This is a genomic window from Rhizobium sp. 18065, assembly GCF_902706095.1.
GTDB lineage: Bacteria > Pseudomonadota > Alphaproteobacteria > Rhizobiales > Rhizobiaceae > Allorhizobium.
In genome coordinates, this window is sequence record NZ_CACSJP010000004.1 from 284,146 (window position 1) to 399,488 (window position 115,343).

The window sequence follows — 115,343 nt, forward strand, 5'->3', positions numbered from 1 at the left end:
CTTGTCGGCGGCGGATGCGGGCAACGGCGCCAGAAGCGCCAGCGCTGCAAACAGCGCGCCTCCCACGAGGCAGGCAAGTCTTGGCGGCATGCACGATCTCCACTTGTTGCGAATAATTCTCATTAAAACCTATCGCGCAAATCTGCTTTGTCAATGCATTTGCAACTCATTCGCAAAAAGAAACTGTTTTCGGCGAGAGGTTCCTTCCACTTCGGGAATTTCGCCGCCGCCAAGCCGTTGTGCGGCATTGTCGGGGGCAAGTTAAAGTTTCCGCAAGAACGATCTCATATGGTGGCGCAAGTATTGCGTAAAACAGCGGAGCGGTGTCATGGCGGAGTTCACAGCGTGAAGGGTCCGAAGATCCATATTTCGCGCAAGCTCGTGCTGATCTTCGGCGGCGTTCTTGTCCTGTGTGGCGGAACGGGTGCTGCGGCCGTGTTCATCGGCGCCGATACCCTGCTTGGTCCTTCCTATGCCGAGTTGAACGGCCTGGAATGCACCGAGGTCAAAACCGTCGAGATCCACAAGAAGGATCATTTCTGGATCCGGAAATACATTACCACCGATGAGCCCGGTGACGGCCTGACACGGGTGAAGACAGCACTTCGGGTGGCGAAAAGCCTGCATGAGCACGAAAAAGCCGACCTGGTCCAGGTCGTCGTTCTCGATGCCAAAGGCCCCAAGGATCGTGCCGACATGCGCGGCCGGGCGGTCGGCGCGGACGTCATTTTCATTCCTGATCCAAGCCGTGTGCCGGAAGAGGCCTCGGCACAAGTATTCACCGCGCGCTATGTCGACAAGGCGGCCAACGAGAACGGCCAGTTCTTCGGCGAGCGCATCGACATGATCGACAAGGATATCGAGGCGCTTGTTGCCAAGCTGGACGACACAACCGATTGCCTGAAGCCGGAAGTGATCCTGCCGGAGGGGGCCCATGGAGCCGCACCGGCCGGGCACGGCGAGGCGCCTGCCGGACATGGCGAAGCGCCTGCCAGCGGGCATGGCGAGGCACCCGCCGAAGGCCACGGCGAAGCGCCGGCGGATGCACACGGGGCGGCCCCGGCCGAAGGCCATGGGGAAGCACCGGCTGAGGGCCATGGTGGCGAAACACCGGTGGCCGAACACGGCGCGGCGGAAAGCAAGGGCTGGATGGGCTCGATCCTGGGCATGGTTGGCCTCGGCGGCAGTGACGAACCGGCGGATGCGCCGCATGGTTCCGAAGGCGCTGGCCACGATGCGCCAGCCGAAGATGAGGCTGTTGCGAACGAACACGGAGCGGCGGCGGGGAATGGAGAGGCCGCCGGACATGGCGAGGCTGCAGGACATGGCGAGGCTGCAGGGCATGGAGAGGCTGCAGGGCATGGAGAGGCTGCAGGGCATGCGCCTGCGGAAGGCGAAGGCCATGGTGCGGCGGTTGCGGCACATGGCGACGCTGTCGAGGGCCATGCCCCAGCGGATGACGCTTCCGCGCCGTCAGAAACGGCCGAAGGACATTCGTCCGCAGACGCCGATGCTGCCCATGCCGAGGATGCAACTGCTGCCGCGGATGCGACGGCTGCTGAAGAGCAGGGCTGGCTTTCCTCGCTGAAGGGTATGGTCGGCCTTGGTGGCGAAGAGACAGCACCGGAGGAGAAGGCTTCTTCTGAAACAGGCGCCAGCGTCTCGGACGCCGATGACGTTGCGAAGAAGAAGTGGCCGAAGCCGGCTGAAAACCAGGTTGCGCCGGATAGTGAGCAGGCGGGGACGGGGACCAAGCATGACGGCGGCGACTGGCTCGCCAAGATGCGATCCAAGCCGATAAGCCCGACCGGTGAGCCGTCGCATGAAGGGGCCGCTGCCGCTCCTGCTGTTGAACACGAGGCTGACGCGTCTGTGGAACCGAGCCATGACGTGAAAGCCGAGGCCGGTCAGGCGCCGTTGATGCCGGCTGAAGACGAGGCCATCCTGCCGCCGAAAGCCGAGGTCCATGGCGAGGAAGAGGCCAAAGCCGGGCATTGAACGAAGTTCATGTCAGGATCGACGCCTCTGCCAGAATGACAAAAGCCCCGGTCGCGAGACCGGGGCTTGTTTGTTTGCAAGACAGTTTTGTAGTGGATCAGTCAGTCAGTCAGTCAGTCAGTCAGTCAGTCCGGGCGCGGCGGGCCGGGAAGAGGATGATGTCGCGGATCGACGGGGCGTTGGTCAAAAGCATGATCAGGCGGTCGACGCCGATGCCGAGACCGCCGGCGGGTGGCATGCCCTGGTCGATCGCGTCGAGGAATTCCTCGTCCAGCTGCTTTTCCTTTTCGCCGCGGGCATGGGCCTGCTCGAGCTGCTCGACCATGCGCTTGCGCTGCTCTTCCGGATCGTTGAGTTCGGAAAAGGCGTTGCCGATTTCCCAGGCGTTGCAATAGGTCTCGAAGCGCTCGACGAGACGCGGTTCGCCCGGCACTTCCTTGGCAAACGGCGAGATGTCCTTGGGGAAATGCGTGACATGGCTCGGCTGGATCAGCGTGCCTTCGACCTTTTCCTCGAAGATGAACGCGAGGCATTCGCCCCAGGTCCAGTCCTTCTCGACTGCAAAGCCGGCAGCCTTGGCTGCGGTGCGGGCTTCGTCGTCGGTCTTCATGGCGAGGAAGTCGATGCCGGTCGCTTCCTTGACGGCGTCAGGCATCGGCACGCGCTTGAACGGGCCCTTGAACGAGATTTCCTTGTCGCCGAACATGAATTCGGTGGTGCCGTGGATCTTGACGGCGAGTTCGGCGAACAGGCGCTCGACGAGGTCCATGATGTCCTCGTAGTCGGCATAGGCCCAGTAGCATTCCATCATGGTGAATTCCGGATTGTGCCGGGTGGAGACACCTTCGTTGCGGAAGTTGCGGTTGACCTCGAAGACCTTGTCGGTCAGGCCGGAGACGAGGGTGCGCTTGAGAAACAATTCCGGCGCGATGCGCAGGTACATGTCGAGCTTCAGCGTGTTGTGATGGGTCTTGAACGGCTCGGCCGTCGCGCCGCCATAGACCGAATGCAGCATCGGCGTCTCGACTTCCATAAAGCCGTCGTTTTCCATGAAGCGACGGATGCCGGAGACGATCTGCGAACGCTGCCTGAAGCGGAGCTTCGAATCCTCGTTGGTGAGGATGTCGAGATGGCGCTTGCGGTAGCGCAGCTCGATGTCGGCGAGACCGTGATACTTTTCCGGCATCGGAAGCAGCGTCTTGGTCAGCATGGTGATTTCATGGGCGTTGATCGTCAGCTCGCCGCGCTTGGTGCGGCGGACCATGCCGGTAACGCCGATAATGTCGCCAAGGTCGATCATCGGCAGGAGGTTGCGGGCCTCTTCCGGGGTCGTGTCCTTGTGGGAGAAGATCTGGATCTTGCCCGAGGCATCGTGCAGGTCGATGAACATGCCCGAGTTGCGCGAGGAATAGACGCGTCCGGCAACGGTGACGATGTCGCCCGATTCCGTGTCCAGTTCGAGGCTCTCGTATTTCGCAGCCAGTTCCGCATTGGTGATCGTGCGGTGGAAATGCGCCGGGTATACGTCGCCGACCTGTTCGCGCAGCAAAGCCAGTTTCTGGCGACGCACTTCGGTCGGGTCGGAGGACAGTGTGGATTCAGGTGTCTGTTCGGTCATCGTGTATCGCCTTTTGGGGCTGGTTGATTTGGTTTGCCTGTGCGGCTGGCTCGGTCAACCCTCCCCCTTGTGGGGAGGGTCGGAGCGAAGCGACGGGGAGGGGAGACGCCTTGCTCGGGGTGAAGACCCCTCCCCAACCCCTCCCCACAAGGGGGAGGGGCTCGCCCTCAGTTCTGTGCACCCGCCATCGTGGTCAGCACCTGGATCGCCACTTTCAGGCGCTGGCGCACGACCGAGCGGCCGAGCAGTGCCATGCTGTCGAACAGCGGCAGCGAGCGCTGGCTGCCGGACACGGCGACGAACAGCGGCGGGGTGACCACGCGCAGCTTCTTCTCCATACGATCGGCAATCGCGCGAAGTTCTTCCTCGATGGTCGCCACGTTCCATTCGAGGATCTTTTCGAGATCCGCCTGGACGGTGGTGACGATGGCCAGCGTTTCCGCCGGGCTGGTCTTCAGGCCGCCGAAGGAGGCCGGCGTCAGGCCGACATCGTTGGCGAGCAGGAAGCCGGCGAGCGGCGGCAATTCGCCAAGCTTGGTGACGCGGCTCTGGGCGAGCTTCAGGCCCTCGGTGAGGCGGTCATTTTCCATCGCCCAGTCCAGCACGCGGGCGATGAATTCGTCCGGCGAAAGCTTTTCGCGCAGCCAGCGGCCGTTCAGCCAATCGAGTTTCTGGATGTCGAAGATCGCGCCGGCCTTGGACAGGTTGTCCGGATCGAACTTTCCGATCAGTTCATCCATGGTCAGCAGTTCTTCGCCTTCGGCGATCTGGATGAAGAACAGGCCGAGGAAATTCATCAGCGCTTCCGGCATATAGCCGAGCGCCGAATAGTAGGAGATCGAAGTCGGGTTCTTGCGCTTCGACAGTTTCGACTTGTCGGCATTGCGCATCAGCGACAGGTGCATCCAGACAGGTGCTTCCCAGCCGAAATAACGATACAGCAGAATGTGCTTGGGCACAGATGCCAGCCACTCTTCCCCGCGCGCGACATGGGTGATCTTCATCAGATGGTCGTCGATGACATTGGCCATGTGATAGGTCGGCATGCCGTCGCCCTTGATCAGGACCTGCATGTCGACACTGTCCCACGGGATCGACACGTCGCCATAGACGCCGTCATGGAAATCGCACGAGCCCTCGGTCGGGATCTTCATGCGCACGACGGAAGTCTCGCCGCCCGCCATCTTCGAGGTGACTTCCTCGGCGGTCAGGTTGAGGCAAAGACCATCATACTTTGGCGGCTTGCCGGCTGCGCGCTGGCCCTCGCGCATCTGCTCGAGCCGCTCGGGCGTGCAGAAACAACGGAAGGCGTGGCCCTTGTCGAGCAGGTCCTGAGCATGGGGCCAGTACATGTCCTTGCGGTCGGACTGGCGGTAGGGGCCGTAAGGGCCGCCGACATCCGGGCCTTCCGACCAGGTCAGGCCAGTCCATTTCAGCGCGTCGAGCACTTTCTGTTCGAACTCGGCCGTCGAGCGGGTCGCATCGGTATCTTCGATGCGCAGGATGAATTCGCCGCCGTGTTTCTTGGCGAACAGGTAGTTGAACAGCGCGATATACGCGGTGCCGACATGGGGTTCGCCGGTCGGGGAGGGTGCGATACGGACGCGGACGCCGGAATTGGTCATGGAGTTCAGCTCATTGTGACGTGCGGGGAAATCGAGCGATGGCCGCAGGATCATGGATGGTGTGAAAAACAATGTGGCGGAAGGACGAGAAGGCGCGTTTCCGTGCCAAGTTCCGCCTGTTCCATTGGCTGGCCTTAGGCCATATTCAACGCAGTGCGTCAAGGAAAACCACGTATTTTGGCGGTTTCCGGCGCTTCCTCCGGCAAGCGTGGAAAAAAATCAAAAAACAGCGGAACCGATTTCGGTTGGACGCGTTTCAACGACAGAACGCAGGTCGTGCCAATCGGACGCAACGGAATATCGGGGAACACGGAGTTTTTTCCGGTTTCTCTCCGTAGCCAACGAAGCGGCAGGCGAGCCCCCATCCGTCAGGCTTGTGTTCTCCCCAAGTCCCCCGCCCCCCAGGAAAGCCTGCGTCCCGCCGACGCAGGTTTTTCTGTGTCTGGCGCTGGCGAGGATCACACCTGCCGGTATCAGACTGGCCAGACCATCAAGAGTGTCGGGACGGCGACCAGGATGACCAGCACAGACAGGGGGAGCCCGAGCCGGGGGTAGTCGCTGAAGCGATAGCCGCCCGGGCCCATGACCAGCGTGTTGCACTGGTGGCCGATCGGGGTGAGGAAGTCGCAACCCGCGCCAATGGCAACCGCCATCAGGAAGGCTTCCGGTTGGTAACCCAGGCCGCCGGCGAAGCTCGCCGCGATCGGAGCCATCACCAGCACGGTCGCCGCGTTGTTGAGGAAGGGTGTCACGGCCATCGCGGTGACGAGGATCAGTGCGACGGCACCCCAGGCCGGCATGCTGCTGGCGAGCGTGCTCAACCAGCCTGCAATGACGTCGCTGGCGCCGGATGTCCGCAAGGTGCCGGACACCGGAATGAGGGCGGCCAGCATGACCAGGATCGGACCGTCAACAGACTGGTAGACTTCCGAGATCGGGATGACCTTGAAGACGACCATGGCCAGCGCCGCTGCAAAGAACGCAATGCCGACCGGGGCCAGTCCCAGGGCGGTGGCGCCCATGGCGACAAAGAGAATGGCGAGGGGAACGAGGACGTTTCGGCTTGTGCCGAGCAGGATTGCGCGCTCGGCGAGCGGCAGGCAGCCGAGTTCGGTCAGGATGGCGGGCATCTGCTGGCGAAGGCCCTGGAGCAGGACGACATCGCCCGACCGCAGCGTCAGTTCGCCCAGGCGCTCACGGATGCGTTTGCCCTGCCGGCTGACCGCAAGCAGGTTGACGCCGTAGGTGTGGACCAGGGACAGGTCCCGCGCCGTCTGGCCGATCAGCGACGACCCTCGGCTGATCACGGCCTCGACGGAGACAAGATCGCCGCCCTTGTTGGGGGCAACGGTGCCGCCGGCCAGCGTCAGGCTGCCCTGTGAGACGACGCGGTCGAGGGCCTCCGATGGTCCCTGCAGCAGCAGCGTGTCGCCGACTTTCAGCAGCACGTCGGGAAAAGGCGAAAGCCTCGTATCACCACGCAGGATCGACGTCGCAGAGACCTCACCCGAGGCAATCTGCTGCAACTGATGCAGGGTCTTGCCGACATAGGGAGACTGGCGTCCAAGTGTCGCTTCGGTTGAAAAATGCGAACTTTCGAGCGCTTCCTGCAGGGAAGGGTTCTGGTTTTCGCGGACGGGCACCAGCCAATAGAAGAACATCAGGAAGATGATGCCGGCGACCGCGAGGGTCGCGCCGACCGGGGTGAAGTCGAACATGGTGAAGGCCTGGCCGGTGATCTCTTCGCGCAGCCGCGAGACGGCGATGTTGGGCGAGGTGCCGATCTGGGTCATCAGGCCGCCGAGCAGGGCACCGAAGGCCATGGGCATCAGGAAGATCGATGGCGAGACGTTCGAGCGGCGGGCAAACTGGAATGCCACCGGCATCATGATGGCCAGAGCGCCGATGTTCTTGATGAAGGCAGAGAGTACGGTGACTGTGAGCAGCAGAAGCAGCATCTGTGCCCGGACGGATTCCAGGCTGGGAAAGAAGCGCTTGATGGCAAGGTCGACGACGCCGGATCGGGCAACACCGGCGCTGACCACGAGCGCGGAACCGACAATGATGACGATGTCGTCGGAAAAGCCGGCAAATGCCTCGGCCGGGGAGACGAGACCAAGAGCCACGGACGATACGAGCGCAGCACAGGCGACGACGTCGTACCGAAATCGCTCCCACAAGAAAGCCGCCATCATGGCAGCAATGACACCGAAGGCGAGAATTTGCTCGTAGGTCATATGGCTCCGGGCGGTTCAGTTGGCAGAGCTGCAGACGGTGACTTGCACCGCTGGTCAATGTCCAGTGTGATCTTTGAAGTCGTCAGGTGGTCATGCAAAAAAAAGAGGGCCGGTTCAATCAAACAGGCCCTCTTTCGGAACGTCAAGGATCAGTGGCGGGTCGTGCCTTTTTCGCGGTCGGCCTGCTTCTTCTTGCGGGCAAACATATTGAGCATTTCCACCAGGCCGGAGAATGCCATGGCAGCGTAGATATAGCCCTTTGGTACATGGAAGCCCATGCCGTCGGCGATCAGGGTCATGCCGATCATCAGCAGGAAGCCGAGCGCCAGCATGACGACGGTCGGGTTCTTCTCGATGAAATTGGCGAGCGGATTGGAGGCAATCAGCATGACTGTGACAGCCACGACGACGGCGATGACCATGATCGGCAGATGCTCCGTCATGCCCACCGCAGTGATGATGCTGTCGACGGAAAACACGAGGTCGAGCAACAGGATCTGGCCAATGGCGGCGGCAAAGGTGTTAGTCGCCGAGGATGCAATGAAATCTTCCTGCTGGTCGATCGGGTCGACGCTGTGGTGGATTTCCTTGGTCGCCTTCCAGACCAGGAACAGACCACCGGCAATCAGGATCATGTCCTTCCACGAGAAGCCGTGGCCGAAGAGTTCAAACACGGGATTGGTCAGCTGGACAATCCAGGCGACGGTTCCCAGCAGCGCCAGGCGCATGACGAGAGCAAGGCCGATACCGACGCGGCGAGCCTTTTCTCGCGATTCCGCCGGCAGCTTGTTCGTCAGGATGGAGATGAAGACGAGGTTGTCGATGCCGAGCACGACTTCCATGATGATCAGCGTAACCAGTGCGATCCAGGCGGCGGGGTCTTGAGCGAGTAGAAGGAGATCCTGCATTCGGTGTTTTCCGTGCTAAACAGAGGGGTTGAGCAACAGCAAATGGGGCAAATGATCGCAGATGGCAAGGGTCGGGGCGGCAGGTAAGTCGGGCGTCGTCCGATAAGGCGGCGAGTTCCGTCCAGGCTCAGGTGTTTTCCGGTGCCGGCGGGCTGTATGCGCCGAGGAAAAGCTTCAGGCCACTGTCGACCACCCGTTCTATTTCGGCCTGAGTGATGTCTGTCGGCAGCTGATTGAACAGCCGCTCCCTGAAATAGGAGCCGATGGCCAGATCGATGAACTGGCGCGCTGCCAGCTCGCTGTCGTCGATGTGCAACTGTCCGCTTTCGACATGACGCTCGAGGAAGGCGCGCAGCACTGTCTTGGCATTGGTCGGGGCGCCAGCGAAAAACCGCTGGCAGAGCGACGGCATGCGATCGATCACCCCCAGGACAACGCGCATGGACGGAATCATGTCCGTGTTGATGACCTGGTGGGCAAAGGCGAGGCCGAAGCGGCGCAACCCGTCCTCGGCGCTGGTGCTCTGCTCCAGCAGTTCGCGCATCTGTTCGGCAAACAGCCCCTTGGCGCGCTCGATCAGGGCGGCGAACAGCTCTTCCTTGCTTTGGAAGTAAACATAGATCGTGCCCTTGGAGACACCGGCTTCACGGGTCACGTCATTCATACTGGCAGCGTCATAGCCCATCTTCATGAAGACGCGCTTTGCACCGTCGAGAATCTGGCCGCGCTTGATCGGATCTTCGCCGGCGGCAAAACGGCTCAATCCGGGCGCTGCCGCAGGCGGCTGCTCCTGTGTTTCGTTCGGTTTTGTCGTCGGTTGGCTCATGATCGGTCCAAATAATTAACTCATGTCAGTTTTCGAGACGTGAAGCCGCTTTATGCATCTTGATATGCGTCACGAAAGTCTATATGTCAATCGAACCGAACGGTTCAGTTCGAATAGTTTCTTCACCAACGCCCCGGTTTTAGCCCATGTCCGTCACGCAAAGATCCACCGCCCTTCGTTCCGCTCCTCCCGTCGAAGACAGGAATGAGGCCGTGCCGGCCACACCGCAAGATGCCGGGGCCACCCCTGTCGAAACAGCTGCGCCTGCAGTCGCCAAGAAGCGCCGCAGCCTCGTGCTGCCGGTCATCGGTCTTGCGATCGCCGGTGCAGGCATCTGGTTCGGCTATGAGTGGTGGACCAATGGCCGGTTTATGGTGTCGACGGATGATGCCTATATCGAAGGTGACATTGCGATCATTTCGCCGAAGATTGCCGGCTACGTGGAGACGGTGAACGTCACCGGCAACCAGGTCGTCAAGGCAGGCGATCCACTGGTGACGCTCGATGGTGGCGATTATCGCATCGCCTATGAACAGGCTGTCGCCAACAGGCAGAGCGCCGAACTCGCGGTCCTGCGCATGGATGCACAGATCTCCGGTGGCGAGGCCAGCCTGGCGCAGACCAAGGCACAGCAGGGCGCGCTGGAAGCCAGCGTGCGCGGCGCGCAGATCACCGAGAAGCGGGCCAAGGATCTGGCGGCCAAGTCTGCCGGGACCACAGCCGACCTCGACAATGCGACGATCGCGCTTGAGCAGGCCAAGGCAAACCTGGTCGCGGGGGAAGCGGCAGTGTCTTCTGCCGAAGCCAATGTTTCTCTTCTCAAGGCACAGCGCGATGAAGCGCTGAACACCGTCAAGGTGCAGGAACTGGCAATCGACAAGGCCCAGCGCGACCTCGACTTCACGGTTCTCAAGGCTCCCTATGACGGGGTCATCGGTAATCTTTCGGTTCAGGCCGGCGATCTGGTCTCTGCAGGCAAGCGTCTTGCCGCTCTCGTTCCCGTCCGCGACCTCTATATCGAGGCGAATTTCAAGGAAACGCAGATCGCCCATCTGGTGCCCGGTTCGAAGGTTTCGATCCATGTCGATGCCTATGGTGACGATCCGCTTGAAGGCACGGTGACCTCGATCGCACCAGCCTCGGGTGCCATCTTCTCGATGCTGCCTGCCGAAAATGCCACCGGCAATTTCACCAAGGTAGTGCAGCGCGTTCCCGTGCGGATCGCGCTTCCGCAGGAGGCTCTGGATCAGGGGCACCTGCGCGCCGGTCTCAGCGTGATCGTCGATGTCGACACCCGTACAGCGCCTGAGGCCCATGCCGTCGCTGCGCAGTAAGCGGATCTGCTAGAAAAGGGGCCGCGTCATGGCCGTTGCAAGCACAGCATCACCCACCCTTGGCTCGGCCTCGGGGGCGGAAGAGCGCATGGATCCGAAGCGCGTCATCGCCTTCCTGGCGATGGTCTTCGGCATGTTCATGTCGATCCTCGATATCCAGATCGTCTCGGCCTCGCTGTCCGAAATCCAGGCGGGCCTTGGCGCCAGCAATGACGAGGTTGCCTGGGTCCAGACGTCGTATCTGATCGCCGAAGTCATCATGATCCCGCTGTCCGGCGTTCTGGCCCGGATCCTGTCGACACGCGTCCTGTTCTCGATCTGCGCCGGCGGTTTTACGCTGGCCAGCGCATTGGCGGCGACGGCCACCAATATCGAACAGATGATCGTCTACCGTGCGATCCAGGGCTTCATCGGCGGCGGCATGATCCCGTCCGTCTTCGTCGCAGCCTTCACGATCTTCCCGCCATCCAAGCGCAATATCGTTTCGCCGATGATCGGGCTTGTCGCCACGCTAGCACCGACGATCGGACCGACGATCGGGGGCTATATCAGCCATGCCATGTCGTGGCACTGGCTGTTCCTGATCAATGTCATACCCGGCATCATCGTGGCGGCGACGACCTGGAGCCTGATCGATTTCGACCAGCCGGACCACAGCCTGATGAAGAAATTCGACTGGTGGGGCCTCGCTTCCATGGCGGTGTTCCTCGGCTCGATGGAATTCGTGCTGGAAGAAGGCAACAACAAGGACTGGTTCAACGACCACCATATCGTCATGGGCACCATTGCCATGGTGATCGGCGGGGCGATCTTCTTCCGCCGGGTTTTCAAGGTCGAGCTTCCCGTCGTCGACCTACGGGCGTTTTCGAATGCGAATTTTGCCTTCGGCTCGTTGTTCTCGTTCGTCATGGGGGTCGGTCTTTATGGCCTGACATACCTCTATCCGCTCTATCTCAGTCGCATTCGGCACTACGATTCGCTGATGATCGGCCAGACCATGTTCGTCTCGGGCGCCGCGATGTTCCTGACGGCGCCGATCGCCGGCATCCTGTCGAGCAAGCTCGATCCTCGGGTGATGATGATGATGGGCTTCGGCGGTTTTGCGGCCGGTACCTACATGATGACCGGGATCACGGCCGATTGGGACTTCTACGAGCTGCTCATTCCGCAGATCCTGCGCGGCTGCTCGCTGATGATCTGCATGGTGCCGATCAACAATATCGCGCTTGGCACCTTGCCTCCGGATCGGATGAAAAACGCATCCGGCCTGTTCAACCTGACGCGAAACCTCGGCGGCGCCGTTGGCCTTGCGATCATCAACACGGTGATCACCCAGCGCACCGACGATCATTTTGCCCGCCTGTCCGAGCAGCTTGACTGGGGCAACCCAGCGGCACTCGACTGGTTGAACAGCGTCGGGGCGAACTACGACGCCTATGGTCTGGACGGCAGCACCGTCGCGGTTCAGAAGCTCGCCGGCATCGTCACGCAGCAGGCCACGCTGCTGTCCTTCATGGACATCTTCATGGGACTGACATTCCTCTTCGGCTCCCTGGTGTTCATGACGCTGCTGTTGAAGAAACCCAAAGCCGCAGCCCCGGCTGGCGCCGGTCACTAAGCATTCTGCCTATCGAAAAGCCGCCACTCGAAAGGGTTGCGGCTTTTTGTTGATCGAAAATGAGGTACGTACATCTTTTTTTGATTTACGTACCTCATCTCCTGCGCTAGGACAGGCGCCGGAGGAATTCATGAAGCCAACCGTCCATGACATCGCGGTCCATGCCGGGGTCAGCCTTGCAACCGTTGACCGGGTCCTGAACCGGCGGCCGGGTGTGAGTGCGCGGACCCGCGACAAGGTGGATCAGGCGGTATCGTCGCTCGGATTCGTGCGCGATGTGGCGGCAGCCAATCTTGCCAAGGGGCGGACCTATCCGCTGACCTTCATCATTCCCTCCAATGACAATTCCTTCATGCGTGGCCTCAGGCTCGCGCTGGATGAGGCGACGGGACATGCGGCCGTGGAACGGATTGCGATCCGGCTGATCGATGTGCCAGCCTTTGATGCGACGGCACTGGCTGGCGCGCTCGATGCGGCGCTTGTCGGCGCGCCAGCCGGCATTGCGTTTGTCGCCGTCGATGCGCCGGACGTGGTCGAGGCTGCCAATCGTGTTGCCGCCGCCGGTGTACCTTTGGTCACGCTCGTCTCGGACCTGTCGGGATCAAGCCGCGATCACTATGCCGGGATCGACAATGCTGCGGCGGGCCGCACGGCTGCCAGCCTGCTCGGGCGGTTTCTCGGCGGCCGCGATGGCGCCGTTGCCGTTCTTGCCGGCTCGATGCTGGTGCGCGACCATCGCGAGCGTTGCGAGGCGTTCGAAACCGTGATGGCCAAGGACTTCCCCCGGTTCGAGATCCTGCCCGTGCTTGAGGGTCGCGATGATCCGGCCACAGTCGAGGCGCTGGTCGGCCGGCTGTTTGCCGAGCGTGACGACATCATCGGTCTCTACAGCCTGGGTGCCGGCAACCGCGGTCTGGTGCGGGCGCTGGAAAAGGTGACGTCATCGACCAGGCCGGCGGTCATCGCGCATGAACTGACAGACACGACACGCTCCGCGCTCAATGCCGGCCTGATTGATGCGGTGCTCAACCAGGATGCCGGCCACGAGGTGCGTAGCGCCATCCGGGTGCTGAAAGCCAAGGCCGACGGTTTGCCGGTGGTGGCTGCGCAAGAGCGTATTCGGCTCGACATATTCTTGAAGGACAATCTGCCCTGACGGGCAAAGGCGAATGCAGCTTGGCCCACAGGACGCATGGCGGCCGGGTTCTGAGCAGTTGAAAAGGGAGGAAACTATGTATCTCGGTTTGGATCTTGGAACATCGGGCATCAAGGCGATGCTGATTGATGGCAGTCAGCGGGTGATCGGTGTCGGTCATGCGGCACTGACCGTCCAGCGGCCTCATTCCGGCTGGTCCGAGCAGGCGCCGGGCGACTGGATCCGCGCGGCGGAGGAGGCTGTCGGCGCGCTCAAGGCTTCGCATGCCAAAGAACTTGCCGCCGTCAAGGGGATCGGTCTTTCGGGGCACATGCATGGTGCGACCCTGATCGACGCCAAGGACCGGGTGCTGCGTCCCTGCATTCTGTGGAATGACACGCGCAGCCACGAAGAAGCGGCGGCCCTCGACGCCGATCCGCGGTTCCGTGCGCTGACCGGCAATATCGTGTTTCCCGGCTTTACTGCGCCCAAGCTCGCCTGGGTGGCCAAGCATGAACCGGACACCTTTGCCAAGGTCGCCAAGGTGCTGCTGCCCAAGGATTTCCTCCGGCTCTGGCTCACAGGTGAATACCTCTCCGACATGTCGGATTCGGCTGGCACGGCCTGGCTCGACACCGGCAAACGCGCGTGGTCGCCGGAGCTTCTCGCCGCGACTGGCCTGACCGTGGAGCAGATGCCCGGCTTGGTCGAGGGGACGGAGCGTGCGGGTACCCTGCGCGGTGAACTGGCAGCGAAATGGGGCGTCGGTTCCGATGTCGTCGTTGCCGGCGGGGCAGGGGACAATGCGGCTTCGGCCTGCGGCATGGGCACGGTCGCCGAAGGTCAGGCCTTCGTGTCGCTGGGCACGTCCGGCGTTCTCTTTGCCGCCAATGGTTCCTATCTGCCGAAGCCGGAAAGCGCGGTGCATGCGTTCTGCCATGCGCTGCCGAACACCTGGCACCAGATGGGCGTCATCCTTTCGGCCACCGATGCACTGAACTGGCATTCCGGCGTCACGGGCAAATCGGCGGGTGAGTTGACCGCTGAACTGGGCGACGATCTCAAGGCGCCGACCGGCGTGACGTTCCTGCCTTATCTCTCCGGCGAGCGCACGCCGCACAACGATGCAAAAATCCGCGGTGCCTTTATCGGGCTTGGCCATGATTCCAGCCGCGCGGTGCTGACCCAGGCGGTCGTCGAGGGCGTGACCTTTGCCATCCGCGACAGCCTCGAGGCGCTGAAATCCGCAGGCACGAAGATCGATCGTGTCACCGCCATCGGCGGCGGCTCGCGCTCGCGCTACTGGCTGGCGTCGATTGCAACGGCACTTGGCTTGCCCGTCGATGTGCCGGCTGACGGCGATTTCGGTGCGGCCTTCGGCGCGGCCCGGCTCGGCCTGATTGCGGCGACCGGGGCTGATCCCCTGTCGGTGTGCACGGCGCCTGAGACCGCCGAAACGATTGCGCCGGTCGCGGCGCTGTCGGGTGCCTACGAGGAGGCTTATCGCCGCTATCGCTCGGTCTATCCGGCGATCAAGGGGCTTTGAAATTCATCCCGCCTTCAAGGGCGGGACAAATATTCAACCAAGGAGGAACTATCCATGAGCACTGGCTTTTTCGGCGATATCGCCAAGATCAAATACGAAGGCACCGACAGCACCAATCCGCTGGCCTATCGCCACTACAACCCCGATGAAATGGTCGCCGGCAAGCGCATGGAAGAGCATCTGCGCTTTGCCATCGCCTATTGGCACACGTTCGCCTGGGAAGGCGGAGACCCCTTCGGCGGCCGCACCTTCGATCGCCCCTGGTATGGCAGCGGCATGGACAAGGCGAAGCTGAAAGCGGATGTCGCCTTCGAAATGTTCAGCCTGCTCGGCACGCCCTACTATTGCTTCCACGATGCCGACGCGCGTCCGGAAGGCGACAGCTTTGCCGAGAACACAAAGAACCTGAACGAGATCGTCGACTACTTCGAAAAGAAGCAGTCCGAGACCGGCGTCAAGCTGCTCTGGGGCACGGCGAACCTGTTTTCGCACCGCCGCTACATGTCGGGTGCTTCGACCAATCCGGATCCGGATGTGTTTGCCTTCAGTGCGGCGACCGTCAAGACCTGCATGGATGCGACCATGCGTCTGGGCGGCGAGAACTATGTGCTCTGGGGTGGTCGCGAAGGTTATGAAACCCTGCTCAACACTGACCTGAAGCGGGAACTGGACCAGATGGGCCGCTTCCTCAACCTCGTGGTCGAATACAAGCACAAGATCGGCTTCAAGGGCGCGCTGCTGATCGAGCCGAAGCCGCAGGAACCGACCAAGCACCAGTATGACTACGACGTTGCGACCGTCTACGGCTTCCTCAAGACCTATGGTCTCGAGAAGGAAGTGAAGGTCAATATCGAACAGGGTCATGCGATCCTGGCCGGCCATACTTTCGAGCATGAACTGGCGCTGGCCAATGCACTCGGCATTTTCGGCTCGATCGACATGAACCGCAACGACTACCAGTCCGGCTGGGATACCGACCAGTTCCCCAACAATGTTCCGGAAATGGCTCTGGCCTATTACCAGGTTCTCGCCGGCGGCGGTTTCACCTCGGGTGGCACCAATTTCGACTCCAAGCTGCGCCGCCAGTCGATCGATCCGGCCGACCTGCTGATCGGTCATATCGGCGGCATGGATTGCTGCGCCCGTGGCCTGAAGGCTGCGGCGAAGATGATCGAGGACAAGGCGCTCTCGGGTCCGCTGGCATCACGCTACGCCGGTTGGGACAAGGCCGAAAACCAGACGATGCTGCGCGGCGAAGAAAGCCTCGAAGCGATCGCTGCCCGTGTCGAGACCAAGAACGTCAATCCGCAGCCGAAGTCGGGCCAGCAGGAACTGCTGGAGAACGTGGTCAATCGCTACGTTTGAGATGTAGGTTGATGTGATGCGATTGGGCCGGGACATGCGAGTGTCCCGGCTTTTTTATGCGGTTGACGTCATGCTCGGGCTTGTCCCGAGCATCTGCCGAGGCTTGCTGCGTCGCTCAACGGTTTGGGTCGGGTTCCTGGCAGTCTGCAGCAGATCCTCGGGACAAGCCCGAGGATGACGGTTTCGGGGTGTCTTGCTCGCCAGCATCCCGGGCCATGCCACAAAGCGCCTGATGACGGTGGAGGCCGTAGACAGCAGGTCCGTCCGCTACCGTCTCGCCGGTCCCGTCACCGAGCCGCGTACGATCAGATCCGGCATGATCAGGATTTCGCGTCGCTCGGTCGGGCGCTCGGCGAGTGTTTCCAGCAGCAGCGCCATCGCCTGGCGGCCGATGGCGCTGCGAGGCTGGCGGATCGTGGTCAGGGCCGGGTTGACATAGGTTGCCTGCGGCACATCGTCGAAGCCGATGATCGAGAAGTCGCGCGGCAGGTCGTAGCCGCGGGCGGTCAGGCCGTTGATGACGCCGACGGCTGTCGCGTCGTTGACGCACATGAAGGCGGTCGGCAACGTATCGCGCATGAACAGTTGCTCGACGGCGAGCCGGCCGCTCTCGATCGTGCCGTCACCTTCCAGCACCAGACGGTGGTCTGGCGGAATGCGGGCGGCATCGAGTGCGAGGTCGTAGCCCTGGCGGCGGCGCTGGTGGCCGAGCCTGGTCTTGGCATCGCCGATGAAGGCGATGCGGCGATGGCCGGCCGAGAGAAGATGTTCGGCGGCCTTGCGGGCTCCGGCCGTGTCGTCGACGCCGACATAAGAGGTCTTCGAGCCGAAGACCGGTTCGAAGACGGCCACTGACGGCGGCAGGCGCTGGCCGATGACCTGATGGCCGAAGGGTTCGTGGCCGGTGAACAACACCAGGCCGGCAGCCTGGCCGGAGCTCAGGAATTTCAGGTATTCCAGCCCGCGTTCGGGATCATTCTGCGTGTGGCCGATCAGCACGCCGAAGCCATGGGCGCGGGCCTCGTTTTCAAGCCCGATCAGCGTGGTGGAGAAATTCGGATCGCCAATGTCCGGCGCCAGGATCAGGATCATGTTGGAGCGGCCCATGCGCAGCGAGCGGGCCATGGCATTGGTGGTGTAGCCGGTGATCGCGATCGCCTGGTTGACGCGCTGGCGGGTGGTCTTGGCGACCTTGTCGGGCGTATGGATGGCACGGCTCACCGTGGCGATCGACACCTCGGCAATGCGTGCAACATCATCAATCGTGGCCGGCGCTGAATTCGGCACGTTGCCCCATCCCCCTATCCATATGGAATCGTTGGAGACCCTATCTGCTGTGCTGCGGCTGCGAAAGCCGAGAGGGCGGTAAAACATCCCTGTGAATGGATGATGTAAACCTTTACATCGATCATGTAAACCTTTACATAGGTCAGCATAGCGGTTGAGGAGCCGCCGGGAGGATTGCATGACTGGGACCGGGGACGAAGCGCGCAAAGCCGTGCTCGTGGCAGAACGTATCTCGAAATCATTTGGCGACGTGCAGGTGCTGTTCAGCGTCGACTTCGACGTGCTGCCCGGCGAGGTGCATGCACTGATGGGCGAGAACGGCGCTGGAAAATCGACGCTGGTGAAGATCCTGTCGGGTTTCGAGCAGGCAACCGCCGGGCGCATCCTGCTGGATGGCCAGCCAGTTATTCTGCCGCCCAATGGTGCGGCCGAGGCGCTGGGCATCGTGCTGATCCACCAGGAATTCAATCTTGCGGACCATCTGACCGTTAGCGAGAGCCTGTTTCTCGGGCGCGAGGTGACGCGCTTCGGTGTGCTCGATCGCAAGTTCATGCGGGCCGAGACAGTGCGGGCGCTCAACCAGCTCGGTTCGCCGATCGACCCGGATGCGCTGATCAGTTCGCTGGCGGTGGCCGACAAGCAGATGGTCGAGATCGCCAAGGCGATCAGCCGCAAGGCGCGCATCGTGTTCATGGACGAGCCGACCGCGGTCTTGTCGCGGGAAGAGACGGATGTGCTGTTTGCCCAGGTGCGCAAGCTGCGCGACCAGGGCACGAGCTTCGTCTTTGTCAGCCACAAGCTCGACGAGGTGATGGAGCTGACCGACCGGGTCACCGTGCTTAGGGACGGCCAATGGGTGAAGACGGCGCCGACTGCCGTGCTCGACGGGGAATCCATCGCGCAGTTGATGGTCGGGCGCGAACTTTCCAGTCTCTATCCGACCAAGCATGAGCCGAATGTCGATGAAGAGGTGGTGCTTTCGGTCCAGGATCTGAGCACCGGTTATGTGAAGCGTGTCAGCTTCGAGCTGAAAAAGGGCGAAGTGCTCGGCTTTTCCGGCCTGATCGGCTCCGGCCGCACGGAGTTGATGGAGGCGGTTGCCGGTTTGCGGCCGCGTCTTTCGGGTGTCGTCCAGCTGAAGGGCACGGACCTTCTGCCGGAGGATTTTCGCGAGGCGAACCGGCGCGGGCTGGCCTACATGACCAAGGACCGCAAGGGAAAGGGCCTGCTGCTCGGCGAGGGCATGACGGCGAACCTGACGCTGCAGGCGATCGATCAGCATATCCGTCACGGCTATCTCGACCCGTCGAGCGAGGCGAAGGCGATGGCGCGGGCCAAGCGGCGCTTCGATATCCGTGTGCGTGATGACAGGGTGCGGGTCGGGCGCATGTCGGGCGGCAACCAGCAGAAGCTGCTGCTGGCGAAGATCATGGAGATCGAGCCGCAGATCATCATCATCGACGAGCCGACGCGCGGCATCGATGTCGGGACCAAGCAGCAGATCTATCATTTCATTGCAGCACTCGCCCGCGAAGGGCGCTCGATCATCGTGATTTCCTCGGAAATGCCGGAAGTGATCGGGCTTTGCACTCGGGTGGCGGTGATGCGCGAGGGGCGGATGGTCGGCATACTGGAAGGCGAGGAGATCAGCGAGCAGGTGATCATGCGCTACGCCGCCGGACTGAAGAGACAATTGGCCAGCTGACGGGTCCGGCTCTGCCGGATCACGCATCGCGCCACAGACAAGTGACATGGGGCAGGGCCGTATCAAAAGCGCCCGCCCGGGAGGAGACGACCCGTGAACACGACTGCCGAGACTGAGAGCACACCTGAAATCCGCGGCCGGCGCACCTGGCGCGATGTCGATCTGCGTGCCGTTGCGCCGTTTGCGGCCTTGCTGCTGCTTTTGATCGTCGGCGCCATGGTCAATCCGAATTTCATCGGCCTCAACAACCTGGCCAATGTCGCGACCCGCTCGGCTTTCATCGCGATCATCGCGGTCGGCGCAACCTTCGTGATCTCCTCGGGCGACCTTGATCTCTCGGTCGGTTCGATGGTGGCCTTCGTCGCCAGCCTGATGATCCTGTTCATGAATTCCGGCGTGATTGCCGATCCGGCGCTGATGCTGGCGACGGCCGCGGTCCTGACCGTGGTGATCGGTTCGCTTTGCGGCCTCGCCAATGGCCTGATCACAACGGTCGGCAAGATCGAACCCTTTATCGCGACGCTCGGCACGATGGGCATCTATCGCGGCCTGACCACCTGGCTCTCCCAGGGCGGGGCGATCACCCTGCGTTCCCCCGAACAGCAGGAACTGTATCGCCCCGTTTATTTCGGTTCGTTCCTCGGCATGCCGCTGCCGATCCTGATTATCCTGATCGTGACGGCGATCGCCGCCTTCATCCTTTACCGTACGCGTTATGGTCGCCATGTGGTGGCGGTCGGGTCGAGCCGAGACGTGGCGCGTTATTCCGGCATCGCCGTGGATCGGGTGCGCACGATCGCCTTCATCATCCAGGGTCTCTGCGTGGCGATCGCCGTGCTGCTCTATGTGCCGCGGCTGGGATCGACATCGGCCACGACCGGCATCCTGTGGGAACTGCAGGCGATCACCGCGGTCGTCGTCGGCGGCACTGCGCTGAAAGGTGGCGCCGGTCGCGTCTGGGGCACGATCTGCGGCGCCTTCATCCTCGAACTCGTCGGCAATATCATGCTGCTGTCGAACTTTATTTCCGAATATCTGATCGGCGCCATCCAGGGCACGATCATCATCATCGCGATGCTCGTCCAGCGTTCGCTGGCGCGCAAGGCGTAAGTCGTGACCGGGCAGGAGGGTCGCCCGGTCCGTCACTGAAATGACCCTAGGCACTTTGGGAGGAAACCAATGCACAAGAAACTGATGGGACTTGCCGTCGCGATGACGGCGCTGACGGCGATCTTCACTGCCGCGCAGGCCCAGGACACGAAGACGATCGGCGTCTCCATTCCGGCCGCCGACCACGGCTGGACGGCCGGTGTCGTCTACCATGCGAACCGCGTTGCCGAGCTTCTGATGAAGGAGCATCCGGGCCTCAACGTCATCGTCAAGACTTCGCCGGATCCGGCAAGCCAGGCCAATGCGCTGCAGGATCTGGAAACCCAGGGCATCGATGCGCTGGTTATCCTGCCGACCGATCCGGATCCGCTGGTCAACGCGATCAAGGAAATCAAGGGCAAGGGCACGTTCGTGTCGATCGTCGACCGTGCGCCGAGCACCAACGACAATTCGGTTCGTGACCTCTATGTCGCCGGCAACAATCCGGCGCTTGGTGAAGTCGCCGGCAAGTATATTGCCGACAATACGCCGGATGCCGAAGTCGTCGTCATCCGCGGCATGCCGATCCCGATCGACCAGCAGCGCCAGGACGGTTTTGACAAGGGCATTGCCGGCTCGAACGTCAAGGTTCTCGACCGCCAGTTCGGCAACTGGAACCGCGACGACGCCTTCAAGGTCATGCAGGACTACCTGACCAAATATCCGAAGATCGACGTGGTCTGGTGCCAGGACGACGACATGGCCGTCGGCGTGCTGCAGGCGATCGAGCAGGCCAAGCGCACCGACATCCAGTATGTCGTGGCCGGTGCCGGCTCCAAGGACATGATCAAGAAGGTCATGGACGGCGACAAGATGATCCCGGTCGACGTTCTCTATCCGCCGTCCATGGTTGGTACAGCGATGGAGCTGACAGCTGCCGCGATCTACGACCAGGTTCCGGTTCACGGCACCTATGTTCTCGACGCGACGCTGATCACCAAGGACAATGCGCAGAACTACTACTTCCCGGACTCGCCTTTCTGAGTTCGGCCAAGCCCCATACCAAGGTCTGCCCGGGTTTTCCCGGGCAGATTGCTGTCGACGTGATCAATGCCATTGTCTCGTTTTTGCAAGTCCTGTAACCGTTTACGGGAACGTTGCAGGAGCGTTCCCGGGAGGAGAAAAGTATGAAGACGATCAAAGGGCCGGCCATCTTTCTCGGCCAGTTTGCGGGCGATGCCGCGCCATTCAATTCGTGGGATTCGATCACCAAGTGGGCAGCGGAAAAAGGCTATTTCGGCGTGCAGGTACCGACCTGGGCCGGCCAGCTGATCGACCTGAAGAAGGCGGCAGAATCCAAGGATTATTGCGACGAGCTTGCCGGCGTGGCGCGGGCGAACGGCGTCGAGATCACCGAACTTTCCACCCATCTGCAGGGCCAGTTGGTCGCCGTGCATCCGGCCTATGACGAGGCCTTCGACGGTTTTGCCGCACCGGAAGTGCGCGGCAATCCGAAGGCGCGTCAGGAGTGGGCCGTGCAACAGGTGAAATACGCGCTCAAGGCCTCCCGCAATCTCGGCATCAAGGCGCATGCGACCTTTTCCGGCGCGCTCGCCTGGCCCTATATCTATCCGTGGCCGCAGCGGCCGGCCGGTCTGGTCGAGGCCGCCTTTGACGAGCTGGCCCGTCGCTGGACGCCGATCCTCGACTATGCTGACGAGCAGGGCGTTGACGTCTGCTATGAGATCCATCCGGGCGAAGACCTGCATGACGGCGTCACCTTCGAGATGTTCCTCGAGCGGGTGAAAAACCATCCGCGCGCCAACATGCTCTACGACCCGTCGCACTATGTGCTGCAGTGCCTGGATTATCTCGACAATATCGACATCTACAACGACCGGATCAGGATGTTCCACGTCAAGGACGCGGAATTCAACCCGACCGGCCGGCAGGGCGTCTATGGCGGCTATCAGGGCTGGGTCAACCGGGCCGGCCGCTTCCGCTCGCTCGGCGACGGTCAGGTCGACTTTGGTGCGGTCTTTTCGAAGATGGCAGCCAATGATTTCGACGGCTGGGCCGTGGTCGAATGGGAATGCGCGCTGAAACATCCGGAAGACGGCGCCCGCGAAGGGGCCGAATTCGTCAAGGCGCATATCATCCGGGTGACCGAGCATGCCTTCGACGATTTTGCCTCGAGCGGCACGGACGATGCGGCCAACCGGCGGATGCTGGGGCTCTGAGAGAGCTGTTCTGAGGAGGGATATTCAACCCGGAACGCCAGGAGTACCCCCCTCTGTCACTCCGTGACATCTCCCCCACACGGGGGGAGATTGGCCGCCGGTCTTGGTGTTCCTTCGTTCTTGGCGTTCCTTTTTGGAGAAGCGGTTCGACACTCGATCTCCCCCCGTGTGGGGGAGATGCCCGGCAGGGTAGAGGGGGGGTATCCCCCGGAGCAACATTATCATTTGGGAGAACGACGCTATGGCGATCGAAGCAGGCAAGACGGAAGAACGGAACCCGAAGATCCGGCTCGGCATGGTGGGTGGCGGATCGGGTGCCTTTATTGGTGCTGTACATCGTATCGCGGCGCGGATCGACGACCAGTATGAACTGGTGGCCGGCGCTCTATCATCGACGGCGGAAAAGTCGCTGTCGTCCGGGCGTGAGCTTGGGCTCGATCCTGAGCGCTGCTATGGCTCCTTCGAGGAGATGGCGGAAAAGGAAGCGCTCCGGCCGGATGGCATCCAGGCGGTGTCGATCGTCACGCCGAACCATGTTCACTATCCGGCGGCCAAGGCTTTTCTAGAGCGCGGCATCCATGTCATCTGCGACAAGCCGGTGACCTCGAACCTCGAAGACGCGAAAAAGCTGAAAGCGGTGGCCAACAAGGCCAATGCGCTGTTCATCCTGACCCATAACTATACCGGCTATCCGATGGTGCGTCATGCGCGCGAACTGGTGCAGAACGGCGAACTTGGCGATATCCGCCTGGTGCAGATGGAATATCCGCAGGACTGGCTGGCGGAACCGATCGAGCAGACCGGCCAGAAGCAGGCGGCCTGGCGCACCGATCCGAAGCAGTCGGGCGCCGGCGGCTCGACCGGCGACATCGGCACGCATGCCTATAATCTCGGTTCGTTCATTTCCGGCCTCGATCTGGATGAACTGGCGGCCGATGTGCACACGTTTGTCGAAGGGCGTCGCCTCGATGACAATGCCCATGTGATGCTGCGCTTCAAGGGGGGGGCAAAGGGTCTGCTGTGGTGCAGCCAGGTGGCGACCGGGCACGAGAACGGCCTGAAAGTGCGCGTCTATGGCACCAAGGCCGGCATCGAATGGACGCAGGCCGATCCGAACTATCTCTGGTTCACCCGGCTCGGCGAACCGAAGCAGCTGGTTACCCGTGGCGGTGCCGGTGCCGGTTCTGCGGCTGCCCGCGTCACCCGCATCCCGAGCGGGCATCCGGAAGGTTATCTCGAAGCCTTTGCGACGATCTATACGGAAGCGGCCCTGGCGATCAACGCGGCGCGGACCGGGGCCAAGGTCGATCCGGCGGTGGTCTATCCGACGATCGATGACGGGGTGAAAGGTGTCGCCTTCGTCGAGGCGTGCATCGAGTCGTCGAAGAAGAATGGCGGCTGGGTCAAGCTCTGAGGCTTGCCTCCTACCTCTCCCTTGAGGGGGGAGGTCGCGCGGAACGCGCGGGTGGGGGTGATCGCTTCGTCTACGCCGAGGTCACCCCACCCCGGAGCTTTGCTCCGACCCTCCCCCTCAAGGGGAGGGTGGATTTCCTGCAACGTTGCAGTTTTTTGTTCCGCCCGTCTTCACCCCGTCTTGGCTTTGTTCTAAACCGCTTTCGATATTGTGCGGCGGTCCATGTCCGCCGAGACGAAGGAGCCAGTCGATGATCGATCCGAAACTGTTTGCCGACCGTTTCCCCGGTGATTTCCTGTTTGGCGTGGCGACCGCCTCGTTCCAGATCGAGGGGGCGTCGAAGGCGGATGGGCGCAAGCCGTCGATCTGGGATGCGTTTTCCAACATGCCGGGCCGGGTTTTCGGCCGCCACAATGGCGACGTTGCCTGCGATCACTACAATCGCTGGGAAAGTGACCTCGACCTGATCAAGGCCATGGGCGTCAGCGGCTACCGGTTCTCGATCGCCTGGCCGCGCATCGTTCCGGAAGGCACCGGGCCGATCAACGAGGCCGGTCTGGACTTTTATGACAGGCTGGTCGACGGGTTGAAGGCGCGCGGCATCAAGGCCTATGCGACGCTTTATCACTGGGACCTGCCGCTGGCCCTGATGGGGGATGGCGGCTGGACGGCGCGCTCGACCGCCTATGCGTTCCAGCGCTATACCAAGGTGGTGATGGAGCGGCTCGGCGACCGGCTCGATGCGGTTGCGACTTTCAACGAGCCGTGGTGCTCGGTCTGGCTGTCGCATCTCTACGGCATTCATGCGCCGGGCGAGCAAAACATGGATGCGGCGCTGCATGCGCTGCATTACACCAATCTCGCCCATGGCCTGAGTGTCCAGGCGATCCGCGAGATCGCGCCGACTGTACCGGTCGGCCTGGTGCTGAATGCGCATGAAACATTGGCGGGCTCTGAGAGTGCCGCAGACATTGCTGCTGCAGAGCGGGCGCACCAGTTCCACAATGGCGTGTTCTTCGATCCGGTGTTCAAGGGCGAATATCCGGCTGACTTCCTGTCGGCTTTGGGCGCGCGCATGCCGGAGATCAAGGAGAAAGACCTTGAGATCATCAGCCAGAAACTCGACTGGTGGGGGCTGAACTATTACACGCCGATGCGCGTCTCGGACGATCCGACGCCCGGGGCCGAATTCCCGGCCACGATAGGCGCTCCGCCGGTATCCAAGGTGAAGACCGATATCGGCTGGGAAGTCTATGCGCCGGCGTTGAAGTCGCTGGTCGAGCGTCTTTATGCGCGCTACGAACTGCCGGCCTGCTACATCACTGAGAACGGCGCTTGCTACAACATGGATGTCGAAGGTGGCGAGGTCGATGACCAGCCGCGGCTCGATTATTATGTCGAGCACCTGTCGGTGGTCGCCGAGCTGATCAAGGACGGCTATCCGATGCACGGCTATTTCGCCTGGAGCCTGATGGACAATTTCGAATGGGCGGAAGGCTATCGGATGCGCTTCGGCCTGGTGCATGTCGATTATGACACCCAGGTGCGCACGGTGAAGAAGAGCGGCAAATGGTATAGCGCGCTGGCGGCCGAATTTCCGAAGGGCAATTTCACGGCGGATTGAGCGAGGCTCTGCTTCAGGGGGTGCTTAGCCGAGCTGCACGAGTTTCTGACCGGCAGGTGGGTTGCGTTCGTCGAATTCGGCGCGGGCCATTTGGATCAGGTCGTGATTGCGGAAAACCCAGCCGCCCATGGCCTTGATCGGTTCGCCGAAGGACCGGCCGAGTTCGGTCAGGGCATATTCGACCTTCGGCGGTACGGTCGGATGCACGGTGCGCGAAACGAGGCCGTCACGCTCAAGTGCCCGCAGTGTCAGCGTCAGCATGCGCTGCGAAATGCCGACCACCGCGCGTTTCAGGTCGCTGAAGCGCTGCGGGCCGTCGGCGAGCATCATGATCACCAGAACCGTCCATTTGTCGCCGAGCCGCGCCAGCATCTCGCTGACAGTCTGACATTTGGCCGGATCGTAACTGCTGTCGCACATGGCACTTCCCTCAATGTGACCTGGTATCAAGAATGTGCCTTCTTGCACATCCGCGTCGGTTATCTATGTAGGCTTGGTCACTAATCTATACCAGCATTGCCGTTTTGGCCAATCCCTCCTGATGGCTGCACGGTCGCTGGTCGAACCAGGAAGAGACACATATGTCCGCACTGATCGAAAAGCTGAACTGGCGTTATGCCACCAAGAAGATGGACCCGTCCAAGGTGGTTGCCGAAGACAAGGTCGAGCGTATCGTCGAGGCCGCCCGTCTCGCGCCGACGTCGAGCGGGTTGCAGCCGTTCGAGGTCATCGTCGTGACCAATCCCGAGGTCCGGGCCAGGATCCAGGAAATCGGCTGGAACCAGTCGCAGATTACCGAAGGCTCACATCTGCTCGTCTTCGCCGCCTGGGACAATTACACCACCGATCGCATCAACGGCATGTTCGATCTCGTCAATGACGAGCGCGGTTTCAAGAACGAAGGCTGGGAGAGTTACCGGCAGATGATCCTCAACCTGTATCCGGGTCGGGATCCGGCGGTAAACTTCGAGCATGCTGCCCGCCAGGCCTATATCGGTTTCGGCATGTCGGTTGCCGCTGCCGCCTTCGAAGGCGTCGATGCGACCCCGATGGAGGGTTTCGATGCCGCCAAGCTCGACGAGATCCTCGGACTTCGCGAAAAGGGCCTGCGTTCGGTGACCATCCTGCCGCTCGGCTACCGTGCGGATGAAGGCGACTGGCTGGTCAACCTGAAGAAGGTGCGCCGCCCGAAGGATCAGTTCGTATCCGTTGTCGCCTGACGCGTTTCGTCTGACATTGTTGACGTGTCGCAGGTTGGACCTGCGACACGTCGCCCACGTCCGGTGTGGACGCGGTTTGGATAGATTTATCCGTCGACGGGCCAAAATCGGAATGCATTTGCTCGGTTTTGTCTCTGGCCGATGCAATAAGCAGATCAGTTTTCTCCAATGCGGTGCAAAACGCGTTGTGCAAATTTGAAAGACGGGGATCGGAATGGTAAGGCGGCGTCTCATGTGCCGAATGTGTTGCTCCGGGTAAGACCGCGAGAACCCCCGATCCATGGCCATCCGGCCAGCTACCGAAGAGACTTTTCATGACCCTATCCGGACTTTCGACGCCTTCCGCGCAGGGAGCGCTGCGATGACGAGTGCCTTTGCCCAGAGCCGCGTTGATCAGCGGGCGATGGTCGCCTTCGACGGCGTGACCAAACATTTCGGCGGCAGCAACGGCCAGGCCGGTTTCACCGCCCTTGCCGGGGTCGACTATACGGTTCCGAAAGGCGCGATCACCGGGATTATCGGCCGCTCCGGTGCCGGAAAATCGACGCTGATCCGGCTGGTCAACGGGCTCGAGACACCCAGCGCAGGCAAGGTTCTTGTCGATGGCGTCGATGTCGGCGGTCTGGATGATGCCGGCCTTCGCGGCTTGCGCCGTTCCGTCGGCATGATCTTCCAACATTTCAACCTTTTGTCCTCGCGCACCGTCGCCGACAATATTGCCTTGCCGCTGGAAATTGCCGGCCATGACCGCAAGTCGATCCAGGCCAAGGTCGGGCCGCTGATGGATCTGGTCGGGCTATCGGACAAGGCTGGACGTTATCCCGCCGAGTTGTCCGGCGGCCAGAAGCAGCGCGTCGGCATCGCCCGGGCGCTTGCGACCGAGCCATCGCTCCTTTTGTCGGACGAGGCGACCTCGGCGCTTGATCCGGAAACCACCCAGTCGATCCTCGATCTGCTGAAGACCATCAATCGCGATCTCGGCCTGACGGTATTGCTGATCACCCACGAGATGGAGGTGGTCAAGGCCATCGCTTCGCGTGTGGCTGTGATCGACAAGGGGCTGATCGTCGAGGAGGGGCGCACTTTCGATGTGTTCACCCGTCCGAGCCATGAGACCACGCGCGCGCTGTTGTCCGGCCTTGCCGGCACCAAGCTGCCCGAAGCCATCGCGCGCCGGCTGAAGCCTGTTGCCGGCGCGGGCGACCGCCTGTTCGTGCGGCTGAATTTCTTTGGCGCCACCGCCGAACAGCCGCTGGTCTCGCGGCTGATGAGCGAGCTTGGCTCGGACGTCAACATCATCACCGGCACGATCGATGAGATCGCCGGCGAACCCTATGGTTCGCTGGTGGTGTCCTATGCCGCCGCGCCCGATGTGGTTGCGCGTGCCGACCGTTTTTATGCCGAAACCGGCCTTACTGCGGAGGTGCTCGGCTATGGCGCCTGAAATGCTGTTCACTCTTTTGCTGAAAGCCCTTTTGCAGACGCTGCAGATGGTGGCTGTGGCCGGCGTCATAGGCACGCTGATCGGCCTGCCGTTTGGTGTGTTTCTCGCGACAAGCGGTCGCGGCGAACTGTTTGCCGCACCGTCCGTCAATCGCGTCGTCGGCCTTGTGGTGAATGCCGCGCGCTCGACGCCTTTCATCATTCTCGTGGTGGCGATCATTCCCTTCACCCGGTTCATCACCGGCACATCGATCGGCACGTCGGCCGCCATCGTGCCGCTGACGATCGCGACCATTCCGTTTGTTGCCCGGTTGATCGAGGCAGCCATTCGCGAGGTCGACAAGGGGTTGATCGAGGCGGCACGCGCCATGGGGGCGACACCGCTGCAGATCGTCACCAAGGTGCTGCTGGCCGAGGCAAAGCCCGGTATCGTGCTCGCCCTGACGATGACTGCGGTCAGTCTTGTCGGTTATTCCGCCATGGTCGGCGCTGTCGGTGGCGGCGGTCTCGGCGATCTCGGCATCCGCTACGGATACCAGCGCTTCATGCCGGACGTGATGCTGGCCGTCGTCGTGGTTCTCATCGTGCTGGTGCAGGCGGTGCAGAGCGCCGGCGATGTGCTGGCCCGGCGCTTCGACAAACGAAGCCGGAAAAACTGATCCTTCCCAAGTCATAAACAGAAAACACAAGGAGACATTCCATGAAAAAGCTCATTCTCGCGGCCTCGCTCGCCGCTCTGTTCTCTGCCGGTACTGCTCTGGCTGAGAGCATCAAGGTCGGCGTTACGCCGGGTCCGCACGCCCAGATCATGGAAAAGGTCAAGGAAGTTGCCGCGACCAAGGGCCTCGACATCGAAATCCTCGAGTTCTCTGATTATGTCGTGCCGAACCAGGCGCTGACGGATGGCGATCTCAATGCCAACTCGTTCCAGCATCAGCCCTATCTCGACAACCAGGTCGCCGATCGCGGTTTTGACCTTGTCAGTGTTGCGCAGTCGGTTAACTTCCCGATGGGTGTCTATTCCAAGAAGATAAAGAGCCTGACGGAGCTGGCCGACGGCGCCACCGTTGCGATCCCGAATGATCCGACCAATGGCGGTCGTGCGCTGCTGGTGCTGGCCGATCAGGGCCTGATCAAGTTCAAGGATGGCGCCGGGTTGAAGATCGGCCCTGCTGACGTGATCGAAAATCCGAAGAACCTTACCTTTGCCGAACTGGATGCGGCTCAACTCCCGCGTGCTCTCGATGATGTCGACGCTTCGGTGATCAACACCAATTACGCGCTCGAAGCGGGCCTCAATCCCGGCACGGACCCGATCGCGCGCGAAAGCGAAAAGGCACCCTACATCAACGTCATCGCCGTGAAGGCGGCCGACAAGGATGCAGCCTGGGTCAAGACGCTGATCGAATCCTATCACAGCGATGCCGTGAAGGCCTTCATCCAGGAAGAGTTCAAGGGCGCCGTCATCCCGGCCTGGTAATCGCCTGCCGCGCGGATGACATTCCGTGTCGGACAAAAGACAACCTTTCCGGGCAACCCCGGGAAGGTTTGAGGCTGTGAATAAGAAGAATTTAAAACAACGATATTTTCATTGCCTGTCAGTGTGTTAAGCTAAATTGAACACATTGTGCGCAGGGTGGATCTTTATGCCAAGGTTCACATATGCGACTTCCTGCATTTGATATTCGGGGGCTTCGTGCCCAGATGGATCGCCGCTTTGCGGTGACATTCATGCTGATTGTCTTTGCAGCGCTCGCTGTGATCGTCACCAGCATCGTGCTGACAGCGCTCGATCGCGTGGCAAGCTATGCCAACCACCTAGACGAGGAACGGTCCCGCGAGACACTTGTCGGCGCGATAGAAACCTTCAAACATCAGCTCGGGGCGACGCTGAACGACTATGCAGCCTGGGACGATGCCGCCGACTACATCTATGTGCGACGCGATGCCGACTGGGTCGTCCGTAACTTCGGCGACATGACATTCGAAAGCGACCTGTTTGATGTGGCCATCCTGCTCGACGCGCAGGGTGTTGCCAGCATGGCCTATTCGGACGGTGCGTCGATTGTCGGTCCCCTGACCGAATATCTGACATCCGACGTTGCGGGGCTGCTGGAGCAAGTCCAGACGATGCCCGACGGCGAGATGCCGCAGGCGCTCGGGTTTACCAAGACGGCCAAGGGCGTCGGGGTGGCAGGTGTCGCCCTGATCCGGCCAAAATCCGGTGACGTCACGGTGGACGCTGACCAGCGCGCCTATCTCATTTTCATGCGCCATCTCAATGCCGATACGGTCAAGCGGATCGGTCAGGCCTATGTTTTGCCGGGGCTGGCGCTGAACGAGGTCGATCCGGCTATTTCCCATCGGGTGGACATCCTGTCGCCGACACAAGCGACGCTGGGTGCCCTTGGTTGGGATCTGCGTGCGCCGGGCGATATCAGCCGGGCGCAGGTGCGTTGGCTTGTGACCAGCGCCGTGGTCCTGATCGGATTCTATTGCGTGATGCTGTTCGTCGTGGGCACCAAGGAGGTGCGGCGGATGCGCGGTGACGAGGCTGCGGCGATCAAGCTGTCACGGACGGACAGGCTGAGCGGGCTCGCCAATCGTGAGGGCCTGTTCTCGGCGCTGGCGCAAAATGTCGAAGATGCCAGGGCAAGCGGCGAGGATGTCGTGTTGCTCTATCTCGATCTCGACGGCTTCAAGGAAGTCAATGACGCCTATGGGCATGGCACCGGCGACCGGCTCATCCGCGGCGTTGCGGCCGGTCTGCAGATGCTGGTCGGCGAAGACGCCTTGCTCGCCCGCGTCGGTGGAGACGAGTTTGCCATCGCCCTTTCCGGCGCCGACGTCGAGGCGCGGGCGATCGCGCTCAGCGACGCCATCCTGCAGTTCTTCGGCGAACCGCTGACTGTTGGCGAGCGGGTGGTGGTGATCGGCTGCAGCATCGGGCTCAGCGCTTCGCCCGCCGGCAGTGTCGACGGCGAGGAGATCATTCGTCGCGCCGACATGGCGATGTATTCGTCAAAGGAAGGCGGTCGCGGCCGCTGGACGGTCTATGACCCGGCGATGGACGAGGAGCGGGAGAGCCGCAACCAGCTGGAACTCGACTTGAGGGAAGCCATCCAGCGCGGCGAAATTACCGTGGTCTATCAGCCGGTCGTCAGTTCCCAGCACTTCGAACTGGTCAGCGTCGAGGCGCTGGCACGCTGGCATCGACGCGGACATGGGCCGGTGTCGCCCGATGTGTTTATCCCGATTGCAGAAGCCAGCGGTCTGATCGACCAGCTCGGCATGTCCGTGTTGCGCCAGGCGCTGGAGCAATTGCGTAGCTGGCCGGACCTGCGGCTGTCGGTCAATGTGTCGCCGGGCCAGTTCCGTGATCCGGCATTTGTCGCGCGTGTTCAGGCGGTCTTCAAGGAGACCGGCATCGAGCCGTCGCGGACCGTGCTGGAGATGACAGAAAGCTATTTCATTCAAAGTCCCGAGCGGGCGCGGGCTGCACTGGAGCGGCTCCGGCAGATCGGTTTGCGCATTGCGCTTGACGACTTCGGGGCAGGCTTTTCCAGCGTCGGTTATCTCCGGCAGTTCGGCTTCGACCGGATGAAGATCGACAGGTCGATGGTTCTGGCGCTGGAGGAGGGCCACCGCGCCGTCGAGACCCTGCAGGCGACCGTGGCGCTTGCTCGTTCGCTCGATATTCCGGTCACGGCCGAAGGCGTGGAGACGGAACAGCAGGCGGTGATGTTGCGGCTTGCAGGCTGCGACGAGCTGCAGGGCTATCTGTTCGGCAGGCCGTGCAGCGCCGACGATATCGAAATCCTGCGACACAAGTCGATGGAGCCTCGGGCGCGGGCGGCCGAGCAGGCATTCTACGCCCACGCCGAAAAACGCAACCAGGCTTGAGTTTCATCCGATTGCTGTCACTCTTCTCTCTTTGGTTGTCGGAGGGAATGGCATGGGACGTCTGCAGCTTCCGCTTTCGGGTGATGTCACCCAAACGATCAATCCCTGGACCTGGGTGTTCAGCCCGAGCCAGGGCGGCCAGGTCGGACTTTTCAATTTCAGCATCGATCTTGGGCCCTCGACCAATCCCGCGGTGGAAAAGGATATCCTGAGCGGTGTTGCAAGCTACGGCAAGCAGCTCGGCCGGGTCGAGGATGCCTTGCGCCTGGTCATCGACACGCTCGAGGGTCTGGTGCCGGACCGCAACCTGTCGAACGACAAGGCCGTCATCGCGTTCAAGGCGCTGATGTACGAGATCGACAATGTGAAGGCGCAGCACAAGGGCAACTGATCGGGCGCTCGCAATTCGACCGGTGCTTTGCTGCATCGGTCTTCTGCAAGCAGCGGGTCACTCGCCGATATGTCTTTCGCCGCGCTTCTTCGCCAGATTGATCTGCAGCTGGCGCTGGCGGAAACGGTTGCGATCGTCCTCGGTGCGGCTGTCGTAGCACTGGCTGCAGGAGACGCCTTCCTCATAGTGGGCGGAGGTTATCTCTTCGGCGGTGATCGGATTGCGGCAGGCGTGGCAGAGCTTGTGGTCGCCTTCCTTCAGGCCATGGGTGACGGAGACGCGCTCGTCGAAGACGAAGCAGGCGCCATCCCAGAGGCTGGTTTCTTCCGGCACTTGCTCGAGATATTTCAGGATGCCGCCCTTGAGGTGATAGACGTCCTCGAAGCCCTCCTGCTTCATGAAGGCTGTCGCCTTCTCGCAGCGGATGCCGCCGGTGCAGTACATGGCGATCTTCGGCTTGTTGTGCAGGCCGGGATTGTTGCGCACCCAGTCGGGAAACTCGCGGAAGGTCTTGGTGTTCGGGTCCATGGCGCCACGAAAGATGCCGATCGCCGTCTCGTAATCGTTGCGGGTGTCGATGACGATCGTGTCCGGATCGGAGATCAGTGCGTTCCAGTCCTTTGCGTCGACATAGGTGCCGACGATCTGGTTGGGATCGATGTTCTCGACGCCCATGGTGACGATTTCTTTTTTCAGCTTCACCTTCATGCGCACGAAGGGCATTTTCGACGCGCGGCTTTCCTTGTGCTCCAGACGCGCAAATTCCGGCTGGGCGCGCAGGAATGCCAGGACCGTGGCGATCGCCGCATCGGTGCCAGCGATTGTGCCGTTGATGCCTTCATGAGCCAGCAGCAGCGTGCCCTTGACGCCATGAGTCTTGCATAGGGTCTCCAGCGGTTCGCGAAATGTCTCGAACCGGTCGAACTTGGCAAAATGATAAAGAGCGGCCACGCAAAACGCACCGCCCTCTTCGTGGCGAGGGGCTTGGAGATTGTCTGTCATGGCAGGCGAAATACCTCCTTGAGCCCTGCCGTGCAACGGATTTCCGCAATCGGACCGAAGTTTGAAATTCGTCAATTGGAGACGGCGGCCACCGCTTTCATGCCACAACGTGGCATCGGTGGCCTATCCGGTCGTCGCTTCGAGCCAGAGTGTCGCGACGATAGCGGCTTCCGTTCCGGGTGCTTCGGCGAAGACTTTCCTGGCCCGCTCGAGCCCAAGCTGGCGCAGTTGCTGCTGCTGGCGGATGATCATGGCGAGCAGATGCGAACAGGCTTCGCCGCTGCCCAGCAGATCGGGGTGGTGGTCGAGCTGGTCGATCAGCAGGGTCAGGTCGTGTTCGTGGCCGAGGATGTCGACCAGTTCCTTGGCAAGATGGCGCTTTGCGGCAAACGCGGAAGGCCAGAGTTCGCGGAGCAGCAGGAGGTTCATCCAGTAGCCCTGCACTGCCTTGCGCAGATCATGAAAGGCTTCGCCATGGCCTTCCTCCCGGCAAGTCGCCAGCGCCGCGTGGCCTTTGCCAAGCGCCTTCTTCCAGCCCTTGGCCAGCAGCCTTGCAGTCGGGCGCGGCTTGGACGGCAGTTCGAGGCTGGAGAATGCGGTAACGGATGCGCGGCATTGCAAAATTGCGGCGGAAACCTTGTCCGTCAGGTCGCCTTCCTCTGAGGCCAGCATGTCGCGCCGTTCGGTCAAGGCCTGATGGGCGAGGGCGACGGTCGCCTTCTCGTCGCTGTTCAAGGCATGACCTGCCAAATAGGCCATGCTTTCGATCAGAGCGGTCGCGTCGCGTACGGTCGACAGCGAACGAGCGGTGTCGCGCAGCCGGGCATTCTCGGTTTTTCGGGTCTGCTTGTCCTCGACCGCCACCAGCCGCAGCAGATTGCGCAGGCGCTTGAACTTCTTGCGCGCATCATGGATCGCTTCGTGCAGGCCATCCGGCTGATGCTCAAGGCTGGTGATGGCGCGCTGCAATTGCGCGCTTGCGACCTGACGGACCTCGGATGCGAAATCGCCGTCAGGTCTAATGCGATATGGCATGCACACGCTCCGGCACAAGCCGCTCGGTGGCAAGCGCCTGGTTCGAATAGCGCCGGTCGCCGGTCACCTCGCGGCCGATCCATTCCGGCTGGCGTGGCTGGTCGGTTTCCGACTGCATTTCGACCTCGGCAATCACCAGTCCGCGATAGGCGCCCTCGAAGACGTCGATCTCCCAGGTGAAGCCATGATAGTCGACGGTGTAGCGGGTTTTTTCGATGACGTTGCCCTGGGCAAACTCGATCATTTCCAGCGCATCGTCATGCGGGATCGCATATTCGAATTCATCGCGGGTTATCGTGCCGCTGCCGAACTTGATCGTCAGCTTGGCCGAAAGGTTGTCGCTGGTGCGGACCCGTACGGAACGATCCGTATCCACAGCCAGGTAGGCCTGACGCAGACTGGTCTGGGAGGCGACATTCTGCCGCCAATTGTCGTTGCGAACCAGAAACTTGCGCTCAATTTCCTTGGCCATGGTACTCATGCTCCGAAAAGACGCCGACGGGCGTAACCTAGCGCAAGTCGTCAGGTTGGCAACCGGTAAAGCGTCCGCGCGCGCATTTGTCTCGACATCGAGGCGGCTGCGCGGTACTGAAACAGGAAATCTAATCGTTTTAAGAGGCCTCCGATCATGGGCGATAAAACCGCAAAACTGCTCTCCACCCTGAAGCTTCAGCCGGTCGTTCCTGTGCTGATCATCGACGATGCGGATACCGCCGTGCCGCTCGCCAGAGCACTGGTTGCCGGTGGTCTGAAGGCGATCGAGATCACGCTGCGCACGGATGCTGCGCTTGAAGCCGTCCGCCGCGTGGCCGCCGAAGTCGAGGGTGCTGTCGTCGGTGCCGGAACGATCCTCAATGCCAAGCATTTCGAGGCGGCCGTCGCTGCCGGCTCAAAGTTCATCGTCAGCCCGGGCACCACGCAGGAACTGCTGGACGCTGCCCGCGCATCCGATATTCCGCTGCTGCCGGGTGCCGCCACGGCGTCGGAAGTCATGGCGCTGCGTGAAGAGGGCTATCAGGTTCTGAAATTCTTCCCCGCCGAGCAGGCTGGTGGCGCCGCCTACCTCAAGTCGCTGTCTTCGCCGCTTGCCGGCACCCTGTTTTGCCCGACCGGCGGCATTTCGCTGAAGAATGCCAAGGACTATCTGTCGCTGCCGAACGTCGTCTGCGTCGGTGGGTCGTGGGTTGCGCCGAAGGAACTGGTCGCTGCGGGCGACTGGGCCGGCATCACCAAGCTCGCGGCCGAGGCCTTTGCGCTGAGAGGTTGAGCCTTTTCCTCTTTGCCGGACCGGCAGGTCCGGCATATTTCTTTGAACCGTCTTTGTAATCTGATCATCGGCTCCTTATCTACCGGTCTCGATAGACGGCCAAAGGAGACCGCCATGTTTGATGCAAAGAAGCTGCTGGATCAATTTCTGGGCTCGCAGATGCCCGGAACCAATGGAAGCGTGAGGAAAGGCGCCGGCGATGTTGTCGGGCTTGCCAAGTCCAATCCGCTGGCCACTGGCGCGATCGCTGCCGTGCTGCTTGGCTCAAAGACCGGTCGCAATCTGGCCGGTAGTGCGGTCAAGCTCGGTGGTCTCGCGGTGATCGCGGGCCTCGGCTATCAGGCCTACAAGAATTACCAGGCCGGTCAGGCGCCCGAGCCGACCCAGTCGCTGCCGGAGCTTCTGCCGCCGCCGTCCGACTCACCCTTCAGCCCTGATGCTGCCATCCAGAGCGAGGACTTTGCCCTTGCGCTGGTGCGCGCGATGATCGCTGCCGCCAAGGCTGATGGCCATATCGACGACAGCGAACGCAGCCGGATCATGGACAAGGTTCAACTGTCCGGTATCGGTTCGGAGGCCGAAGCCTTCATTCGCACCGAGCTTGCCAATCCGACCGATCTCGACGCCATGGTTTCCGCCGCCCGCACCGAGGAGCAGAAGGTCGAACTCTATACTGCCTCGCGCCTGGCGATCGACCCGGACACGCGGGCCGAGCGCGGCTATCTCGACATGCTGGCCGGTCGTCTCGGCTTGGCCGATGCGCTGGTCGATCACATCGAGGCAACTGTTTCGGCGGCCAAGGTCCAGGCCTGACCGCTCCAGCGGTGAACGCAACATGCTGGCCGGTTGCCTTTGACGGGCGGCTGGCCTAAGCGTTGGCGATCGACCAATGAGAGGCGAGCATGCGCGATCTTTCCACGTTCAAAGGGTGCCCGGCACCCCAGGGTGTCCGGCTTGAGGGCCGCTTCGTCACGCTTGAGTCCTATGACCGCGAGCAGCATCTGAAGGCGCTGTGGGACGGGCTTGGTGGCATGGCGATCAATCCGCTGCTCACCTATTTCACTCAGCCCGATTTTGCCGGCATCGAGGATTTCGATGCCTGGCTGACCGGCGTACAGACCAAGGGCGGCTGGGTAACCCTAGTGTTTCGCGACAAGAAGAGCGGCCAGATCGTCGGCATGGCAAACTACATGCGCGCCGATCCGGCCAATGGCGTGGTCGAAGTCGGTGGTGTGGCGCATGGTCCGGCGATGAGCCGCACGCCGATTGCAACCGAAGTGCATTATCTGATGGCGCGGCATGTCTTCGACGATCTCGGATATCGTCGCTACGAGTGGAAATGCCACAACGAAAACCAGCCGAGCAAGACGACGGCGGTGCGTTACGGCTTTACCTTCGAAGGCATTTTCCGCCAGCACATGCTGTCGAAAGGCCAGAATCGCGATACCGCTTGGTTCTCGATCATCGACGGCGAATGGCCGCTGGTGAAGGCAGGGTTCGAGGCCTGGCTTTCGCCGGAAAACTTTGATGATGCCGGCCAGCAGATCCGCCGGCTTGAAGACATTCGCAACCAGATCAGCCAGGGCCAGATTGGCCAAGGCCAGACCAGCCAGGGAGTGCCGGCATGAGCGAGGCGAAGAACAACGACCGCTCTACAGCCATTGCTGCTGCCCTGGTCTTGCTTGGTTTCGGTGCCGTGCTTCTCGGCTTGCCGACCATCGTTCTGTGGATCGGCAACTATTCACCGGCGCTGGCCGCGGTTGTCGGTACAGTCGGCATCATGTCCTTCTTCCTGGTGCTCTGGCTTCGCGCCCGCTACCAGCGCAACCATCCGACAAAAGACTGAAGGCTAAGGCTGCAGGGCCGCAGCCAGGAGTATGGCTCCCAACAGGATGACCACAAGCGCGCCGCCGATCTCGATGGCGGCCGAGATATAATGTGCCTTGGACGATTGTGGTCCGGAGAGGCGGATCGCCATCGCCTTTGCGCCGACGGCCAGGCTTGCAAGGATCGAAACGGTGATCGCGGTGCCGAGCGCCATGGCGAGTACGGATAAAACACCGCCGAGATAAAGCCCGTTCAAAAGCGCGAATGTCATGACCAGCAGGGCGCCCGAACAGGGGCGCAGGCCGACGGCAATGATGGCAGCCCAGGCGGCACGCAGGTCGAAGCGCTGGCCTGATAGCATTTTCGGATCGGGAACATGGGCAATGCCACATTCGACGCAGACCGAACCCGGTGCGAGGGCGTCATGATCATGGGCGATCGCTTGCGCCTGGAAGCGTGACGGACTTGCCTTGGCACGCGGTGTATTGCTTGATGCCGGCGCAAAGAGGCTGGCTGTGGCGCCACTCTCGATGCCGGTCGCGGCAACCGGGCTATCGAACAGGCTGGCGCTGACGCTTGCGGACAGGGGGCTCGCCTGTCGTAGCATGGTCCTCAACTTGCGGACCAGCAGCCAGCTGCCGAACAGGATGATCATGACATAACTGCCGATCTCCAGTGCCTGGGTGGCGTCGGTCATGCTGATCGTCGTGCCGCGCAGGGCGAGATAGGCGAGGGCCACGACGGCGATCGCGACGGCCGCCTGCAGGAAGGCCGAGGCAAACGAGATCGCGATGCCGCGGCGCAACTCCACTTCGTTGGCGAGCAGATAGGAGGAGATCACCGCCTTGCCATGGCCGGGACCTGCGGCATGGAAAATACCATAGGCAAACGACAGGCCGACGAGGCCGGTCAATTGCCATGGATCGTCGCGCATCGCCTTCAATGAGCCGGTCAGGGCGCGGTAGAAGGCCTGCTGGTGGGTGTTGATCCAGACGAGCCATCCGGCGAAGGGACCGCTTGGCTGGAACGAGGGTTCGGCCGTTCCCACACCGAGAGGGGACGCGGCATGGGCATAGCCTGTCGCCAGCACCAGCGCGGTTGCAAGCAGCGCAAACGCTGTCAGGCGTTTTGCCTCGACCCTGCTCAGCATGTCACTTCCATCCGCGTGGCAAACAGCTTGGCCATGTCGGTGCCAGCCGGATCATTGAAGAAGGCATCCGTCAGCGTACTCTGGTTCTGGGCCAGCACCTCGTCTGCATCCGGGCGCACGACCGTGTGCTTGCAACCGGCGAAGCCCTTGCCTTCGACGAGGATGTCTTCGTCCTTGGCAAAATCGATCGCGGTATACAGGGTCGGATCATGGACGCCGAAGCTCATCTTTCCGCCGATCTTCAAGGGTTGGGCGGGTTTGGCGACGAAGAACACGAGAAGCTGGTTATCCTTAAAATCGACGTTGAAGACTTCCGGCTTCGAGACCGGGCTGTTTGCGCCGTCCTTGCTGATAAAGGTGAAATAGCCATAGTCGGCGAGCGACTCGCGGATCGTGTTGGCGATTTCGGTCAGTTCGGAGTGGTCGAGCTTCAGGTCGCTGTTGGTGTCGAAATCCATCAGGACGCTGGAGGAAAAGACATCGTCGAAGCGCCAGACATTGCGCAGTTCCTTGACCGTTCCGTCATCGTTGGCGATGATTTCCAGTCTGGCCTCGGCAAAGACATGCGGATGCGACAGGGCAGGGGCCGCCGATATCAGCGCCAGCAAGCCCGTGCATAATCCGAGGCGTTTCCTCATTGCGTCCATTCCCTTTCCTGCCCCTTTTCCGCGCCCGCTTTCAATGCCGTTTTCTGTCTGACGATTGGGACGGAAGTGGGACTACGGTCCCTCCGCCTTATTCCAATGCGTTAGGGTCAGCCGTTGCGCTTGAACCAGGCGTGCAGATAATCGACGAAGGCACGGACCTTGGCCGGCAGGTAGCGGCGATGCGGGTAGACGGCATAGATGCCGCGGTCCTTGGCGATGTAGTCATCGAACAGCGACACCAGTTCGCCCGAGACTATATAAGGACGGGCGATAAAGTCCGGGATCATCGCCACGCCCAGACCGGCACGCGCCGCCCTCAGTGTCGCCTGTGGGCTGTTGACCTCGAGCGGACCGCTGACATTGACCGTAAGCGTGCTGCCATCGGTTTCGATGAAGCGCAGGCTGTTATGCGAGCGGCTGTTGGTATCGATCAAAAAGGGGATGCGCGACAATTCCGACGGGTGGACGAGCGGAGCATGCTTTGCGACAAATTCGGGCGTGGCGCAGGCATAGACGCGAAAATCCGAGATCTTGCGGGCGATCATGGCCGAATCATCCAGCTTAGTGATGCGGATGCCCAGATCGAATCCCTCTTCGATCAAATCGACGAATCGGTCTTCCGCGACGATCTCCAGGGAGAGATCCGGGTTTTCCTTGGCGAAATCGATCAGCGATTGCCCGATCTCCGCATCGATGAAGGTTCGGGGCAGCGTGACCTTCAGCTTGCCCTTCAGGTCGGCATTATTCTCGCGCACAAGGTCGGCCAAGTTATCGATTTCCTTGAGGATATCGGCAGCCGTGCGATAGTAGGTGTGGCCGGCCTCGGTCATCGAAAACTGTCGAGTGGTGCGGTTCAGCAGCAGCGCGCCGAGTTCATCTTCGAGTTCGCGGACATATTTGGACAGCAAAGCCTTGGACCGGCCGGTCTTGCGTGCCGCAGCGGAAAAGCCTTCCGCTTCAACCACATCGATAAAGGCGCGAATGCGCGTCAGCGTGTCCATGATGCCAAATCCCCTCAAATTTAGCCGGATTGTGAACGCATGGGGCTGATTGTTCAATAAATATCGGTGTTTTGACTAAAAATGGGGCCCGGGATGAAAAACCGCTTGATTATGACGTCGGGGTTTCTTATCTCCCGTTCAGCCCAAAGTCGCACGTGCCCGTGTGTGTCCGCCGACCCTCGAAATGGGATTTATCCCTAAGGTGAGGTCATCGGTAAGGTACCTGGAACTAACCCCTCCAGTCGCTATTCCGGCCAACCGGAAAATGCGAGGACATACGAAGCAACGACGGTGCGGGCCTTTTTGTTCTCTCCCGGCTTTCCATCAGCCGGGGATTCTGAAGAGGCACACCATCATTGCCGGAAGTGCGGTCGGGTTCTCCCTCCAATCCATGGCAGACAAAGCCGGATCAATGTTCTTGGCGGAGCGTTGATTCACAATTCGCGCGTCGAGCGTATGCACGGTATCGGTGTCTCCACCGACTGATGCCGTCGTGTATTCTCGTATGCCCTTTGTCCTTCGGATTTATCCGAAGCTTGGAACTGTAGGGAATACAACGATGACCACTGCCCGCATCCTCGACTTCATCAACACCCGACGTCCCGAAGGTCCCTGCCTCGTGGTTGATCTCGACGTCGTGCGCGATAATTTCGGCGCCTTCCGTCACGCCCTGCCGGACAGTGCTATCTATTATGCCGTGAAGGCAAATCCGTCGCCGGAAATCCTGTCGCTGCTCGCCTCGCTTGGCTCGAACTTCGACTGCGCTTCGGTTGCTGAAATCCAGATGGCGCTCGATGCCGGTGCATCGGCTGACCGGATCTCGTTCGGCAACACGATCAAGAAGGAGCGCGACATTGCACGTGCCTTCGCGCTCGGCGTCAACCTCTATGCGGTCGACAGCCATGAGGAAGTCGAAAAGCTTTCCCGTGCAGCCCCTGGCGCCCGTGTGTTCTGCCGCGTGCTCACCGATGGCGAAGGCGCCGAATGGCCGCTGTCGCGCAAGTTCGGTTGCGTGCCGCAGATGGCCGTCGATGTTCTGGTCTATGCGCATCAGCTGGGCCTGGAGAGCTTCGGCGTGTCCTTCCATGTCGGTTCGCAGATGACCAAGGTCGATGCCTGGGACGGCGCTCTCGCAGACGCCAAGCGCGTGTTCAACTCGCTGGCCAAGCAGGGCATCGTTCTGAAGATGGTAAACATGGGTGGTGGTTTCCCGACCAAGTACCTGCGCGACATCCCGTCGGCAGAAGCTTATGGCCAGGCGATCGGCGCGTCGCTGAAGAAGCATTTCGGCAACAACATCCCGCAGACCATTATCGAGCCGGGTCGCGGCATGGTTGGCAATGCCGGCGTGATCAAGGCGGAAGTTGTTCTGATCTCGAAGAAGTCGGACAATGACGAACATCGCTGGGTCTTCCTCGACATCGGCAAGTTCGGCGGTCTGGCCGAGACCATGGACGAAGCGATCCGCTACCCGATCCGCACCGCGCATGACGCCGACGAGATGGAGCCCTGCGTTCTGGCCGGGCCGACCTGCGACAGCGCCGACGTGATGTATGAGAAGAACATGTATCCGCTGCCGATCTCACTTTCGATCGGTGACGATGTTCTGATCGAAGGCACGGGCGCGTACACCACCACCTATTCGGCGGTGGCGTTCAACGGGTTCGAACCGCTGAAGTCCTACGTCATCTAAGACGTCTGCGACGTCCGCGCCGGGATGCCGGCGCGGCAAATACACAATTTCCGCTAATCTTCTTGGTTCGGGAGGCCGACATGGCCGCTGTTCTGACGAGTGTGCGCGCATTTTTTGCGCAGGCACCTGCCTTTGTCATCGATAATGAAACGCCCGCGGATGTCGTGGCGCGCGAAAACCTGCTTGATCTGGCCATGGGTGCCGATCGTCGCACGAAATCATCGGAGAAGATCCGGCGCGGTCGCCTGCCGGCCGAAGGCCTGGCGCTGGTCGCGCGTGATCGGGATGGTCATGTGATCGGCACGGTGCGCCTGTGGAATATCGAGGCGGGCGTGAGCCGTGAAGGCCAGGTGATCCAGGCGTTGCTTCTCGGCCCGCTTGCCGTCGATCCTGCCCACGAGGGCAAGGGTATCGGCGCGGCGCTGATGCGGGCCAGCCTGTTGGAAGCCCGCAAGCGCGGCCACGGGGCGGTGCTTCTTGTCGGCGATGCATCCTATTATGAGCGCTTCGGCTTCTTTGCCGAGAGGACCCAGCATCTGGTGATGCCAGGCCCGTTTGCGCGCGAGCGGTTTCTGGCGATTGAACTGGTTGCCGGATGGCTGGAGGGCGCTGCCGGCATGGTGGTCGCTTGCGGCCGGGCGCTGTCGCACCCGACGGAGCAGCGCAAGGCGGCCTGACGGTTCCGTACTCGTCTTTATCGAAGATGGCCCGGCGCGCGACTCACGCGTGCCGGGCCTTTTGATTTTGCGGCCGTGCAGCGATGCCACGCTCCGAAGGTGGTTCGCCTGAATGCTACGTCATGTCCAGGCTTGCCAATCATCAAGGCTGGCTGTGGCGATTGCGCCACAAGCCCGATCAGGATGGTCGTGGTATTTTCGGTCTCGCTAACCTATTGATCTAACTCAACCCATCGACCTTTGAACAGCGATTACGTGGCTCCGGCTTAGCCATATTGTTGATCAAGGAGAAACCTATGACGATCGATCGGACTGCGCGCAGAACTGCGCTCGCCGCCACTGCCACCCTTCTGCTGTTCGGTTCAGCGGCGACGGCGGCGGATCTCGCGCCGCTGCAGGAACCGGTGCCTGAAACGCAGGGCGAAACACTTGAGGCGCTCAGCCCATGGCAGGTCCGCGTGCGCGGTCTGGGCGTGATCACCAATGACAGCGGCTCGGTCGACCAGATCAGCGGTTCGGGCCTGTCCTATAGCGACAGCGTTATTCCTGAACTCGATATCAGTTACTATTTCACCGACAATTTCGCTGCCGAACTGATCCTCGGCACGACCTCCGCCAATGTGTATGGCGAGGATGCCATCGCCGGTCTCGGCAAGATCGGCAAGACATGGGTTCTGCCGCCGACGTTGACCATGCAATATCACTTCACCGATTTCGGTGCCTTCAAGCCCTATGTCGGCGCCGGTATCAACTATACCGTCTTCTACAATCAGTCGGGTTCCGCAGCATCCGACCTCGATGTGAAGGACACGTTCGGCACAGCTCTGCAGGTTGGTTTCGACTATATGCTGAACGACCATTGGGGTCTCAATTTCGATGCCAAGAAGCTGTTTCTGCGGCCCGAGTTCGAAACGACAATCGGCGGTACTACCTATACGGGTAAAGCCAAGCTCGATCCCTGGCTGATCGGCGCCGGCGTCACATACCGCTTCTAGCATCAGCGGGAAATCTGCAGAATGAGGGGCGGTCATTTGCCAATGGCCGCCCCGTCCATTTGCGGCGACTTTGTGGCAGAAAAAGCTAGGAAATTCAGCAAAAGAGCGTGCGCTGAGACGTTTTTTGCGACAGTCCGGCGCGTACAAATGTTAGACATTACTTTTATATCATTGAATTCACTGAGGAATAAATTTTGCAGAAGCGGGAACAAAAGGCATCTTTTTGAAAGCCTGATTATGTTGTATAATCAACACACCAAAAAGCTGAGATCCGCGTTATATTGGCATCTGCATCACACTAGGAGTGAAACACATGATCAAAAGCATTCTCATCGGTTCCGTCGCGGCAATCGCAATTTCGAGCTCGGTCTTCGCGGCAGACGCCGTGTACGAAGCACCGGCTGAACCGCCCGTAGCCGTGGAGACTGCTCCGCAGTTCTCCTGGACTGGTGGCTATGCCGGTATCCTCACCGGCTACGGTTGGGGCGATGGCGACTTCTTTGACGGCACCACGGCTGCCAACGATGATTTCGACGGCGCACGTCTCGGCGCATTCGCCGGTTACAACTGGGGCTTCGGTTCCAACGCGATCGTCGGTCTCGAAGGCGACCTGAACTACGACTGGAACCAGAACGACTACGGCGTCGGCGAAGTTGGTACCGGTCTGAACGGCTCGGTTCGCGCCCGTCTTGGTTATGCCATGGACCGCGTCCTGCTCTATACGGCTGGCGGTTACACGGCGACCAACTTCAAGGTTGAAGGTTCCGGTATCGACGAAAGCACGACGCTGCACGGCTGGACCGTCGGCGCTGGTGTTGACTATGCTCTCACGGATCGCGTCTTCACCCGGCTGGAATATCGTTACAACGACTTCAGCGACAAGGAAGTCCTTGGCGTTGATACCGACTTCGACCAGCACGTCGTCAATATCGGCCTGGCCGTCAAGTTCTAAGGATCACTGTATCCTTGTTGTTTCACCGCCCGCCCCTGGAGACAGGGGCGGGCGGACTTGTTTTCGCTGTGTAGTCTGGAAAGGTCAGGCGGCGATTGTGGACCGATGACGCTGCGCAATACCGGGAGGCCTCTTGGCCGACTGACGATCAAGCTGGAACCGTCCGACAAGGCTGGTCAGTTCCTCGGCGCCTTCGGTCAATGTGTGGCTGATGGCGGTGGTTTCCTCGACCATGGCCGCATTTTTCTGGGTCATCTGATCAATGCTGTTGATCGCTGTGCTGATTTCCTGCAGGCCGAGTGCCTGTTCACGGGCAGCCGTTGCAATGGCATCGACATTGGAGTCGATGCGGCTGACGAAATCACCAATCTGGGTGAGCGCCGTGCCCGTCTCTCCGACAAGAGTGACGCCTGAGGCAACCTCGACACTGGATTTCTGGATCAAGCCCTTGATGTCGCGGGCGGCGTTGGCCGAGCGCTGGGCAAGTTCACGAACCTCTTGGGCGACCACTGCAAAGCCCTTGCCGGCCTCGCCTGCGCGGGCCGCTTCAACGCCTGCATTGAGGGCCAGCAGATTGGTCTGGAAGGCGATCTCGTCAATCACGCCGATGATCGTGCTGATTTCCGTCGACGCGCTCTCGATGCGCTGCATGGCGATCACTGCATTGCGCACGACGTCGCCGGAGGCAAGCGCACAGGTATTCGCCTCCTTGACCAGTTCGCGCGTGTCATGTGTGCGATCGGCAGACGAACGAACCGTCGCAGTTACCTCTTCCAGGGCGGCTGAGGTTTCTTCCAGCGCCGTGGCCTGCTGCTCGGTGCGCTTGGCAAGGTTGCTGGAGGCCTCGCGCATTTCGTTGCCGTTTTCGAGCAGTCGGCCTGTTTCGTCGAGGACCCGTTCAAGGGTTTCCTGGAATGTTGCGATCGACTTGTTGAAGTCCGCTCTCAACGGCTCGAAACGCGTATCGAACGGATCATCAAGGCTCATCCGGATATTGCAGTCTGCCAGGCGGTGCAGACCGGCACCAAGTGCCTCGATGACAAACCGCAGGGCTTCAGCTTCGATGACCCGGTTCTGGTCTCTGGTTGCGCGTTCGCGGTCGACTTCGGCTCGGGCCGCTTCGGCGTCCGCCTGAAGGCGGCGATTTTCAAGTCCGGACTGGCGAAAGATTTCGACCGCCGCCGCGATGTGCCCTATTTCGTCCTGGCGGGAAGCGTAAGGAGCGATACGCGCGAGGTCGCCTTCCGCCATCCGGGTCATGTATTCGGTGATCTGGGCAAGGGGGTTGAGGGCGCGGCGGCGGATGAAGAACACCGAGCCAAGGGCCGTGGTGATCAGCAGCAGGCCAAGACCGAGTGCCAGCCGTTCACGGAAGGCCGATTCCGCCGCGGCAAATTGTTCGCGACCCTGCAGGTAGGTGTTGGCCATCGCCACCAGATCGTTGACCGCGACTTCATGGCTGTGGAACTCCTGCTTCAGTTGCAGCAATGCAGCGGTGACGGTTGCGGGATCTGCGGTTTGGAGTGCAGGCAGGTAGAGACCTTCCAGGGTCTTCCAGAACAGGTCGCCGCGGGCCAGAACTTCGCTGTAGAGCTGTTTGCTCAGGTCCTCGGTCAGCGTAGCGGTCTTCCAGTATTGGCGGCGGTCCTCATACTGCTGATGCAGCAGTTGAAAACGGGGAATGTTGACGGCGGCAGTATCGGGATGCAGCACCGTCTCATTGGCCAGCGCATAACTCTCGATCAGGTAAAGCGGCGGCGGCAGGATGTCTGCGATCAGGTCCTTGCCATCGACAATCTCGCGATAGATCGGGCCGTTGATCTTGAGGGTTTGAATGGTTTGGGCGCCGATGGCCGCGACGGAAATGATACCGGCGGCAAGAGCCAGCCCTGCCGCGGTCACGACGAAGGATAAGTTGAGACGCATGCGAGCTTTCCGTTCAGGAGGCACGCCTGGTTGAGGGCGCAAGCACATATGGCTTCGCCGTTGACCCGGCTGGGTTTCAATGAATTTGGACAAAAAGAGAGGGACGACAATCCCAAGGTGGCGAGGCGCGGCTTATATCTCTCGCTCGCCCCCCACAAATGTGGGTGAAATTACTACCGCACGGTTAAGGTAACCGGGACCTAAACAAAAATATGCGAAATTTCGCACTTTTTTCGGGTGGAACGTCGAAATCGACGTTCCACCCGAAATTTGCAATATATATCAGTATCTTCGAATTCAATTATCCAGCGATATCGATGACGCCGCAATCTCCCGTTTCCGAAGCGAAGGCAAGAAGTTTGCCGGTAGTGCTCCAACTCATCGAGGTGATCGCACCCTTGCCGGGACGGCGCAACAGGGCTTCCTTGCCGTCGGCGATGCGCACGGCGAGGATCATGCCGTCGATAAATCCGATGGCGAGAACTTCTTCTGCCGGGTGGAAGGAGACCTCCGTGACCATGATATTGGAGCGGGTGCCAAGCTCGAGTGGTGCCTTGCCCATCGGGCCGTCCTTGCCGGAAAATGGCCAGACGATTGCGGCCGGTGCGCCCGAAGAGGCCAGCCACTTGCCCTTGATCGACCAGGACAGCGATTTGACCTTGGCCGGGTAGCCGGTCATGCGCATGTGACGGGTATCGGATGCCTTGCCGTCCAGCTTCCAGCCATGCAGGGCGGATTCCTGCATCGAGGTCACGACGAAGCGGCCATCGGGGGAGAAGGTGACGCCGGTATGGGCGCCCTTCCAGTCGAGGTCAATCGGTGCGCCGGCGGTGCCGACCCAGTGAAGCGTGACACCATTGTAACGGGCGGCAGCGATGCGCAGACCCTTGGGGGCAAAGTCCAGGCCTTCGACCGTGCGCTCTTCGGTGAATTCCTTCGACGTGCCGTCGGCGAGCCGAACGATACTCGACTTGCCATGCGCATAAGCAACGGCGCCTTGAGGGCCGGCGGCCACGACGGAGATCCACTTGCGCGGCACATGGGCAAGTTCGGTGACGCTGCCGTCATGACCAATGCGCAACACGCGGCCGTCCTCGCCGCCGGTGACCAATGTCTGGTTGGCATGGTCCTTGACGCAGGCGAGCAGGCCATGATGGGCTTCGGTCACCTTTTCACCGCCATCAAGACGGTGAATGGTGCCGGTTGCGGTGGCAAAGACGGGGATGTCACCGAGGAAATGGACTTTCAGCACATGACCGTCGATGTCGAGAGGCGCAACAGTCGGCATCAGGCGGTGGCCTCACACGCCTTGAAGCTGGCTTCGAGCTTCTCACGGTCGAGATCCCGGCCGATGAAGACAAGGCGGCTTTCGCGCTTCTCGTTTTCCTTCCACGGACGCTGGTGATCACCTTCGATGATCATGTGCACGCCCTGAACGACGTAACGCTCCTCGTCACCCTTGAAAGCGATGATGCCCTTGAGGCGGAGGATATTCGGGCCTTGTGTCTGGGTGACCTTCTGGATCCACGGGAAGAAGCGGTCCGGGTTCATCTCGCCGCCGCGCAGCGAGACAGACACGACGGTGACGTCATGTATCGCCGAGGGGGCATGGTCGTGGTGGTCATGATGCGCGTGATCGTGGTGGTGATGATCATGGTCGTGATGATGATCATGCCCGTGGTCGTGGCCATGATCATGGCCGCAATCGGGACCGCAGACATGATCAGGCGCATCATGATCGAGGAAATGCGGGTCGTTTTCAAGCGCACGGTCGAGATTGAAGGCACCCTGATCGAGAACCTTGGAGAGATCGACGCCGGAGCGGGTGGTCGAATAGATCCGGGCCGACGGGTTGATGGCGCGGACGATATGTTCGATCTGGTGCAGTTCGTCATGGCTGACAAGGTCGGCCTTGTTGATGACGACGACATCGGCGAAGGCGATCTGGTCTTCGGCCTCGCGGCTGTCCTTCAGGCGCAGCGGCAGATGCTTGGCATCGACCAGGGCGACGACGGCGTCGAGCTCGGTCTTCGAACGAACGTCGTCATCCATGAAGAAGGTCTGGGCGACGGGGACCGGATCGGCGAGGCCCGTGGTCTCGACGATGATACCGTCGAAGCGGCCGGGGCGGCGCATCAGGCCTTCGACGACGCGGATCAGGTCGCCGCGCACGGTGCAGCAGACACAGCCATTGTTCATTTCGTAGATTTCTTCGTCCGACTCGACGATCAGGTCGTTGTCGATGCCGATCTCGCCAAACTCGTTGACGATGACCGCGTATTTCTTGCCGTGGTTTTCCGACAGGATACGATTGAGGAGCGTGGTCTTGCCGGCACCGAGATAGCCGGTAAGCACGGTGACGGGAGTCGGCTTCGCAAGAGCTTCGGTCATGAAAACCTCGAACAGAGTGGGCTGCCGCGGACTGCGGCATGTTATTGTGTTACCGTCATATAGGCTCTGGCGCGCGCCAGTTCAAAGGCTTTGTTGCCAGTTTTGCCGGTGGACACAACAATGGGAAAAAGATCCGCGCGGGCCAGTCTATTGGAGCCAGTCCATCGGGCCAGCGATCTTAGCTGGCAAGGGCGGAGCGAATGTCGGTGCGGGCAAAGTCGTTGCCGATGAAGAGAAGCGGGCAGTCCAGTTCGTCGGCCAGTGCATAGGAAAAACAATCGCCGAAATTCAGTCCGGCCGGATGGAACCCCTTGCCCCAGCGGGCATAGGCGGCGGCCGCGCGTTCGGCGCGGGAGGGCGTAACGTCGATGATGTCCAAGTTTGCTGCCTTGAATAAATTTTCTAGGTCGTTCTGTCGATTCTGGCGAAGGCAAACGATCCGTGCCTCGGTGAGTGTGGCAGCGGAAATTCTCGAGACATCCGTGTTGAGCAAGATTGCCTGACAATCTGCTGCCGGCGGTTCGTTCTTGAGAATTGCAATCAAGGCAGAGGTGTCAACGACGATCATCCAGGAAGGCCGTCTTCATCATAGAGGAAATCCTGGCTGTGCGCTGCAGAGACACCATCGTCCGGATGGTTTGCAGCATTGGCGCGAACCTTTTCAAACAAGGCGAGACGCGCCTCCCAACTGAGCTTTTTCGCTGGCGCGACAGTACCGGCATCCAATGCCTGCAAAACAGCAGTCGGCATATCGTCGCGGGTCAGCACGACATTTTCCCCGCGTTCGGCGATTTCGACCAATTCCTCGAAGCGCCCGGCTGCTTTCTCGATGGATATGCGCATAGGTTCCTCCCATGACATCGGCATGCCGATACTATGCGCGCCGCCTAGCTGGTTTACAAGTTTGGCTTGAAATCGCCTACATCGAATGCGTGCATATCCTGCAGCAACTCGACCAGCCCATTCACGGCATGCGACAGCAATCTCTCGCCCTTGGCTGCGATTGCTGCGCTGGCATTGCCGGCGACGCCCTGCGGGTTGAGATCGGACATCTTCCAGCCGAAGGCGTGCGGGCCATAAGCCCGCAGGTGCTTGTAGCGCGTGGCAAACTCGGATTGGCGGGAGGGGAAGTCCGCCGCTTTCGCCATGTCGACGAGGTCCGGCCTGAGGGCGAGCATGACCGAGGTCTCGATGTCACCGCCATGGATGTCGATCGCCTTGGCCTCGGGGGCGACGACGTCTTCCGGAATGCCGAAACGGGTCCAACTGGTGGCGGTGACGAGCATGTCGAAACGCATGCGTGCCTCGGTGGCGACGATGGTGAGAAGTGGCGAATTGCCGCCATGGGCATTCAGCAGAACGAGCTTGCGGACGCCCTTGTCATGCAGATCCGACGCGATGGCCAGCCATCGGTTTATAGCCTCTTCGAAGGCAAGCGTCCTGGTGCCTGGGATATCCATATGCTCGATCGAATATCCGACCGGCTCGACCGGCAGGACGGTGACGGGGAGATCTGCAGGCAGGACGGCGATCAGCCGCTCGACAATGCCCTGGGCGATGATCGTGTCGGTCTCGAAAGGCAGATGCGGACCGTGCTGTTCGGTCGCGCCGAGCGGCAGGACAGCGATCCAGTCGGCGCGGTCGGTCGGCGCCATATGCGGATCGTTATCCGTGAACAACGGCTTTGGCATCGCCATCTGGCATCCCTTCCTGATCTTCGTTATGACTTTCGCGCGCAGGTCGCACCGGTGCACCAAATTGTGGGCACCCATCGAGGGGCGCCAACAGAGCGTCCGTCGAGAGGCGCGAGGGAGACTAATGGCGAAAAAGGACAAAAGCGACAAGGATCGCGGTGACAAGAGCGAGAAGAAGAAGGGATCGAAGAAGAAAGATTTTTCCCAGCCCGGTCTGCTCGCCGCCTCCGTCACCCAGGTTGCGCGCGCGATGCGCACGCGGCTGTCGCATGGTCTTGCCGATAGCGGGCTTTACGCCGGACAGGACGGTGTCGTGCAACTGCTTGCCCAGGATGACGGGTTGACGCCGGGAATGCTGGCGCAGAAGCTGGGGGTCAAGGCGCCGACGATGACCAGGACGATCGGGCGCATGGAGGCACAGGGCTTCGTCACGCGCCAGGCGGACGAACGCGACGCGCGGCTGACCAAGGTCTACCTGACGGAAGAGGGGCGCAGCAGCGTCGAGCGGATCGCGCTTGCGGCCGCCGATTGCGAGCAGCAGGCCACAATCGGTCTGTCGGCCAAGGAGATCAAATCGCTGATCAAGCTTTTGATCCAGGTTGAAGCCAATCTGTCTGAAAAGGCCGGCACTTTGCGTCCGAGCGCAGAACTCACTGCCGGACCTGGCGAAGATGAAGATTGAAAAGACGATTTCAATTGTTTAATTAAACGGTTTAAGTCCGCGGAAGCGGCGCTTCTGGTTTGCTGCGAGGGAGGATACGTGGCTCAAAAGGTGAAGCTTTCAACGATTGCCGAGAGCCTTGGGCTATCGACGGCGACCATTTCCCTTGCCCTGCGCGACAGTCCGTTGGTGGCTGTCGATACACGCGAGAAGATCAAGGAACAGGCCCGAACGCTCGGCTATATCTACAATCGTCGCGCCGCCAGCCTGCGCACGTCTCGATCCGGCATCATTGGCGTCGTGGTGCATGACATCATGAACCCTTTCTACGGCGAAATCCTGAAAGCCATCGAGACCGAACTCGACCGAAGCCGCCATACCTTCATTCTGTCCAACCACTACGATTCCGTCGACAAGCAACGCATGTTCATCGAAACCCTGCTGCAGCTTGGCGGCGATGGCGTGATCATGTCGCCGGCGATCGGCACGCCGCCGGAAGATGTCCAGCTTGCCGAAAACAACGGCATGCCGGCGATCTTCGTGGCGCGTTCGATGGAAGGCGTCGATGTGCCGATCTATCGCGGCGACGATACCTACGGCATCTCGCTTGCAACCAACCATCTGATCGGGCTCGGCCATCGCCACATCGCGATGATCGGCGGCACGGACCAAACCTCGACGGGGCGCGACCGTTACCAGGGGTATGTCAACGCGTTGCGCAAGGCAGGCATCGAGGTCGATACCAGCCTTCGCATCCCCGGTCCGCGCACCAAGCAGGGTGGTTTCGAAGCGGCTGTACATTTCCTGTCACTGCCGCAGAAGCCGACGGCTGCCGTGTGCTGGAACGATCTGGTCGCGATCGGCCTGATGAACGGCATTTCGCGCGCAGGACTGATCCCCGGCCAGGATATTTCGGTGACCGGCTATGACGATCTCGAGGAAGCCTCGATCGCCACGCCTTCGCTGACAACGGTCTGGAACGGCCAGGCGGAAGTCGGGCGGCTTGCCGCCCGCGCACTGCTCGACAAGCTGGCCGGCAGCCATGAGCCGGACGGCATTCACCTGATCAAGCCGGAGATGCGGATCCGTCAATCGACCGCACCCATTCGTCGCTGATCGAGCCAAGGAGATTACCATGAGCGCCGAGCGCATTACCGTCCTCATCCCGGGACGCATTCACCCGCGCGCCCGCGCACGTCTTGCCGAACGCTTCGAACTTCTGGAGATAGCCAGTGCGGACCAGCCCGGCCTGACGCAAGCGCAGGCCGCGAAGGTTGTCGGTGCCGCCGTTTCGGGCCGGTTCCCGGCCACCCTGATCGAGATTTTGCCCAATCTCAAGGTGATCGCGAGCTTCGGCGTCGGCTATGATGGTGTGGATGTGCAGGCTGCTGCGGCTCGTGGCATTGTCGTGACCAATACACCGGACGTGCTGAATGATGAAGTGGCCGATACGGCGATTGCGCTTCTGCTCAATACGGTGCGGCGCCTGCCGGCGGCGGAAAACTACCTGCGCGCCGGTCGCTGGGTGCCGGAAGGTCCGTTTGCCCTGTCGCCGCTGTCGCTGAAAGGTCGCCATGTCGGCATTCATGGGTTGGGGCGTATCGGCTTGGAGATCGCTGCCCGGCTGGAGCCGTTCAAGGTGACGATCAGCTACCACACGCGCCGGCCGCGCAGCGATGTTTCCTATGGCTATCACGATACACTTCTGGGTCTGGCGTTGGCCGTCGATACCCTGATCTCGATCGTTCCGAAGACGCCGGAAACCATCGGCGCGATCAATGCCGACGTGCTGAAAGCGCTGGGACCGAATGGTGTTCTGATCAATGTCGGGCGTGGCACCACCGTGGACGAGCCGGCTTTGATCTCCGCGCTGCAAGACGGGACGATTGCGGCTGCCGGTCTCGATGTCTTTGCCGAGGAGCCGAAGGTTCCGGCAGGGTTGCTCGATCTGGAGAATGTCTCCCTGCTGCCGCATGTCGCATCGGCTTCCATTCCGACCCGCAATGCGATGGCCGATCTGGTGGTCGACAACCTGCTGGCCTGGTTCGATACGGGAAGGCCGTTGACGCCTGTGCCCGAGACGCCGCTCACGTCCTGATTAGCGTCATTGGCAGGGCGTGATTCATCCAGCCTTCCGCAAGCTTCGGGGCGCATGTTTTCAGATGAGACATGCGGCTCCGACCTAGGAGGCTCTGATGAAGGCATATGCTTTTTTGCTGACGGCAAGTGTTGGCTTCGCCAGTCTTGGTTTCCTGGGTCTGGCGCAGTCGCATGGCGACGACCCGGCCAACGGCGCAGAACTGGCCGATCCGATCATTTCGGGAACGATCCCGGTTCGACCGTCGATCATGTCGGCGAGCAACATGCACGCTTCGCCACCGGCGATCTTTTCCATTTCGAACTTCGACAGGCAGACGGTCTGTCTGGTCGAGCGTGGCGCGACATTGACCAGTCGCAGCCGCGGATTTTTCGCGCCACCGGATTGTGACAGTGTCTGGCCAGGGCTGGCACAGGTGGAAAACTGGACGCAGAACGATGACGGCACGGTGACGCTGACAAATGGCAACGGCGCCCTGGTGCTGACGCTGGTGCGCAGCAAGAGTTTTTCCTATGAGGTCGCCGATCCGGCCGGTGTCGATATCGCGCTGCTGATGCTGCCGTAACGGCTCTCAGCCGCGCGCGGCGACATAGGCTCTGACGGCATCGCCGAAGGCCTCGAACAAGGCCCGCGACGGCTTGTCGGTTTCGGCCCAATATTCCGGGTGCCATTGCACGCCGATGGCAAAACCCTTGGCATCGATCACCGATACGGCCTCGATCGTTCCGTCTTCAGCCAGCGCTTCCACCTGCAGTCGCGGTGCGGTCCTGGAGATCGCCTGACGGTGCAGCGAATTGACCGGAACCGGACCGGCGCCGAGATAGCGCGCAATGCACGAGCCTTCGGCAATGATCACGTCCTGGCGGATGCTGTACATGATATCGCGGTCGGCATGCTGTGGCTTGCGGTGGTCCCACATGCCCGGCTGCTCCTGGATTTCCGAGGCGAGTGTGCCGCCCATGGCGACGTTGAGTTCCTGAATGCCGCGGCAGATCGCCAGCAGCGGAATGCCGCGATCGATCGCGCGCCGGATCAATGGCAGGGTGGTTGCATCGCGTGCCGGGTCGAAGGGGCCGTCGGCCTCGGTTGCCACGGCGCCGTAGAGCGACGGGTGGACATTGGTTGCCGATCCCGAAACGATTACGCCATCGACACGATCAAGGATCGCATCGGTATCATTGCCCTCTTCGAACGCCGGAATGATGAAGGACATGACATCGGCGACCTTCAATGCGGCGCTGACATACTGGTTCTGTGCGGCATGCCAGTTCGCTCCATCGAATTGGCGGATATCGGCGGGAATGGCAATAATCGGCTTCGGCATGCGTATCTCCGGCAATCTTCGGCGCGAATTCATGCGCTTTCTGCCTGGGGGAAGTCAAGTTGCTGCAATTGCCCAAAATGACGGCGAAAGCAGACGATTATTCCTCGAATTGCGGTGTGTGCCTATAGAATAGGCGAATGAAACCGGTATCTTACGGGCATATTCAACCACGCTTTGCAATTGTTCGAAAGACTAGAGCAGTTCGACTTGAAACGGTCTGGTCAACATGGTTAGTTTCATATCTGCTGCCGGGAGGGGAGCGTAAAAACGCTGTGCCGGTGGAGCAACCACTCATGGAGGAATTACGTGGATCGTCGTTCATTTATCAAAAAGGCAGGCGTTGCCAGTGCAGGCGCTGCTGCTTCGACCGTTCTTGCGGCACCAGCCATTGCGCAGGAAAATGAAAAGATCACCTGGCGTCTGACGTCTTCGTTCCCGAAGGCGCTCGACACCATCTTCGGCGGCGCTGAGGATATCGCGGCGCGTGTGGCGGCAGCGACCGACGGCAATTTCACCATCCAGACCTATGCGGCCGGTGAAATCGTTCCCGGTCTGCAGGCGGCTGATGCCGTGACGGCCGGCACGGTCGAAATGTGCCATACCTGCTCTTACTATTATGTCGGCAAGGACCCGACATTCGCGATCGGCACGGCCATTCCTTTCGGCCTCAATGCCCGTCTGACCAATTCCTGGTTCTACAACGGCAATGGCAATACGCTGCTCAACGAATTCTACGCCAAGCACAATCTCTACGGCATGATTGCCGGCAATACCGGCGCGCAGATGGGTGGCTGGTTCCGCAAGGAAATCAACACGGTCGATGATCTCAAGGGCATCAAGATGCGCATTGCCGGCCTGGCCGGCAAGGTGGTGGAAAAGCTCGGCGTCGTGCCGCAGCAGATCGCCGGCGGCGACATCTATCCGGCGCTTGAAAAGGGCACGATCGATGCGGCCGAATGGGTCGGTCCGTATGACGACCAGAAGCTCGGCTTCTACAAAGTGGCGAAATACTACTACTATCCCGCCTTCTGGGAAGGTGGCCCGGTCATCCACGCTTTCGTCAATCTCGACAAGTGGAATGCCCTGCCGAAGCGCTACCAGGCCGTCTTGCAGGATGCCTGCTCGTTTGCCAACACCAACATGATGGCAAAATACGACGCGAAGAACCCGATCGCGATCAAGGAACTGGTCAATGCAGGCACGGTGCTGCGTCCGTTCAGCCAGGAAATTCTGGAAGCCTGCTTCAATGCAGCCCAGGAAGTCTATGCCGATATTTCAGCCACCAATCCAGACTTCAAGAAGATCTATGAAGATCAGGTTGCCTTCAAGCGCGAAGGTTATCTGTGGATGCAGCTGTCGGAGTATACGTTCGACACGTTCATGATGATCCAGCAGCGCAACGGCAAGCTCTGATCGCTGCCGCAGGGCTGAATATGCATAAAAGTCAGGCCCCGGAGTTACCGCTCCGGGGCCTTTTCTATTTGCGTTTTGCGCTGTCATTGCTGAAACGAAAAACCCCGATCTGACGATCGGGGTTTTGTCTGCTCAGGTATGCCGTGGCTACTTGATGACCGGCGGCTGGCTGAGATCGATTGCAGGGGCCGGAACGACCGGGGCTGCACCGGATGGTGCGGGCGCCTGCCCAGGCAGGCCGTTGTCACCGAGCGGCGGGAGGCCGAAATTCGGCTGCGGCGTTGCGCCATTGTCGCTTCCGAGTGGCGGAAGGCCAAAGTTCGGCTGTGTCGAACCACCATTGTCCAGTCCGGAATTGGGGATCTGAATTTGGATCGTGTCACCATTCGGCACTGCCTGATCTCCCTTGTAGTGCATGACCAGTCCGGGGAAGGCGATGACGACCAAGATCATGATGAACTGGATGATGATATAGGGCACGACACCCTTGTAGATATCCAGCGTCTTGATGCCTTCGCGCATCTGTCCCGTGACCTTGTCCTTCCACCGGCCCTCGGGCGCGACCGAGCGCAGGTAGAACAGGGAGAAGCCGAACGGCGGAGTCAGGAACGATGTCTGCAGGTTGATACCGAGAATGATGCCGAACCAGACAAGGTCAATCCCGTGGCTCTGGGCGACCGGTGCCAGAAGCGGCACCATGATGAAGGCGATCTCGAAGAAATCGAGGAAGCAGCCGAGGATGAAGATGATGATCGTGACGGCGATCAGGAAGCCATATTCGCCGCCGGGCAGCGCCAGCATCAGGTCTTCGATCCAGACATTGCCGTTGATGCCGTAGAAGGTCAGGCCGAAGACGCGCGCGCCGATCAGGATCATCATGACGAAAGCCGAAAGGCGCGTGGTGGCATCCAGGGCATTCTTCAGGATTGCGATCGACATGCGGCGCTTGGCCGTTGCGATGATCAAGGCGCCTGCCGCGCCCATCGCGCCGCCTTCGGTCGGCGTGGCGATGCCGAGGAAGATGGTTCCGAGGACGAGGAAGATCAGGGCGAGCGGCGGGATCATCACGATCACCACTTCCTGCGCCAGACGGGAAATAATGTTGAGGTTGTAAGCCTTGTTGGCGAGAGCAAAGACATAGACGGTGATGACGCTGAAGCTCAATGCCGCGACCAGTTGCCATTCCGGGCTGGCAATGCTGGTAAACAGCACTTCATGGCCGAGGAAATAGAGGCCGGCGCCAATCGCGATCATGACGAAAAGCGAGGTGACGCCATCGCCAAGCGTGCGCGCCTCCTTGGGAAGTGCGGGGGCCCATTCGGGTTTGAACAGGGTGACGAGGAAGATGTAGGTGCAATAGGCACCGATGATCATCAGGGCCGGATAGAGTGCGCCGACATACATGTCCCCGACGGAGCGGCCGAGCTGGTCGGCCATGACGATCAGGACGAGCGATGGCGGCACGATCTGGGCCAGCGTTCCCGACGCTGCGATCGTTCCCGACACCAGGGGGCCGTTGTATTTGTAGCGCAGCATGATCGGCAGCGAGATCAGGCCCATGGCCATGACGGAGGCCGCTACCACGCCCGTGGTTGCTCCGAGCAGCGCGCCGACAAGGATGACCGCGTAGGCCAGGCCGCCGCGGACCGGTCCGAAGAGCTGGCCGATCGTATCGAGCAGATCCTCGGCCATGCGGGATCGTTCAAGGATAATACCCATCAGCGTGAAGAACGGGATCGACAGCAGCGTGTCGTTGTACATGACCCCGTAGATGCGTTCGGGGTGGGATTGCAGCAGCGGCCAGAACAGGCGGATTTCGGAGGAGAAGACCGACAGTTCGACGCCGATGGCAAAATAGATCAGTCCGCCGGCTGCGAGCGTGAAGGCGACAGGATAGCCAAGCAGCAACAGCGCCATGACGCTGGTGAACATGATCGGGGCAAGGTTGTGGGCAATCAGGTCGATCATGTTACTGCTCCAGCTCCTGATTGACATCTGCGGCGTTGGGCTTTGCCTTCAGGTGACCGCTGAGGATTGCAGCCCGCTTGATGATCTCGGACACGGCCTGGGCCGTCAGCAGGATGAAACCGACCAGGACGGCAGCCTTGGCAGGCCAGATGATCAGGCCACCGGCGCTCGAGGACATCTCGCCCGACCAGAATGAATTCCAGAACCACGGCCAGGCAAGCCAGGCCATCAGGAAAGCGAAGGGCACAAGGAAGATCGTATGCAGGATCAGGTCGATCCAGTCGCGTGTCCTCTGGCTCCAGGAGCTGGAGAGAACATCGATGCGGATATGTTCGTTTTCCAGAAGTGCATAGGCAGCACCGAGCATGAAGACGGTACCGTACAGATACCACTGCAGTTCAAGCCAGGCGTTTGACGAAACATCAAACAGCTTGCGGACGACGGCGTTGCCGGCGCTGATCAGAACTGCAGCCAGCAGCAACCATGAAACCGAGCGCCCGATGGCCCCGTTGATCGCGTCGATCAGCCGGGTGATGGCCAACAAGAATGTCATAGCAAATCTCTCCCTAGACGTACTTCGTCCATAGAACATGCGCCAAGGGCACGCAACCGGGACCCCCTGCATTGCAGTGGGACGCGTACTAAAGTCCTATGTCTTTCGATGTATGGGCCGCTCGATTGTCGGCTCCGGCAAGCTGCACTCGGTCTGCACTCAAGGCGCGAAATGGCACTTGAACAATTTTAACATTTCCGGTTCCCTGACTTTAACAGGTTCTGCGTTAGCCATTTGCCTGCACGTCCAGCAGGGCAGGGTCTGCCGGTCTATGTTCTTCGCTTTATTGTTTTGTTTCCGGCACATGATGCATCCTCGCTGTTTAGGCGACCTGTAAGACACATGAAAGAGATCTTGGTTGTCCAGTGAGATTCGACGTCTAGCTTGCCTGGAGGGCAGATGACCGAGGACGACGTGAAGCAGAGCGTGCCGACAGATGTCTATCTGTCTTTTGTCAGTTCCCTGTTCGACAACCGTTCGACGCTGTTCACCGGCATGGTCGTGCATATCGTGACGTTCGTCGCGGTCTATGTGCAGACCGGCGCGCCGTTCTATATTTTCCTGGCCTGCTGCTTCGCCTTCGTGTTCGCCAACCGGCTCTACTGGTTCTTCGAGTTCGACAAGCTCGACAAGTCCAAACTGAGCCGGGGGGAGATCGCCCGGTGGGAAAGGCGCTATGTGCTGGGGGCTGCCTCGACTGCGGCCATTCTCGGCATTGGCAGCGGTTATGCCCTGCTTGCCTTCGAAGACACGTTTGCCGAGCTCGCCTGCATCGCGGTGACGATGGCGTCGATGGTGTCGGTTGTTGGCCGCAATTACGGATCGCGGCTGGCTGTCGATCTGCAGACGCTGGCCTGTTGCGTGCCGATGATTATCGGCAGCCTCCTGGCGCAGGACGCGTTCAAGGCGCTGCTGGCGCTGATGCTCATTCCGTTCGGCCTGACCACCCGGGCGATGGCCAATGGCGTGCGGGAGTTCCTCTACGACAATGTCATCGCGACACGGGAAATGGCGAAGATCGCCAATCGCTTCGATACGGCGCTGAGCAACATGACGCATGGCTTGCTGATGCTGGATCCGGAAAACCGGATCGAGGTGATCAATCGCAAGGCCTGCGACCTGTTGCATCTTGGCGAGCGCAGCCGGTTGCAGGGATGCGACCTCGATGTCGCTTTGCGCTACGGCGTGCGCCATACCTTTGTCGATGGCGCTATGTCGAACCTGCTGCAGAAGCAGTTGACGCAACTGATCCAGGGCACGACGAGCCGGGCGGTGATGCATTTCTCCGACGACCTCGTTCTGGAGTTTTCGGCGAGCAAACGGGATGAGGGTGGGGTTGTCCTGATTTTCGAGGATGTCACCGCACGTGTCAGCGCCGATCGCAAGATTCTGCACATGGCGCGCTTTGATGCGCTGACCGGCCTGCCGCAGCGCGGCTATTTTGCCGAGTTGGTGCGGGAGCGGCTGGAGCGAAAGGGCGACCATGGCGCCGCTGTCGGCTTCATGATTGTCGATGTCGATGACTTCAAGCATGTGAACGATTTCAAGGGGCATCTGAATGGTGACCGTCTGCTGGTCGCAATCGGGACGCGCCTGACGGGACTTGCGGACGGTCTGGCAGTGGTTGGCCATCTGGTCGGCGACCAGTTCGTCCTGTTCTTTCCGAATGCCGATGATCGACACGATCTGGAATTGCAGATGCGGTCGCTGCATGAGCGGGCTGCGGGCCACTACGACGTCGAAGGATTGAGGCTGCCGGTCGCATTCTCAGCCGGTGGTGCCGTGCTGGCGAGCGACGATCCGCGGCTGGAAGAGTGGCCGGTCAAGGTCGACATCGCGTTGTTCGAATCGAAGTCGCGCGCCAAGGGCGGCTTTACCCTGTTCGTCGAGGAAATGGATGCACGCTACAATGAGGGGCAGCGACTGAAGGCTGATCTGAGGACGGCGATTGCCGATCAGGCGATCACGGTCATGTACCAGCCGATGTATACGCCGGACGGTCGCGATGTGAAATGTTGCGAGGCGCTCGCGCGCTGGACACATCCGGAAAAGGGGCCGATTGCGCCTAATGTCTTCATCCAGGTGGCCGAGGAAATGGGGCTGGTGGCCGAGATTACCCGGCAGGTGCTGCGTACCGCTTGTGTCGACTGCATGACCTGGCCCGAAGCCATTGCCGTCTCGGTCAATCTGTCCGTACATGACCTGCGTGGCGAGGGCCTCGTCGAGGTGGTCCAGGCGATCCTGGCGGAGACCGGCCTGCCGACCAGTCGGCTGCATCTGGAAGTCACGGAAAGCAGCCTGATCGAGGAACTGTCGGCGGCGCGGGCCGTTCTGGACCAATTGCGGGCTCTGGGAATCACGATTTCCATTGATGATTTCGGCACCGGCTTTTCCAGCCTCAGTTATCTCGACACCCTGCCGATCGACATCGTCAAGATCGACCGATCGTTCGTTCGTGATATCGGCGACAATACACGCCGGCTGAAGCTGCTACGGGGAATTGTCAGCCTGGCGCGCGGGCTCGATATGAAGATCGTTGTCGAGGGGGTCGAGACGGCCGAGCAATTGGCCCTGCTGACGAAGTACCACTGCGCAGACCTGATCCAAGGCTATGTGTATTCGATGCCGATATTTTCGCAAGCCGTGCCGCAGCGGGTTCGCCAGGCGCAGAAAAAAATCGGAAAAAGCAAAACCGACGTCGCTTGAATTAGGGCAAGCTACATTTCGCGTATCCGCGCCAACGTTGGTTTGCAGGTATTCCTGAGAACTGGTATCATGTGATACTATTAAGCTTAACTATTTGAATTTTATTAATCTATTAATTCTTGGGGGAGCGGCATAATTTTCTCCATGCTAGCCATTAACCAACTGTTAACCATAGTTGGATCGTTGCCATGGAGTTGGAAGGCTTCCCCGAGAAGCTCATGCGGTATCTCGACCATATCGAGTACCGGCGAATCGAAAGCAGCGAGGACATGGCGGCGATCGAGCAGCTGCGCTACAAGGCCTACAAGGCTGCGAATGTCCTGCCTGTGGCCGCTCCGAGCATGATCGATGATGCCGATTTCGATGACCACGCCTATGTCTTCGGCGTCTATTATTTCGAGGAACTTGTCAGCACGATCCGGCTGCACCATGTCACGCCTCTGCAGCGTTTGTCGCAATCTGCCGGGGTCTTCCCGGAGATCATGGAAGCCTATCTCGACGCGGGCCTGACGCTGATCGACCCGGCTCGGTTCGCCGTCGATCCCGATGTGGCCGCCGAGTTGCCGGTGCTGCCCTATCTGACGCTTCGGCCGAGCATCGTTGCGGCCGCCTATTTCAAGGCAAACCTTGTCTTGCAGCATGTGCGGCCTGCGCATGCGGCTTTCTACAAGCGGGTCTTCTATGCCGAGACCGTCGTCGAGCGGCGGATGACGGAGATCTACGGACTGGAGCTGACCCTGATGGCGACGAACACGCACAGGACCGGCGACAAGTTGCTCAGGCGGTATCCGTTTTTCGATTCGGGCGTACACGAGCGCCGGTTGATGTTCGGTCGCGGTGTGCAGCGGGAGATGCCGGCACCGTTGACGATCTTGCCATCGGCGCGTCTTGTGGCGACCGGCAAGATCAGCGGGGCGGTTGCCGGTCTTGATTATTAAGCAAGGTGACTGTGTGCAGATTGCACTCGACGATGCCTTTGTGTATTCGATGAAAGACTGAATTGGCCGGAATCGGACGGGTGCGCATCGAGGCACCTGACCGCACCCGCCGGCAAAGCCTTTAGATTGGGAGACAGAGCATGAGCGAACATCATTCCGGTCCGGTCGAAACCGGCGCTCCGATGAACTATGCCGAGCACGAGAAGACCTACGAAGCATTTCTAGCCGCGACAAAGTTCGGCACGATCATTCTGGTTGCCCTGATGATTGCGATGGGCATCGGCTTCTTCACAAGTGCCGGCCTGATCGGCGGCTTCCTGGCCTGGATCGCATTGAGCGCGGCCGGCGTCGTGCTGATGCGCTAAGGCCAATCGGCGGCTTCCGCCATTTGACGATACCAGAACCGCTGGTCATGGCTCAAACGAGCCGATGATCGGCGGTTTTTTTGTGTATGGCGCTCCGAATTGTCTGGCGAATATGTTGATCGAGGCACCCGACTGCCACAAAAAAAGCGGTGAGGGATGCTCACCGCTTTTGCAACACAGTATGATCGCTTGATCAGCTGGCGACGCGCGTGCGGGCAAGGCCCTGCTTGGCAGGATCGTATTTCGGATCGAGCTGCAGCGCGTGCGAATAGGACTTTGCCGCACGGGCCTTGTCGCCGCGACGCTCATAGATCAGCGCTTGGTTGGCCCAGCTCTCGGCCAGCTTGTTGTTCAGCTCGATCGCCAGGTTGAAGTCCGCGAAAGCGTTTTCGTCGTTGTTCTGCGCGACATAGGAAACGCCTCGGCCATTGTACGGCTCAGGTGCGCGGGGCGACATCGATATGGCCTTGGAGAAGTCGTCGATCGCCTTGGCGTGGTCGCCACGCAGCTGGTAGATCAGGCCGCGATTGTGATAGGCGCGGCCATCGGTCGTGTCGAGCTGGATGGCGCGGTTGAAATCGCCGAAGGCTTCATCGACGCGGCCGGCCTGGCGGTAGATATTGCCGCGGCCGATATAGGCGACATCGTAATTCGGATTGATCTTCAGCGCTGCATTGTAGTCAGCTGCGGCTTCGACCGGCTTGCCCATGTTGCGGTAGACGAGGGCGCGGTTGGCATAGGCCTGATAGAAGCTCGGGTTGAGCTGCAGGGCCGTGTTGAAATCGTCGATGGCGCGCTTGAAGTCACCGGAGCGACCATAGGCGGAGCCACGCACGTTGTAGCCTTCCGGATCGCGCGGATTGGACTGGATGACGCTGGACAGCGACGCGATGTTTTCCTCGGACCCCTGGGCGCGGTCGAGCTTGATAACGTCGGTCGATTCGTTGGTCGTCGCACAACCTGCCAGGGACAGAAGTGCAATCACGGCTGCGGCTGAAACATAGCGTCTCTTACGGTCGGCGGTGAGGGCGGTCGAAAAGACGGTCGTTTCGGTCATGATTGCTAGTCGTCCAGCCGCTGGGCGCAGGCGAACCTGACGGGCAGCGTTAAGTTGAGTTACATATCAAAAGAGCGGCGGCGATTGTTCGCCCCCGCCCTCATTTCACAGGAAAACGTCTAAATCGGGGCCGATTAGCGAGCAGCCGGACGGGCCGCAGCAGCCGGGCGAGCCGGAGCAGCAATCAGGCCTTCGCGCTGCATGCGCTTGCGTGCCAGCTTGCGAACGCGGCGAACGGCTTCAGCCTTCTCGCGAGCACGCTTCTGCGACGGCTTCTCGTAGAAGTCGCGCATCTTCATTTCACGGAAGATGCCTTCGCGCTGCATTTTCTTCTTGAGAGCGCGGAGCGCCTGATCAACGTTGTTGTCGCGGACAAGTACCTGCACGTCTATCCCGTTCCTTTGGTTCTTTGAGTTGTCATTCCGGTGACGAACGATCCATCAACGGAAAAAGCAATGAGTTCCGCGGGCCTGTGAGCCCGGCGATTAGCGAGGGCAATTAACAGATCGCTTCACCGAAGTCCATATGGCGCAAGCGTTCCGGCCAATATATTTTGGCGCATCACGGGGTATTGCTGGGCGTGTCGAAAGCTGAGCCTCTATGCGTCGCAAAACGGACGTCATGACGCATATTGATTTGCGACAGCTATCGTCCTACCCAGATGCCTGAACCACAGGAGTTTAAGGCGAATGCGCAAATATTCGGTCTTTGCCGTTGTCCGCGAGGCAATGCGTGCCCACAAGGGATGGGAGGCTCAGTGGACCTCTCCCGAACCCCGGCAATCCTACGACGTGATCATCATCGGTGCCGGCGGCCACGGCCTGGGTGCTGCCTATTATCTTGCCAAGGAACACGGCATCACCAATGTGGCGGTGATCGAGAAGGGTTGGCTGGGCGGCGGCAATACCGGCCGAAACACCACTATCATCCGGTCCAACTATCTCTATGAAGAGAGCATGGACATCTACGAGCACTCGCTGAAGCTCTGGGAGGGCCTCAGCCAGGACCTCAACTACAATGTCATGTACTCGCCGCGCGGCGTGATGATGCTGTCGCATAATGTGCATGACCAGCAGTCGTTCAAGCGGCACATCAATGCCAATAATCTCTATGGCATCGACAATGAATGGCTGACGCCGGAACAGGCCAAGGCCTTCTGTCCGCCTCTCGATATTTCCAAAACCGCCCGCTATGCGATCAACGGTGCTGCCCTGCAGCGTCGCGGTGGAACGGCGCGTCACGATGCGGTTGCCTGGGGCTTTGCCCGTGCGGCCTCCGATCGCGGCGTGCATATCATCCAGAACTGCGAAGTTACTGGCATCCGCCGTGGACCGGGTGGCGAAGTCACCGGTGTCGATACGACACGCGGCTTTATCGGCGCGAAGAAGGTCGGCGTTTCGGCGGCCGGTCATTCGTCGGTGGTCATGGGCATGGCGGGTGTTCGCCTGCCGGTTCATTCGACGCCGCTGCAGGCGCTGGTCTCCGAGCCGATGAAGCCGATTTTCCCCTGCGTGGTCATGTCCAACACGGTGCATGCCTATATCTCGCAGTCGGACAAGGGCGAACTGGTCATCGGTGCCGGTACCGACCAGTACAATTCCTATAGCCAGACCGGCGGCATGCAGATCATCACGCATACGCTCGACGCCATCTGCGAGCTGTTCCCGATGTTCCGCCGCGTCAAGATGATGCGCCAGTGGGGCGGGATCACCGACAACACGGCCGACCGTTCGCCGATCCAGAGCGTGACACCGGTTCAGAACCTGTTCGTCAATGCAGGCTGGGGAACCGGCGGCTTCAAGGCGACGCCGGGTTCGGCCAATCTGTTCGCGCATCTGATCGCCAAGGGCGAGCCGCATCGTCTGGCCCAGGGCCTGACGCTCGATCGCTTCCGCACCGGCCGCCTGATCGACGAGGCAGCTGCTGCTGCCGTCGCTCACTGATTTCAAGGATCGCCGACCATGCTGATCATCAAATGCCCCTATTGCGAAGAAGAGCGTTCTGAGCTCGAATTTCGCGCCGCTGGCGAAGCCCATATCGCCCGGCCTGCCAGTATCTCGGCGATTTCCGACGAGGAATTTGCGGACTATTTCTTCCTGCGTGACAACCCGAAGGGTCTGATCTTCGAACGCTGGCGCCATATCCATGGCTGCGGCCGCTTCTTCAATGCGGCGCGCGACACCATCAGCGACAAGATCCTCCTGACCTACAAGGCCGGCGAGCCGATGCCCGATCCGGCAACGCTCGTCGCCTCTGCCGAGCCGAAGGGAGACAAGGCATGAGCGCCGCCAACCGTATTCCGGGCAAGGGCCGCCTGACGCCCGCCCGCACATCCCGCTTCACGCTCGATGGCCGCAGTTTGACAGCCTATGAGGGCGATACCGTTGCCTCGGCAATGCTCGCCAATGGCATGCATCTGGCCGGCCGCTCATTCAAGTATCACCGCCCGCGCGGCATCCTGACCGCAGGTCCGGAAGAGCCGAATGCGCTGCTCGACATTTCGCGCGATGCGGCCCGCCGCCAGCCGAACGTGCGCGCCACGGTGCAGGAAGTGTTCGACGGCATGCGTGCAGAAACGCAGAACCGCTGGCCGTCGCTGACTTTCGACATCAGCGAAGTCAACAACCTGCTGGCGCCGTTCTTTGCTGCCGGCTTCTACTACAAGACATTCATGTGGCCGAAGGCAGCCTGGCACCAGATCTATGAACCCTTCATCCGTCGCGCCGCCGGTCTCGGTGTCGCGCCGACGGAAGCGGATCCGGATCACTATGCCAACCGTTATGCCCATTGCGACGTGCTCGTTGCAGGCGGCGGTGCAGCCGGACTTGCGGCGGCACTTGCCGCGGCCAAGACCGGCGTGCGGGTGATGATCGTCGACGAACAACCGGAAATGGGCGGTGCGTTCCATTACGATCTCGGCGCCACAGTCGAAGGCCAGAATGGATATGAGTGGGCGCAGGCAACCGTCGCCAAGCTCAATGCCATGTCCAATGTCACGGTGCTGACCCGCACGACGGCTTTCGGTTATCACAACCACAATTACGTCGCTCTGGTCGAGCGCGTGACCGACCATATCTCGAACCCGGGCAAGGCCCTGCCGCGCGAGCGTTTGTGGCAGGTGCGGGCCAAGCGCGTGATCATCGCCAGCGGCGCGATCGAGCGTCACATGGTGTTTGCCAACAATGACCGTCCGGGCATCATGCTGGCATCCGCAGGGCGCACCTATCTCAACCATTTCGGCGTGGCCGTCGGTTCGAAGGTCGGTGTCTATACGGCGCATGATTCCGCCTATGAAGCGGCGATCGACCTGAAAAAGGCCGGCGTGTCAGTCCCGGTCATCGTCGATGCCCGCGAAAAGCCGGGCGAGAAGGTGCTGGCGGAAGCCCGTGCTCTGGGTATCGAAGTGCTCACCGGTTCCGGTGTTGTCGATACGGCCGGGCGTCTGCGCGTGCGTTCGATCACCGTTCGCCGCAATGGTGGCGGTTCCAGCCGCAAGATCGAAGTCGATGCGCTGCTGATCTCCGCCGGCTGGACGCCGTCGGTGCATCTGTTCTCGCAGTCGCGTGGCAAGCTGAAGTTCGATGCGGCCAACGACCGTTTCCTGCCGGATGTCTACGTGCAGGATTGTGTCAGCGTCGGCGCCTGCAACGGCACCGATGACCTGCAGGCCCTGCTGGACGAAGCGACCGCTGCCGGAGCCGCGATGGCCAAGGCTGCCGGTGCTGCGCAGGTTGTTGCCGTATCGCTCAGCGGTTCGAACGAACATGACTGGACCGGTGGCATGGTCGGTGCGGCCGAGGGTGCCGGTCGTGATACGACCGTCAAGGCCTTCGTCGACTTCCAGCACGATGTCTGCGCCAAGGACATTCGTCTTGCCGTGCGCGAAGGCATGCATTCGATCGAGCATATCAAGCGCTTCACCACCAACGGCATGGCGTCCGATCAGGGCAAGCTGTCGAACATGCATGGTCTGGCGATTGCCGCCGAAGTGCTGGGCAAGGAAATCCCAAAAGTCGGTCTGACGACCTTCCGCGCGCCCTACACGCCCGTCACCTTCGGTACGCTGATCAACCACTCGCGCGACGAGTTGTTCGATCCGGCGCGCAAGACGCCGATGCATGGCTATGAAGTGTCGCAGGGTGCCGAATATGAAGATGTCGGTAACTGGAAGCGCGCCTGGTATTATCCCAAGGCTGGCGAGGACATGCATGCGGCCGTCAACCGCGAGTGCAAGACCGTGCGCGATGTCGCCGGCGTGTTCAACGCCTCGACACTCGGCAAGATCGAGGTGGTCGGCCCGGATGCGGCCGAGTTCCTCAATCTGATGTATACCAATGCCTGGGACACGCTGAAGCCGGGCAAGGCGCGCTACGGCATCATGACCCGCGAAGACGGTTTCATCTATGACGATGGCGTCGTCGGTCGTCTCGCCGATGATCGCTTCCATGTCACGACGACCACGGGCGGTGCGCCGCGCGTGCTCAACCACATGGAAGACTATCTGCAGACGGAATTCCCGCATCTGAAGGTCTGGCTTACCTCGACCACCGAACAATGGGCGGTGATCGCGGTGCAGGGTCCGAAGGCACGCGACATCATCGCGCCTTTTGTCGGGGGCATCGACATCTCCAACGAAGCCTTCCCGCATATGAGCGTGGCCGAGGGCACCTTCTGCGGCGTGCCGACGCGTCTTTTCCGCGTGTCGTTCACCGGTGAACTTGGCTTCGAAGTCAACGTTCCGGCAGACTTCGGCGCCGACGTGTTCCGACAGATCTGGGAACGGGCGCAGTCTCTCGGTGCCTGCCTCTACGGCACCGAGACCATGCACGTGTTGCGCGCCGAGAAGGGCTATATCATTGTCGGACAGGACACCGACGGGACACTGACGGCCGACGATGCCGGCCTGTCCTGGGCGGTGTCGAAGAAAAAGACCGATTTCGTCGGTATCCGTGGGATGAAGCGTCCGGATCTTGTCAAGGAAGGCCGCAAGCAGCTGGTCGGCCTTATGACAAAGAACCCGAACGAGGTTCTGGAAGAAGGTGGCCAGATCGTCGTCGACCCGAACCAGCCGAAGCCGATGACCATGCTGGGCCACGTCACGTCGTCCTACTGGTCGGAAAACCTCGGGCGTTCCATTGCCATTGCGATGGTGGCCGGTGGCCGGGCGCGCATGGGCGAGACGCTGTATGTGCCGATGAAGGACAAGACCATTGCGGTCGAAGTGACCGACATGGTCTTCGTAGACAAGGAAGGAGGCCGGATCCATGGCTGAACCCGTGATTGCCGAACGTAAAACCGTTCTTTCCGGCTACCAGGGCGGAAGCGCCAAGGTGCGGCTGACACCGGCCTTGCCGGCCGGCCGCGCCGTGCTGCGCGCCCGCACTGAGGACCTCGGCGCACTGTCCACCTCGCTTGGCCTGAAACTGCCGGTCAAGCCGAGAGCTTCCGTTTTCGCCAAGGGCCGCACGGCATTCTGGATCGGCCCGGATGAATGGCTGCTGATCGACGAAAAGGGCGGCGACCTGATGGCTGATTGCGCGGCCTCCGGTGTCGCGCATTCGGCAACCGACGTGTCGCATCGCAACACAGCGATCATCGTGTCGGGCCCGGCATCGGCTGACGCGATCAACGCGGGCTCGGCGCTGGACCTTTCGCTTGCCGCATTCCCGGTCGGCGCGGTTACCCGTACTGTGTTCGGCAAGATCGAGATCATTCTCCACCGGGTCGAAGAAGAGACCTTCCGGGTCGAATGCTGGCGATCCTTTGCCACCTATGCCTTCGGCATGCTGTCCGAAGGGGCGCAAGACGCCTCGCTTTGAGAGACGAAACCTGGTGATGGATTTTCAAGAGGCCGGGGTGACCCGGCCTTTTTTGCTGGACGTCTAGGCCTCCCATCCCATCCATTTTACCCAACGCCCATGAAAATCCGCCCGGCCGAGTTCGCGGGTTTCGCCCGTCGGCCAGAGTGTCAGCGTGACGGCTGCACCGTCCGGCTTGCCATCGGCTTCCAGCTGCAGGCGGGCAAGCGGTGCATCGGCGGTAGCACGGGCGCCGGCCTCGGCGATCAGGATTTCACCTTCGGCTTTCAAATCTGCGGGCAGGTATTGCCAGGCGATGGTGTGGTAGATGACGTGGGTCATGCCGGGATGGGGTTGCGAGAGACGGGTCCGCAGCCAGTCCACGGCATCGGCTCTTTCGACCTTGATCGCGGTGTCGGCAGCGATGGCAAGGGCTGCCGCCGTTCTCTGCAGGCGATCCGTCTGGTCGGCCCAGATATAGGAGAATAGCCGGAGCCGGTCCGCATCCGATTTCGGGTCGAGCGGGTTCAGGTCGCAGCCGGCGCGGTCGATGATCTCTATCTGGGCGATCGGCGGCGAGGGGCCTTCCCATTCAGGCTCCAGCATGACCGGCGACGGGCCGCCCCATTGGACGCCGCCAAGCGTGTAGGCATAACGATCCCAATGTAGGTTGAGACCGGCACTGGCGCCGATTTCGGAAAGGCGCAACGGCTTGTTTGTTAGTTGGGCAATCGTCAGGAAGCCTGGCAGGAGGGCGGAAGATCGGCGGACTTCGTTGGTCTGCGGAGCCGACTTGAGGCGCTCGAGGATGAAGTCCACGTTGTGCCGCAACGCCGCTTCGATGGCCGGCCAAAGCGTATCGTCATCAGCGGCATGCGGTGGATAAACTGCGGCGAGAGCTGCATCTTGTCCGGCGCGGACGAGTGCATGCAGCGTACCGGCGAGCCGCAAAGCGAGCGCATCATGGGTGCCATCCGGATTGCCGGACCAGCCAAGGACCGTTGCGCCGACCGGTGTTTCGTCGGTCAGGTGTTCGGCTGCGAGCATGCAGAGCCTTGCGGTAAACGGCGAGCCGAGATCGGCGCAGGCCTTGGCCTGGCGGCGGAAACTCTGGCGAATGGTCTCGGCGCGTTCGTTCGGCATAGTCCGTTTACACCCCTTCCGGACGATCCTTCGGGTCGAACTGCGAAATGGTGATCCAACTGGCTGTTAGCGCCGGCTTGCGTTCTTCCTCGATCTCGACCGTCAGGTCATAGGTGTTCATCAGCATGCCGGCGCCGCGAAAGCGTGCGCCAGCCAGCAGGAAAGAGCCGCGGATGCGCTTGTTGCATTTGACCGGCGACATGAAGCGCACCTTGTCGAAGCCGTAGTTGATGCCGAGGGTCTGTTCACGGATTTTCGGCAGGCAGTCGTAGTTCATCGCTGAAAGCAGCGACAAAGTCAGGAAGCCGTGGGCAATCGTGCCGCCGTAAGGCGTCTCTGCTGCTGCGCGGACGGGGTCGGTATGGATGAACTGGTGGTCATTGGTCGCGCCGGCAAAGGCGTCGATCATGGTCTGGTCGACGGTGATCCAGTCGGAGACACCGACGACGGTTCCAAGCAGCCCCCGAACTTCGGACAGGGAAATCTCACGTGGCATGGAACCTCACTCTTTTGTCGATATTTTCCGACAGGTTACAGGTGGTTCATGTCATGCGGAATAGCTGGACTGCACATCCATGCAATAAATCATGCTTCGAGCCAGAATTCGACCGATCGCGGTTTCAGGTGAATTGCCGCGGCACCGCGACCGGAGGACAGCTTCTTCCATTTCCGTCCCGTTTCGGGACGAAGGGCGGCATTGCGTGTCTCATGCGCCCGGTTGAACAAGATGGCGATGCGAGCGGGCTTTCCGGTCTGGCGATCCAGCGTTTTCAACAGCATGGCGAAAACCTGCAGATCCGGATCTTCCCAGTCGGTAACGGTCATCACTTCGCCTGTTGCCGAAAGCCATTCGACATCGCCATTGCCATCGAGGAATTGCGTGTCGGAGAAGGCGGTGAAGCGTTGGCGCATGGCGGCAAGATTTGTTGTCGTTTCCAACAGCTCGTCGTCGCGGTTGCGCCAGTCCAGCCAGGTCAGCGCATTGTCCTGGCAATAGGCATTGTTGTTGCCGCGCTGGGTGCGGCCGAATTCGTCGCCGGCCGTCAGCATGATCGTACCGCGGCTGGCAAAGAGCGTGGCAAGCAGGGCGGCGACATCCTGTCTCCGGTTGCGCGACACTGTGCGATCGGAGGTGTCACCCTCGACGCCATTGTTCCACGAATGGTTCTCGTTGTGGCCGTCGCGATTGTTCTCGCCATTGGCTTCGTTGTGCTTGTGTTCGTGCGAGACGAGGTCGAGCAGGGTGAAGCCGTCATGGGCAGCGATGAAGTTGACGCTGCGGGTGGCCCTGCCGCCGTGATGGGCAAAGCGGTCGGCGGAACCGGCAAGCGCCGTTGCCAGATCGCCGGTCAGGTGGCTGTCGCCGCGCCAGTAGCGGCGGAAGACATCGCGAGCGCGGTCGTTCCATTCGAGGAAAGGCGCCGGGAACTGGCCAAGCTGGTAGCCGCCCGGGCCAATATCCCAGGGCTCGGCGATCATGATGCGGTCTTCCAGCACATCGTCCTCCAGCATGGCCTTCAGCGTCGGCGCATCGCGGTGGAAGCCGTCCCAGTGGCGGCCGATGATCGGCGCGAGGTCGAAGCGGAAGCCATCGACGCCGCCCTGCAGGACGAAGTGGCGAAGCGAATCGACGATCAGCCGGCGCAGCACCGGATGATCGCAGGCGAGCGTGTTGCCGCAGCCGGTGTCGTTGACCAAAGTTGCCGGATCATTCGGCAGGTGGCGGTAAAGCGAGCGGTTGTCGATGCCGCGCATCGAGAGCGTTGCGCCAAGCACGTCGCTTTCGCCGGTGTGGTTGAAGACGAGGTCGAGGATGACGCCGATGCCTTCGTGATGCAGGGCGTCGACCGTGTCGCGCAGTTCCTTGACGCCGCCCGGTACGATGCGGGAATCAAGCGCCATCAGGGCGATGGGATTGTAGCCCCAGCTGTTGGACAGGCCCAGCGGCGGCAGGTGGCGCTCGTCGAGCCATGCGGTGATCGGCATCAGTTCGACGGCATCGACGCCAATCTTCTTCAGATGGGCAATCACGGAGGGATGGGCGAGTGCTGCCAGTGTGCCGCGCTGCGCCTCCGGCACGTCGGGATGGAGCATGGTGAAAGGCTTGACGGCGACTTCGTAGATGAAGCCGCCGCGCGGCAGGAGCGGCATCATCGCCTTGACCGGCACATCGCGGGTGACGATGGCTTTCGGCACAAGGTCGGCGGTGTCCGTGCCGAATTCGGCAAGCCGAGGATCATGGACGAAGGGCCGGTCCAGTTCCTTGGCATAGGGATCGACGAGCAGCTTGGAGGGATCGTACCAATGGCCCTCCGCTGGATCGTAGGGGCCATGCGCGCGAAAGCCGTATCGGGTCCCTTCGCCGGCACCCCCGACAAAAAGCCGATGGATATCGTCTTCGCCGCGGGTCATCGGCAGGCGGGCGGTTTCCGTGCGTCCTTCCGCATCGAAGAGGCAGACTTCGATCAATGACGCATGATGCGACCAGAGGGAAAAATCTGTGCCGGCGGGATGCAGGACTGCTCCGAGAGGATTTTGGCTCATGACGTCTTCCGCGGTTTGGGGTGGCGAATCTGTCTGTGTCACGCAGACAGGTTAGCAGTTGCTGAAGCGCGCGAAACGCTTGCCGGTCGTCTCCCGGTTGCTTTGTTCCATTTTCATCTGCCGAGACCGAAGAAAGTTCGCCATTGACAGCATACCAACTGGTTGGTTTAATGATCGCAAGAGGAAGATGCTGCCATGAATGAGATTGTCCACCCGTCACGCATGAAGCTGCTGGAGGCCACGCTCGGTCTGATCCGGGAGCAGGGTTATGCGGCGACGACTGTGGACGATATCTGCCGGCGGGCCGGCGTCAGCAAAGGCAGCTTCTTCCATCACTTCAAGAGCAAGGAAGAACTGATCCTCGGCGCGGTGGGCCATTGGAACGGCTTTACCACCGACGTCTTCGAGCAGGCGCCGTATCAGGCACTTGGCGATCCGCGTGACCGCATTCTCGGCTATGTTGATTTCCGCATGGCGATCCTCGATTTCGAGGTGCCGGAATTCACCTGCCTGCTCGGGACTTTGGTGCAGGAGACCTATCAGTCACATCCCGCGATCCGCGAAGCCTGCGATCTCGGCATGTCGTCGCATATTGCAAGGCTGGCTGCTGATCTCGATCTGGCCCGCACACGGTACGCTGCGGATGCGGCCTGGACGGCAGAAAGCGTCGGCTATTTCATTCAAGCGGTGCTGCAGGGCTCGTTCATCTTTGCCAAGGCCAAGCTGGGTGCAGAAACGGCGCGTGAGAATTTGCGGCATCTGCGTCGATACCTGGAAACAATCCTGCCTGCGACATCTTGAGACCCGGAAAAATCAGAAGAGGAGGAATGACAATGCCCCACACAATCCGACTGCACCGCGTGCTGAAAGCATCGCCGGAGAAGGTCTACCGGGCCTTCATGGAAGGCGATGCGCAATGCAAGTGGATCCCGCCCTACGGCTTCGTCGCCAAGATGCATCACTTCGAACCCAAGGTGGGAGGCACATTCAAGATGTCGTTCACTAATTTCACCACGCAGCAAACGCACAGTTTCGGCGGCACCTATCTGGAGCTCGTTCCCGGCAAGCTGATCCGCTACAACGACGTGTTCGATGATCCCAACCTCGCGGGTGAGATGAATGTCACGGTGGAACTGACGGAAGTGTTCTGCGGCACGGACATCAAGATTACCCAGGCCGGCGTGCCGGAAATAATCCCGGAGGCGGCTTGTTATCTGGGCTGGCAGGAATCGCTGGCGCAACTGGCTCTGCTGGTCGAGCCGGATATCCAGCAAGAGTGATGATTATCAAACGAGCAGGTCGAATTGCTTGAGGGCAATTTCGGCTATGGTATAAATATCGTCGAAGTCATAGCGGCGCCCGAGTTTAGGCTTCCAGTACCGGCCATGCGCCAGCCAATGTCGAAACTTGAAGGCGCCGCGCAACTCTCCGATGATGAGTTTTGCGCCGTCAAAGCTGTCGGTCCAAGCGCCGAAAATGTCTTCTTCCAGAGAGGCATGCGTCTGTTTAAGCGCATATATCTCACGAAATGTACGCGAGATCGGATCCTTCCTTCGTTGCTGACACCGTTGAAGATAGTCAATTCGGAAGGATGCTTCCACGGCCGCCAGCACTGCCATGGAGGACGACAACCCAATTTCGTACAGCCGTTCCTGCAATTCGATTGTCAGATCGCTCTTGGAATATCCGAGAAAGCGGCCGGAGATTTGATCGGAAGTTAAGCTGAAATAGGCCCTGAGGGCATTTTCAAGATCGCTGTGATGAAGCGCGATATGCGATATGGACTGATTGTCACCGGAAAAGGCAACACGTTCAGCCATTCGCAACTTCCATAACCAGTTCGAACAGCGAATCCTGCGTCAGGTCGATATACGATACTTGTGGCGGCATGGTCGCAATCTTCCATCTCCAGTCGATATTGAGCGCAGGCCCTGTTTCGGGATGCGTGGGGTCACCATCCCGCCTTACCGTCACCTTGATCTGCGGCCGCTGCGCATGACGATCTGTCAGAATGAGGCGAGCCCTTCCGGCGGCACCTTCAACATCGACACGGCCTTTCGTGCCGATCAACAGTGTTCCAATCGGTGTGAACACGACATGTTGCTTGCCAATTTGAAGCATCATCTGCCGCGCAGTGTATTCGCCGATGTTTTCCTCGTTCAGCAACACATCCTTGTAGCTGACGGCGATGGTCCCGCCGTCAATATAAGGCTTCAGGAAAGCCTCCACCGACGTGTACAAATCGTTGAGATGATGAAGCCACTGCTCGCGTTCCTGCCCCCAATCCACTGATGAGGCTTCAACCTCCGCAGACTGTTGCCGCAAGACAAATTCATCAAATTCTGTAGCGTTTTTCCTCGGTGTGTTCATAACCGTTCCGCGTATTCAGGTGGAGTGCATCACTGTAGCATAAGTTGATGCGGCTTCCACTCTCGCCTCAGGTGATGACGGTCGGTTCGTCGAAAGCCGTGCGGCTCTTGATCTCGGCCAGCGTTTCGGCCGCGGCGATCAGGTCGGCGAGGGCTGCCTGGGTTTCGATGTCATGGCGGGCGGCGTCCGGCTCGTAGCGCTCGATATAGACGCGCACGGTCGCGCCGGAGGTCCCTGTGCCGGACAGGCGGAAGACTACGCGGCTGCCGCCTTCGAACAGGATCCGGATGCCCTGGTTGTTTGAGACCGAGTGATCGACCGGATCGTGGTAGGAGAAATCGTCGGCGGCAGCGACGGTCAGGTCGCCGACCTTCGTGCCGGGCAAGGTTGCGAGCTTGTCGCGAAGCATGGCGACAAGGCTGTTGGCGCGTTCCGTGTCGACACCCTCGTAGTCGTGACGCGAATAGTAGTTGCGGCCGTAGGTTGCCCAATGCTGGTGGACGATGTCGGAGACGCTTTCGCCGCGCACAGCGAGAATGTTGAGCCAGAGCAGGACTGCCCAGAGGCCGTCCTTTTCGCGGACATGGCTTGAGCCGGTTCCGGCACTTTCCTCGCCGCAGATCGTCACCTTGCCGGCGTCGAGCAGGTTGCCGAAGAATTTCCAGCCGGTCGGCGTCTCATAGATGCCGATGCCGAGCTTTTCGGCGACGCGGTCAGCGGCCGCACTTGTCGGCATGGAACGGGCAATGCCGGCGATGCCGCTGGAATAACCGGGCGCCAGATGGGCATTGGCGGCGAGGATCGCCAGGCTGTCGGAGGGCGTGACGAAGATGCCCTTGCCGATGATCAGGTTTCTGTCGCCATCGCCATCGGAGGCGGCACCGAAATCGGGTGCGCCGGCACCGCTCATCATCTCGTCATAGAGTTCCTTGGCATGCACCAGGTTCGGGTCCGGGTGATGGCCGCCGAAGTCGGGCAGCGGAATGAAATTGCGGACCGTGCCTTCCGGTGCGCCAAGGCGGCCTTCGATGATGTCCTTGGCATAAGGGCCGGTGACGGCACTCATGGCGTCGAAGACCATGCGGAAGCCAAGGCCGAACATGTTGCGGATGGCATTGAAGTCGAACAGGCTTTCCATCAGTTCGGCATAGTCGGCAACCGGATCGATCACCGCGACCTTCATGCCGGCAAGCTCGAACGTGCCGACCTTGTCGAGATCGATATCGGCGGCATTGACGGTCTTGTAGGTGTCGATGACCTTGGTGCGGGCATAGATCGCGTCGGTAATCTTTTCCGGGGCAGGGCCGCCATTGCCGATATTGTACTTGATGCCGAAGTCTTCGGTCGGGCCGCCGGGGTTGTGGCTGGCTGACAGAACGATGCCGCCGAAGGCCTTGTATTTGCGGATGACATGCGATGCGGCAGGCGTCGAGAGAATGCCGCCCTGGCCGACCAGAACCTTGCCGAAGCCGTTGGCCGCGGCCATTTTCAGTGCCTTCTGGATCACGTCGCGATTGTAGAAGCGGCCATCGCCGCCGATCACCAGCGTCTTGCCTTCGAAGCCGTCCAGTGAATCGAAAATCGACTGGATAAAGTTCTCCGCATAGTTCTCCTGCTGGAACACCGGAACCTTCTTGCGCAGTCCCGACGTGCCCGGTTTCTGGTCCGCATAGGGTTTCGTGGTGACGGTGGAAATCATGACGTTACTGGCCTTTCGACACGAGGCGTTGATAGAGATCGGCATAGAGGGCAGCGCTCCGGTCCCAGGAGACGTCGGATTTCATGCCCTGCTTCTGCATTTGCGACCAGAGCTTCTGATCTTCATAGAGACGGATGGTGCGGCGGACGGCCCGGCGCAGCGCATCGGCTGTGACCGGTGCAAACTGGATGCCGGTGGCGACGCCCGCGGAAATGGCCGCTTCATTGGCATCGATCACGGTGTCGGCAAGGCCGCCAGTGCGGGCGACGAGCGGAATGCAGCCATAGCGCAGGGCGTAAAGCTGGGTGAGGCCGCAGGGCTCGAAGCGGGACGGAACCAGAATGACGTCGGCGCCCGCCTGCATCAGATGGGACAGCTTTTCGTCGTAGCCCAGCACCATGCCGACGCGGCCACGGTGCTGGCTGGCGGCCGCCTGCAGCGAGGCTTCGATGGCACTGTCGCCGGAGCCGAGAATGGCAAGCCTTGCACCGGCATCGACAAATTCGTCGATGATTTCGCTCAGAAGGTCGAGGCCCTTTTGCCATGTCAGCCGCGATATGACGCAAAACAGCGGTCCGTCATCGCTGTCCAGGCCAAAACGCTTGACCAGGGCTGCCTTGTTGGCCGGGCGCTTCTTCAGCGTGGTCGCCGAATAGTTGGAGGCGATGAGATCATCGCTGGCCGGGTTCCACACTTCGGCATCTATGCCGTTGACGATGCCATAGAGATCGTCGGACCGTCCGGCGATCAGGCCTTCGAGACCCATGCCGAATTCATGGGTGAGGATTTCCTCCGCATAGGAGGGACTGACGGTGCTGACCGCGTGGGCTGTCACCAAGCCGCTCTTCAGGTAACTCAGCGTGCCGTAATATTCGAGGGCTTCGGTATAGGCGTGCGGCGGCAACTCCAGATAAGGGAAGAGTTCGGCAAAGAACTGGCCCTGGAAGGCGATGTTGTGAATGGTCATGAGGCTCGGCTTTTCCGGGGCCTCGGCATAGCGCATGTAGACCGGTGTCAAGGCGCCTTGCCAATCGTGGACATGGACAAGGTCAGGCTCGAAACCGGGCAGGACGCCCGCCGCGATCTCGGCGCCCGCCTTGGACAGAACTGCAAAACGCTTCCAGTTGTCGGGATAGTCTCGCGCATTGCCATCGACATAGGGACCGCCCGATCGCTCATAGAGCGCCGGGCAGTCGAGCACGAGAATATCCAGTCCGTCGTGTTTTACCTCGAGCATGGTCACATGTTCGCCAAGCAGGTTGTCGAACTGGTGCACTTTCTTCGGCTTCTTGATCGCCTTCATCACGGCCGGATAGCCGGGAATGAGCGTCTTGGTCTCGATCGCATGTGCGCCGAGCGCCAGGGGCAGGGCACCGGCGACATCCGCGAGGCCGCCGGTCTTGATCAAGGGGTAAAGCTCGGAGGCGACCGAAAGAACTTTCATGGACGTGGCTAACCCAATTTGTCGATCATCGCCTGGGTGATCAGGCAAATCCCGTTTTCGCTGCGGCGGAAGCGCTTGGCATCCATTTCCGGATCCTCACCGACGATCAGGCCTTCGGGGATGACCACGCCATGGTCGATCACGACATTCGTGAGGCGCGCATGACGGCCGACCTGCACCTTGGGCAGGACGACAGCACCTTCGAGGCGGGAATAGGAATTGGCACGCACGCCGGTGAACAGCAGGCTTTTGTACAGCGAAGAGCCGGAGATGATGCAGTCGCCGGAAACCAGCGAGGAGATCGCCGAACCGCGGCGTCCTTCGTCGTCATGGACGAACTTGGCCGGTGGCGTGTTTTCAGAATAGGTCCAGATCGGCCAGGACTTGTCGTAGAGGTCGAGTTCCGGAACGATGTCTGTCAGGTCGATATTGGCCTGCCAGTAGGCATCGATCGTGCCGACGTCGCGCCAGTAGGGGGTGCGTTCGAAGTCGGAGCGGACGCAGGAGCGGGCGAAGCGATGGGCGACCGCCTTGCCGCTCTGGACGACGTAGGGAATGATGTCCTTGCCGAAGTCGCGGCTGGAATTCGGATCGGCGGCGTCGCGTCGCAGAAGCTCCATCAGGAACTTGGTGTGGAAGACATAAATGCCCATCGAGGCGAGCGCCATGTCTTCATTGCCGGGAATGCCCGGCGGATCGGCCGGCTTCTCGACGAAGTCGATGATGCGGTCGGTCGCATCGACATGCATGACGCCGAAGCCGACCGCTTCCATGCGCGGCACTTCCAGGCAGCCGATGGTAACGTCGGCGCCGGTGTCGACATGCTGCTGGAGCATCTGCTCGTAGTCCATCTTGTAGATATGGTCGCCAGCGAGGATGACCATGTATTCCGGGCCATACGGCTCGATGATGTCGATGTTCTGGAAGACGGCGTCGGCTGTGCCTTCATACCACTGGGTTTCCGACACGCGTTGCGAGGCGGGAAGGACATCGAAACTTTCGTTGCGTTCGGGACGGAAGAAGTTCCAGCCGAGTTGCAGGTGGCGGATGAGCGAATGCGCCTTGTACTGGGTGGCGACACCGATACGGCGGATGCCCGAATTCAGGGCATTGGAGAGTGCAAAATCAATAATGCGCGCCTTACCGCCAAAATAGACGGCGGGTTTTGCCCGGCGATCGGTCAATTCCTTGAGGCGACTGCCGCGGCCACCGGCCAGAACATAGGCCATGGCGTCGCGCGACAGGCTCTTGGTCCGCTTTTCTGTCATATTATCCTCCCCTTACTGTTCCAATTCCAGCATGATCACGGCCAGAGGCGGTAGTGTGATCACCGCCTTTGCCCATCCCTCACCAGAGGTGTGGGCCTCCACCCGACCACCATTGCCCTTGCCGCTGCCGCCATAAATCTCGGCATCGGTATTGATGATTTCACGCCAGCGACCACCCGCAGGCAGGCTTATGCGATAGTGCGAATGGAAGGTCGGCGTCAGATTGCAGACGACGGCGATCGGTCTTTCGCCCGGTGCCTTGCGCAGCCAGGCAAAGACGGAATTGTCCTGGTCCTCGCTGATCAGCCACTCGAAGCCCTCTCCCTCGCAGTCGCGCGCATGCAGCGCCGGCTTCGAGCGATAGGTCAGGTTGAGGTCGCGGATCAGGCGACGCATGCCCTCGTGGGGTGCGTATTGCAGCAGGTTCCAGTCGAGCGACTGGCTTTCGCTCCATTCGCTCCACTGGGCAAACTCCTGTCCCATGAACAGCAGTTTCTTGCCGGGATGGCCCCACATGAAGCCGTAATAGGCACGCAGATTGGCAAATTTCTGCCAGTCGTCGCCGGGCATCTTGGCGATCATCGAGCCTTTGCCATGCACCACCTCGTCATGGGAAATCGGCAGGACGAAGTTTTCCGAGAAGGCATAGAGTAGGCCGAAGGTCAGTTCCTGATGGTGATGCTTGCGGTGGATCGGATCACGGGCAAAATAGCTCAGCGTGTCATGCATGAAGCCCATGTTCCACTTGAAGCCGAAGCCAAGCCCGCCTTCGTGAACCGGCTGCGACACTTTCGGCCAGGAAGTGCTTTCCTCGGCAATGGTCATGATGCCCGGATGGCTGCCATAGACATGGCTGTTCATCGACTGCAGGAAACGTACGGATTCGAGATTTTCGCGCCCGCCATACTCGTTGGGCACCCATTCGCCCTCTTTGCGCGAATAGTCGAGATAGAGCATAGAGGCGACAGCATCGACGCGCAGGCCGTCGAGGTGGAATTTCTCGGCCCAGTAGAGGGCGTTGTTGATCAGGTAGGACAGGACCTCGATCCGGCCGAAGTTGTAGATCGCGGTGTTCCAGTCGGGGTGGAAGCCCTGACGCGGGTCCTCGTGTTCATAGAGCGCAGTGCCGTCGAAATGGCGCAGGCCATGAGCGTCGGTGGGGAAATGTGCCGGCACCCAGTCGAGCAGGACGCCAAGGCCTACCTTGTGGCAACCGTTGACGAACCGGGCAAAGCCTTCCGGTTCGCCGAAACGCGCCGTCGGGGCAAAGAGGCCGGTGGTCTGGTAGCCCCAGGACGGATCATAGGGATATTCCGAGATCGGCATGAACTCGATATGGGTGAAGCCCATGTCGACGCAGTAGGGGATCAGGCGCTCGGCCATCTCGTCCCAGGTCAGCAGCGAGCCGTCGTGGTGACGCTGCCAGGAGGCAGCGTGAACCTCGTAGATCGAGATCGGCTGCTGTCGCTGGTTGATGGTCGCCCAGTGCTTGCGATGGTCCGCGTCTTCCCAGACCTGTTCCAGTTCTGCTGCGGTCACCGAGGCATTCTTCGGGCGCAGTTCGGCCCGGCGGGCATAGGGGTCGGCCTTCAACGGCTGCAGATCGCCGTCCTTGCCGATGATCTCGTATTTGTAAGCGGAACCCGTGCGAACGTCCGGGGCGAAGATTTCCCAGATGCCGGTGTCACGGCGCAGGCGCATGACATGGCGGCGGCCGTCCCAATCGTTGAAATCGCCAACCACCGAAACGCGCCTTGCATTCGGCGCCCAGACGGCAAAATGGAAGCCGTCAACGCCCTGGTGCTTGAGCGGATGCGCGCCCATCTTGTCGAACAGGCGCAGATGCGAGCCTTCGCGGATGAAATAGTCATCCATAGGCCCCAGAACCGGGCCGAAGCTGTAGGGGTCGGTCACCGTCCATTCGACGTCGCCGCGCGATGCACGGTAGCGCACCGGCTGCAAGCCCTGCACCTTGACCGGACCGGCGAAAAAGCCGGCTTGATCAAGGCATTGCAATTCACCGATCACGACGCCGTTCAAGCTCGTGGCGGTCACCGTTTCGGCACCGGGTACGAAGCAGCGCGCGACGTATCCGCTGCCGATCTGGTGCATGCCCAAAATCGCGAATGGATCGTTATGGGTACCGTTGACAATTGCCTGCACGTCTTCAGCCGGCGGTGTTTCCGGCTTGCCTGTCTCACCGATCTTCTTCGGCGATCTTGCCATCAAGCTCTCCAGATGTCCGCATTGTACTGGCGGATCGTACGGTCTGAAGAGAACCAGCCCATGCGCGCCGTATTGCGGATCGTTTTAGAGTACCAGCCAGAGGTGTCGGTCCAGATCTGGTCGACCTGCCGCTGGGCCTGGGTATAGGCGTCGAAATCAGCGGCGACCATGAACCAGTCATGCTGGTAGATACCCTGCATCAGCCCGGCATAACGCTCGCGATCGTCGGGCGAAAACACACCGGAGGAAATCGCCGCAAGCGCCTGGGAAAGGTCGCGCGAGGCATCGATCGCCGCACGTGGATTGTATCCCTCGGCGCGGACGCGACCGACTTCGTCGGCGGTCATTCCGAAAATCACGATGTTTTCCTCTCCGACATGATCCCGCATTTCGACATTGGCACCATCGAGGGTTCCGATGGTCAATGCACCGTTCAACGCGAACTTCATGTTCCCGGTTCCCGATGCTTCCATGCCGGCGGTCGAAATTTGTTCGGAAAGGTCGGCAGCCGGCACCATGACCTCGGCCAGCGAGACATTGTAGTTTGGCACGAAGACGACCTTGAGCAAGCCGCGGACCGAGGGGTCGTTGTTGATGACGCGGGCGACATCATTGGCAAGCTTGATGATCAGCTTGGCGTTGTGGTAGCTCGGCGCCGCCTTGCCGGCGAAGATCTTGACGCGCGGAACCCAGTCGCGCTCCGGATGCGACCGCATCTGGTCGAACAGGGCCACGGTTTCAATGATGTTGAGCAACTGGCGCTTGTATTCGTGAATGCGCTTGATCTGGATATCGAACATCGCATTCGGATCCAGGCGGATGCCCATGCGACCGGCTACCAGTGCTGCGAGCTTTTCCTTGTTGGAACGCTTCACGGCGGCAAACTTCTGCTGGAAAGAGGCATCGTCGGCAAAGGCATCAAGGGCCGTCAACTTGCTCGCGTCGTCAAGGAATTCGGGGCCGATGGCTTCCTTGATCAGAGATGTCAGGTCCGGGTTGCACTGCATCAGCCAGCGGCGCGGCGTGATGCCGTTGGTCTTGTTGTTGATGCGGGTCGGATAGAGCTTGTGCAGATCCGCGAACACCGTTTCCTTCATCAGTTCGGTGTGCAGCGCGGAGACGCCGTTGATCGAGTGAGCGCCGATAAAGGCGAGATTGCCCATGCGTACCCGGCGATCGCCGCTCTCGTCGATCAGCGATATCCGGCTGATTTCACTGTCGGAGAAACCGCGGTTCTTGCGGGCCGCCAGCAGGATCTTCGCATTGATCTCATAGACCAGCTGCATGTGGCGCGGCAAAAGGCGCTCGAACAGCGGCACCGGCCAGCTTTCCAGCGCTTCCGGCAGAAGGGTGTGGTTGGTGTAGGAGAAGGTTTTCGAGGTGATTTCCCAGGCCGTGTCGAAATCGAGGCCATGCACGTCGACGAGCAGGCGCATGAGTTCGACAACCGAGACGGCAGGATGGGTGTCGTTCAGCTGCACGGCGACCTTGTCGGGCAGGGCGGACAGTGTATTGCCCTGCTGCAGGTGACGACGGACGATGTCCTGCAGCGATGCCGAACAGAAGAAATATTCCTGCCTGAGGCGCAGTTCCTGGCCGGCAGGCGTGGCGTCGGCCGGGTACAGCACGCGGGTCAGGCTTTCAGCCTTGTTGCTCTCGCGAAGCGCGCCGATATGGTCACCGGCGTTGAAGGCATCGAGCAGGATCGGGTCGATCGGCTGGGCAGACCACAGGCGAAGCGTGTTGACGCGTTCGCCGCGCCAGCCGACGGCCGGGGTATCGTAGGCGGTGGCGATCACGCGCTCGCCCTGCTTCCAGACGTAGCGCAACTCGTCTTCGGGGCTGGTGATCGTCTCGACCGTGCCGCCATAGCCGACCTCGTAGGAGCTTTCGCGACGCTCGAACTCCCAGGGATTGCCGTGTGCCAGCCAGCTTTCCGGCAGTTCCACCTGCCAGCCTTCGGCCATCTGCTGGCGGAAGAGGCCGTGCACATAGCGGATGCCGTAGCCATAGGCGGGAATGTTGACGGTTGCCATCGATTCCATGAAGCAGGCGGCGAGGCGGCCGAGACCACCATTGCCAAGCGCTGCGTCCGGCTCGAGGCCGGCGATGACGTCGAGATCGACGCTGAGCGAGGTCAGCGCCAGCCGGATGTCTTCCATCAGGCCGAGGTTCGACATGGCATCGCGCATCAGGCGGCCGATGAGGAATTCCAGTGACAGATAGTAAACCCGCTTGCCGTTGTTGTGATAGGTGGTGCGGGTGGATTCCATCCATTTGTCGATGATGCGATCACGCACCACAAGGATGGTTGCCGTCAGCCAGTCATGGGGGGTCGCGACCTTGGCATCCTTGCCGATCGCATAAGTCAGCTTCTCCATGATTTCGGCAGCAAGGGCATCCGGATCGGATGCGATGCGCTTGGGAAGGGGAAGGTCAGCTGCGTGGGGAGTTTTGATCATCGGTCCGCCTGGAGTTGCTGGGTCATCCGGGCCGTCACCGATTCTTGAGCGCCGGTGATCGTCCCCCTCATGTGCAGTTTACGCACTGATATGAAACAGTTGCAACAGGCCAAAGGCTGCCATCGATAAAATGTCGGAGCCTTTTGTTCCCTCATTAAGCTTTTGAGTTTTCGACTATATCACCGAATACTTCGTGATCGAAAAAAGCCGCAGCCTGTCGGGCCGCGGCTTTGTCGAGGATTTTGCCATAACGCTTTGGTTAGGCTCAGTTGGTCAGGCGGGTCGAAGCCTGGGTTGCCTTCTCGCCGATCTCCTTGAAAGCAGCGACCAGTTCGGCGGCATTGCTCGCATCGTAGTAGTGCGAGGTGTCGGTGGCGCATTCCCTCAACAGCTTCTGACCGCCGGTCGGCGCCATGAAGGCGACCGTGAAGATCTCGACACCATCCGTCTTGGCGGCAGTGCAGGTCGCCTTGGTCTTGGTGTCGGCGTTGCTCTGGTTATTGTCGCCGTCGGTCATGAAGACGATGAACTTCCCTGGTTTATTTTGACCGTTCTTGTTCTTGTGTGCGGTTATTTCGCTCGCAGCTGTTACATCAGTATAGGCGCGTGCCATGGCTGCGGATGAATCGGTGTTGCCGCTTGCCGGCAATGCCTGGACATACTTCAGCGCAGTTGTGGTTCCCCATTCGAACGCGGTCGGCGTTTGCATGGCCGAATTGTACGAGACGGCGGCGGTTCGGACATATTTCTTTTCGGTGTCGGCGGCGTCCAACTGCGCTGTCAAATTGGCAGCGGCCAGCTTCAGCGCTTCGATCTTTGTATAGTAGTTCGGGTCCTGCCGCGTGCAGGTCTTACTGACCCAGTTTCCCTTTTTGTTATACGAGCCGCAGTCGTAGGAGACAGTCTTGGTCGGCGCCGCGGCATTGATCGTACTCGTTGTTTCCGCCATCGAGCCGGAGCGGTCGAGGACGAGGAACATAGAGAGGGCGTTCTTGCTCTCGGTCGTGCTCTGTGCCGTGCTTGTGACGTTGAGCTTGACCTTGTCCCAGCCGAGCAGGGCCGTCAGGCCGTTGGTGGGCATGTTGTAGTAACCCGAGAGCGTCACGTCGAAGGTCTTGCCGGATGCGGTGGTGGTGTTGCGTTCCACCGAGCCGATCGCGTTCTTGTCGACCGTATCGTCCTCCGCTCCGTCTATGTCGCTGCCGCTTTCGCCGTTGATGTTGCTGAACTGGGCCGCCATAAACTTCTTGGCCAATTCGATGGCCTCTTCATCGGTAATGCCATCGGCCGCCAGCGCCGAAGCGGCGGCGAGCGTTGCGGCGTCGGCTGAATCCTGGAGCGCGGCCCGGATCTGAACCATCCGGTTCAGGTCCATCGCAACACCTGCGGTTGCCAGTGCCACGGGCAGGATGATGGCGGTCATCATGCCGAAATTGCCGTTACGGTCGCGGAGCAACCGTGCAAGAAGCGTGTGCTGTCTGTTGGTTTTAGTCATCATGTCCATCCAAAGGCAGTCGGTTGGATGGGGTTGTAGCGGGGAAATGTTGTATTCCGGCTAAAACGACCGGTAAAATTGTTCGCAATTGCGTTTCTTATTGCTTCACCGGGATGACATCGACCGCCTGATCGGTTTTGTGCTTGCCATAGGTCTTGAGAACGCCGATCACCGGTGCGACATCGGAGTAATCCCGCCCGTAGCCGACGACGATGTGATCCGTGCCTGCCGGGATATTGTTGGTCGGGTCGAGTTCCACCCAGCCGGTAGTCTTGCCGCACCAGACGCGAACCCAGGCATGCATGGCATCGGCGCCTTCGAGGCGCTCCTTGCCGGGTGGTGGGATCGTGCGCAGGAAGCCGCTGACATAACCTGCGGGAATGCCGAGGCTGCGAAGTGCTGTGATCATCACATGGGTGAAGTCCTGGCAAACGCCATGCTTCTTGCTGAAGGCTTCCGCCGGTGAGGTGTCGACAGTGGTGGCGTCTGCGTCATACTTGAAGTCGTGATAGATGCGCGAACAGAGCTTCTCGCCCACCTGGCGCACGGTCATGCTCGGCTTCAACTCCTGGCGCGCATAGGCGGCAATATCCTTGTCGCGGGGAAGGCGCGGGCTTGTGCCGATGAAATGATGCGGTGATTCAGCGTCCAGCGTCCAGGTCTCGGCAATCTCCTGCGGCAGTCGGTCGAGGATCGGCGAGAAATCGGCGGTGATCGGCTGCGGCTGGACCATGACGCGGGCCTGCATGCGGATGTCCAGTTTCTCATGCGGTGCACGCAGGATCGCATGGCTTGCCGGATGGCGGAAGAAATCGACGAAATTCATCAATTCATCCGGTTCCGGACTGATGGTGACGGCGCCGGCGATCAGCCGCTGCCGGTCCGGCAGAGACAGTGGCAGCAGGCGCAGCATGTGGTGCGCCCCGGATGCCTGGGCTTCGTAGCGATAAGCGAGATGGAGCGACACATCGTACAGCATCGGGTCAGCCCAGATAGGTTTGCGCGAGGATGTCGGAAAGCTTTTCCAGCTCGCGTTCGAGGTTTGCATAGACCTCGGCGGTCATGGTTTCCGGTGTCATCACGGCCAGGCCGGAATGCAGGCGCATGGCCTCGCGGGACATGCGGGACATCTGGCCGTTGATCATGGCGTTCGGCAGTTGCTCGACCTCGGTGCGGATTTCGTTCAACTGGAACAGGATCGAACGCGGGTTGAGTGGATCCAGCGCCAGAAGATCGGTCACGGTGAGGCTGGCCGTCGAGACGTTGTAGCGGCGGCGATGGGTCATGACGTTGTCGCCAATCTCCAGCAGCATGTCGAGTGCGCCATCCGGGGCGTCGGGTCCGGTCATATGGCCGAGCATGCGGGTCATGTGCAGGCCGCGCTCCAGCAGGCGACCGATGGTGAGGAAGCGCCAGCCGGTGAATCGGTACATGTTCTCATGCACCAGACCGGCAAAGCCTGCGAGCTTGCGCAACAGGATGGTCATCGCATGGGCCGCATCGTCGCCCGGCTTGACGCGTTCGTGGAAGCGCTTTGCCGTCTTCGACAGGTCGGTCAGCGCCAGCCAGCCATCGGGCGAGAAACGGTCGCGAATATTGCTGGCGGAAAAGACGGCACTGTCGATATTGCGCAGCAGGCTTTCCGGCACGCCGTTCTTTGTGTCGACATCGATCTCGGACAGGTAATCCGTGACGAAGGCGAGAAGCGGCTGATCCGGGTTGGCACTCTCGGCATAGCGGGCATGCCAGGCGCGCAGGATGCGCAGCACACCTTCGGCGCGCTCGATATAGCGGCCGAGCCAGAAGAGATTGTCGGCGGCCCTGCTCGGCAGGCTGCCCGGCATGTTGCGGGTGAAGCTTTCTTCCGCCGGCAGAAGAGACGTGCGATCGACCGGCTTGTCGGACACGATCCAGACGTCTGCGGCGCTGCCGCCGGACTGCATGGCGATCGCGGAAACATCCTTGCCGCTGCCGATGCGGGCAAAGCCGCCGGGCATGATCTGCCAGCCGTTCTTGGTGCGGGCCGCAAAGACCCGCAGGCTCATCGGACGCGGGCACAACTGGCCATTGATGATCGCCGGCGTGGTGGACAGGGTGACCACTTCCTGCCCGACCAGATTGCCGGCCTCGGCCTCCAGCCATTCGGCGGCGGTACGGCCCTGGCTGTCCTTGTAGCGCGAGCCCATCACCGAGCGGCCATTATCGTCGAAGAAGGGCAGGCGGGAATAGGCCGAACCAATGACCATGCGGTCGAGATGGCGGGCGACATGCTCGCGTTCGGCCTTTTGACCGCACCACCAGGTGGCGATCGACGGCAGCTTCAGTTCCTCGCCCAGCAGGTGGCGCGAGATGGTCGGCATGAAGGCGAGCAGGGCGCGGGTTTCCAGAATGCCGGAGCCGAGCGCGTTGACGAAGGAGACAGCGCCATTGCGCAGTGCCTCGACCATGCCTGGCGTGCCGATATAGGAATTCTGGTCGAGTTCCAGCGGGTCGGCAAAAGCCGCGTCCAGGCGGCGCCAGAGCACGCTGATCGGCTTGAGGCCGGCCACGGTGCGCACCATGACCTTGCCGTTGACAACGGAGAGGTCCTCGCCTTCAAGCAGCATGATGCCGAGATAGCGGGCGATATAGGCGTGTTCGAAATAGGTCTCATTGGCCGGGCCGGGCGACAGAACGGCGATGCGGTCGTCATTGCCCTGTTTCTGGCCCTGAAGTGCCGAGCGAAAGGCGCCGAAGAACGAGGCGAGCCGGTGCACATGGGTTTCGGCGTAAATGTCGGAGAACGCGCGCGCCGTGGCCACGCGGTTCTCCAGCGCAAAGCCTGCGCCGGACGGTGCCTGGGTGCGGTCGGCCAGAACCCACCAGTTGCCATCCGGACCGCGTCCGATTTCGAAGGAACAGAAATGCAGGTAATGGCCGCCGGCCGGCTTGATGCCGACGAGGGGGCGCAGGAATTCCGGATTGGACGCGATCAGGGCCGGTGGCAGGAAACCCTGCTGCACAAGAGTGTTGTCGGAATAGATATCGGCAACGACCTGTTCGAGAAGATCGGCGCGCTGGACAAGACCATCGGCCAGAACCTGCCATTCGGCGTCGGAAATCAGTACCGGTATGTGCGAGAATGGCCAGGCGCGCTCACTGCTGCCGTCCGAGCCATAGGCACGGTAGAACACACCGGCATCGCGAAGATAACGATCCGCCCGGGCAAAGCGCTCGTGCAGTTCGTGTTCTGTCATCTTTTCGAGGGCTGAGACAAACGGCTGCCAGACCGGGCGGATCCTGCCCTGGGGATCGATCATCTCGTCGGCGGCACCCGCCACCGCGCGGTAGCGGGCCGTGCGGGCCGCGCTGGCGCGTGCTTTGGGCGGGGTCTTTTCCGCTGCCGGTTTATTTGCCATCAAATCAGATACCCTGGGGTCGTCTCAGGTCCAATGTGTGCGGGAATTCCGGCGACACGGTCTCGGGCCAAAGGGGATAGGAGCCGGCTGTATGGCCCCATGGCTCGAAACGTGCAAGCCGTCGGGCTTCCGCTTCATTCCCATTCACAGGGAAAGTGTCATAGTTCCGGCCACCGGGATGGGCGACGTGGTACACGCAGCCGCCAATCGAGCGTCCAGACCATATATCATATATGTCGAATGTTAGCGGTGTGTTGACGGGCAGGACCGGATGCAGGCCGGATGCCGGTTGCCAGGCCTTGTAGCGCACGCCAGCCACGGCGACCTCGTTGATCCCGCTCTTGCGCAGCGGAACCCGCCGGCCGTTGCAGGCGACGGCGTAACGTTCGGGATTTGCCGTTTCCAGCTTCACCTGCAGGCGTTCAACGGACGAATCGACATAGCGGACCGTGCCGCCGATCGCGCCTTGTTCACCCATGACATGCCAGGGTTCCAGCGCCTGGCGTAACTCGAGTTTTGATCCTTCGTATTCCACCTCGCCGGCGAACGGAAAGCGGAATTCGAGCTGGGCGGCAAACCACTCGGGCTTGAAATCGAAACCGTGGTGGCGCAGGTCGGCCAACACTTCGAGGAAATCCTGCCAGATGTAATGCGGCAGCATGAAGCGGTCATGCAGCGTGGTGCCCCAGCGAACAAAATTGCCGCCGATAGGGTTTTTCCAGAAACGGGTGATCAGCGCGCGAATCAAAAGCTGCTGTGCGAGCGACATACGGGCGTTCGGCGGCATTTCGAAGCCGCGGAATTCGACGAGGCCGAGGCGTCCGGTCGGGCCATCCGGGGAAAACAGCTTGTCGATGCAGATTTCCGACCGGTGGGTGTTGCCGGTCACGTCGGTCAGCAGGTTACGGAACAGCCGGTCGACGAGCCAGGGCAGAGGCGGCATTTCGCCCGTATCCGGCATCGGGATCTGTGCCATGGCGATTTCGAGTTCGTAGAGACTGTCGTGGCGAGCCTCATCGATACGCGGCGCCTGACTGGTCGGGCCGATGAACAGGCCGGAAAACATATAGGAGAGCGAAGGATGGCGCTGCCAGTGCAGCACCAGGCTCTTCAACAGGTCGGGGCGGCGCAGGAAGGGGCTGTCATTGGTGCTGGCGCCGCCGACCACGACATGATTGCCGCCGCCGGTGCCGGTATGGCGGCCGTCGATCATGAACTTGTCGGCGCCCAACCGGCAGAGGCGTGCCTCTTCGTAGATTGCCGTCGTGGTCTCGACGCAGTCCTCCCAGTTATAGGCCGGGTGGATGTTGACCTCGATGACGCCGGGATCCGGCGCAACGCGGATGACGTTCAGCCGCTCGTCATGCGGTGGCGTATAGCCCTCTATATGCACAGGCAGGTTCAAGGATTCCGCTGCCCGCTCGGCGGAGGCGACGAGGTCGAGATAGTCCTCCAGGGCTGCCGTCGGCGGCATGAAGATGCACAGCCGGCCATCGCGAACCTCGACCGAAATCGCGGTACGCACACGTCCGCCGATTTCCTCGTAGGACTGACCCATCTGCTGCTGCTGGCCGGTCTCGGTCTTCAGCGAGTGCTCGGGCATGACCCGGCCCTTCTCGGTGGAAAAATCGGGCAGTGGCGGCTTTTCGACCGTCGGGTCATCCGGGTTGATATAGGGGTACCAGGATGGCGAGACATAGGGCAGCGCATTGAGTGGCAGGCGGAAGCCGACAGGACTGTCACCGGGGATCAGATAGAGCTGGCCGCGACGGGTGCTCCATTTTTCGCTGACCCAGGTACGGCCCGATGCGCGGCTCTGCCATGCCTGCACGGGTAGGACATAGCCGGCCGGATTGGTCAGGCCGTTGCCGAAGACCTTGGCGATGCGGTCGCGCTCTTCCGGGTCCTTCAGCTTGGAATTCGACGGATCGACGTTTTCCGGAAGATTGCCTTCCTTGACGATCCATTCGGCCGGATCTTCATAGGCCGGTGCGACGTTTTCGGCCGGGATGGCGAGCTCGACCGCGATCGCTTCCAGCAACCGACCGGCATCCGCCTGCTCGACCTTATGGTCACGGTTTTCCAGCGCGATCAGGTCGGGATTGTTCCATACCGGCCGGCCATCACGGCGCCAGTAGAGCGAGAAGGTCCAGCGCGGCAGGCTCTCGCCCGGATACCACTTGCCCTGGCCATAGTGCAGGAAGCCACCGGGGGCGAACCGTTCGCGCAGGCGGCGGATGAGAATGTCGGCCTTTTCCCGCTTGGTCGGACCGACGGCCTCGGTGTTCCATTCCTCCGACTGAAAGTCGTCGATCGACACGAAGGTAGGCTCGCCCCCCATGGTCAGGCGCACGTCGCGGGCCTTGAGCTCGGCATCGACCTTGCGGCCAAGCTCGTTGAGCGAATCCCAGCTATCGTCGGAGAACGGCTTGGTGATGCGCGGATGTTCGGAAACGCGCTTCACCTGCATGTCGAAGGCAAATTCGGTCTTGGCTTCGCCGAAATAACCGCCGGAGATCGGCGCGGCATTGCTGAAATGCGGGGTGGCGGCCAGCGGAATATGGCTCTCGCCGGTGAGGAGGCCGGATGTCGGGTCGAAGCCGATCCAGCCGGCGCCGGGAATATAGGCTTCACACCAGGCATGCAGATCGGTGAAATCGACTTCGGTGCCGGACGGGCCGTCGAGCGCCTTCAGATCGGGCGTGAGCTGGATCAGATAGCCGGAGACGAACCGCGTGGCGAGGCCGAGGCGCCGCAGAATCTGCACCAGCAGCCAGCTTGTATCGCGACAGGAGCCTCTGGCCGAATTCAGCGTTTCATCCGGCGTCTGGACGCCGGCTTCCATGCGGATGACATAGCCGATTTCCTGCTGAAGCCTTGCATTCAGCGCGACAATCATGTCGACGGTGCCCTGACCGGGCGTCATGTCGACCGTCTTCATGAACGCTGCGAGCGCCGGGGTTTCCGGTTCGGGCTTCATGTAGATCGCCAGGTCGTCGCGAATGTCCGCAGGATAGTCGAAGGGCCATTTCGAGGCTTCTTCCTCGGTGAAGAAGTCGAAAGGATTGTAGACGCTCATGTCGGCGACGAGATCGACCTCGATCTTGAACTCGGTCACCGGGTCGGGAAACACGAATCGCGCCAGATAGTTGCCGTAAGGATCCTGCTGCAGATTGACGAAATGGTTTTCGGGCGTGACCTTCAGCGAGTGACTGATCACCTTCGTTCTCGAATGGGCGGCCGGTTTCAGCCTTATGATCTGCGGCCCAAGCTTGATCGGATTGTCATATTTGTAGTGGGTGAGGTGGTAGATGCTTGCCTTGATCGACATACGGTCCGCTTGCCCTGTTCGCCCTTGTTACTCCCGATTACACGGGTGAACGATGATCTTGTGCAATGCAGCGGCATAAAGCAAGCGGACCCTGACGACTGGCGTCGCAGGGCCCGATTTTAGTGACGTCTTGTTGACGATCAGCTGCGGCCGAACTCATCCACAAGGCGAATGATGTCGTCTTCGCCGAGATAGGAGCCGGTCTGGATCTCGATGATCTCCAGCTGAATCTTGCCCGGATTACCGAGGCGATGCACCGAGCCTTGCGGAATATAGATCGACTGGTTCTCGTGCAGGATGGTCACCTTGTCGTCAATCGTGACCTCGGCGGTACCGCGAACGCAGACCCAGTGCTCGGCGCGGTGATGGTGCTTCTGCAGCGACAGCTTCTTGTCCGGATGGACGAACAGGCGCTTCACCTGGAAGCGCTCGCCATTGAGGATCGAGGTATAACCGCCCCAGGGACGCAGCGATGTCGGATGGTTTTCCGTCAGGTAGGCCGTCTTTTCATCCGCGGCCAGAAGTTTGACCAGCGAACCGACGCTCTGGCTGTCGTCGAGACGGCCGACATAGACCGCATCTTCGGACGCAATGACGGCGACGCCTTCCATGCCCTGGACCGCGATATGGTTGTGGCGCGACATGACCAGCGAGTTTTTCGTGCCGACGACTGTCGCGTTGCCCGTCACGACATTGCCGTCCTCATCGCCGCCGTCGAGCTTCCAGATGGCGTCCCAGGAACCGAGGTCGGACCAGACGATCGGCGCCGGGACAACGGCGGCGTTCGAGGTCTTTTCCATGACGGCGTAGTCGATCGAAATGCTGGGCGCCCGGGCAAAGCTTTCCGCATCAAGACGGGTGAAGTCGAGATCGCCCTTGGCCTTCTCGATGGCGGTTTGGACTGCGGTCAGAACTTCCGGCGCAAGCGTCTCCAATTCTGCGATCATCTGCCCGGCGGAAAAGACGAACATGCCGGAATTCCACGCGTAGTTGCCGCTGGTGAGCATCTGCTCTGCCGTCTCGGCGTTGGGCTTTTCGACGAAGCGTTTCACCGCAAACGCGCCGTTGCCGAGCGCTTCGCCAATTTCGATGTAGCCGTAGCCGGTGGCGGGTTCGGTCGGGGTGATGCCGAAGGTGACGATCCTGCCGGCGCGGGCTGCTTCGGCAGCTTCGGCGATGCAGCGGCGATAGGTGTCGTCGATGGTGATTTCGTGGTCGGATGGCAGGATCTGGATCAGCGTGTCCGGGCCATGGCGTTCACGGACCACCAAGGCTGCCGCTGCTACAGCCGCTGCCGTGTTGCGGGCTTCGGGCTCGAGAATAATTGCGTCGAGCCTAGTGTTCAGTTCACGGGCCTGTTCCGCCACGAGAAAGCGGAAATCCTCGTTGGTGATCACCAGGGGCGCTTCGTAGATGGCGCTGTCGGCGACACGCAGCATGGTTTTCTGAAGCAAGGTTTCGTCGCCAAGGAAGCGAATGAACTGTTTGGCGGCCGTGGCGCGTGAGAGGGGCCAAAGCCGGGTTCCCTTGCCGCCGGCCATGATGACCGGAACGATCTTGCTGCTCATGTTGTCTAGCCTTTCAGTCTCTGGGCGGGCAGAGGGCTGCCCTGGTTCGTATTCGCGCGTCCGTTTCGACCTCGGATGAGGCGTTGCATGGTGCACCGCGCAATTGTGGAACGCGGCAACAACAGGTTTGTTACATTTTTTGTTCCCTTTTTCCAAGTGACCCTGCCTTCCACCATTCGGGTGAAAGTGAAACCATGTCGCATGCTTGGCATTGCTGCACGGGTCATCCTGTGATCAATTCTGCCGGCAGAGTTGCCGGATGGTTCCGCCGCCGGCCGTCGACAATACAAACTCCCAAGGCGCCCATTCGTGACCCATCCCGCACCGCTTTTTGATGTCCCTGTTGCCCCAGTCATCCCTGTCATCGGCGAGAGCCAGGGGTTCCCCGTTCACCGGATCTTCTGCGTTGGTCGCAATTATGCGGCACATGCGGCTGAAATGGGCAATGCGGTCGACCGTACGGCGCCGTTCTATTTCAACAAGCCGCCAACCGGCCTGCTGCTCAATGGTTCGACCATGCCCTATCCGCCGGGCACCAGCGATTGTCATCACGAAATCGAACTGGTGATCGCGATCGGGGCTCCGGCGTTCCGGATTGCCGAAGACGCCGCCGAGAGCATCGTCTACGGCTATGCGGTCGGGCTCGACATGACCCGTCGCGACCTGCAGCAGGTCGCCAAGGACAAGGGACGTCCGTGGGATATGGGCAAGGGCTTCGAGGGCTCGGCGATCATCGGCGCGATCACGAAAGCGGCCGACTTCACGCCGGACACCCAACGCATTGCGCTGGCGGTCAATGGCGAGACGAAACAGGTGGGACATTTCACCGATCTCATCTGGTCGGTCGCGGAGATGATCAGCCATCTGTCGCGCTACTATCACCTGACGCCAGGCGATCTCATCTATACCGGCACGCCGTCCGGGGTTGGACCGGTGGCTGCGGGCGATGTGCTGGTCGGAGAGATCGAGGGGCTGGAGACACTCGAGATCAAGATCGGACCGGCCGAGTGACGTTGCGACGAAAGCGGCCGGCTGATGGCTGCCGGTGAGGATGCGGCCGCCGATGTTGTTGCCGGACGCGCCTGCGGCAGTTGTTCGCTCTGCTGTATTCTGCCCGATATCGACGAATTGGAAAAACCGGCGAATGTCGTCTGCCGTCATTGTGTGCCCGGTGGCGGTTGCCAGAGTTATGCGACGCGGCCACAGACCTGCCGGGACTTTCTCTGTCTCTGGCGGACCGAACCGCTGTTGGGCGCGCATTGGGATCCGGCCGTCAGTCACATGATGGTCTATGTCCAGGGACCACAGACGACGGTGCTGGTCGATCCCGCCCAACCGGCACTCTGGCAGCACGAACCGTATGTCGGCGAACTGCGCCGGTGGGCGGTCGAGGCGAGACGCAAGGGCGGCTATCTGATCGTCTATGTCGGCGATGACGTGACGGTGGTCGAGTGACGAAACCCGGCTCTTGGGTCAGGTCTTGCCGGCGGGGTCGGGTCGCGTTCCCTGCTGGGACCAAAACGAAAAGGCCTGCCGTTTCCAGCAAGCCTTTCGATGTAACTGGTGCTTGTTGGCCCGGGCATATTGACCGTGCCCACTTGCATACCGTCAATGCTGCGGCGGGATGTCGAAGCCTGCGGTCAGAATACGGCCAGATACTTCAGCAACGAGATAATGCCGATGATGATCACGACGATCCGGGCGATCTGCTTGGCACGGGCATCAACGGGCAGCATGCCAATCAAATAAAGAACCAGAACGATAACCAGAAATGTAATTAAGATGCTGATCAGAACAGATGTTCCCAATTCCCCAACTCCTTGAAGTGGCGCACAATTGCGCTCTCCTTCAGTAACTATGGCGCGATTGGAACAAGGAAAGGGTGGCGGGAGAAAATCTCGGCGATTCGGCAGCCTGACCTTGTTTCCGACACAATGCCTTACTATATCACCAGTATCGGATTGCTTATGAGCGCTGGAAGCTTCTGCCGCTCGCAGTCTGGATTTCGCCTTGGACTTTTGACCACGGATGTACTGGCACTGGTGAGTAGGCGATAATGAGGAAGGTCGGTGCGGTTTCGCCCCGGCCTTTTTTGTTGTTCTGAAATGCGCGTTCGGCAAGCGCTATCTATTTTGCAGTTTGCAACAAGGCAGGTCCGGCGCTGGATCGCAAACCCTGCCATGATCGCCGCTATGAGGTCTCATGACTGGGCTCGAACTCGCGCCGCCCCTGATCCGATCCTTATCCGTTTTACAAAACGACAACATCAAATTCTGATGGTCTGGAAACATGTGGCGTCGACGCATGGGCGAGCCTGTGCATGCCAAAGAAAAAGGGCTCGTCGTTTCCGACAAGCCCTTGATTTCTCTGAATTCGAATGGTGGGCGTGACAGGGATTGAACCTGTGACCCCTACGATGTCAACGTAGTGCTCTCCCGCTGAGCTACACGCCCATCCGATGGCGGCTTAAGACCACAAAACCCCGGCGCCCGTCAATAGGCTTTTTGGAGTTTTATGAAGAGTTTTTTACAAGCTCTTCGAGAGGCCTTACGCAGCAAGGAGTTTGTTCACTTCGTCGACGAGGTCGCGAAGGTGGAAAGGCTTGGAAAGAACCTTGGCGTCCTTCGGAGCCTTCGAATCGGCGTTCAGCGCGACGGCTGCAAAGCCGGTGATGAACATCACCTTGAGGTCCGGGTCGAGTTCGGTGGCGCGGCGCGCCAGTTCGATCCCGTCCATTTCCGGCATGACGATATCGGTCAGGAGAAGCGAAAAGGGCTCTTCGCGGAGACGATCATAGGCGCTGGCGCCGTTGTCGAAGGAGGAGACTTTGTAGCCCGCCTTTTCCAACGCCTTGACCAGGAACCGGCGCATGTCGTTGTCATCTTCGGCGAGAAGGATTTTCTGAGTCATTTATGGACCGCTTACACTGGAATTGCATGGAAGGCTCGCAGCCCCTGACATTAGGTCGTGCCGAGTAAAGATCCCGTGAACAACGAAAAGAGGGCCTGTAGCGCCGTTGCCAGCAGTATGGACTTCGCAGCTGCCAGCTGGCAACATGGTGAACGCAACAAGTTTGTGACTTGGTAAAGAAGAGGCGCTGGGGACGGAATGACAAGCGATTTCGAGCTGTTCGAGGTTCGCGAGCCCCAGGTTCAGTCCATCCCCTTTGTGTATAACTCTCCGCATAGCGGCCGTAAGTATCCGGTTTCCTTTCTGGACGAGACGCGACTCGACGATCTGGCGATTCGCCGGTCCGAGGATCACTATGTCGATGAGCTGTTTTCAGCCGCACCCTCTTTCGGCGCGCCACTGCTGTTGGCGCATTTCCCGCGCGCCTATGTCGATGTGAACCGCGAGCCCTACGAGCTCGACCCACGGATGTTCTCCGATCCACTGCCGCCGTTTGCCAACAGCAATTCGGCGCGCGTGGCCGGCGGGCTCGGCACCATTCCGCGCATCGTTGCGGAGAACATGGAAATTTATGAGCGACGCATGCCGCTTGCCTTGGCGCTCGAGCGGATCGAGGCCTGTTACAAGCCGTATCATGCCTGTCTGCGCCGGCTGATTGCCCGTACCCATGCGCGCTTCGGATTCGGGGTGCTGATCGATTGCCACTCGATGCCGGGCAATATTCGTGTTGCCGGCAGTGGAATGCGGCCCGATTTCATCGTCGGCGATCGTTATGGCACGAGTGCTTCGGCGGAGCTTTCCCAGGCGGCGCTCGAAATTCTGGAAGGTCTGGGCTTTGCCGCGGTGCGCAACAAGCCTTACGCTGGCGGCTTTATCACCGAGCATTACGGGCGCCCGGCACGCGGGCTGCACGCCCTGCAGATCGAGATCAATCGCTCGCTTTACATCGACGAGACGACGCTGCTCAAGCGGCCGGATTTTGATGCGCTCGCCGGTTCGCTCGCCCTCTTTATGGAGCAAATGGCTGAATATGTTGCTGGTTATGCTGGCGACACCGCTCTGGCCGCCGAATAATCCTGAACCTGATCAAAAAAAAACCGCGCCAAGGGCGCGGCTAAGTCTAGGGAGGAAACACCCAAGGAGGGTATTTACAGTCAAAGACTGTAGGCAAAAGATACTTTTTGCAGTGCACCATTGCCAAGATCAATTGTGTCACTTTTTTAAGCAAGGCCAAAAAATACGCAATTAGTCGCGCTTGCATCGATCTCGGAGGTTGCGGGTGGTTGTTGTTCTTGCCGGTTTTCTTTCGCTGCAACTCACTTTAAGAATGGCGCGCTATTCCTCATTCGACGGATTTTTCCATGCGCCCTGATCGTGCTTTTTTCGACCGCCTTGCCGATGCAGCCAAGGCTGAAACCCTTCCGCGTTTCCGCTCGGGTCTTTCGGTGGTCAACAAGGAAGCCGGTGGGTTCGACCCGGTGACCGAGGGCGACCAGGCAGCAGAAGCGGCGATCCGTCGGCTGATCGAGGCCGAGTTTCCGACGCATGGCATTCTCGGCGAGGAACACGAAAATATCCGCATGGATAGCGATCAGCTCTGGGTCATCGACCCGATCGACGGGACGCGCGCCTTCATCTCCGGCGTGCCGGTCTGGGGAACGCTGATCGGCTTCCAGGAAAACGGCCGGTCGGTCATGGGGCTGATGGACCAGCCTTTTACTGGCGAGCGCTATTATGCCGATGGCGAGCGTTCCTGGTATCGCGGTCCGGACGGCGAGCGGCAGATCAAGGTCCGCGATTGCGGCAGTCTGGACAATGCCATCCTGTTCACCACGTCGCCGCATCTGTTCAAGGGCTGGGAAGTCGAGCGTTTCCAGGCGGTGCAGGACACTGTGAAGCTGTTCCGCTACGGCGTCGATTGCTACGCCTATGCGCTGCTGGCGGCCGGTCATGTCGATCTGGTCATCGAGACTGTGCTGAAGCCCTATGACGTCGGCGCGCTGATCCCGATCATCGAGCAAGCCGGCGGGGTGATCACCACCTGGGATGGCGGTCGGCCGGAAAATGGCGGTTCGATCATCGCGGCGGGTTCCGCCGACGTGCATGCCCAGGCGATGGCCATGCTCAAGGCGCGCTGAGCGCCTCGTCAGATTTCTATATCGGCGTCGCTCATGCCGGCATTCGGCATGTCTGCGTCCGTCAGGCGTTGCGTCTCGCGCACCTCGTCCGGCTCGCCGCCGGGCACAAAGGCGAAGAAGGCGGCCAGCGCCTGGGTGCGGTAGCGGTCGTGTTCGTGCAGGATCTCGTGTCGACTGCCGGGCACCGGGACAAGTTGGCCGGCGCGGAAATATTGCGACAGTTTTTCCTGATAGATGAAGGGCACGATCGGATCATTGCCGGGGGCGATGATGACTGTCGGCACGGTGATCGAGGCAAGGTGACGTGGGTCGCCGACCTGGTTGATGGTCTTTTGCGCCTCGTACAGCCAGCGGGCCGTGGGCGGTCCGAGAAACAGTTCCGGATGGTCGATGACGAGCCGCTGGTTGCGGGCAAAACGTGTCGGATCGGTGGTCAGGGGATTGTCGTCGAAATCCTTGCGCGGTTCGTCCCTGCTTAGGCAGATGTGACCGAAACCGGTCCAACTTGCCAGGCGCGATAGGCGATAGATGGTTTCCGGCGAGGCATTTTGACCGCCAAGGCCGACGAAAGGCGCTGTCAGCACCATGCGCTCGATGCGATTGGACAGGCGCGGCGCCGCCTTCAGCGCGATCAGTCCGCCGGTCGAATGGGCAAGGACAAAAAACGGCAGGCGGGTATCGGGCAGTACGACCTGTTCGAGAAAGATTTCCAGATCGCGGACATAGTCGTTGAAGCGGTTGATATGGCCCTTGCGCGGATCCTTGAGAAGCCGTTGCGATCCGCCCTGGCCGCGGAAGTCGTAGGTCGCCACCCAGAAGCCGCGTGACGTCAGATCGCGGATCGTCTCGAAATATTTCTCGATGGTTTCGTTGCGACCATGCAGCAGGACCACTGTGCCCTTGATCTCAGGGCTGTCACTGCGAAAGACGGCATAGCGCAGCCTGATGCCGCGATGTCCGTTGAAAAACCCGACCGTAGGGTGGCCGGGAACGGGATTGCCAGGAGTGGCGTGAAGAATGGCGTCCATGCTTGCAAATGCCTGACCGTTCGGGGCGCACTTCGTCGTTTCCATCGGGATAGGATGACGATCAGAAAAGGTCAAAAGAAAAAAGCCGGAACCGCTTCAGGGGAGAGCGCGGTTCCGGCGAGATCTGCCGAGATGGAAGGGGCGATAATCCCGGCATCGGGTTTGAGACAACCGATGATGCCGTTTTATGGCGGCGGGTCTGAACCGGCCTTGAACCTGCCGTTCACATGCAATTCATCGGCAGAAACGCGGCTGATCTTGAATTCGCGCAGGCCATTTCCCACATCGACATCACGGACGCCGCAAGGGTCCGCACGTCGCTGCCAGCATGGCCCGAAGGGGATGCCGGCAGATTGAAAACACGCCAACGTCGCTTCCAAGGAGGACATTATGCGTCACGTCGATTTTTCCCCGCTCTACCGCTCCACGGTCGGTTTCGATCGTCTGTTCACCATGCTGGACACGCTTGCGCAGCCCGACCAGGCGCAAAGCTACCCGCCCTACAATATCGAGCGCACCGGCGATAACCTGTATCGGATCACCATGGCGGTCGCCGGCTTCGATGAAGCCGAACTGTCGATCGAAGCCCATGCCCATGTGCTGACAGTCAAGGGTGAAAAGGCCGAAGAAGATGCCGGCGAGCCGACCGAGTTTCTCTATCGCGGCATTGCCAAGCGTGCTTTCGAGCGCCGCTTCCAGCTCGCAGATCATGTTGAAGTCACAGCCGCTTCGCTGAAGAACGGCCTTCTGCATATCGATCTGCTGCGCAACATCCCCGAGGCAATGAAGCCACGCCGGATCTCGATCAGCGCTGAATCCGCCGCTGCCGTGCCGAAGGCCATCGAGGCCCGCGTCAACTGAATGTGAGAGTCGGGGCTCGTTCCCCGGGATGAAAAGAGAGAGGCGACGGACATCGGTCCGTCGCCTTTTTGTCGAGCCGCAATCAGTGGTGGCTGGCCCAGCGCCAGCAGAGAAGTTTGTCGAGCGAAATCAGGCCAGCCCCTTTGACGGCGAGATAGATCAGCGGATAGAGCCAGAGCAGGCGCTGGTCGGCGATGACGCTGTCGGGAAAGCGATCAAACAGCGCGCCTATGGTCGTTGCGTCGACGTTGTGCACATAGATGTCTGTCAGCGTCTGCACGGCAATGAAGCCGATCATGCCGAGTGCTGCGATGCGGGTAAGCAGGCCGATGACGATCAGGATCGGCAGGATCAGTTCGCCATAACTGCCGAAAAAGACCATCGCTCCCCAGGGGAGGAAGGAGACTGCCGACACATCGCCACCGGCTGCTTCCACCGCTGGCAGGGCGATCTGGTAATAGGCGCTGTCGCTGATCCGGAAAAGTCCGTCAAACTTGGTCAATGCGGAATTCAGATAATAGGGCAGAAGAACCGCCAGAAAGACGAGACGGGCTGCCAGTCCGAGCAGCCAGGGGGCCAGCATGGCTTCCAGTCGGCGAACAAGAGTTTTGTATCTGTCGATGAGCAAGGTCGGCAGCAAGGTCATCGAGCGGCTCCGTTGTTTGAGCAGACGTAGTCCAGGCCGCTGAAGGCGCCACTGGACAGGGCTATGCCAAGGAGGGCGGCGAGATCCGATGTAGCCGTCTCGGCGAATGCCGCTTCGCAGGCTTCGGCAAAAGTCTGCCGTTCAATCAGCGCCTTGAGAAACGCATAGCCGCCCGGTGGCAGGGGCTGGACCTTCACATCGAAGGCCGGTCGCGTCACCAGGGCATCTTCCGCCTGCATCGGGTTGACGTCGGTGAGCGGTTCTCCGGCGCGATCGCGGTTGACGATGGTTGCTGCCGCGTGCCTGCAGCGCAGTATCCGGGTCGCGGGGTGCGCGTTGAAGCGCAGTTGGCCCAGGTCGTCCGGAGGAATGGCAGCCAATGCGGCCGGATCGAGAGATCGGCTGTCGGCGCTGTGAAAACTGTCGAGCCAGAGGCGTTCCAGTCTGGCTGTATCGGCGAGAAAGGGCAGGTCGCGGGCTGGCGGAAATGCGCTGATGAAAGCGGCGAAATCACTGCCATAGGTGAAGATCAGCGGCGAGCGTGGCGGGTGGGCACGAATATAGAGGCGTGCCATGGCGCGAAAGAAATCCTCGCCGACAAGGTTCTGCACCGTCGGGAAAATCGAAGCCAGAGCATCGGTCAGTGAAACCATGACATTGTTGCGATAGACCGCAAAGGGCCGGGCGTTCGTACCGCCGGCTCCCTTGGTCAGGCCTTCGGGTATCGACTGTGCAGGATCGAGCAGGGCTGCGGCGAAGGCGCCGGTTACGACCGGTTCAGCCACCATGGCGCAGCCCTCCGGCGCTCTGGGCGTGGCGGGCGAGAATGGCATCGGCCTGCACGGCCTCACGCTTCAGGATCGGCCAGTCCGGTACGTCATTGTCCCACTCGATCAGCGTGGGGCGTGGTCCTGTCACCGCCAGGACATGGTCGTATAGATCCCAGACAAGGCTGTCGACCGGCCGGTCATGGCTGTCGATCAACAAAGGCTGCCCGGCGTCGTCCCGGTCTTGCGCATGGCCGGCAAGGTGGATCTCCTCGACAAGTTCGATCGGGAAGTCGGCTAGGTAGTCCAGGGGTGCATAGCCGTGGTTGGTTGCCGAGACATAGACATTGTTGATATCCAGCAAGAGGCCGCAGCCGGTACGGTTGGCAATCGCGCGGATGAAATCCGTTTCGCGCATGGTGGTTGCCTCGAATGCGACATAGGTCGAGGGGTTTTCGAGAAGAATGCGGCGGCCGAGCCCGTCCTGCACCTGGTCGATATGGTCGCAGACCCTGGCAAGGGTTTCCACGTCATAGGGAACCGGCAGCAGGTCGTTGAAGAAGTGATCGTCATGGGTCGACCAGGCAAGATGCTCCGATACCATGGCCGGCTGGTAGCGATCGACGACAGCCTTGAGGCGGGCGAGATGTTGTGGGTCAAGGCCTGCAGGACTGCCGATCGACAAGCCCACGCCATGGACGGAGAGCGGAAAGTCCTCGCGCATGCGCGTCAGGATGCGGTGCGGATGCCCGCCGGCGCCCATATAGTTTTCGGCGTGCACCTCCAGAAAGCCGATGCGATAGGCATCGGACAGGATGGCATCGGCATGCTGTGCCTTGAAGCCGGCACCGGCGCGCGCGGGCATGGAGGGGGTGGTTGCGGATATGGTCTGGCGTGCAACGGCTGCTGCGTTCGGCATGACGGGTCTCCTTCGCGCGGGGGATGCTGCCCAGGCCAATGGGTGTGATGGCATCACCCGTCTGCGGGGGATGCCATCAGATCATCAGCCGATTTGGCGAGGTCAGGCCTTGGGGATGTCGCGGTCCAGGGCTTCGAGTGCGCCCATGCGACCGTCCGGGGCGCTCATGGTCATGCAGCTGCCAGCAGCGACATATTTCCAGGCATTGCCCTGATAGTCGACCTTGGACGTGCCGGCGCAGGTCGTGCCGGGTCCGGCGGCGCAGTCGTTCTTGCCGGCCATGGAAATGCCGAAGCATTTTTCCTTTTCCTGAGCCATGGCTGGCCCCGAAAGCAGGGTGACGCCGGTGACGGCCATGGTGACGGCTGCGGCGAGTGCTGCGGAATTGATGGTGAAATTGCTCATGATGCTTCTCCTTGGAGTCTGAAGCGGTTCCTCAAAACCAGCCCGGTGAGGGCTGGTAGAGGCATCATGGCGAGGCGCGCTGAACATTGGAAATCAATGATTATTGTAGTTTTCGCGAGCGCTTTGTTTGTAAGAAAACGAAATTTCAAACGACTTCTATGAATTGATCCACTTCTTCTTGCGTGGTCGAGAAGCTCGTTACCAGACGGACGAGGCGTTCGTTTTCACGGATCATGTGTGGCATGTCGCGGGGTGCCAGCCAGTCATAGAATTTCGCTCCTTTCGACTGTGCGCGATCGGCAGAAGACTTGTCGATGACGGCAAAGACTTCGTTCGCCTGGGTCGCCCAGGCAAGCCTTGCTGTGTTCTTGGCGGTCAGGCCAGCGCGCAGCCGGTCGGCCATGGCGTTCGAATGACGGGCAAGGTCGAGCCACAGATCGCCTTCGAGATAGGCTTCCAACTGGGCCGAGATGAAGCGGGTCTTGGAGAAGAGCTGGGCCGAGCGCTTGCGGATATAGGGCATTTCCTCGGCCATTTCCGGCTTCATGAACACGATCGCTTCCGCACACCAGCAGCCGTTCTTCGTGCCGCCGAAGGAGAGGATGTCGACGCCGCGCTTCCAGGTCATTTCGGCCGGGGTCACGTCAAGTGCAACGAGTGCATTGGCGAATCGGGCGCCATCCATATGCAGGGGCAGTTTCTTGGTTCTGGCGATTGCCGCGATCGCATCCAGTTCGTCGAGCGTGTAGACTGTGCCGGCCTCGGTTGCCTGGGTGACGGTGATCGCCATCGGCCGGCCCTGGTGCACGGAAGGCACGTCAAAGCGGGAGACGGCAGTGTGCAGCGCATCGCGGTCCATCTTGCCGTTGTCGCCTTCAACCGGGAACAGCCGGCAGGCGCCGGTCAGAAATTCCGGCGCGCCGCCTTCGTCGGCATTCACGTGCGCATCGGAGTGACAGAAGGTGACGCCGCCGGCCTTTGCGACGCTGGCGAGCGCCAGAGAATTGGCCGCAGTGCCTGTCGCGACGAAAAAGACGGCGACCTCGCGCTCGAAAATATCGTTGAACTGTGCCTCGATCCGCTTGTCTAGCTCGCTCGAGCCATAGGCACTGGCAAAGCCGGCGGCCTGCTTGGTTAGGCTTTCTGCGATCTTGGGATGGGCGCCGGACCAGTTGTCGGAAGCGAAGAACATGATGAGTTTCCCGGGGGTTGGAAGGAGTGATCGCGAGCTTAGGCATTTCCGTGTCGCTATCAATCCGGTCCGCGGCGGAACGTGTCGCTTTCTTGCAGTCCGCAAGAAGTGCATCACTGACCTATTCGAGTGGGAAAGAAAATTGCGTATGCGGCGCATCAGTGGCAACTTAGCGTCGGAAGCCGGTTAATTTTCCTGGCGCGATCTTGCGTGAGCGTTTACTTTCTGTCATAGAAAATTCGAAATTAGGTCAGACTAGTTGACCTAATTCTGGTTTCTGAGGTTAAGGGTTTGGGTGTCCTTGCCTGGTGGTGCGGTCCAGGTGGATCGCGGATCGCCAGAATGGATGCATCCGGCTGATGGTTCCAGGCAGGCGAGCCCGAGTGGATCGGGCCTATTTGGAGGGAAGGCAATGACGAAGATGACGCCATCCGACGAGATCGTTCAGGGCGCTGCCGAGCGCACATCTGAGGTCCGAGGCATTCGGCAGAACACGTATGGTCTTCCGGCCAAGCAGGGTCTTTACGATCCGCGCAACGAGCATGATGCCTGCGGCGTCGGCTTCATCGCCCATATGAAGGGCGTCAAGTCGCACCAGATCGTCAAGGACGGCCTGTTCATCCTTGAAAACCTCACCCATCGCGGTGCCGTCGGCGCCGATCCCCTGATGGGCGATGGTGCGGGCATTCTCGTGCAGATCCCGGATCGTTTCTTCCGCGAGGAAATGGCGAGCCAGGGTATCGTCCTGCCGAAGGCTGGCGAATATGCCGTCGGCCATTTCTTCTTCCCGCAGGACGAAGAGCAGATCGCGCATTTCAAGAAGGTCATCGCGGAAGTCTGTTCCGCCGAAGGCCAGCACCTGATCGGTTACCGCGACGTGCCGGTCGACAATTCCTCGCTGTCCAAGGCGCCGGAGATTGCCGCGACCGAGCCGCGCCAGATCCAGGTCTTCATCGGTGCCGGCCGCGATGCCGCGACCCAGGAGCAGTTCGAGCGCCGGCTTTTCCTGCTGCGCAAGGTGATCTCCAACCGCATCTATGACCAGTATGGTGGCGAGGAGACCGGCTTCTATCCCGTGTCGCTGTCGTCCTCGACCATCGTCTACAAGGGCATGTTCCTCGCCTATCAGGTTGGTGCCTATTACAAGGACCTCGCCGATCCGCGCTTCGAATCGGCCGTGGCCCTGGTGCACCAGCGCTTTTCGACCAATACCTTCCCGTCGTGGAAGCTGGCGCATCCGTATCGCATGGTCGCCCATAACGGCGAAATCAACACGCTGCGCGGCAATGTCAACTGGATGGCGGCCCGTCAGGCGTCCGTCTCTTCGCCGCTGTTCGGTGACGATATCTCCAAGCTCTGGCCGATCTCCTACGAAGGCCAGTCGGACACGGCCTGTTTCGACAACGCGCTCGAATTCCTGCAGCGTGGTGGCTATTCGCTCGCCCATGCGGTGATGATGCTGATCCCGGAAGCCTGGTCGGGCAACCAGTCGATGAGCCCGGAGCGCAAGGCGTTCTACGAATATCATGCAGCCCTGATGGAGCCGTGGGACGGTCCGGCAGCGGTCTGCTTTACCGACGGCCGCCAGATCGGCGCAACGCTCGACCGCAACGGCCTGCGGCCGGCCCGCTATCTCGTCACCGACGACGACCGCATCATCCTGGCTTCTGAAGCCGGCACGCTGCCGGTGCCGGAAGAGCGCATCATCAAGAAGTGGCGCCTGCAGCCGGGCAAGATGCTGCTGATCGACATGGCGGAAGGCCGCATCATTTCCGACCAGGAAGTGAAGTCGCAACTCGCCGGCAGTCATCCCTATCGCAAGTGGCTGGATCGCACCCAGTTGATCCTGGAAGAGTTGAAGCCGGTCGAGCCGCGGGCGTTGCGTCGCGACGTGTCGCTGCTCGATCGCCAGCAGGCTTTCGGCTACACGACCGAAGACACCAAGATCCTGATGTCGCCGATGGCGACCACGGGCCAGGAAGCTATCGGCTCGATGGGCACCGATACGCCGATCTCGGCGATGTCGTCGAAGTCGAAGATGCTCTATACCTATTTCAAGCAGAACTTCGCCCAGGTGACCAACCCGCCGATCGACCCGATCCGCGAGGAGCTGGTGATGAGCCTGGTGTCGTTCATTGGCCCGCGTCCGAACATTCTCGACCATGAGGGTGCAGCGAATGCCAAGCGGCTGGAAGTGCGCCAGCCGATCCTGACCAATGGCGATCTCGAAAAGATCCGCTCGATCGGCCACACGGAAGACCGTTTCGACACCAAGACACTCGATTTCACCTATGATGTCGAACGCGGTGCCGAAGGCATGCCGGAGATGCTCGACCGGTTGTGCGAGCGTGCCGAGGCGGCCGTACGCGGTGGCTACAACATCATCGTACTGTCTGACCGTCAGGTTGGCCCGGACCGCATCGCGATCCCGGCGCTGCTGGCAACCGCTGCCGTGCATCACCACCTGATCCGCAAGGGGCTTCGCACCTCGGTCGGCATCGTGGTGGAATCGGGCGAGCCGCGCGAAGTGCATCACTTCTGCTGTCTCGCCGGCTACGGCGCCGAGGCGATCAACCCCTATCTCGCCTTTGACACACTGCTCGACATGCACAAGCACAACGAGTTTCCGAAGGAAGTGTCGGAAGACGAGGTCGTCTATCGCTATATCAAGGCGGTCGGAAAGGGCATTCTCAAGGTCATGTCGAAGATGGGCATCTCGACCTACCAGTCCTATTGCGGCGCGCAGATCTTCGATGCGATCGGCCTGTCGTCGGAACTGGTCGAGAAGTATTTCTTCGGCACTGCCACGACCATCGAAGGCATCGGCCTGTCCGAAATCGCCGACGAAACGACCAGCCGTCACAGCTCGGCCTTCGGCAAGGATCCGATTCTGGCCTCGACGCTCGAGATCGGTGGCGAATACGCCTATCGCATGCGCGGCGAAAACCACGCGTGGAGCCCGGACTCGATTGCCTCGCTGCAGCATGCGGTTCGCGGCAACAGCCAGGAGCGCTACCGCGAATTCGCCGAGATGGTGAATGACAGCGCGCTTCGTATGAACACCATCCGTGGCCTGTTCAAGATAAAGTCGGCCGAAGATCTTGGTCGCAAGCCGGTGTCGATCGACGAGGTCGAGTCTGCCGCCGATATCGTCAAGCGTTTCTCGACAGGCGCGATGTCCTTCGGCTCGATCTCCAGGGAGGCGCATACGACGCTGGCGATCGCGATGAACAGGATCGGCGGCAAGTCGAACACCGGCGAAGGCGGCGAGGAAAGCGATCGCTACCTGCCGCTGAAGAACGGTGCTGCCAACCCGGAGCGTTCGGCGATCAAGCAGATCGCGTCCGGCCGCTTTGGCGTGACCACCGAATATCTGGTCAATGCCGACATGCTGCAGATCAAGGTCGCCCAGGGTGCCAAGCCCGGCGAAGGCGGTCAGCTGCCCGGCCACAAGGTCGATGCGACCGTTGCCAAGACCCGCCATTCGACACCGGGTGTCGGCCTGATCTCGCCGCCGCCGCATCACGATATCTATTCGATCGAAGACCTGGCGCAGCTGATCTACGACCTGAAGAACGTCAACCCGGAAGCCGATGTCTCGGTCAAGCTGGTCTCGGAAGTGGGCGTCGGTACGGTTGCCGCTGGTGTCGCCAAGGCGCGTGCCGACCATATTACCGTCTCGGGCTTCGATGGCGGCACCGGTGCGTCTCCGTTGACGTCGCTGAAGCATGCCGGTAGCCCATGGGAAATCGGCCTTGCCGAAACCCAGCAGACGCTGGTGCTGAACGGTCTGCGTTCGCGCATCGCCCTGCAGGTCGACGGCGGCCTGAAGACGGGTCGCGATGTGATCATCGGTGCGCTGCTCGGTGCTGACGAGTTCGGTTTTGCGACGGCTCCGTTGATCGCTGCCGGCTGCATCATGATGCGCAAGTGCCATCTGAACACCTGCCCGGTGGGGGTGGCGACACAGGACCCGGTTCTGCGCAAGCGCTTCAAGGGAACGCCGGAACATGTCATCAACTACTTCTTCTTCGTTGCCGAAGAAGTGCGCGAGATCCTCGCCTCGCTCGGCTTGACCCGGCTGGACGAGATCATCGGCGCTTCCGAATTGCTCGAAAAGGATGACATGCTGGCGCATTGGAAGGCCAAGGGGCTCGACTTCTCGAAGATCTTCCACAAGGTCGACGCGCCGAAGGACGCCACCTACTGGACCGAACGCCAGAAGCACCCGATCGATGACATTCTCGATCGCAAGCTGATCGAGAAGGCAATGCCGGCTCTCGAAAGCAAACAGCCGGTGGTGTTTGACGTCGATATCAAGAATGTCGACCGGTCGGCCGGAGCCATGCTTTCGGGCGAAATTGCCAAGCGTTATGGCCACAAGGGCCTGAAGGACGATACGATCCACGTCACGCTGACAGGCACGGCGGGTCAGTCGTTCGGCGCGTTCCTGGCGCGCGGCATCACCTTCGATCTGGTTGGCGACGGCAATGACTATGTCGGCAAGGGGCTTTCGGGTGGCCGCATCATCGTGCGCCCGCCGGAAAACACCCGGATCATCGCCGAGGAATCGATCATTGTCGGCAATACGGTTCTCTATGGCGCGATCGCCGGCGAGTGCTATTTCCGTGGTGTGGCCGGCGAGCGGTTCGCTGTGCGCAACTCGGGCTCGATTGCGGTTGTCGAGGGTGTGGGCGACCATGGCTGCGAATACATGACGGGCGGTGTCGTCGTCGTGCTCGGCCAGACAGGCCGCAACTTCGCAGCGGGCATGTCGGGCGGCGTGGCCTATGTGCTCGACGAGACGGGCGATTTCGCCAAGCGCTGCAACATGGCGATGGTCGAACTTGAGCCGGTTCCGGAAGAGGACGACATGCTCGAGAAGCTGCATCACCATGGTGGCGATCTGATGCACAAGGGCCTTGTCGACGTGTCGGGCGACATGACCCGTCACGACGAGGAGCGTCTCTACCAGCTGATCTCAAACCATCTGCACTACACGGGCTCGAACCGTGCCAAGCAGATCCTCGACAGCTGGGCCGAATTCCGCCCGAAGTTCCGCAAAGTCATGCCGGTCGAATACCGTCGGGCGCTGGAGGAAATGGAACGCATGCGGATGGGCGTGGCTGCGGAATAAGTTCTAAAGGCCGAGAAGCTGTGATATGCTTTTGGCATATCACGAAGATGGAGCCTGACATGAACGAGCATGTGAAAGACACTGGTGAAGGTGGCGAGGTTGCAGTCGCCATCTTCAAAAATGGTCGGAGCCGGGCGGTTCGCATCCCGAAGGAGTTCGATCTTGAAGGTGATCGCGCCGTCATGGTGCGGCAACCGGATGGCTCGATCCTCATGCGGACGGCGGTGACCGCAGGCTTGATCGAGTATCTCAAGCAGGCAGAAGCCTGGAGCGGAGAGGACTTCGTTGGGAATGACGAAGATCTGGCGCCGCTGCGTGAGGTCGAGATCTGATGGGGTACATGCTCGATACCAACATCGTTTCGGCGATCGTGAGGGATCCGCGTGGAAAGGTTCTCGAACGGCTACTCGAAGTTGGAGAAGAGAATGCCTTCATCAGCATCATCACTCATGGTGAGATCTGGTACGGCGTGAAGAAGAACGGCTCCGAGGAGCTGTCGCACAAGGTGTCAGCGGTGACGCGGCGCCTCTATGTGGCCCCCCTCCAACTGCCGACCGACCAACGTTACGCCGAGGTCCGGCTGGCGTTGAGACAAGGGAAGAATATCGGTCCAAACGATCTTTGGATCGCGGCACATGCGCTGGCGCTGGACGCTGTGCTGGTGACGGACAACGAAAGTGAATTTTCCCGGGTTCCGGGATTGAAGATCGAGAATTGGCTGCGATAGCGGCGGAGATTGAGGGAATTAGACATGGGCAAGGTTACAGGTTTCATGGAAATCGACCGGCAGGTGGCGAAGTATCAGCCGGCTTCCGATCGTATTCGCCATTTCCGCGAATTCACTATCCCTATGTCGGATCCCGAGGTGACCAAGCAGGCGGCGCGCTGCATGGATTGCGGCATTCCCTATTGCCATGGTCCGACCGGCTGCCCGGTGCATAACCAGATCCCTGACTGGAACGACCTCGTCTATAACAACAAGTGGGAAGAGGCGATCCGCAACCTCCATTCCACCAACAACTTCCCGGAGTTTACCGGTCGCGTCTGTCCGGCGCCGTGCGAGGAAGCCTGCACGCTGAACCTCGAGGACGCGCCCGTGGCGATCAAGACGGTCGAGCAGGCAATTGCCGACAAGGCCTATGAGCTGGGCTTCATCGTGCCGCAACCGGCGACCATCCATACCGGCAGACGCGTCGCCGTCATCGGGTCCGGTCCGTCGGGTCTGGCGGCTGCCCAGCAGCTCGGCCGCGCCGGCCATGAAGTGCATGTCTATGAGCGCGAAACCAAGGCCGGCGGCCTGCTGCGCTACGGCATTCCGGATTTCAAGATGGAGAAGAACTTCATCGATCGCCGCGTCGAGCAGATGAAGGGCGAAAACGTCACCTTCCACTACGGCGTCAATGTTGGCGTCGATGTGACGGTCGAGTCACTGCGTGCCGACTACGATGCCGTGCTCTATTGCGGTGGCTCGGAAACGCCGCGTGAGGCCGGTATTCCCGGCGTCGAGCTGCATGGCGTACATGATGCCATGCCGTATCTGGTGCAGCAGAACCGCCGCGTCGGCCGCGAGAACATCGACAGCAACGGCTGGCCGTCCGATCCGATCCTGGCCGGCGGCAAGCATGTCGTGGTCGTCGGTGGCGGCGATACGGCATCCGACTGCGTCGGCACGGCCTTCCGCCAGGGCGCCGTCAAGGTGACCCAGCTCGACATCCGTCCGCGCCCGCCACAGACGGAGGACAAGCTGGCGATCTGGCCATTCTGGGCGACAAAGATGCGCACATCCTCGTCACAGGCCGAAGGTGCAAACCGCGAATTCCAGGTGGCGACACTGGAATTTGTTGGCGAAGACGGCGTGCTGACCGGCGTGAAGTGCTGCCAGGTCGATGACAAGCGCAAGCCGATCCCCGGCACCGAGTTCATCATCAAGGCCGATCTCGGCTTCATCGCGATCGGCTTCAGCGGCCCGTTCACCGACAGCGTGCTGAAGGAAATGAACGGCCAGCTGACGCTCAACACCGATCGTCGTGGCTCGACCAATGTCGTGGCCGACGACAAGGACTACCGAACCTCTGTCGACAAGCTCTGGGCAGCCGGCGACGTGCGCCGTGGCCAGTCGCTGGTCGTCTGGGCAATCCGCGAAGGCCGTCAGGCGGCGCGCGCCATCGACGAGGCCCTGATGGGATCAAGCGTTCTGCCAAGGTAAGGGGTCGGGATACTTGTACGAAAAGGGTCGCCTTTCGGGCGGCCCTTTTTTGTGGCCCAGATTGTACGGATGATCAGCGTCAGCGGGTAATGGTCGGGGCCGCGGCCGCTATCGGCAGTCGAACGTCATCGACGCGTCCGGCCGGTGGGTCCGGCAAATGGCCGTTCTGCACCAACTGTTCGCGGGCCGTGATCAAGGTCGAGGTGGGCATGGGTTGGCCACCGAGCAATTCGGTGGCGCCGTCAAGCTCCGGATCGAAGAGGTCCATCGGCGGCGTCGAGACGATACTTTTCATCTCGGATGGCGGCATATTGACCAGTTCCGGCAGGTTGCTGGCGTCGAGACGGACAAGATCCGGGCTGGTCATGTCGCCAAGATGGCGACGGACCGATTTTTCCACGTAGAAGGCGAGCTTGCGCTTGCCGGGTGCCGTGAAGCCGATGCCGTCGGTGCCGCGCAGGCGCACGGGCTGACCGTTGATATCCGAGCCGGTGATGATGAAGCGTCCGTCCTGGTCGACGAAGCCGTCCCAGACATCGATGAATTCGCCCTTCTGGCGCTCAACGGCGGTGCGGTAGAGCGTATTCAGCCTCAGGGCGTCGGCTGTCATGTTCTGCGGTCTGAAGGCGGGCAGGCCGACCCAGATCAATGGCGTCTTGCTGCGCGTCACCACCTCTGCCAGTCGGTTCACCCGCGCCTCATAGGCGGTGAACCAGCCGTCGGTGCGAAAATCCAGTTTGGCGTCCGGTGCAATGATCTGCTGACGGTCGTTGGCGCCGATCTGGACCACGACCACACTTGGTTTCAGTGTCTCGATCAGTGCAGGGAGTTCGCCGATCCAGTCGTAGTAGTCGACGCGAACCAGTCCGGACGAGCCATTGGACCGCGTCTCGACCTTGACGCCGGGTGCTGTCTCGAAGGCGGTCTTCAGACCGTCGCCCAGGCCCCCGGCAACAAAGTCGCCGATCACCAGGACAGTCTTGGCGTTTTCCAGCTTTTCGGGCGGAGGTGCTACTGCCGCCGCACCGGTTGCGGGGTTCTTGGTCTTGATCTTGGTGACGCTGCCGGCCGTCTTCTTGCGCGGCCGGACTTCGCGGATCGGTTTCTGCACTTCGCGCGGCGGGATATATTCGGGCTCCCGGGCGCCGAAAAGCATGTCGAACAGGTTGCGCCGACGCTCATACTGCTGGGCTTCGGCGGACGTGGAAAGCAGGGTGGTCGCGATCAGCACTGCCGACAGGACCAGCGCGCCGATACGGCTGAGGATAAGACGCTGTCGTCTCGATGCCATGTCACTCGCCTTGATTTGCAGACTAAAAGCCGCGCGATCACCGTATTTGGATCGCGCGGCTTTCCAAGTCAATGGCCAAGTCAATGGCGGGTTGGCCCGCCTTGGATCAGTTTCTCAGGGCGTCCAGAAGCGGACGCGATGGCTGGCCGTCGACGGACATGCCGAGGCGCCCCTGGATGGCGGAGATCGCTGCCTTCGAGCCGGAGCCGAAATTGCCGTCGATCTTGCCATCGTAATAGCCGAGCGCCTGCATGCGGGTCTGGAGCTCGAATTTTTCCTTGATGTCGAGCGTGCCCTGTGGGCGCGGCCAACTTTGCTTCATGCCGCCATAACCTGCCAGTTCGTCGGCCAGCAGGCCAACGCCGAGCGCGTAGCTGTCGGCGGCATTATAGCGCTTGAGGACGAAGAAATTCTTGGTCATCAGGAAGCCGGGGCCGCTGGCGCCACCGAGCAGCTTCAACTCGGCGCGTTCCGCACCATTCTTGAAGCCTTTGCCGGTTGGTCGGACAAAACCCAGAGCCTGCCACTGCGCGAGCGTCTTGGTTTGGCCGGCATAGGTGCTGCCGCCCTTCGGTACCACGGTCTCATAGCCCCAGGTCTTGCCTGTCTGCCAATTGTTCTTGGCAAGCAGGTTGGACGCGGTGGCCAGTGCATCGGGAATCGAGTGCCAGATGTCCTTCTCGCCATTGCCATCGGCATCGACGCCGTACAGAAGATAGCTGGACGGAATGAACTGGGTGTGCCCCATGGCGCCGGCCCAGGAACCCATCAGGTTCTTGTTGGAGACGTCGCCGTTCTGCAGCATCTTCAAAGCCGCGATCAGCTGGGTTCGGGCATACTTGGCGCGCTTCTTGTCGGCATAGGCGAGGGTGGCCAGCGAACGCGGGACGTTGTGCAGGCGGTCCGGGCGCTCGAGGGCGGCGCCGTAATTCGATTCCATCGACCAGATGGCGACGATGATATGCTTGTCGACGCCGAAATGCTTTTCCAGGGCCGCCAGCGTGCGGCCGTGTTTGGCGATCATTTCCTGACCGACCTTGACGGTGTAGGGATTGACGCGGCTGTCCAGGTAATCCCAGATCTGCGACTTGAATTCGGGCTGATAGGCGGCCTTTTCCAGAACAAATTCATCCGGCGCCGTGACGCCGGCAAAGGCCTGGCGGTAGGTGCGCTCGGTGATGCCGCTTTTTGCGGCCGTGCTGTAGAAGCCATTGATCCACTTCTGGAATCC

100 protein-coding genes and 1 tRNA gene (2 of these 101 only partly in view) are annotated in these 115,343 nt (G+C 60.7%); 49 read left to right on the forward strand and 52 right to left on the reverse strand.

The genetic code is table 11. The annotated features are described in order from the left end of the window. Positions 1-90: the 5' portion of a metal ABC transporter substrate-binding protein gene (locus tag GVK95_RS12590; protein WP_159950065.1), read on the reverse strand. 813 nt of this gene lie to the left of the window's left edge; the window shows 90 of its 903 coding nt (coding positions 1-90); its start codon is at positions 88-90; its stop codon lies beyond the left edge, outside the window. Positions 91-345: 255 nt separating this feature from the next. Here GVK95_RS12590 and GVK95_RS25040 point away from each other — a divergent pair, with 255 nt between their 5' ends. Next, entirely contained in the window at positions 346-1,998 is a 1,653-nt protein-coding gene (locus GVK95_RS25040; RefSeq protein ID WP_200844273.1) for a hypothetical protein, read from the forward strand. 121 nt (positions 1,999-2,119) lie between these two features. On the opposite strand, the gene lysS is transcribed toward GVK95_RS25040, so the two are convergent. From lysS to GVK95_RS12625, 6 genes are all read right to left on the reverse strand, one after another. Further along, positions 2,120-3,616 carry a lysine--tRNA ligase gene (gene lysS / locus GVK95_RS12600; protein WP_159950067.1) on the reverse strand — a complete coding sequence of 499 codons (1,497 nt, stop codon included), beginning with the start codon at positions 3,614-3,616 and terminating at the stop codon, positions 2,120-2,122. Positions 3,617-3,783: 167 nt separating this feature from the next. Beyond that, on the reverse strand, positions 3,784-5,241 hold the full coding sequence (gene gltX, locus GVK95_RS12605; RefSeq protein WP_159950069.1) for a glutamate--tRNA ligase: 1,458 nt from the start codon (positions 5,239-5,241) through the stop codon (positions 3,784-3,786). Positions 5,242-5,399: 158 nt separating this feature from the next. Then, positions 5,400-5,552, reverse strand: a complete 153-nt coding sequence (locus tag GVK95_RS12610) for a hypothetical protein (RefSeq protein ID WP_159950071.1) — start codon at positions 5,550-5,552, stop codon at positions 5,400-5,402. Between the two features lie 162 nt (positions 5,553-5,714). Further along, positions 5,715-7,478 (reverse strand): SLC13 family permease, encoded by a 1,764-nt coding sequence (locus tag GVK95_RS12615; protein ID WP_159950073.1) that lies wholly within the window; start codon positions 7,476-7,478, stop codon positions 5,715-5,717. A 149-nt stretch (positions 7,479-7,627) separates the two neighbouring features. Beyond that, positions 7,628-8,386, reverse strand: coding sequence for a TerC family protein (locus tag GVK95_RS12620; protein ID WP_159950075.1), 759 nt, complete (start codon positions 8,384-8,386; stop codon positions 7,628-7,630). A 127-nt stretch (positions 8,387-8,513) separates the two neighbouring features. Next, positions 8,514-9,212 carry a TetR/AcrR family transcriptional regulator gene (locus GVK95_RS12625; RefSeq protein ID WP_159950077.1) on the reverse strand — a complete coding sequence of 233 codons (699 nt, stop codon included), beginning with the start codon at positions 9,210-9,212 and terminating at the stop codon, positions 8,514-8,516. A gap of 146 nt (positions 9,213-9,358) precedes the next feature. Here GVK95_RS12625 and GVK95_RS12630 point away from each other — a divergent pair, with 146 nt between their 5' ends. The 5 genes from GVK95_RS12630 (at position 9,359) to xylA (ending at position 16,210) form a co-directional block, all read left to right on the forward strand. Next, entirely contained in the window at positions 9,359-10,546 is a 1,188-nt protein-coding gene (locus GVK95_RS12630) for an HlyD family secretion protein (protein WP_159950079.1), read from the forward strand. Between the two features lie 28 nt (positions 10,547-10,574). Beyond that, positions 10,575-12,164: a DHA2 family efflux MFS transporter permease subunit gene (locus GVK95_RS12635; protein WP_159950081.1), complete on the forward strand. Its 1,590-nt coding sequence runs from the start codon at positions 10,575-10,577 to the stop codon at positions 12,162-12,164. 130 nt (positions 12,165-12,294) lie between these two features. Beyond that, positions 12,295-13,320 carry a LacI family DNA-binding transcriptional regulator gene (locus GVK95_RS12640; RefSeq protein WP_159950083.1) on the forward strand — a complete coding sequence of 342 codons (1,026 nt, stop codon included), beginning with the start codon at positions 12,295-12,297 and terminating at the stop codon, positions 13,318-13,320. 76 nt (positions 13,321-13,396) lie between these two features. Then, positions 13,397-14,845, forward strand: coding sequence for a xylulokinase (gene xylB / locus GVK95_RS12645; RefSeq protein WP_159950085.1), 1,449 nt, complete (start codon positions 13,397-13,399; stop codon positions 14,843-14,845). A gap of 54 nt (positions 14,846-14,899) precedes the next feature. Then, on the forward strand, positions 14,900-16,210 hold the full coding sequence (xylA, locus tag GVK95_RS12650; RefSeq protein ID WP_159950087.1) for a xylose isomerase: 1,311 nt from the start codon (positions 14,900-14,902) through the stop codon (positions 16,208-16,210). 267 nt (positions 16,211-16,477) lie between these two features. Here xylA and GVK95_RS12655 read toward each other — a convergent pair whose 3' ends face one another. Beyond that, the gene (locus tag GVK95_RS12655; protein ID WP_159950089.1) at positions 16,478-17,497 is read right to left on the reverse strand and encodes a LacI family DNA-binding transcriptional regulator; all 1,020 of its coding nucleotides are present in this window, start codon (positions 17,495-17,497) and stop codon (positions 16,478-16,480) included. A gap of 178 nt (positions 17,498-17,675) precedes the next feature. On the opposite strand from GVK95_RS12655, the gene GVK95_RS12660 reads away from it, so the two are divergent. The 6 genes from GVK95_RS12660 to GVK95_RS12685 all read left to right on the forward strand — a co-directional run bounded on the left by GVK95_RS12660 (position 17,676) and on the right by GVK95_RS12685 (position 25,569). Further along, a complete protein-coding gene (locus tag GVK95_RS12660; protein WP_159950091.1) occupies positions 17,676-19,202 on the forward strand; it encodes a sugar ABC transporter ATP-binding protein in 1,527 nt (508 codons plus the stop codon). A 93-nt stretch (positions 19,203-19,295) separates the two neighbouring features. Further along, complete coding sequence (locus tag GVK95_RS12665; RefSeq protein ID WP_162742669.1) at positions 19,296-20,312, forward strand: ABC transporter permease; 1,017 nt, start codon at positions 19,296-19,298, stop codon at positions 20,310-20,312. A gap of 69 nt (positions 20,313-20,381) precedes the next feature. Beyond that, entirely contained in the window at positions 20,382-21,335 is a 954-nt protein-coding gene (locus tag GVK95_RS12670; RefSeq protein WP_159950093.1) for a substrate-binding domain-containing protein, read from the forward strand. Positions 21,336-21,478: 143 nt separating this feature from the next. Further along, positions 21,479-22,531 (forward strand): sugar phosphate isomerase/epimerase, encoded by a 1,053-nt coding sequence (locus GVK95_RS12675; protein WP_159950095.1) that lies wholly within the window; start codon positions 21,479-21,481, stop codon positions 22,529-22,531. A 241-nt stretch (positions 22,532-22,772) separates the two neighbouring features. Continuing rightward, a complete protein-coding gene (locus GVK95_RS12680) occupies positions 22,773-23,945 on the forward strand; it encodes a Gfo/Idh/MocA family oxidoreductase (RefSeq protein ID WP_159950097.1) in 1,173 nt (390 codons plus the stop codon). 250 nt (positions 23,946-24,195) lie between these two features. Continuing rightward, positions 24,196-25,569, forward strand: a complete 1,374-nt coding sequence (locus tag GVK95_RS12685) for a GH1 family beta-glucosidase (protein WP_159950099.1) — start codon at positions 24,196-24,198, stop codon at positions 25,567-25,569. A 24-nt stretch (positions 25,570-25,593) separates the two neighbouring features. Here the strand turns inward: GVK95_RS12685 and GVK95_RS12690 are convergent, their stop codons facing one another. Then, the gene (locus GVK95_RS12690; protein WP_159950101.1) at positions 25,594-25,989 is read right to left on the reverse strand and encodes a helix-turn-helix domain-containing protein; all 396 of its coding nucleotides are present in this window, start codon (positions 25,987-25,989) and stop codon (positions 25,594-25,596) included. Between the two features lie 161 nt (positions 25,990-26,150). On the opposite strand from GVK95_RS12690, the gene GVK95_RS12695 reads away from it, so the two are divergent. The 6 genes from GVK95_RS12695 to GVK95_RS12720 all read left to right on the forward strand — a co-directional run bounded on the left by GVK95_RS12695 (position 26,151) and on the right by GVK95_RS12720 (position 32,526). Then, a complete protein-coding gene (locus GVK95_RS12695; protein WP_159950103.1) occupies positions 26,151-26,789 on the forward strand; it encodes an NAD(P)H-dependent oxidoreductase in 639 nt (212 codons plus the stop codon). A 403-nt stretch (positions 26,790-27,192) separates the two neighbouring features. Then, the gene (locus GVK95_RS12700) at positions 27,193-28,233 is read left to right on the forward strand and encodes a methionine ABC transporter ATP-binding protein (RefSeq protein ID WP_200844279.1); all 1,041 of its coding nucleotides are present in this window, start codon (positions 27,193-27,195) and stop codon (positions 28,231-28,233) included. Further along, positions 28,223-28,891 (forward strand): methionine ABC transporter permease, encoded by a 669-nt coding sequence (locus tag GVK95_RS12705; RefSeq protein WP_159950107.1) that lies wholly within the window; start codon positions 28,223-28,225, stop codon positions 28,889-28,891. Before GVK95_RS12700 ends, GVK95_RS12705 begins: the two co-directional genes overlap by 11 nt. A 41-nt stretch (positions 28,892-28,932) precedes the next feature. Next, on the forward strand, positions 28,933-29,712 hold the full coding sequence (locus GVK95_RS12710; RefSeq protein WP_159950109.1) for a MetQ/NlpA family ABC transporter substrate-binding protein: 780 nt from the start codon (positions 28,933-28,935) through the stop codon (positions 29,710-29,712). A gap of 182 nt (positions 29,713-29,894) precedes the next feature. Further along, on the forward strand, positions 29,895-32,135 hold the full coding sequence (locus GVK95_RS12715) for an EAL domain-containing protein (RefSeq protein WP_159950111.1): 2,241 nt from the start codon (positions 29,895-29,897) through the stop codon (positions 32,133-32,135). Positions 32,136-32,187: 52 nt separating this feature from the next. Then, positions 32,188-32,526, forward strand: coding sequence for a hypothetical protein (locus GVK95_RS12720; RefSeq protein WP_159950113.1), 339 nt, complete (start codon positions 32,188-32,190; stop codon positions 32,524-32,526). Positions 32,527-32,583: 57 nt separating this feature from the next. On the opposite strand, the gene GVK95_RS12725 is transcribed toward GVK95_RS12720, so the two are convergent. The 3 genes from GVK95_RS12725 to GVK95_RS12735 form a co-directional block, all read right to left on the reverse strand. Next, entirely contained in the window at positions 32,584-33,528 is a 945-nt protein-coding gene (locus GVK95_RS12725) for a rhodanese-related sulfurtransferase (RefSeq protein ID WP_159950115.1), read from the reverse strand. Between the two features lie 123 nt (positions 33,529-33,651). Next, a complete protein-coding gene (locus GVK95_RS12730) occupies positions 33,652-34,563 on the reverse strand; it encodes a CHAD domain-containing protein (protein WP_159950117.1) in 912 nt (303 codons plus the stop codon). After that, a complete protein-coding gene (locus GVK95_RS12735) occupies positions 34,547-35,035 on the reverse strand; it encodes a CYTH domain-containing protein (protein ID WP_159950119.1) in 489 nt (162 codons plus the stop codon). Before GVK95_RS12735 ends, GVK95_RS12730 begins: the two co-directional genes overlap by 17 nt. Before the next feature lie 156 nt (positions 35,036-35,191). Here GVK95_RS12735 and GVK95_RS12740 point away from each other — a divergent pair, with 156 nt between their 5' ends. From GVK95_RS12740 to GVK95_RS12755, 4 genes are all read left to right on the forward strand, one after another. Continuing rightward, a complete protein-coding gene (locus GVK95_RS12740; RefSeq protein WP_159950121.1) occupies positions 35,192-35,830 on the forward strand; it encodes a 2-dehydro-3-deoxy-phosphogluconate aldolase in 639 nt (212 codons plus the stop codon). A gap of 114 nt (positions 35,831-35,944) precedes the next feature. Continuing rightward, on the forward strand, positions 35,945-36,643 hold the full coding sequence (locus GVK95_RS12745; protein WP_159950123.1) for a tellurite resistance TerB family protein: 699 nt from the start codon (positions 35,945-35,947) through the stop codon (positions 36,641-36,643). 89 nt (positions 36,644-36,732) lie between these two features. Next, the gene (locus tag GVK95_RS12750; RefSeq protein WP_159950125.1) at positions 36,733-37,458 is read left to right on the forward strand and encodes a GNAT family protein; all 726 of its coding nucleotides are present in this window, start codon (positions 36,733-36,735) and stop codon (positions 37,456-37,458) included. Then, positions 37,455-37,676, forward strand: coding sequence for a hypothetical protein (locus GVK95_RS12755; protein WP_159950127.1), 222 nt, complete (start codon positions 37,455-37,457; stop codon positions 37,674-37,676). The genes GVK95_RS12750 and GVK95_RS12755 overlap by 4 nt, the downstream gene beginning before the upstream one ends. Before the next feature lie 3 nt (positions 37,677-37,679). Here GVK95_RS12755 and GVK95_RS12760 read toward each other — a convergent pair whose 3' ends face one another. The 3 genes from GVK95_RS12760 to GVK95_RS12770 form a co-directional block, all read right to left on the reverse strand. Beyond that, positions 37,680-38,807, reverse strand: a complete 1,128-nt coding sequence (locus GVK95_RS12760; protein ID WP_159950129.1) for a nickel/cobalt transporter — start codon at positions 38,805-38,807, stop codon at positions 37,680-37,682. Then, entirely contained in the window at positions 38,801-39,445 is a 645-nt protein-coding gene (locus GVK95_RS12765) for a DUF1007 family protein (RefSeq protein WP_159950308.1), read from the reverse strand. The genes GVK95_RS12760 and GVK95_RS12765 overlap by 7 nt, the downstream gene beginning before the upstream one ends. Before the next feature lie 116 nt (positions 39,446-39,561). Next, positions 39,562-40,455 (reverse strand): LysR family transcriptional regulator, encoded by an 894-nt coding sequence (locus GVK95_RS12770; RefSeq protein ID WP_159950131.1) that lies wholly within the window; start codon positions 40,453-40,455, stop codon positions 39,562-39,564. A 559-nt stretch (positions 40,456-41,014) separates the two neighbouring features. Here GVK95_RS12770 and odc2 point away from each other — a divergent pair. The 4 genes from odc2 to GVK95_RS12790 all read left to right on the forward strand — a co-directional run bounded on the left by odc2 (position 41,015) and on the right by GVK95_RS12790 (position 44,772). Next, the gene (odc2, locus tag GVK95_RS12775; protein WP_113142203.1) at positions 41,015-42,148 is read left to right on the forward strand and encodes an ornithine/lysine decarboxylase; all 1,134 of its coding nucleotides are present in this window, start codon (positions 41,015-41,017) and stop codon (positions 42,146-42,148) included. Positions 42,149-42,228: 80 nt separating this feature from the next. Beyond that, positions 42,229-42,825 (forward strand): N-acetyltransferase, encoded by a 597-nt coding sequence (locus GVK95_RS12780; protein WP_159950133.1) that lies wholly within the window; start codon positions 42,229-42,231, stop codon positions 42,823-42,825. Between the two features lie 296 nt (positions 42,826-43,121). Beyond that, positions 43,122-43,820 carry an OmpW family protein gene (locus tag GVK95_RS12785; RefSeq protein ID WP_159950135.1) on the forward strand — a complete coding sequence of 233 codons (699 nt, stop codon included), beginning with the start codon at positions 43,122-43,124 and terminating at the stop codon, positions 43,818-43,820. A 313-nt stretch (positions 43,821-44,133) separates the two neighbouring features. Beyond that, positions 44,134-44,772 carry an outer membrane protein gene (locus GVK95_RS12790; RefSeq protein WP_159950137.1) on the forward strand — a complete coding sequence of 213 codons (639 nt, stop codon included), beginning with the start codon at positions 44,134-44,136 and terminating at the stop codon, positions 44,770-44,772. A gap of 84 nt (positions 44,773-44,856) precedes the next feature. On the opposite strand, the gene GVK95_RS12795 is transcribed toward GVK95_RS12790, so the two are convergent. From GVK95_RS12795 to GVK95_RS12820, 6 genes are all read right to left on the reverse strand, one after another. Further along, positions 44,857-46,698 (reverse strand): HAMP domain-containing methyl-accepting chemotaxis protein, encoded by a 1,842-nt coding sequence (locus GVK95_RS12795; RefSeq protein WP_159950139.1) that lies wholly within the window; start codon positions 46,696-46,698, stop codon positions 44,857-44,859. Between the two features lie 301 nt (positions 46,699-46,999). Then, the gene (locus GVK95_RS12800; protein ID WP_159950141.1) at positions 47,000-47,986 is read right to left on the reverse strand and encodes a WD40 repeat domain-containing protein; all 987 of its coding nucleotides are present in this window, start codon (positions 47,984-47,986) and stop codon (positions 47,000-47,002) included. Continuing rightward, the gene (locus tag GVK95_RS12805) at positions 47,986-49,089 is read right to left on the reverse strand and encodes a GTP-binding protein (protein ID WP_159950143.1); all 1,104 of its coding nucleotides are present in this window, start codon (positions 49,087-49,089) and stop codon (positions 47,986-47,988) included. Before GVK95_RS12805 ends, GVK95_RS12800 begins: the two co-directional genes overlap by 1 nt. Positions 49,090-49,267: 178 nt before the next feature. Continuing rightward, entirely contained in the window at positions 49,268-49,657 is a 390-nt protein-coding gene (locus tag GVK95_RS12810) for a type II toxin-antitoxin system VapC family toxin (RefSeq protein WP_159950145.1), read from the reverse strand. Then, a complete protein-coding gene (locus tag GVK95_RS12815; protein ID WP_159950147.1) occupies positions 49,654-49,932 on the reverse strand; it encodes a type II toxin-antitoxin system prevent-host-death family antitoxin in 279 nt (92 codons plus the stop codon). The genes GVK95_RS12810 and GVK95_RS12815 overlap by 4 nt, the downstream gene beginning before the upstream one ends. 53 nt (positions 49,933-49,985) lie before the next feature. Beyond that, the gene (locus tag GVK95_RS12820) at positions 49,986-50,786 is read right to left on the reverse strand and encodes a creatininase family protein (RefSeq protein ID WP_159950149.1); all 801 of its coding nucleotides are present in this window, start codon (positions 50,784-50,786) and stop codon (positions 49,986-49,988) included. Positions 50,787-50,907: 121 nt separating this feature from the next. On the opposite strand from GVK95_RS12820, the gene GVK95_RS12825 reads away from it, so the two are divergent. From GVK95_RS12825 to GVK95_RS12840, 4 genes are all read left to right on the forward strand, one after another. Beyond that, positions 50,908-51,465, forward strand: a complete 558-nt coding sequence (locus tag GVK95_RS12825; protein WP_159950151.1) for a MarR family transcriptional regulator — start codon at positions 50,908-50,910, stop codon at positions 51,463-51,465. 78 nt (positions 51,466-51,543) lie between these two features. Then, entirely contained in the window at positions 51,544-52,560 is a 1,017-nt protein-coding gene (locus tag GVK95_RS12830) for a LacI family DNA-binding transcriptional regulator (protein ID WP_007608051.1), read from the forward strand. 19 nt (positions 52,561-52,579) lie between these two features. Then, positions 52,580-53,542, forward strand: coding sequence for a 2-hydroxyacid dehydrogenase (locus GVK95_RS12835; RefSeq protein WP_159950153.1), 963 nt, complete (start codon positions 52,580-52,582; stop codon positions 53,540-53,542). A gap of 97 nt (positions 53,543-53,639) precedes the next feature. After that, positions 53,640-54,107, forward strand: a complete 468-nt coding sequence (locus GVK95_RS12840) for a hypothetical protein (protein ID WP_159950155.1) — start codon at positions 53,640-53,642, stop codon at positions 54,105-54,107. 6 nt (positions 54,108-54,113) lie between these two features. Here the strand turns inward: GVK95_RS12840 and GVK95_RS12845 are convergent, their stop codons facing one another. Further along, a complete protein-coding gene (locus tag GVK95_RS12845; protein ID WP_007608046.1) occupies positions 54,114-54,866 on the reverse strand; it encodes a gamma-glutamyl-gamma-aminobutyrate hydrolase family protein in 753 nt (250 codons plus the stop codon). A gap of 306 nt (positions 54,867-55,172) precedes the next feature. On the opposite strand from GVK95_RS12845, the gene GVK95_RS12850 reads away from it, so the two are divergent. Continuing rightward, positions 55,173-56,279 carry a TRAP transporter substrate-binding protein gene (locus tag GVK95_RS12850; RefSeq protein ID WP_159950157.1) on the forward strand — a complete coding sequence of 369 codons (1,107 nt, stop codon included), beginning with the start codon at positions 55,173-55,175 and terminating at the stop codon, positions 56,277-56,279. Positions 56,280-56,426: 147 nt separating this feature from the next. Here the strand turns inward: GVK95_RS12850 and GVK95_RS12855 are convergent, their stop codons facing one another. Together GVK95_RS12855 and GVK95_RS12860 are read right to left on the reverse strand one after the other, a co-directional pair. Next, positions 56,427-58,247, reverse strand: coding sequence for a TRAP transporter large permease subunit (locus GVK95_RS12855; protein WP_159950159.1), 1,821 nt, complete (start codon positions 58,245-58,247; stop codon positions 56,427-56,429). A gap of 1 nt (position 58,248) precedes the next feature. Continuing rightward, positions 58,249-58,800 (reverse strand): TRAP transporter small permease subunit, encoded by a 552-nt coding sequence (locus tag GVK95_RS12860; RefSeq protein ID WP_159950161.1) that lies wholly within the window; start codon positions 58,798-58,800, stop codon positions 58,249-58,251. Between the two features lie 399 nt (positions 58,801-59,199). Here GVK95_RS12860 and GVK95_RS12865 point away from each other — a divergent pair, with 399 nt between their 5' ends. The 3 genes from GVK95_RS12865 to GVK95_RS12875 all read left to right on the forward strand — a co-directional run bounded on the left by GVK95_RS12865 (position 59,200) and on the right by GVK95_RS12875 (position 62,809). Continuing rightward, positions 59,200-61,506, forward strand: coding sequence for an EAL domain-containing protein (locus GVK95_RS12865; RefSeq protein WP_159950163.1), 2,307 nt, complete (start codon positions 59,200-59,202; stop codon positions 61,504-61,506). Between the two features lie 188 nt (positions 61,507-61,694). Then, complete coding sequence (locus GVK95_RS12870) at positions 61,695-62,444, forward strand: hypothetical protein (protein WP_159950165.1); 750 nt, start codon at positions 61,695-61,697, stop codon at positions 62,442-62,444. 140 nt (positions 62,445-62,584) lie between these two features. Continuing rightward, complete coding sequence (locus tag GVK95_RS12875; RefSeq protein ID WP_007608030.1) at positions 62,585-62,809, forward strand: aa3-type cytochrome c oxidase subunit IV; 225 nt, start codon at positions 62,585-62,587, stop codon at positions 62,807-62,809. Between the two features lie 193 nt (positions 62,810-63,002). On the opposite strand, the gene GVK95_RS12880 is transcribed toward GVK95_RS12875, so the two are convergent. Both GVK95_RS12880 and rpsU read right to left on the reverse strand, forming a co-directional pair. After that, complete coding sequence (locus GVK95_RS12880; protein WP_200844280.1) at positions 63,003-63,896, reverse strand: tetratricopeptide repeat protein; 894 nt, start codon at positions 63,894-63,896, stop codon at positions 63,003-63,005. A gap of 104 nt (positions 63,897-64,000) precedes the next feature. Further along, positions 64,001-64,252, reverse strand: a complete 252-nt coding sequence (gene rpsU / locus GVK95_RS12885) for a 30S ribosomal protein S21 (protein WP_007597334.1) — start codon at positions 64,250-64,252, stop codon at positions 64,001-64,003. 303 nt (positions 64,253-64,555) lie between these two features. Here rpsU and GVK95_RS12890 point away from each other — a divergent pair, with 303 nt between their 5' ends. The 4 genes from GVK95_RS12890 to GVK95_RS12905 are packed head-to-tail and all read left to right on the forward strand — an operon-like array spanning position 64,556 to position 69,685. Next, a complete protein-coding gene (locus tag GVK95_RS12890; protein ID WP_159950168.1) occupies positions 64,556-65,809 on the forward strand; it encodes a sarcosine oxidase subunit beta family protein in 1,254 nt (417 codons plus the stop codon). Positions 65,810-65,827: 18 nt separating this feature from the next. Next, positions 65,828-66,148, forward strand: coding sequence for a sarcosine oxidase subunit delta (locus GVK95_RS12895; protein ID WP_159950169.1), 321 nt, complete (start codon positions 65,828-65,830; stop codon positions 66,146-66,148). Further along, the gene (locus tag GVK95_RS12900; protein WP_159950170.1) at positions 66,145-69,138 is read left to right on the forward strand and encodes a sarcosine oxidase subunit alpha; all 2,994 of its coding nucleotides are present in this window, start codon (positions 66,145-66,147) and stop codon (positions 69,136-69,138) included. The genes GVK95_RS12895 and GVK95_RS12900 overlap by 4 nt, the downstream gene beginning before the upstream one ends. Then, positions 69,131-69,685, forward strand: a complete 555-nt coding sequence (locus GVK95_RS12905; RefSeq protein ID WP_159950171.1) for a sarcosine oxidase subunit gamma — start codon at positions 69,131-69,133, stop codon at positions 69,683-69,685. Before GVK95_RS12900 ends, GVK95_RS12905 begins: the two co-directional genes overlap by 8 nt. Positions 69,686-69,748: 63 nt before the next feature. Here GVK95_RS12905 and GVK95_RS12910 read toward each other — a convergent pair whose 3' ends face one another. The 3 genes from GVK95_RS12910 to glgX all read right to left on the reverse strand — a co-directional run bounded on the left by GVK95_RS12910 (position 69,749) and on the right by glgX (position 73,351). Then, positions 69,749-70,807, reverse strand: a complete 1,059-nt coding sequence (locus GVK95_RS12910) for a DUF2332 family protein (RefSeq protein WP_159950172.1) — start codon at positions 70,805-70,807, stop codon at positions 69,749-69,751. 7 nt (positions 70,808-70,814) lie between these two features. After that, positions 70,815-71,303: a MaoC family dehydratase gene (locus tag GVK95_RS12915; protein ID WP_159950173.1), complete on the reverse strand. Its 489-nt coding sequence runs from the start codon at positions 71,301-71,303 to the stop codon at positions 70,815-70,817. A gap of 89 nt (positions 71,304-71,392) precedes the next feature. Beyond that, positions 71,393-73,351 carry a glycogen debranching protein GlgX gene (glgX, locus tag GVK95_RS12920; RefSeq protein WP_159950174.1) on the reverse strand — a complete coding sequence of 653 codons (1,959 nt, stop codon included), beginning with the start codon at positions 73,349-73,351 and terminating at the stop codon, positions 71,393-71,395. Between the two features lie 195 nt (positions 73,352-73,546). Here glgX and GVK95_RS12925 point away from each other — a divergent pair, with 195 nt between their 5' ends. Together GVK95_RS12925 and GVK95_RS12930 are read left to right on the forward strand one after the other, a co-directional pair. After that, entirely contained in the window at positions 73,547-74,152 is a 606-nt protein-coding gene (locus GVK95_RS12925) for a TetR/AcrR family transcriptional regulator (protein WP_159950175.1), read from the forward strand. A gap of 32 nt (positions 74,153-74,184) precedes the next feature. After that, positions 74,185-74,631: an SRPBCC family protein gene (locus GVK95_RS12930; protein ID WP_159950177.1), complete on the forward strand. Its 447-nt coding sequence runs from the start codon at positions 74,185-74,187 to the stop codon at positions 74,629-74,631. Between the two features lie 6 nt (positions 74,632-74,637). On the opposite strand, the gene GVK95_RS12935 is transcribed toward GVK95_RS12930, so the two are convergent. The 12 genes from GVK95_RS12935 to GVK95_RS12990 form a co-directional block, all read right to left on the reverse strand. Further along, positions 74,638-75,171, reverse strand: coding sequence for a hypothetical protein (locus tag GVK95_RS12935; RefSeq protein WP_159950179.1), 534 nt, complete (start codon positions 75,169-75,171; stop codon positions 74,638-74,640). Beyond that, a complete protein-coding gene (locus GVK95_RS12940; RefSeq protein WP_159950181.1) occupies positions 75,164-75,721 on the reverse strand; it encodes a hypothetical protein in 558 nt (185 codons plus the stop codon). The genes GVK95_RS12935 and GVK95_RS12940 overlap by 8 nt, the downstream gene beginning before the upstream one ends. Before the next feature lie 67 nt (positions 75,722-75,788). Further along, positions 75,789-77,420, reverse strand: a complete 1,632-nt coding sequence (locus tag GVK95_RS12945; protein WP_159950183.1) for an alpha-D-glucose phosphate-specific phosphoglucomutase — start codon at positions 77,418-77,420, stop codon at positions 75,789-75,791. 4 nt (positions 77,421-77,424) lie between these two features. After that, positions 77,425-78,864: a glycogen synthase GlgA gene (gene glgA / locus GVK95_RS12950; protein ID WP_159950185.1), complete on the reverse strand. Its 1,440-nt coding sequence runs from the start codon at positions 78,862-78,864 to the stop codon at positions 77,425-77,427. Between the two features lie 8 nt (positions 78,865-78,872). Beyond that, the gene (gene glgC, locus GVK95_RS12955) at positions 78,873-80,132 is read right to left on the reverse strand and encodes a glucose-1-phosphate adenylyltransferase (protein ID WP_159950187.1); all 1,260 of its coding nucleotides are present in this window, start codon (positions 80,130-80,132) and stop codon (positions 78,873-78,875) included. Positions 80,133-80,144: 12 nt separating this feature from the next. After that, on the reverse strand, positions 80,145-82,244 hold the full coding sequence (glgB, locus tag GVK95_RS12960) for a 1,4-alpha-glucan branching protein GlgB (protein ID WP_244618759.1): 2,100 nt from the start codon (positions 82,242-82,244) through the stop codon (positions 80,145-80,147). A gap of 113 nt (positions 82,245-82,357) precedes the next feature. Beyond that, complete coding sequence (locus tag GVK95_RS12965; RefSeq protein WP_159950189.1) at positions 82,358-84,820, reverse strand: glycogen/starch/alpha-glucan phosphorylase; 2,463 nt, start codon at positions 84,818-84,820, stop codon at positions 82,358-82,360. Positions 84,821-85,085: 265 nt separating this feature from the next. Further along, the gene (locus GVK95_RS12970) at positions 85,086-86,315 is read right to left on the reverse strand and encodes a TadE/TadG family type IV pilus assembly protein (RefSeq protein ID WP_159950191.1); all 1,230 of its coding nucleotides are present in this window, start codon (positions 86,313-86,315) and stop codon (positions 85,086-85,088) included. A gap of 97 nt (positions 86,316-86,412) precedes the next feature. Then, on the reverse strand, positions 86,413-87,294 hold the full coding sequence (locus GVK95_RS12975; RefSeq protein WP_159950193.1) for a transglutaminase family protein: 882 nt from the start codon (positions 87,292-87,294) through the stop codon (positions 86,413-86,415). 4 nt (positions 87,295-87,298) lie between these two features. Continuing rightward, entirely contained in the window at positions 87,299-89,713 is a 2,415-nt protein-coding gene (locus tag GVK95_RS12980) for a circularly permuted type 2 ATP-grasp protein (RefSeq protein ID WP_159950196.1), read from the reverse strand. Positions 89,714-89,717: 4 nt separating this feature from the next. Continuing rightward, positions 89,718-93,044, reverse strand: a complete 3,327-nt coding sequence (locus GVK95_RS12985; RefSeq protein ID WP_159950199.1) for a transglutaminase family protein — start codon at positions 93,042-93,044, stop codon at positions 89,718-89,720. 140 nt (positions 93,045-93,184) lie between these two features. Further along, positions 93,185-94,612 carry a mannose-1-phosphate guanylyltransferase/mannose-6-phosphate isomerase gene (locus tag GVK95_RS12990; RefSeq protein ID WP_159950202.1) on the reverse strand — a complete coding sequence of 476 codons (1,428 nt, stop codon included), beginning with the start codon at positions 94,610-94,612 and terminating at the stop codon, positions 93,185-93,187. Between the two features lie 309 nt (positions 94,613-94,921). On the opposite strand from GVK95_RS12990, the gene GVK95_RS12995 reads away from it, so the two are divergent. Beyond that, the gene (locus tag GVK95_RS12995) at positions 94,922-95,623 is read left to right on the forward strand and encodes a fumarylacetoacetate hydrolase family protein (protein WP_159950205.1); all 702 of its coding nucleotides are present in this window, start codon (positions 94,922-94,924) and stop codon (positions 95,621-95,623) included. Between the two features lie 24 nt (positions 95,624-95,647). After that, positions 95,648-96,067 carry a hypothetical protein gene (locus tag GVK95_RS13000; RefSeq protein WP_159950208.1) on the forward strand — a complete coding sequence of 140 codons (420 nt, stop codon included), beginning with the start codon at positions 95,648-95,650 and terminating at the stop codon, positions 96,065-96,067. Positions 96,068-96,252: 185 nt separating this feature from the next. On the opposite strand, the gene GVK95_RS25045 is transcribed toward GVK95_RS13000, so the two are convergent. From GVK95_RS25045 to cpdR1, 3 genes are all read right to left on the reverse strand, one after another. After that, positions 96,253-96,420 (reverse strand): Thivi_2564 family membrane protein, encoded by a 168-nt coding sequence (locus GVK95_RS25045; protein ID WP_200844274.1) that lies wholly within the window; start codon positions 96,418-96,420, stop codon positions 96,253-96,255. 570 nt (positions 96,421-96,990) lie between these two features. Further along, positions 96,991-97,065, reverse strand: a tRNA-Val gene (locus tag GVK95_RS13005). Positions 97,066-97,159: 94 nt separating this feature from the next. Further along, positions 97,160-97,522: a response regulator CpdR1 gene (gene cpdR1 / locus GVK95_RS13010; RefSeq protein ID WP_006726917.1), complete on the reverse strand. Its 363-nt coding sequence runs from the start codon at positions 97,520-97,522 to the stop codon at positions 97,160-97,162. A gap of 198 nt (positions 97,523-97,720) precedes the next feature. On the opposite strand from cpdR1, the gene GVK95_RS13015 reads away from it, so the two are divergent. Next, a complete protein-coding gene (locus tag GVK95_RS13015; protein WP_159950211.1) occupies positions 97,721-98,596 on the forward strand; it encodes an N-formylglutamate amidohydrolase in 876 nt (291 codons plus the stop codon). A gap of 287 nt (positions 98,597-98,883) precedes the next feature. Next, positions 98,884-99,660, forward strand: coding sequence for a histidinol-phosphatase (gene hisN, locus GVK95_RS13020; protein WP_159950214.1), 777 nt, complete (start codon positions 98,884-98,886; stop codon positions 99,658-99,660). A gap of 8 nt (positions 99,661-99,668) precedes the next feature. Here hisN and GVK95_RS13025 read toward each other — a convergent pair whose 3' ends face one another. Continuing rightward, positions 99,669-100,688 carry an alpha/beta hydrolase gene (locus tag GVK95_RS13025; RefSeq protein WP_159950217.1) on the reverse strand — a complete coding sequence of 340 codons (1,020 nt, stop codon included), beginning with the start codon at positions 100,686-100,688 and terminating at the stop codon, positions 99,669-99,671. Between the two features lie 390 nt (positions 100,689-101,078). On the opposite strand from GVK95_RS13025, the gene GVK95_RS13030 reads away from it, so the two are divergent. After that, positions 101,079-101,549, forward strand: a complete 471-nt coding sequence (locus tag GVK95_RS13030) for an Hsp20 family protein (protein WP_159950220.1) — start codon at positions 101,079-101,081, stop codon at positions 101,547-101,549. 82 nt (positions 101,550-101,631) lie between these two features. On the opposite strand, the gene GVK95_RS13035 is transcribed toward GVK95_RS13030, so the two are convergent. The 5 genes from GVK95_RS13035 to GVK95_RS13055 form a co-directional block, all read right to left on the reverse strand. Beyond that, positions 101,632-102,195 carry a DoxX family protein gene (locus GVK95_RS13035; protein WP_159950223.1) on the reverse strand — a complete coding sequence of 188 codons (564 nt, stop codon included), beginning with the start codon at positions 102,193-102,195 and terminating at the stop codon, positions 101,632-101,634. After that, positions 102,192-102,983: a putative DNA-binding domain-containing protein gene (locus GVK95_RS13040; protein WP_159950226.1), complete on the reverse strand. Its 792-nt coding sequence runs from the start codon at positions 102,981-102,983 to the stop codon at positions 102,192-102,194. The genes GVK95_RS13035 and GVK95_RS13040 overlap by 4 nt, the downstream gene beginning before the upstream one ends. Further along, the gene (locus tag GVK95_RS13045) at positions 102,973-103,881 is read right to left on the reverse strand and encodes a DUF692 domain-containing protein (protein WP_159950229.1); all 909 of its coding nucleotides are present in this window, start codon (positions 103,879-103,881) and stop codon (positions 102,973-102,975) included. Before GVK95_RS13045 ends, GVK95_RS13040 begins: the two co-directional genes overlap by 11 nt. 102 nt (positions 103,882-103,983) lie before the next feature. Continuing rightward, complete coding sequence (locus GVK95_RS13050; RefSeq protein WP_159950232.1) at positions 103,984-104,286, reverse strand: DUF2282 domain-containing protein; 303 nt, start codon at positions 104,284-104,286, stop codon at positions 103,984-103,986. Between the two features lie 145 nt (positions 104,287-104,431). Next, positions 104,432-105,478 (reverse strand): low specificity L-threonine aldolase, encoded by a 1,047-nt coding sequence (locus GVK95_RS13055; protein WP_159950235.1) that lies wholly within the window; start codon positions 105,476-105,478, stop codon positions 104,432-104,434. Between the two features lie 412 nt (positions 105,479-105,890). Between GVK95_RS13055 and gltB the strand changes: the two genes are divergently transcribed. Genes gltB through GVK95_RS13075 form a run of 4 tightly spaced genes read left to right on the forward strand, consistent with a single transcriptional unit; the run spans position 105,891 to position 112,821 of the window. Next, on the forward strand, positions 105,891-110,615 hold the full coding sequence (gene gltB, locus GVK95_RS13060; RefSeq protein ID WP_159950237.1) for a glutamate synthase large subunit: 4,725 nt from the start codon (positions 105,891-105,893) through the stop codon (positions 110,613-110,615). Positions 110,616-110,674: 59 nt separating this feature from the next. Then, the gene (locus GVK95_RS13065; RefSeq protein ID WP_159950239.1) at positions 110,675-110,947 is read left to right on the forward strand and encodes an AbrB/MazE/SpoVT family DNA-binding domain-containing protein; all 273 of its coding nucleotides are present in this window, start codon (positions 110,675-110,677) and stop codon (positions 110,945-110,947) included. Positions 110,948-110,955: 8 nt separating this feature from the next. Then, the gene (locus GVK95_RS13070; RefSeq protein WP_348532454.1) at positions 110,956-111,342 is read left to right on the forward strand and encodes a type II toxin-antitoxin system VapC family toxin; all 387 of its coding nucleotides are present in this window, start codon (positions 110,956-110,958) and stop codon (positions 111,340-111,342) included. A 24-nt stretch (positions 111,343-111,366) separates the two neighbouring features. Then, complete coding sequence (locus tag GVK95_RS13075; RefSeq protein WP_159950243.1) at positions 111,367-112,821, forward strand: glutamate synthase subunit beta; 1,455 nt, start codon at positions 111,367-111,369, stop codon at positions 112,819-112,821. A gap of 79 nt (positions 112,822-112,900) precedes the next feature. Here the strand turns inward: GVK95_RS13075 and GVK95_RS13080 are convergent, their stop codons facing one another. Beyond that, positions 112,901-114,112 (reverse strand): DUF459 domain-containing protein, encoded by a 1,212-nt coding sequence (locus GVK95_RS13080; RefSeq protein ID WP_159950245.1) that lies wholly within the window; start codon positions 114,110-114,112, stop codon positions 112,901-112,903. A gap of 106 nt (positions 114,113-114,218) precedes the next feature. Further along, on the reverse strand, positions 114,219-115,343 hold the 3' portion of the coding sequence (locus GVK95_RS13085) for a lytic murein transglycosylase (protein WP_200844275.1). Its footprint extends 93 nt past the window's final position; only the last 1,125 of its 1,218 coding nucleotides appear in the window; the start codon falls outside the window, past its right edge; its stop codon occupies positions 114,219-114,221.

What these genes read in the sequence shown, in the direction of transcription:
- GVK95_RS13075 (WP_159950243.1), top strand. Translation starts at nt 111,367, where the DNA reads ATGGGCAAGGTTACAGGTTTCATGGAAATCGACCGGCAGGTGGCGAAG.
- GVK95_RS12915 (WP_159950173.1), bottom strand. Translation starts at nt 71,303, where the DNA reads ATGCCACGTGAGATTTCCCTGTCCGAAGTTCGGGGGCTGCTTGGAACC.
- GVK95_RS12865 (WP_159950163.1), top strand. Translation starts at nt 59,200, where the DNA reads ATGACCGAGGACGACGTGAAGCAGAGCGTGCCGACAGATGTCTATCTG.
- GVK95_RS12635 (WP_159950081.1), top strand. Translation starts at nt 10,575, where the DNA reads ATGGCCGTTGCAAGCACAGCATCACCCACCCTTGGCTCGGCCTCGGGG.
- GVK95_RS13045 (WP_159950229.1), bottom strand. Translation starts at nt 103,881, where the DNA reads ATGCCGAACGCAGCAGCCGTTGCACGCCAGACCATATCCGCAACCACC.
- GVK95_RS12780 (WP_159950133.1), top strand. Translation starts at nt 42,229, where the DNA reads ATGGCCGCTGTTCTGACGAGTGTGCGCGCATTTTTTGCGCAGGCACCT.
- GVK95_RS12685 (WP_159950099.1), top strand. Translation starts at nt 24,196, where the DNA reads ATGATCGATCCGAAACTGTTTGCCGACCGTTTCCCCGGTGATTTCCTG.
- GVK95_RS12855 (WP_159950159.1), bottom strand. Translation starts at nt 58,247, where the DNA reads ATGATCGACCTGATTGCCCACAACCTTGCCCCGATCATGTTCACCAGC.
- GVK95_RS12765 (WP_159950308.1), bottom strand. Translation starts at nt 39,445, where the DNA reads ATGAGGAAACGCCTCGGATTATGCACGGGCTTGCTGGCGCTGATATCG.
- GVK95_RS13055 (WP_159950235.1), bottom strand. Translation starts at nt 105,478, where the DNA reads ATGTTCTTCGCTTCCGACAACTGGTCCGGCGCCCATCCCAAGATCGCA.
- GVK95_RS12630 (WP_159950079.1), top strand. Translation starts at nt 9,359, where the DNA reads ATGTCCGTCACGCAAAGATCCACCGCCCTTCGTTCCGCTCCTCCCGTC.
- GVK95_RS12745 (WP_159950123.1), top strand. Translation starts at nt 35,945, where the DNA reads ATGTTTGATGCAAAGAAGCTGCTGGATCAATTTCTGGGCTCGCAGATG.
- GVK95_RS12930 (WP_159950177.1), top strand. Translation starts at nt 74,185, where the DNA reads ATGCCCCACACAATCCGACTGCACCGCGTGCTGAAAGCATCGCCGGAG.
- lysS (WP_159950067.1), bottom strand. Translation starts at nt 3,616, where the DNA reads ATGACCGAACAGACACCTGAATCCACACTGTCCTCCGACCCGACCGAA.
- GVK95_RS12770 (WP_159950131.1), bottom strand. Translation starts at nt 40,455, where the DNA reads ATGGACACGCTGACGCGCATTCGCGCCTTTATCGATGTGGTTGAAGCG.
- GVK95_RS13035 (WP_159950223.1), bottom strand. Translation starts at nt 102,195, where the DNA reads ATGACCTTGCTGCCGACCTTGCTCATCGACAGATACAAAACTCTTGTT.
- GVK95_RS12725 (WP_159950115.1), bottom strand. Translation starts at nt 33,528, where the DNA reads ATGACAGACAATCTCCAAGCCCCTCGCCACGAAGAGGGCGGTGCGTTT.
- GVK95_RS12860 (WP_159950161.1), bottom strand. Translation starts at nt 58,800, where the DNA reads ATGACATTCTTGTTGGCCATCACCCGGCTGATCGACGCGATCAACGGG.
- GVK95_RS12965 (WP_159950189.1), bottom strand. Translation starts at nt 84,820, where the DNA reads ATGATCAAAACTCCCCACGCAGCTGACCTTCCCCTTCCCAAGCGCATC.
- GVK95_RS12705 (WP_159950107.1), top strand. Translation starts at nt 28,223, where the DNA reads ATGGCGCCTGAAATGCTGTTCACTCTTTTGCTGAAAGCCCTTTTGCAG.
- GVK95_RS12680 (WP_159950097.1), top strand. Translation starts at nt 22,773, where the DNA reads ATGGCGATCGAAGCAGGCAAGACGGAAGAACGGAACCCGAAGATCCGG.
- GVK95_RS13000 (WP_159950208.1), top strand. Translation starts at nt 95,648, where the DNA reads ATGGCTGCCGGTGAGGATGCGGCCGCCGATGTTGTTGCCGGACGCGCC.
- GVK95_RS12875 (WP_007608030.1), top strand. Translation starts at nt 62,585, where the DNA reads ATGAGCGAACATCATTCCGGTCCGGTCGAAACCGGCGCTCCGATGAAC.
- GVK95_RS13025 (WP_159950217.1), bottom strand. Translation starts at nt 100,688, where the DNA reads ATGGACGCCATTCTTCACGCCACTCCTGGCAATCCCGTTCCCGGCCAC.
- GVK95_RS12690 (WP_159950101.1), bottom strand. Translation starts at nt 25,989, where the DNA reads ATGTGCGACAGCAGTTACGATCCGGCCAAATGTCAGACTGTCAGCGAG.
- GVK95_RS13015 (WP_159950211.1), top strand. Translation starts at nt 97,721, where the DNA reads ATGACAAGCGATTTCGAGCTGTTCGAGGTTCGCGAGCCCCAGGTTCAG.
- GVK95_RS12760 (WP_159950129.1), bottom strand. Translation starts at nt 38,807, where the DNA reads ATGCTGAGCAGGGTCGAGGCAAAACGCCTGACAGCGTTTGCGCTGCTT.
- GVK95_RS12935 (WP_159950179.1), bottom strand. Translation starts at nt 75,171, where the DNA reads ATGGCTGAACGTGTTGCCTTTTCCGGTGACAATCAGTCCATATCGCAT.
- GVK95_RS12835 (WP_159950153.1), top strand. Translation starts at nt 52,580, where the DNA reads ATGAGCGCCGAGCGCATTACCGTCCTCATCCCGGGACGCATTCACCCG.
- GVK95_RS12905 (WP_159950171.1), top strand. Translation starts at nt 69,131, where the DNA reads ATGGCTGAACCCGTGATTGCCGAACGTAAAACCGTTCTTTCCGGCTAC.
- GVK95_RS12825 (WP_159950151.1), top strand. Translation starts at nt 50,908, where the DNA reads ATGGCGAAAAAGGACAAAAGCGACAAGGATCGCGGTGACAAGAGCGAG.
- GVK95_RS12790 (WP_159950137.1), top strand. Translation starts at nt 44,134, where the DNA reads ATGATCAAAAGCATTCTCATCGGTTCCGTCGCGGCAATCGCAATTTCG.
- glgC (WP_159950187.1), bottom strand. Translation starts at nt 80,132, where the DNA reads ATGACAGAAAAGCGGACCAAGAGCCTGTCGCGCGACGCCATGGCCTAT.
- cpdR1 (WP_006726917.1), bottom strand. Translation starts at nt 97,522, where the DNA reads ATGACTCAGAAAATCCTTCTCGCCGAAGATGACAACGACATGCGCCGG.
- GVK95_RS12785 (WP_159950135.1), top strand. Translation starts at nt 43,122, where the DNA reads ATGACGATCGATCGGACTGCGCGCAGAACTGCGCTCGCCGCCACTGCC.
- GVK95_RS12675 (WP_159950095.1), top strand. Translation starts at nt 21,479, where the DNA reads ATGAAGACGATCAAAGGGCCGGCCATCTTTCTCGGCCAGTTTGCGGGC.
- GVK95_RS13070 (WP_348532454.1), top strand. Translation starts at nt 110,956, where the DNA reads ATGCTCGATACCAACATCGTTTCGGCGATCGTGAGGGATCCGCGTGGA.
- GVK95_RS12840 (WP_159950155.1), top strand. Translation starts at nt 53,640, where the DNA reads ATGAAGGCATATGCTTTTTTGCTGACGGCAAGTGTTGGCTTCGCCAGT.
- GVK95_RS13040 (WP_159950226.1), bottom strand. Translation starts at nt 102,983, where the DNA reads ATGGTGGCTGAACCGGTCGTAACCGGCGCCTTCGCCGCAGCCCTGCTC.
- GVK95_RS12945 (WP_159950183.1), bottom strand. Translation starts at nt 77,420, where the DNA reads ATGATTTCCACCGTCACCACGAAACCCTATGCGGACCAGAAACCGGGC.
- GVK95_RS12710 (WP_159950109.1), top strand. Translation starts at nt 28,933, where the DNA reads ATGAAAAAGCTCATTCTCGCGGCCTCGCTCGCCGCTCTGTTCTCTGCC.
- GVK95_RS12660 (WP_159950091.1), top strand. Translation starts at nt 17,676, where the DNA reads ATGACTGGGACCGGGGACGAAGCGCGCAAAGCCGTGCTCGTGGCAGAA.
- GVK95_RS12670 (WP_159950093.1), top strand. Translation starts at nt 20,382, where the DNA reads ATGCACAAGAAACTGATGGGACTTGCCGTCGCGATGACGGCGCTGACG.
- GVK95_RS12715 (WP_159950111.1), top strand. Translation starts at nt 29,895, where the DNA reads ATGCGACTTCCTGCATTTGATATTCGGGGGCTTCGTGCCCAGATGGAT.
- GVK95_RS12845 (WP_007608046.1), bottom strand. Translation starts at nt 54,866, where the DNA reads ATGCCGAAGCCGATTATTGCCATTCCCGCCGATATCCGCCAATTCGAT.
- GVK95_RS12815 (WP_159950147.1), bottom strand. Translation starts at nt 49,932, where the DNA reads ATGCGCATATCCATCGAGAAAGCAGCCGGGCGCTTCGAGGAATTGGTC.
- GVK95_RS12990 (WP_159950202.1), bottom strand. Translation starts at nt 94,612, where the DNA reads ATGAGCAGCAAGATCGTTCCGGTCATCATGGCCGGCGGCAAGGGAACC.
- GVK95_RS12870 (WP_159950165.1), top strand. Translation starts at nt 61,695, where the DNA reads ATGGAGTTGGAAGGCTTCCCCGAGAAGCTCATGCGGTATCTCGACCAT.
- GVK95_RS13065 (WP_159950239.1), top strand. Translation starts at nt 110,675, where the DNA reads ATGAACGAGCATGTGAAAGACACTGGTGAAGGTGGCGAGGTTGCAGTC.
- GVK95_RS12700 (WP_200844279.1), top strand. Translation starts at nt 27,193, where the DNA reads ATGGTCGCCTTCGACGGCGTGACCAAACATTTCGGCGGCAGCAACGGC.
- GVK95_RS12805 (WP_159950143.1), bottom strand. Translation starts at nt 49,089, where the DNA reads ATGACCGAAGCTCTTGCGAAGCCGACTCCCGTCACCGTGCTTACCGGC.
- GVK95_RS13080 (WP_159950245.1), bottom strand. Translation starts at nt 114,112, where the DNA reads ATGGCATCGAGACGACAGCGTCTTATCCTCAGCCGTATCGGCGCGCTG.
- GVK95_RS12820 (WP_159950149.1), bottom strand. Translation starts at nt 50,786, where the DNA reads ATGGCGATGCCAAAGCCGTTGTTCACGGATAACGATCCGCATATGGCG.
- GVK95_RS12925 (WP_159950175.1), top strand. Translation starts at nt 73,547, where the DNA reads ATGAATGAGATTGTCCACCCGTCACGCATGAAGCTGCTGGAGGCCACG.
- GVK95_RS12755 (WP_159950127.1), top strand. Translation starts at nt 37,455, where the DNA reads ATGAGCGAGGCGAAGAACAACGACCGCTCTACAGCCATTGCTGCTGCC.
- glgB (WP_244618759.1), bottom strand. Translation starts at nt 82,244, where the DNA reads ATGCACCAGATCGGCAGCGGATACGTCGCGCGCTGCTTCGTACCCGGT.
- GVK95_RS12615 (WP_159950073.1), bottom strand. Translation starts at nt 7,478, where the DNA reads ATGACCTACGAGCAAATTCTCGCCTTCGGTGTCATTGCTGCCATGATG.
- GVK95_RS12940 (WP_159950181.1), bottom strand. Translation starts at nt 75,721, where the DNA reads ATGAACACACCGAGGAAAAACGCTACAGAATTTGATGAATTTGTCTTG.
- xylB (WP_159950085.1), top strand. Translation starts at nt 13,397, where the DNA reads ATGTATCTCGGTTTGGATCTTGGAACATCGGGCATCAAGGCGATGCTG.
- GVK95_RS12695 (WP_159950103.1), top strand. Translation starts at nt 26,151, where the DNA reads ATGTCCGCACTGATCGAAAAGCTGAACTGGCGTTATGCCACCAAGAAG.
- GVK95_RS12895 (WP_159950169.1), top strand. Translation starts at nt 65,828, where the DNA reads ATGCTGATCATCAAATGCCCCTATTGCGAAGAAGAGCGTTCTGAGCTC.
- hisN (WP_159950214.1), top strand. Translation starts at nt 98,884, where the DNA reads ATGCGCCCTGATCGTGCTTTTTTCGACCGCCTTGCCGATGCAGCCAAG.
- GVK95_RS12975 (WP_159950193.1), bottom strand. Translation starts at nt 87,294, where the DNA reads ATGCTGTACGATGTGTCGCTCCATCTCGCTTATCGCTACGAAGCCCAG.
- GVK95_RS12795 (WP_159950139.1), bottom strand. Translation starts at nt 46,698, where the DNA reads ATGCGTCTCAACTTATCCTTCGTCGTGACCGCGGCAGGGCTGGCTCTT.
- gltX (WP_159950069.1), bottom strand. Translation starts at nt 5,241, where the DNA reads ATGACCAATTCCGGCGTCCGCGTCCGTATCGCACCCTCCCCGACCGGC.
- GVK95_RS12640 (WP_159950083.1), top strand. Translation starts at nt 12,295, where the DNA reads ATGAAGCCAACCGTCCATGACATCGCGGTCCATGCCGGGGTCAGCCTT.
- GVK95_RS13050 (WP_159950232.1), bottom strand. Translation starts at nt 104,286, where the DNA reads ATGAGCAATTTCACCATCAATTCCGCAGCACTCGCCGCAGCCGTCACC.
- GVK95_RS12735 (WP_159950119.1), bottom strand. Translation starts at nt 35,035, where the DNA reads ATGGCCAAGGAAATTGAGCGCAAGTTTCTGGTTCGCAACGACAATTGG.
- GVK95_RS12890 (WP_159950168.1), top strand. Translation starts at nt 64,556, where the DNA reads ATGCGCAAATATTCGGTCTTTGCCGTTGTCCGCGAGGCAATGCGTGCC.
- GVK95_RS12980 (WP_159950196.1), bottom strand. Translation starts at nt 89,713, where the DNA reads ATGGCAAATAAACCGGCAGCGGAAAAGACCCCGCCCAAAGCACGCGCC.
- GVK95_RS12910 (WP_159950172.1), bottom strand. Translation starts at nt 70,807, where the DNA reads ATGCCGAACGAACGCGCCGAGACCATTCGCCAGAGTTTCCGCCGCCAG.
- GVK95_RS12900 (WP_159950170.1), top strand. Translation starts at nt 66,145, where the DNA reads ATGAGCGCCGCCAACCGTATTCCGGGCAAGGGCCGCCTGACGCCCGCC.
- odc2 (WP_113142203.1), top strand. Translation starts at nt 41,015, where the DNA reads ATGACCACTGCCCGCATCCTCGACTTCATCAACACCCGACGTCCCGAA.
- GVK95_RS12720 (WP_159950113.1), top strand. Translation starts at nt 32,188, where the DNA reads ATGGGACGTCTGCAGCTTCCGCTTTCGGGTGATGTCACCCAAACGATC.
- GVK95_RS12810 (WP_159950145.1), bottom strand. Translation starts at nt 49,657, where the DNA reads ATGATCGTCGTTGACACCTCTGCCTTGATTGCAATTCTCAAGAACGAA.
- GVK95_RS12985 (WP_159950199.1), bottom strand. Translation starts at nt 93,044, where the DNA reads ATGTCGATCAAGGCAAGCATCTACCACCTCACCCACTACAAATATGAC.
- GVK95_RS12750 (WP_159950125.1), top strand. Translation starts at nt 36,733, where the DNA reads ATGCGCGATCTTTCCACGTTCAAAGGGTGCCCGGCACCCCAGGGTGTC.
- GVK95_RS12970 (WP_159950191.1), bottom strand. Translation starts at nt 86,315, where the DNA reads ATGACTAAAACCAACAGACAGCACACGCTTCTTGCACGGTTGCTCCGC.
- GVK95_RS13030 (WP_159950220.1), top strand. Translation starts at nt 101,079, where the DNA reads ATGCGTCACGTCGATTTTTCCCCGCTCTACCGCTCCACGGTCGGTTTC.
- xylA (WP_159950087.1), top strand. Translation starts at nt 14,900, where the DNA reads ATGAGCACTGGCTTTTTCGGCGATATCGCCAAGATCAAATACGAAGGC.
- GVK95_RS12800 (WP_159950141.1), bottom strand. Translation starts at nt 47,986, where the DNA reads ATGCCGACTGTTGCGCCTCTCGACATCGACGGTCATGTGCTGAAAGTC.
- GVK95_RS12620 (WP_159950075.1), bottom strand. Translation starts at nt 8,386, where the DNA reads ATGCAGGATCTCCTTCTACTCGCTCAAGACCCCGCCGCCTGGATCGCA.
- GVK95_RS12625 (WP_159950077.1), bottom strand. Translation starts at nt 9,212, where the DNA reads ATGAGCCAACCGACGACAAAACCGAACGAAACACAGGAGCAGCCGCCT.
- glgX (WP_159950174.1), bottom strand. Translation starts at nt 73,351, where the DNA reads ATGAGCCAAAATCCTCTCGGAGCAGTCCTGCATCCCGCCGGCACAGAT.
- glgA (WP_159950185.1), bottom strand. Translation starts at nt 78,864, where the DNA reads ATGAAAGTTCTTTCGGTCGCCTCCGAGCTTTACCCCTTGATCAAGACC.
- GVK95_RS12730 (WP_159950117.1), bottom strand. Translation starts at nt 34,563, where the DNA reads ATGCCATATCGCATTAGACCTGACGGCGATTTCGCATCCGAGGTCCGT.
- gltB (WP_159950237.1), top strand. Translation starts at nt 105,891, where the DNA reads ATGACGAAGATGACGCCATCCGACGAGATCGTTCAGGGCGCTGCCGAG.
- GVK95_RS12740 (WP_159950121.1), top strand. Translation starts at nt 35,192, where the DNA reads ATGGGCGATAAAACCGCAAAACTGCTCTCCACCCTGAAGCTTCAGCCG.